Raw genomic sequence first — 115,343 nt, 5'->3', positions numbered from 1 at the left:
GGCTCGACCCACGAGCTGCTCGAGGTCGGCATCGTCTCGCCCGATCCCAAGGCCACCAAGGGCCTGGGTGTCGGCGAAGTGGGATACCTGATCACCGGAGTGAAGGACGTCCGTCAGTCCAAGGTCGGCGATACCGTCACCACCTTCCGCAAGGGCGCGACCGAGCCGCTGACCGGCTACCGCGAACCCCGTCCCATGGTGTATTCGGGCCTCTACCCGCTCGACGGTTCGGATTACCCCGACCTGCGCGACGCTCTGGAGAAGCTGCAGCTCAACGATGCTGCACTGACGTACGAGCCCGAGACTTCGGTGGCGCTCGGATTCGGCTTCCGCTGCGGATTCCTCGGGCTGCTGCACATGGAGATCACCCGCGAGCGGCTCGAGCGAGAGTTCAACCTGGACCTGATCTCGACCTCGCCGAACGTCGTCTACCGCGTCGAGATGGAAGACGGTGCCGAGCACATCGTCACCAATCCGTCGTACTGGCCCGAGGGCAAAGCGCGCGAGGTGTTCGAGCCAATGGTCAAGTGCACCATCATCTCGCCGAGCGAGTTCATCGGTTCCATCATGGAACTGTGCCAGGGACGACGTGGCGAACTCGGCGGCATGGACTACCTGTCCGAGACCCGCGTGGAACTGCGTTACACCATTCCGATGGCCGAGATCATCTTCGACTTCTTCGACATCCTGAAGTCGCGGACACGCGGATACGCCAGCCTCGACTACGAGGAGATCGGCGAGCAGAGCGGGGCGCTCGTGAAGGTCGACATCCTGCTGCAGGGTGAGGCCGTCGACGCGTTCTCGGCGATCGTGCACAAGGACGCTGCTGCTGCCTACGGCAACAAGATGACGACCAAGCTCAAGGAACTGATTCCGCGTCAGCAGTTCGAGGTGCCGATCCAGGCCGCCATCGGATCTCGCATCATCGCCCGCGAGAACATCCGCGCGATCCGCAAGGACGTTCTGGCCAAGTGCTACGGCGGCGATATCAGCCGTAAGCGCAAGCTGCTCGAGAAGCAGAAAGAGGGTAAGAAGCGGATGAAGACGATCGGTCGCGTCGAGGTGCCGCAGGAAGCCTTCGTCGCCGCGTTGTCCTCGGAATCTTCCTCGGACAAGCCGAAGAAGTAGGGCAGCAGTTCCGGGTTGCAGGAATTGACCTCACACCCTTTCTATCGACTGCGCGCCCCCGCTCGCCACAGAACAGGGGCGCGCAGTTGTCAGTAGGGGCGCGCGGTCCCCACCGAACCCTGTCGGAAATGGCGGGCGAGTACATTTCGAATCTGTGACGACGCCGATTCTGAAGCAGCTGCGTGTTCCCGTTGTCGGTGCGCCGATGGCAGGTGGTCCGAGTACTCCTGAACTCGCCCGTGCGGTGTCGGAGGCAGGTGGACTCGGCATGATTGCCGGTGCGCTGTTGACGCCCGAAGCCTTTGCGGCGCAGATCGATTCGATGCGCGGTCTGCTGTTCGGTGTCAATCTCTTCCTGCCGGAGGAGCCATCGGGTGCGGATGTGGAGTCCTATGCCGAGCACCTGGCACCCTGGTTCGAGCGTTTCGACGCAGAGCCGGGAGAGTTGATTCGACGTGACGACTTCTACGCCGAGAAGTTCGCCTGGCTGCTGGCGCACCCGGTACCGCTGGTGTCGAGTACGTTCGCGACGTTCGACGCGGACGAGGTCGCCCAGTTGCACGCCGTGGGAACCGAGGTGTGGGCCACCGTCGCCACCGCGTCGGACGCATCGGTGGCCACCGCCAACGGGGTTGACGCGCTGGTGGTGCAGGGACCCGAAGCGGGCGGTCATCGAGGCACCTTCGACGGCTCGGCCCCGGACGAGCCTCTGACCGAACTGCTGATCGCAGTGCGTGAAATATCCGATCTACCGCGGATCGCCGCGGGCGGACTGATGGATGGCAACGACATTGCGCCACTGCTGGATTCGGGTGCCGCGCATGCCGCGCAGCTCGGTACGGCGTTTCTGAACACGCCGGAAGCCGGGACCAAGCCCGTGCACCGAGAGCAACTGACCGTCGCTCCCGACACCGCGGTGACGAAGGCGTTCTCCGGTCGCCCTGCGCGGGGGCTGGTCAACGAGTTCATGCGTGAGAACTCCGACGCAGCACCGCTGGCGTATCCCGATCTGCATTACCTGACGGCACCGATGCGCGCCAAGGCCGCAGCGGCAGGGGATCCGTCGGGACTGTCGATGTGGGCCGGCACCGGTTTCCGCCGTACACAGGCGGCACCCGTAGCCGAGTTGATCGCCGAATGGGCGAAGCAACTCGGCCGCTGAGCCCGAACTCTCAGGGGTTGGCGTGGGCAGGCTGGAAGTGCCCCGACACCTGGGCTTCCTCGGCGCGGATGACGTGCACCACCGCGTTGATGAGTGCGAGGTGCGTGAAAGCCTGCGGGAAGTTGCCGAGGTGACGGCCGGTGCGGTGGTCGATCTCCTCGGCGTAGAGCTTGAGCGGGCTCGCGTATCCCAACAGACGCTCGCAGAGATGCTTGGCGCGCGGGAGTTCGCCGATCTCGACCAGCGCCGATACGAGCCAGAAGGAGCAGATCGTGAATGTCCCTTCCTCGCCCGCCAGACCGTCGTCGGTGGTATCGGTTCGGTAGCGCAGGACCAGGCCGTCCTCGGTCAGCTCGTCGGCGATGGCCAGCACCGTCGCACGGATGCGTTCGTCCTCGGCAGGCAGGAATCGAAGCAGCGGTGCGAGCAGCAGTGACGCATCGAGCGACGGGTCACCGTAGCGCTGAGTGAGGACACCCCGAGAATCGGTGCCGTTCTCGAGAATGTCCGCCTTGATCTCGTCGGCGATCTCGTTCCACTTGGCCGAATACTCCTTCTCGCCGTGGATGTCGGCGAGCTTGGCACCGCGGTCGAGCGCGACCCAACACATGAGCTTCGAGGAGGTGAAGTGCTGCGGTTCACCGCGCACCTCCCAGATGCCGCGATCGGGCTTGCGCCAATTGGCGATCGCCTCCTCCACCTGTCGCTTGAGCAGGGGCCACAGGAATTCGGGGACGTGCTCGCGCGACTTGACATGCAGATACACCGAGTCGAGCATCGTGCCCCAGATGTCGTGCTGCTCTTGGTCGTAGGCTCCGTTGCCGATACGCACCGGACGTGCGCCGTCGTATCCGGACAGGTGCGGCAGCTCGCTCTCGTCGAGCGTCTTCTCGCCGCCGATGCCGTACATGACCTGTAGCGGATTGACCTCGCCGTTGGCTGTGGTCGCCACATCGGACATGAACGCGAAGAAGTCGTTGGCCTCACGGTCGAGTCCGAGTGTGTAGAGGCCCCACAGTGCGAACGTCGAGTCTCGTACCCACGTGTAGCGGTAGTCCCAGTTGCGTTCTCCACCAGGAGTTTCCGGAAGCGATGTGGTCGACGCCGCCAGCAGTGCGCCGGTGGGGGCATAGGTCAGACCCTTGAGTGTCAGGGCGCTGCGCTGCAGGTAGCCCCGCCACGGGTGATCGGGGAACCGGCCGATCGTGATCCACTGCCGCCAGCACTCGGACGTGCGCCACATCTTGTCCGCGGCTTCCTCGAAGGTCTGCGGCGCAGGCAGATCCGACCACGACAGCGCGACGAAGACGTTGTCGCCCTCCGTCATTCGGGTACGGGCGCGGGCTTCACGTCCTTCGATGCCGATGCGGAGGTTGGTGGTCAGCTTCAACGTGGGCTGATCTCCGCCCGCACTGGCTTCGCAGGTGGCGGTGGTTTCCTCGTACACCTTGCCGGTGTACTCCCACTTCGCCGGCGCGCGGTGGTAGTCGAAGGCCGGCTCGCAGCTCATCTCGAGTTCGACCGTGCCGCTGACGCACTTGATGGTGCGCAGCAGGATGTGTTCGGCGTCCCAGTCGCTCGGTGCGCGCTTGTGGGTGCGAGAGCGCTGATCGGTGTTGTGCCACGGTCCCATGACGAGTGCGTCGCGGACCACGAGCCAACCGGTTTCGGTCTGCCACGTCGTTTCGACGATCAGTCCACCGGGCAGATACCGCCGTGCCGCCGGCACCGATTGACCGTACGGGCCGACACGGAAATGGCCCGCGCTGCGATCGAGAACCGCGCCGAAGATGCTGGGGGAGTCCGGACGAGGCACGCACATCCACTCGACCGATCCGTTCCGAGCGATCAGGCAGGTCGTCTCGCAGTCCGAGAGGAAGGCGTAGTCGTCGATCGGCGGAAAGGCACTTCGATAGGACGTCAGGGTGGACACCGGTGCGTCGGTACTGCCCAACGCTCCCTGAACCTCGACCCCGCCCAAACCTGGATGCCCCGACCCCATGGCGGGCTCGTCGGCCACCGGGGGCACTGGCGAAACATCTTCGTATGCCGTCATGGCGTAATCATCGACCGATCCACGGCACGCGTCCACTGCTGGTCGTCGATCGGCGTGGCGCGAGAGCGGAACGAGCTGGTTTAAGCTGCGAGGGTGGAATCGATCGCACGCTGGTGGGACGGCGTCGAACTGTGGGTGACGGGTTTGCCGTTCGTGCCACAGTCGGTAGTCGTGCTGCTGGTCATCGTGCCTACCGCGTTCCTGCTGGCACGTGTCTTCGATCGCGTGCTGGCGGTAGTTCTGCACTTGCTCGGGCGTGATGCCCGGGCTGCTCGCGACGCGGAGCCCTCGGGTGCGGCCACCACTACGACGAAGGATGGACAGTAATGCCACGGTCTCGGGTCACGCTGGCGCTCATCGCGCTGCTGGTGCTGGTTGTCATCGCCTGGTTGCTCACTCGATAGCCGATTAGAGTCGGTCCGGAACCTCTGCTAGATTTCTGACCGTGTCTTCTGCCGCCGAGTACCGCGTCCGCCATCAGTTGGCGTTGATTGCTGTCGGAATGCTGGCAGTCGCCGATATCGACTGTTGTTGATTCTTTCCTTCGTCGAATCGGTTCCGTCGATCCGTTGCCCACGCGCCTACATCTCGCGGTCGGGCGGTTCACGACGTACTTTCTGCCACTCACGGTGATCTCGCGATGACACGCGGCCACGGTGGTGCTCCGGTTCGACCTCGGGAATGTCGACTCTGCCCAGCTCGCACTCACTGCACACCATCATGAAAGGCCTTTTCTCGATGAGGCATAGCTCTCGCTACCTGCTGACCACGTTCGCGGCCGTGGGAACCCTTCTACTCACTGCCTGCGGCGGTGGATCGAGTGACGTCGTCGGCGGTGAGCCGGACACCGCGAGCGGTCCCGCACTGACCCTCGTGGGTTACGCAGTCCCCAAGAATGGTTGGGACGCAATCGGTCCGGCCTTCGCGGCAACCGAGGACGGCGACGGAACGGCGATCAACGCGGACTACGGCGCATCGGGCAATCAGTCGCGCAAGGTGGCCGACGGCGCACCCGCCGATATCGTCAACTTCTCGGTCGAACCCGACATCACCCGTCTGGTGCAGGCAGGCAAGGTCGACGAGGACTGGAATCAGAATGCTTACGGCGGCGTACCGTTCGGCTCCGTGGTGACCATCGTCGTACGCGAGGGCAACCCCAAGAACATCCGTACCTGGGACGATCTGATCAAGCCGGACGTTCAGGTCATCAGCCCCAGCCCGCTCAGCTCGGGCTCGGCCAAGTGGAACCTGCTCGCTCCCTACGCGGCGAAGAGCAACGGCGGCCAGGACAAGCAGGCCGGTCTCGACTTCGTTCGCACACTCGTCGCCGATCACTTCCCGGTTCAGCCCGAATCCGGCCGCGCCGCAACCGAAGCCTTTCTGCAGGGCCAGGGTGATGCGTTGCTCAGCTACGAGAACGAAGCACTCCTGATCGAGGAACAGGGACAGAACGTGGAGCACGTCGACGTTCCCGTCACGTTCCGCATCGACAATCCCGTGGCCGTGATCAACGACAGCGCCAATCTCGATCGCGCCAATGCTCTGAACGATTTCATCTACACCGACGAGGGCCAGAAGATCTGGGCGGAGGCCGGTTTCCGACCGACGAACCCCGACATCGCGTCGGAGTACTCCGACAAGTTCTTCACCCCCGAAAAGCTGTACACCATCGATGATCTCGGTGGCTGGACCCAGGTGGACGCAGATCTGTTCGGCGACAACGGTGCGATCACGACGATCTATCAGGAAAGTACTCGGTAGAGATCGATGTCATCTTCGACCACCGAAGCCGCGGCTGCGGCTTCGACCCTCTCGCCCGGCACGAGACCACGGTTTCGTGCCGGGCGGGAAGGCCGAAAGTTCAGGGGTCCGGGATCGGTCGGTCCACTCGGCCTCGGCGTCGCAGTGTTGTGGCTCAGCGTCATCGTGCTGCTTCCGTTGGCGGCGTTGACGGTTCAGTCGTTCGACGACGGCTTGACCGGTTTCTGGAACGCGGTCACCGAGCAACGCGCCTTGGCCACGTTCAAGGTGACGCTTCAGGTGTCGGTGGCCGCGGCCGTGGTCAACCTGTTTCTCGGAACCCTCATCGCCTGGGTACTGGTGCGGGACGAGTTCCCGGGCAAGCGTTTCGTCAATGCCCTGATCGATCTGCCGTTCGCGTTGCCGACCATCGTGGCCAGCCTGGTTCTGCTGTCGCTGTACGGTCCGGCGAGCCCGATCGGGTTGGTGTTCAACGCAACCAAGCCCGCGGTGATCGTCGCGCTGCTGTTCGTCACATTGCCGTTCGTGGTACGCGCGGTGCAACCGGTGCTGATCGAACTCGACAAGGATGTCGAGGAGGCCGCGGCCTCGCTCGGCGCGAACAACTGGACCATCTTCCGCCGCATCGTCCTGCCGGTACTGCTGCCGGCGATCCTCAGCGGCGGCGGCCTCGCCTTCGCGCGCGCCATCGGCGAATTCGGGTCGGTGGTGCTCATCGGTGGAAACATTCCCAACGACACGCAGGTGGCGTCGCAGTACATCCGTGAGCTCATCGAGTACGACCGCCCCACCGACGCGGCCGCGATCTCCGTTGTGCTGCTGGCGATCGCGTTCGCTGTGCTGTTCGTCCTTCGCGTGGTGGGCAATCGCCTGGCCCGACGTGAGGAGCAGATCTCGTGAAAATCGGTCTGCCGATCAAGCTGACGCTCCGCACCGTAGCTCTGCTGTACCTCGCCGTTCTGGTGCTCTTTCCCCTCGGCACCATCCTGTTCCGCACCTTCGAGGACGGCGTCGTCACGTTCTGGGAGCAGATCACCACGCCGGCCGCGCAGTCGGCGTTGCAGCTGTCGTTGTTGATCGTCGCCATAGTTGTTCCGATCAACATCGTGTTCGGTGTGGTCACCGCCCTGGCACTCGTGCGAGGACGGTTCCGTGGCAAGGGTGTCCTGGAAGCCATCGTCGATCTGCCGTTCGCGGTGTCGCCCATCATCACCGGCGTTGCGCTGATCCTGCTGTGGGGTGCCAACGGCTGGTTCGGTGGCGTCGAAAGCCTCGGCTTCAAGGTCATCTTCGCGCTTCCCGGCATGGTCATCGCCACGATCTTCGTCACGCTGCCGTTCGTCGTGCGCGAGGTCGAACCCGTGCTGTACGAAATCGGTGAGGAGCAGGAGGAGGCCGCCTCGACGCTCGGTGCGTCGTCGTGGCAGACGTTCTGGCGCATCACTCTTCCGGCGATCCGGTGGGGCCTGACCTACGGCGTCGTACTCACTGTCGCGCGCTCACTCGGCGAGTTCGGTGCCGTCATCATGGTCTCGACCAACCTGCCGGGCATCTCCCAAACACTGACGCTGCTGGTCAACTCACGATACGAGGACTTCAATCAACAGGGCGCGTACGCCGCGTCCACATTGCTCATGGCGATCGCCGTCATCGTGCTGCTGTTGATGACTGCCCTCGACAAGAAGAGGACGAAACAATGACCGAGACATCCCCCGAGATCGAGATCTCCGTCGTTGGCGGCAACAAGCACTACGGCGACTTCGCCGCGCTCGACAAAGTCAGCATCGACATTCCCAAGGGGTCGCTGACGGCACTGCTCGGCCCCAGTGGCTCGGGTAAGTCGACGCTGCTGCGCTCCATCGCCGGGCTCGAGCAACTCGACTCCGGTCGAGTGGTGCTCGCAGGCCAGGATGTGACGTGGGTGAGCCCGCAGCGCCGCGAGATCGGATTCGTCTTCCAGCACTACGCGGCGTTCAAACACCTCACGGTGCGAGACAACGTCGCGTTCGGCCTGCAGATTCGCAAGCGGCCCAAGGCCGAGATCGCCAAGAAGGTCGACGAGTTGCTCGAGATCGTCGGGCTGGCCGGTTTCCAGAGCCGCTACCCGGCGCAGCTGTCCGGTGGACAGCGCCAGCGCATGGCGTTGGCTCGCGCTCTCGCCGTCGACCCGCAGGTGCTGCTGCTCGACGAGCCCTTCGGCGCGCTCGACGCCAAGGTGCGCGCCGATCTCCGTACGTGGCTGCGTCGACTGCACGACGAGGTGCACGTCACCACCGTGCTGGTGACACACGATCAGGAGGAGGCGCTCGACGTCGCCGATCGGATCGCGGTGCTCAACAAGGGTCGCATCGAGCAGGTGGGCAGCCCGGAAGATCTTTACGATCGCCCGGCCAACAACTTCGTGATGTCGTTCCTCGGTCAGGTCGCCAAGCTGAACGGACTGCTCGTGCGACCGCACGACATTCGCGTCGGACGCGACCCGTCGTTGGCGCAGGCCCAGGCCAGCGGGACGGCCGAATCGGCCGGTGTCACGCGTGCCGTCGTCGAGCGGGTGGTGCACCTCGGCTTCGAGGTGAAGGTCGAATTGAAGAACGCGGCCACCGGTGAACTGTTCGCGGCCCAGATCACCCGCGGTGACAGTGAGGCTCTCGGTCTTCGCGAGGGCGAGACGGTGTACGCGCGAGCGACTCGGGTGCCGAAGATTGCCGACGCTAGCGGTGCAGACGCGATCGACGGTGCACCGGTTCGCTGAACGGGTGCGGTCGAGCGTTCGGCGCCGGTGTCGCAACGGCTCGTAACGCAGGAGTGGAGCCTGCGGCACGACCCATCGAGACTGCGGAGTCGTAGCGCCGCGACACCAGATCTGCCAGCGCCGGATGTGCTCCGATCACTTCGGCATGCACCACATTCGGTATGCCTGCCACCGACTCTTCGATCCTGTCGGTGAGCAGCCCCGGGGCCAGGAACCAGGGTGCAACGACGATGCGGTCGGCTCCCAGTGTGCGCAGCTGTGTGATCGCATCGGTGGGGGACGGGGAGACCGATGTCGCGAAGCAGGTCACAGCTCCGGCCCAGTCTGTTCCGGCGAGCAGTTTCTGCGCGATGACTCGGGTGCGCTGATTCGCCGGTGCCACCGATGAGCCGACAGCTGCCAGGGCGATTCCGACCGTCGAATCGGATGCTGCGACACCGGTATCGGCGATACGGTCACGGACTGCCTCGATGAGGAGTCGGTCGTCTCCCAGAACCTCGGCCTGCGTTATCGAGACGTGCGGGTGTCGCGTTCTCGCCGCTTGTAAGAGCTCGGGCAGATCGACTTTCGCATGAAAAGCCTTGCCCAGCAACATCGGAACGGCGACGATGCGTCCGTGTCCGGCATCGGCCAGGTTGTCGACCACCTGATCGACGCCGGGCTCGGAGAGATCGAGAAACGCGACGCGGACGTCCAGATCCGGTCGCCGTCGACGCAGGGCGTCGACGGCGCGGTGAATCGTGGCGCTCGAGCGCGGGTCACGGCTGCCGTGGGCAACCGCGATCAGTGCGCTCACGCCGGAACTGCCGACCCCAGCTCGACGGCAGCCAGAGCGTTGCCCACGAGACCGGCAGCCAACGTGTTGCCACCGGCCGGATCGATCAGCAGAAAGCTGCCCGTGTGCCGGTTGACGGCGTAGTCGTCTGCCACGATGGGCTCGGCGACGCGCACCGAGATTCGACCGATTTCGTTGAGCTCCAACGACTCCGGGCCTTCTTGTGCGGTGAGCTCCTGCTCGTCGAAGCGCTCGATCAGCGTCCCGACGATGGCCTGGGTGGTGCGAGTGCCGTGCTTGAGCAACAGGCGAGCGCCCGGGCGAAGCGGCTTCTCGGCGAGCCAGCACACCGTGGCCTCGAAGTCGCCGATCGGCTCGGGTGCGTCCTGCGGTGAGGCGATGGTGTCGCCGCGCGAGACGTCGACATCGTCGGCGAGGACGAGGGTGACGCTGCGTCCGGCGTGAGCGGTACGCAATTCGCCGTCGGCGGTGTCGATGCGCTCGACTGTCGTTCGGGTGCCGGAGGGCAGGATGACGACCTCGTCGCCGACGTCGACGGAGCCCGCTGCGACTTGGCCGGCGTATCCGCGATAGTCCGGGAATTCCGCTGTGCGGGGCCGGATCACGTACTGCACGGGGAATCGCAGACCGACCCGGTGCGGTTCGGCGTCGACCGGGACCGACTCGAGGTGCTCGATGAGGGTCGGACCGTCGTAGTACGGGGTCTTCTCGGACTTCACCGCGACGTTGTCGCCGTGCAGTGCGGACACCGGGATCTCGATGACGTCCTCGCTGGACCAGCCGAGGGAGGAGGTCAGCGAGTTGAACTCGGCCGAGATCTCGGCGAACACCGTTGCGGGGTCCTCGACCAGATCGATCTTGTTGACCGCGAGTACCAGGCGCGGAACGCCGAGCAGTGCGAGAACCGCTGCGTGCCTGCGGGTCTGAGTGATGACACCCTTGCGGGCGTCGACCAGCAGGATGACCAGCTGAGCCGTCGACGCACCGGAGACGGTGTTGCGGGTGTACTGCACGTGGCCGGGGGTGTCGGCCAGTACGAACGAGCGGTGCGGCGTCGCGAAGTAGCGGTACGCGACGTCGATGGTGATGCCCTGTTCACGCTCGGCGCGTAGGCCGTCGACCAGCAGGGACAGATCCGGTGTCGCCAGTCCCTTGTCCACCGACGCCCGAGTGACGGCATCGATCTGATCGGCCAGAACGGATTTGGTGTCGTACAACAGCCGACCGACGAGGGTCGACTTACCGTCGTCGACGCTACCTGCGGTGGCGAGGCGAAGAAGCTGAGTTCCTGTGCTGCTCATCAGAAGTATCCTTCTCGTTTGCGATCTTCCATGGCAGCCTCGGAGACGCGGTCGTCGCCGCGGGTGGCTCCGCGTTCGGTCAGTCGAGATGCGGCTACCTCGGCGAGGATTGCCTGGTTGTCGGCGGCCTCGGACAGCACGGCACCGGTGGTGGATCCGTCGCCGACGGTGCGGTAGCGCACCGACAGGGTCTGCAGTTCCTCGTTCTCGGCCGGTCCGCCCCACACGCCGGGCGTCATCCACATACCGTCGCGCTGGTAGACGGGGCGCTGATGGGCGTAGTAGATGCTCGCCAGTTCCACGTCGTCACGGGCGATGTAGCGCCAGATGTCGAGTTCGGTGAAGTTGCTGAGCGGGAACACCCGCACCTGCTCGCCGGGGGAATGCTTGCCGTTGTACAGGTTCCACAGTTCGGGGCGCTGCTTCTTGGGCTCCCACTGGCCGAACGCGTTGCGCAGCGAGAAGATTCGCTCCTTCGCTCGGGCGCGTTCCTCGTCGCGTCGGGCACCGCCGAAGACGGCGTCGAACCGATTCTCGGAGATCGCGTCGAGGAGGGGCACGGTCTGCAGCGGGTTGCGGATGCCGTCGGGGCGCTCGGTGAGGCGTCCGTCGGCGAGGTACTCCTCGACGCTGGCCACGTGCAGGCGCAGGTTGTACTTGGCGACGACGTGGTCGCGGAAGTCCAGCACCTCCTGCAGGTTGTGGCCGGTGTCGACGTGGAGCAGTGCGAACGGCAGGGGAGCGGGCCAGAACGCTTTGATCGCCAGGTGCAGCAGGACTGTCGAGTCCTTGCCGCCGGAGAACAGGATGACGGGGCGCTCGAACTCGCCCGCCACCTCGCGGAAGATGTGGATGGCCTCGGATTCGAGTGCGTCGAGCGTGTCGAACCGATCTGCATCGAGATGGGTTCGACCGACGGTGGCCGAGGTGAGGTCGAGTGTCATGAGGCGTGCAACCCACATTCGGTCTTGGCCTTGCCGGCCCAACGACCGCTACGCGGGTCGGCTCCGGGGGCAGGTTTGACGGTGCACGGTGCGCACCCGATGGATGGATAGCCTTCGTCGACGAGGGGATTGACCAGAATCGAATGTTCGTCGATGTAGGCCTGCATCTCCTCGTCGGACCACGGTGCGATCGGGTTGATCTTGACCAGGCCGAAGGCGTCGTCGAACGAAATGAGCGGGGCGTTGGCACGGGTGGGCGCTTCGACCCGCCGGATGCCGGTGACCCAGGCGCTGTAGTTCGCCAGTTCCTTCTTCAGAGGGGCGACCTTGCGCATCGCGCAGCACCGGTTGGGCTCGCGGGCGAACAGGTCCTTGCCCTCGATCGAATCCTGTTCCGCAACAGTCTTCTCGGCGCGGGCGTTGACGACGTGCACGCCGTAGACCGCCTCGACGGCGTCGCGCGTTCCGATGGTCTCGGCGAAGTGGTAGCCGGTGTCGAGGAACAACACGTCCACGCCCGGATGGACCTGTGCAGCAAGGTGAACGAGAACCCCGTCCTGCATGTTGGAAGCAACGATGAAGTCGTTACCGAAGTTGTCCTCGGTCCACTGCAGCAGCTCCAGTGGGCTCGCCCCGTCGAGCTCGCGGGCACCGCGCTCGGCGATGTCCTTCAATTCCTCCACCGTCAAATTCAGCCTGGTACTCATCGCAAATCCGCCTCGTCTGCTCGTACGGCCCACTGAGCGAACCGTTCGCCGTCCTCGCGGTGCTTGTCGAAATTGCGCACCACTCTGTCGATGTAATCTCCCAGCTCGGAGCTGTTGACCTTGTGCTGGCGCAACTTTCGGCCGAACGCACTGTCGAGTCCGAGGCTGCCTCCGAGATGAACTTGGAAACCCTCGATCTGATTCCCGGCTCCGTCGTCGACCAGAAGTCCCTTGAACCCGATGTCGGCGATCTGCGACCGCGCGCAGGAGTTGGGGCAGCCGTTGATGTTGATCGTGATCGGCACGTCGAGCTTGCTGTTGATGTCGGCCAGGCGCTCTTCGAGCTCCGGTACGAGAACCTGTGAACGCTTGCGGGTTTCGGCGAACGAGAGCTTGCAGAACTCGATCCCGCTGCACGCCATCAGGTTCTTGCGCCAGTGCGAGGGCCGGGCAGGGAGGCCCAATGCATCGAGATCGGAGATCAGCTGCTCGAGCGTCTCGTCCGGAACGTCGAGGACGATCAGCTTCTGGTACGGCGTGAATCGCACGCGATCGGACCCGGCCTTCTCGGCGGCGTCGGCGACGGCGGCGAGGATGGTGCCGGAGACGCGGCCCGCGATGGGGGCAACACCGACGGCGTTGAGTCCGTTCTTGAGCTTCTGGATACCGACGTGATCGCGGGGCCGAGCGGGCTTCTCGGGAGCCGGGCCGTCGATGAGCTTGCGGTGCAGGTACTCGTCCTCGAGGACCTGACGGAACTTCTCGATGCCCCAGTCCTTGATGAGGAACTTCAGGCGCGCCTTGGTGCGCAGTCGGCGGTAGCCGTAGTCGCGGAAGATCGAGACAACGCCTTCCCACACGTCGGGAACGTCCTCGAGCGGAACCCAGACGCCGACTCGCTGCGCGAGCATGGGGTTGGTGGACAGGCCGCCGCCGACCCACAGGTCGAGTCCGGGCCCGTGCTCGGGATGCACGACGCCGACGAATGCGCAGTCGTTGATCTCGTGCACCACGTCCTGCAGGCCCGAGATCGCCGTCTTGAACTTGCGCGGCAGGTTGGAGTACTCCGGCTTGCCGATGTAGCGCTCGACGATCTCGTCGATGGCGGAGGTGGGGTCGAGGATCTCGTCGACGGCCTCGCCCGCGAGCGGGGAACCGAGCACCACGCGTGGGCAGTCGCCGCACGCCTCGGTGGTCTTCAGGCCGACCGCTTCGATCCGACGCCAGATCTCGGGGACGTTCTCGACCTCGACCCAGTGGAACTGAACGTTCTCCCGGTCGGACAGATCGGCGGTGTCGCGACCGAACTCCTGGGAGATGCCGGCGAGGACACGCAGCTGCTCCAGGTTCAACGCGCCCGCGTCGCAGCGGATACGCATCATGAAGTACTTGGCCTCGAGCAGGTCGATGTTGTCGTCACCGGTGAAGGTGCCGTCGTATCCCTGCTCGCGCTGGGTGTAGAGGCCCCACCAGCGGAAGCGGCCGCGAAGGTCGCCCTTGTCGATGCTGTCGAAACCCTGCTTGGAATAGATGTTCTCGATGCGGGCACGCACGTTGAGCGGGTTGTCGTCCTTCTTGGACTGCTCGTTGGCGTTCAGTGGCTCCCGGTAACCCAGTGCCCACTGTCCCTCGGCTCGACGCTTGGTCGGCCGCGGCGTGCGCTCCCGTGGTGTGACGGAGGCAGCGTCGGTGGTCGCGTCGCTGGTCGACGACATGCATTGCTCCTGCATCTTTGTGCTGGCCGGTACCCGGGACGAGGGCGCAGGCAATTGCGCTTTCGACGACAGTGGTAAACCGGTGGATCGAATGGACGTGCTCGAAGGAGGCTGGTCAGCAGCCGGTCGTGTGTCGACACGACGCGCTGCAGACACGGCCGAGATCGACATGGCGGCGCGCCACGAGTCGAATTCCTGAGTCGGTCACGGGTGCCATTGTGCCACGTCATCGGGGCGACGGACGACCGCGGCGGCTATTTACCCAAATTTCGGGGTAAATAGGCTGGCAGGGCTGTTGCAGTCACGATTGCGAACGGTGGGCTGGAGCGATCGTGAACTCTGGGACACTGGAGGGCGTGAATACCGTCGTACCCGCCCCGTCCACCTTCGAGCTGCCGGTCGAGGCATTCGAAGGGGTGGGGGATCGCGCGTTCGGGATCTACGTGCACGTTCCGTTCTGCGCCACGCGGTGTGGGTACTGCGACTTCAACACCTACACGGCGGGAGAGCTGGGCTCATCGGCGTCGCCGCAGTCCTGGTTGGAGGGCTTGCGACGAGAGTTGGACACCGCGGCAGGTCTGATACAGGCCGGTACGGGTCGCGTTCCGACGGCCGACACCGTCTTCGTCGGCGGTGGCACGCCGTCACTGCTCGGGGGCGACGGTCTGGCCGACGTCCTGGGTGCGGTCAGGTCCAGTTTCGGTCTGACCGACGGCGGCGAGGTGACCACGGAATCCAACCCGGAATCGACGTCGCCGGAATTCTTCGACCGGCTCCGCGACTCGGGCTTCACCCGCATCTCGCTCGGAATGCAGTCCGCTGCACCACATGTGCTCGCCGTGCTCGATCGCACGCATACGCCGGGTCGCGCGGTCGCCGCGGCCAAGGAAGCACGAGCGGCGGGATTCGAGCACGTCAATCTCGACCTCATCTACGGCACGCCCGGTGAGCGAGACGGCGATCTGGATCAATCCCTCGCCGCAGTTCTCGAGGCAGGCGTCGACCACGTGTCGGCGTACGCACTGATCGTCGAGGACGGAACGGCCATGGCTCGTAAGGTCCGCCGCGGTGAGCTACCGGCACCCGACGACGACGCGCTGGCATCCAGGTACGAGCGCATCGACACGGCGTTGAACGCTGCGGGCCTGTCCTGGTACGAGGTGTCGAACTGGGCCACCGACGCCGAAGCACAGTGCCGCCACAACATCGGCTACTGGGACGGCGGCGACTGGTGGGGCGCGGGGCCCGGCGCACACAGTCACATCGGCGGCACCCGGTTCTGGAACGTCAAACACCCGGCGGCATACGCCGATCGCCTGGCCACCGGGGTTCTGCCGGTGCACGGCAGCGAGTTACTCAGCGCCGAGGATCGACACCTCGAGGAACTGATGTTGACCGTCCGACTCCGAACGGGAGTGCCGATGAGTGTGCTCGGGCCTGCCGAGCGCGCCGCTGCCGAACAGACGGTCGCGGACGGGTTGATGGCGGCGCAGGGTGATCGTCTCGTACTGACCGACCGGGGGCGTTTGCTCGCCGACGCGGTGGTGCGCACTATCGCAGCCGCCTGAACAGTCTGTTTCAGGCGCTCAGTGCGTCGTAGTCGAACACCCTGGCGTGCAACACCGTTCGATTTCGCAGGGCCGCACGCACTGCGCGATGCAAGCCGTCCTCGAGATAGATGACACCACGGAACTGGACCGCGTGGGGGAACAGATCGCCGTAGAAGGTGGAGTCCTCGGACAGCAACCTGTCCAGCTCGAGCACCTTGGTGGTGGTGACTATCTCGTCCAGACGGAGCTGGCGCGGCGGGATTCTCGACCAGTCTCTGATGGACAGACCGTGCTCGGGGTACGGCTTTCCGTCACGAACACCTTTGAAGATCATCGCGAGCCTCGAGCCGCTGGACCGAATCGAAAGAACGTTTCCACTCGGACCACAGTAAGGCCTTGCACGAGCGTGCGTTCGCCGGCTACTAGACTCGAGCGACGATTGGAAACGAGAACGGAGGTGGGCACCGGATGTCGAGCACCGACGACAGGCGGTTCGAGGTTCTACGAGCGATCGTGGCGGACTACGTGTCCACCCAGGAACCCGTCGGTTCACGTGCCCTGGTCGAGCGCCACAACCTGGGAGTTTCCAGTGCAACGGTGCGTAACGACATGGCCGTGCTCGAGGCCGAGGGCTACATCGCCCAGCCGCACACCAGCTCCGGTCGGGTTCCGACCGACAAGGGCTATCGACAGTTCGTCGACCGAATAGCCGACGTCAAGCCGCTGTCGGCGGCCGAACGCCGTGCCATCCTGGAGTTCCTCGAGAACGGCGTCGACCTGGACGACGTGTTGCGACGCGGCGTCCGCTTGCTGGCTCAGTTGACCCGTCAGGTCGCCGTGGTGCAGTACCCCACGCTGTCGGCTTCCTCGGTTCGCCACCTCGAAGTGGTGGCGCTCACCCCGGCCCGGCTGCTGCTGGTGCTCATCACCGACTCCGGGCGAGTCGATCAGCGCATCGTCGAACTCGGCGACGTGATCGACGACGAGAACTTGGCTCGGCTGCGGCGTCTTCTCGGTGGTGCGCTGGAAGGCAAGCGGCTGGCGGCGGCGTCGGCTGCGGTGGCCGAACTCGCGGAGAACGCTCCGCCCGCGCTGCGCGACGCGATGATCCGATCGGCAACGGTGCTGGTGGAATCACTCGTGGAGCATCCCGAGGAACGCCTGGTTCTCGGCGGAACGGCCAACCTGACGCGCAACGCCGCGGATTTCGCCGGCGACGCGGGGTTTCCCGGATCGCTCCGGGCGGTACTCGAGGCGCTGGAAGAGCAAGTGGTGGTCCTCAAGCTGCTCGCCGTGACGCAGGACACCCGCACCGTCACGGTGCGCATCGGCGAGGAGACGCAGGTCGAGGAGATGCGCGGGACATCGGTGATTTCCACCGGGTACGGGTCGGCTGGCATGGTCCTCGGAGGAATGGGTGTTCTCGGGCCGACCCGAATGGACTACCCAGGAACAATTGCGTCGGTTGCCGCGGTTGCCAGGTACATCGGCGAGGTCCTGGCCGAGCGCTGAGACGAGCGAGAACCGATCGAACGCAGGCGGCGGGGGCACGGGCGGCCGGCACACAGCTTCATCGAACGAGATTCATCTTCTAGGACGAAAGAGACGACGTGGCACGGGATTATTACGGGACTTTGGGCGTCGGCCAGCAGGCGACGGACCAGGAGATCAAGCGCGCCTACCGCAAGCTGGCGCGAGAACTGCACCCGGACGTCAACCCGGACGAGGCCGCGCAGGCTCGGTTCAAGGACATCTCCACCGCATACGAGGTGCTCTCCGATCCGGAGAAGCGTCGCATCGTCGACCTGGGCGGCGACCCGCTGCAGCAGGGCGGCGGAGGCGGCGGCGGGGGATTCGGTGGAGCCGGATTCGGCGGCGGCCTTGGAGATGTGTTCGAGGCGTTCTTCGGGGGCGGCGCGGGCGGATCCCAGCGCGGTCCGAAGGGGCGCGTCCAGCCGGGCGCGGATTCACTGCTGCGTACCAAGCTCACCCTCGACGAGTGCGCCACAGGCGTGACCAAGCACATCACCGTCGACACGGCGATTCTCTGCGACCTGTGCACTGGCTCGGGCACCAACGGCGATTCCAAGCCGGTTCGTTGCGAAACCTGCGGCGGTGCCGGTGAAGTGCAGTCGGTGCAGCGCTCGTTCCTCGGCCAGGTCATGACCAGCCGCCCGTGCCCCACCTGCCGCGGCGCAGGCGAGACCATCCCCGACCCCTGCCGCAAGTGCGGCGGCGACGGTCGCGTCCGGTCGCGTCGCGACATCTCGGTCAAGGTGCCGGTCGGCGTGAGCAACGGCATGCGGATCCGGCTGGCCTCGCAGGGCGAGGTCGGTCCCGGCGGCGGACCCGCTGGAGACCTGTACGTGGAGATCGTCGAACAGCAGCACGAGGTGTTCGTGCGCGACGGTGACGACCTGCACTGCACCGTCCGCGTCCCGATGGTCGACGCCGCGCTCGGTACCTCTGTCAACATCGACGCGATCATCGACGGACCCACCGAGATCTCGATCGAGCAAGGGACACAACCGAATTCGACGACGGTGCTGCGTGGTCACGGTATGCCCAAGCTGCGCTCCGGCATTCGAGGCGATCTGCACGCGCACCTCGAGGTCATCGTGCCGACCAAGCTCGACAGCAAGCAGACCCATCTGCTCGAACAGCTCAGGTCGATGCGCGACCGCGACTCGGCGGAGGTCGTCACCACCGGTTCGGCGCACAGCGGCGGGCTGTTCTCGCGGTTGCGGGAAGCATTCAGCGGTCGCTGATCGATGGCCCCCACGGTCTTCTACCTCTCGCCCCTGCCGAACGTCGGCGAGCTCGCGGTGCTCGACGGCAAGGAAGGGCACCACGCCGCGACGGTTCGACGCATCCGCGTCGGCGAGCGGGTGCTCCTCGGTGACGGAGCAGGCGGCTTGGCAGATGCGATCGTCTCCGCAGCGGAGAAGAACCGACTGGAACTGACCGTGCAGTCGCGCAGCGAGATGCCGCGTCCCACTCCGGTGGTGACGCTAGTACAGGCGCTGCCGAAGGCGGACCGATCCGAACTCGCCGTCGAGCTGGCCACCGAGGCAGGCGTCGACGCGGTCGTGCCCTGGCAGTCCGCGCGATGCGTCGCACGGTGGGAGGGCCCGAAGGCAGCCAAGGGCGTCGCGAAGTGGCGCAGTACCGCAGCAGAGGCAGCCAAGCAGTCGCGTCGGGCATTCGTCCCCGAGGTCTCCGAGCTGCACGATTCGCGGGAGGTCAGCGCCTTCGTGCGCGGCGTCGTGGAGCGCGGCGGAATCGTGGCGGTGTTGCACGAGGCGGCCACCTCGGCGTTTCGGGATCTGCCGTTCGACTCGGTGCCCGAGGTCGTGATCGTCGTCGGACCCGAGGGCGGGCTCGACGACAGGGAGGTCACCGCGCTGACCGAGGCGGGTGCGACGCCGGTGGTGCTGGGCCCGACGGTACTGCGCACCTCGACGGCAGGAGCTGTGGCTCTCGGCGCGCTGGGTGTCCTGACCTCGCGCTGGACCCAACTACCGCCCGACTTCCAGAACTCGTGAGCGCGCGGATCAAGATCGAGTACGGCGATCACCCGGAGCAGTTCGGCCACCTCTACCTGCCTGCCGAGCCGATGGATCACCGGACGCCGGTGGTCGTGGTGGTGCACGGTGGCTTCTGGAGCGGACAGTACGGGTCCACTCTGGGTACCCAGTTCGCCCGCGCAGTCGCCGGAGCCGGAGCGGTCGCGTGGAACATCGAGTACCGACGCGTCGGCGCAGGTGGGCACTGGCAGGAGATGCAGTCCGATGTGACCGCAGCACTCGACGTGGTCGCCGGGGAACTGCAGCACCATGCCCCGGTCGGGATCGACGACGTCCGCGTCATCGGCCACTCGGCAGGCGGACACCTGGCTGTGTGGCTCGGCGGCGAGACCGGCACGAAGGTCCGCCCGTCGCGCATCGTCTCGCAGGCCGGTGTGCTCGACCTGGAACCTCGCGGTGCTGCGGGACGCACCAACCCAGCAGTCGAGGCGCTGTTGCAGGCCCGGTACGAGGACGATCCCGACCTGTACCGGTCGGCCTCACCCGCGGCCCGCGCGCCCATCGGCATCCCGACGATCGCCCTGCACGGATCCGAGGACATCCAGGTACCCGCGGCGCAGAGCGAGCGGTACGTAGCGCTGGCGCGCGCTGCCGGAGACGACGCGCGACTGACGATCGTGCCGGAAGAAGACCACTTCGCTTTCCTGAATCCCGATTCCCGGTGTTGGGCGCTCTCGCTCGACGCGGTGCTCGGTGCCACCAGCGAGTAATGGGAATGCGCATCGTTGCTGCGGCGTTAAACTCGATCCATACCAAGTGCGCGTCCGATAAGCCGACACCAGAGAGCAGGCCATAGCCACCACGTGAGTGAACACAGCGAATTTCCCGCCGAGCGTGACGTTCGGTCCACCTTGGAACTCGCCCCCGAAGCAGTGATGCCACTGCTGGGACAGTCCGACGAGAACCTGCGGGCGCTCGAACAGATGCTGACGGCAGATATCCACGTACGAGGAAACGCCGTGACGCTCACCGGAAAAGTGGCCGATGTGGCGCTGGCCGAACGGGTGATCTCCGAGTTGGCCGCGTTGGCCAAGCGCGCTCAGCCATTGACTCCCGATGCGGTGCGCCGATCGATCGCCATGCTCACCGAGGGCGTGTCGGATTCACCGGCCGAGGTGCTGAGCCTGGACATCCTCTCGCGTCGCGGCAAGACGATCCGCCCCAAGACGCTGAATCAGAAGCGGTACGTGGATGCGATCGACGCCAACACCATCGTGTTCGGTATCGGTCCCGCGGGTACCGGCAAGACGTACCTGGCCATGGCGAAAGCCGTGCAGGCACTGCAGACCAAGCAGGTCAGCCGCATCATCCTGACGCGTCCGGCAGTGGAGGCGGGGGAGCGGCTCGGCTTCCTTCCCGGAACGCTGCACGAGAAGATCGACCCGTACCTGCGTCCGTTGCACGATGCGTTGCACGACATGATGGACGACGAGGCGATCCCCAAGCTGATGCAGGCCGGGGTCATCGAAGTCGCCCCGCTCGCCTACATGCGCGGCCGCACGCTCAACGACGCATTCATCATTCTCGACGAGGCGCAGAACACCACCGCCGAGCAGATGAAGATGTTCCTGACCCGACTCGGATTCGGGTCGAAGATCGTCGTGACCGGCGACGTGACTCAGGTCGACCTTCCCGGTGGCGCGCGATCCGGGCTGCGTGCGGCGTCGGAGATCCTCACCGACGTCGACGACATCCATTTCGCGCAGCTCACCAGCAGCGACGTGGTGCGACACCGATTGGTCTCGGAGATCGTCGACGCGTACGAGCGGTTCGAGTCGACATCGGAAGGCGTCATTCCCAACAGGGCGCAACGCCGCACCGGTGGACCGCGTTCGGCGAGAAGATGATTCGGATGTACGAAAACGACAGGCAACGAGAGCGTGGGTAGTGGCTAGATGAGTATCGAAGTGTCCAACGAGTCGGGGATGGACATCTCCGAACCCGAGCTGGTCTCGGTCGCACGGTTCGCGATCGCCGGCATGGACGTGCATCCCGCCGCGGAACTGTCGATGGTGCTGGTGGATTCGGCAACGATGGCAGATCTGCACATGCGGTGGATGGATCTGCCCGGCCCCACCGACGTGATGTCGTTTCCGATGGACGAGCTCGAGCCGGGCGGTCGTCCCGACGCCCCCGAACCCGGACCGGCGATGCTCGGCGACATCGTGCTGTGCCCGTCGTTCGCCGCCGATCAGGCTGCTGCAGCTGGTCATTCGCTCGAGCACGAGCTGGCGTTGCTGACCGTGCACGGTGTACTGCACCTGCTCGGCTACGACCACGCCGAGCCGGACGAAGAGAAGGAAATGTTCGAGCTGCAGAACCGGCTGCTGGCCGAATGGTACGAAGACGCCAGGCGGGCAGAGCAGGCAGCCGAACAGGCCGCCCGCGATGCCCGGCTCCTCGGCAAGGCCGGTTTCGTCGACGGACTCGATCGATGACCTGCGTGGTCGAACAGCTGGAAGTGTGGGGTCGTAGCGCGTGAGCAGTGCTGTTGCGCTCATCGTGTTCGCAGTTCTTCTCGTGCCTCTCGGAGGCCTGTTCGCCGCCGTCGATTCCGCGCTGAACACGGTCTCGCGTGCGCGAATCGACGACATGGTCAAGGACGAGCGCCCCGGTGCCACCGGCCTCGTCGTCGTGGTCGGTGACCGCCCGCGATACGTCAACCTGATGGTGCTGCTGCGCATTCTGTGCGAAATCGGCGGCACCGTCTTGCTCGCGGGTGGCCTGACGCAGTTGATCGACTCCACCATGGCGTTGGTGATCACCGCGGTGGCCATGGTGTTGGTCAGTTACGTCGTGATCGGTGTCGGTCCGCGAACCCTCGGTCGGCAGAACGCGTACTCGATCGCGTTGGCGGCCGCTCTTCCGTTGCGTGCCCTCGGGTGGCTCCTCGGACCGATCAGCAGACTCCTCATCCTCATCGGTAACGCGATCACCCCCGGTAAGGGATTTCGCAACGGCCCCTTCGCCTCCGAGATCGAGCTTCGAGAACTGGTGGACATGGCCCGCGAGCGCGGCGTCGTGGCCGACGACGAACGGCGGATGATCCAGTCGGTGTTCGAGCTGGGCGACACCTCGGCCCGTGAGGTCATGGTCCCGCGCCCCGAGATGGTGTGGATCGAGTCCGACAAATCAGCAGGACAGGCCACCTCGTTGGCCGTGCGCAGCGGACACTCCCGCATCCCGGTGATCGGCGAGAACGTGGACGACGTGGTGGGTGTCGTCTACCTCAAAGATCTTGTGCAGCAGACGTATTACTCCACCGACGGTGGCCGCGGAGTGCAGGTGTCCGAGCTGATGCGTCCGGCCGTCTTCGTTCCCGACTCCAAGGCACTCGACAGTCTGCTCGCCGAGATGCAGCGCGATCGCAACCACATGGCCCTGCTCGTCGACGAGTACGGGGGCATCGCCGGGCTGGTGACCATCGAGGACGTGATCGAGGAAATCGTCGGCGAGATCGCCGACGAATACGATTCCGACGAGGTTGCGCCCATCGAGGAACTCGACGACGGACGCTATCGACTCTCCTCGCGGGTGCCGCTCGAGGACCTCGGCGAGATCTTCGGTATCGACATCGAATCGGAGGAAGTCGACACCGTCGGCGGACTCCTCGGCTACGAGCTCGGTCGAGTACCGTTGCCCGGTTCGCAGGTGATCACTCATGGCCTGCTGCTGCGCGGAGAAGGTGGAGCCGACCCCAAGGGCCGCGTCCGTATCGCCACGGTCCTGGTCGAGAAGCTCGAACCCGAAGAAGACTCCACCGAGGACGACGACTCGTCCGACGCCACTCGCCAACACTGAAATCTGGAGGTGCTCTTGTGTCCGAGCAGAACAACGGTGAGTTCCGATCCGGATTCGTCTGTTTCGTGGGCCGACCCAACACCGGCAAATCAACACTGACCAACGCGTTGGTGGGATCGAAGATCGCCATCACGTCCTCGCGTCCCCAGACGACGCGGCACACCATTCGGGGCATCGTGCACCGCGAGCACGCCCAGCTGATCCTGGTCGACACTCCCGGCCTGCACCGACCGAGAACGCTGCTGGGGCAACGTCTCAACGACCTCGTGCAGGACACCTACTCCGAGGTCGACGTCATCGGACTCTGCATCCCCGCGGACGAGAAGATCGGGCCCGGTGACCGATGGATTCTCGAACAGGTGCGGCACATCGCGCCCAAGACGACGCTCATCGGCATCGTGACCAAGATCGACAAGGTCAAGAAGGAACGCGTCGTACAGCAGCTGATGTCGCTGTCGAAGCTGCTCGGCGAGAATTCGCACGTCATTCCGGTGTCGGCCGAATCGGGCGAGCAGATCGAGAAGCTCGTCGATCTGCTGGCCTCCGAACTTCCACCGGGGCCGGCGTTCTACCCCGACGGTGAGCTGACCGACGAGCCCGAGGAAATCCTCATGGCCGAACTCATCCGTGAGGCCGCGCTCGAAGGTGTCCGCGACGAGCTGCCTCACTCGCTTGCCGTCGTCATCGACGAGGTCGTGCCCCGCGAGGGCCACGACAACATGCTCGACGTGCACGCGATTCTCTACGTGGAGCGATCGAGCCAGAAGGCGATCATCATCGGCAAGGGCGGTTCGCGACTCAAAGAGGTCGGCACGGCGTCGCGACTGCAGATCGAGAAGCTGCTGGGCACCAGGATCTACCTGGACCTGCACGTCAAGATAGCCAAGGACTGGCAGACCGATCCGAAGCAGATGGGCAAGCTCGGCTTCTGATCCCGTGGTGGGCTACGAGGTTTCGCTCACCTGGGTCCACCAGGGATCGGGGCGCTTACGGTGCCACTGCAGCACGTTCTCGAGTTGAGCGGCGACCGACACCAGGAGTGGCTCGGAGGATTCGTGGCCCATCAACTGCAGGCCGATGGGTAGGCCGGCGGCGGTGAATCCTGCGGGCACGTTCACGCTCGGCCAGCCGAGCACGTTCCACGGCCAGGTGTACGGGCAGTGTTCGGTGATGACCCGATCGGTATCGGCGTTGGAGATGCCGTCGATGGCCTCGATCCGCGGCGGCGGAGTAGCCGTCGTCGGGGCGAGCACGATGTCGTACTCGTCGAAGAACCGGCCGACGCGGCGTCCGATGCGTGGTTCGGCCGCACGGGCTGCGCGCAACGGGGCTCCGGCGAGTGCCCGGCCGCTCTTGGCGTTGGCCCGGGTCCTCGGGTCGGCGAGAGACGGATCGGGAAGGCGGTCGAGCCAGGTCGCCACGCCTGCCAGCGAGCGCGGTAAGAAGTTGAGCCCCAACAACATTCCGTACGCCGGGTCGTCGACGACCACGCGGTGTCCGAGCAATCGCAGCACCGCTGCCATCTCGTACGCGGCAGCGGCGATCTCCGGGTCCAGTGGTGCGGGCGTCGGGATGAACGGCTTGCGCAAGCTGAGCGCTATCCGCAGCGAACCCGGATCGCGCCCGACGGCGTCGGAGACGGTCAGCGGAGGCGGACGATGCAGATCTCCGTCGTGGCTGCCCGAGACCACATCGAGGAGCAGGGCTGCGTCGGCCACGGTACGGGCGAGCGGGCCGATGACGGTGATGCCGTTGAATGCCTCGGGCTCCGGCCACGACGAGATGCGTCCGCGTTGCGGCTTGATCCCCACCAGGTTCGTCCACGAGGCCGGAATCCGCACCGAGCCTGCACCGTCGGAACCCAGAGCGGCAGAGACCAATTCGGCAGCCACTGCTGCAGAGCTACCGCCCGAGGAGCCGCCGGGGGTGCGCTCGCGGTCCCACGGATTGCGGGTGTGCCCGAAGGTACCGCCGGTGAACGGCCACTGGCCGAGTTCGGGGCTGTTGGTCTTTCCGACGATGACCGCTCCGGCAGCACGCAGTCTGCGCACCACCTCCGAATCCGAGGTTGCGGGTGGAAAGTCGCCCGCGCAACCGAAGGCGGTCGGTTCGCCCGTGACATCGACGTCGTCCTTGACGGCAACGGGAACGCCGAGCAGGGGAGCGGTGGTGCCGTCGGCGCGCAGGCGATCCGCTTCGGCTGCCTCGGCGAGGGCGGCGTCGCGGCGCACGATGCGGAACGCGTTGAGCGTGGGTTGGCTCTTCTCGATGCGATCGAGTGATTCGGTGACCGCCTGTACCGACGTGATGCGACCCGACGCGAGAGCAGCAGCCTGGGCAACGAGAGTCGACCGATGAAAATCCACGCCTGCACAGTATCGACTCCTCGTCAGCGCGGGAACGGTCACCGCCGCAGCGCGCGTGGGACACTGGATGACGTGAGGCCATACCGTGACAACGCAGTCGTCCTGCGCCAGCACAAGCTGGGTGAGGCCGATCGCATCGTCACGTTGTTGACCAGGGAGAACGGAATCGTGCGGGCCGTCGCCAAGGGGGTTCGCCGCACCAAATCCAAGTTCGGTGCGCGGCTGGAACCGTTTGCGCACATCGACGTTCTGCTCTATCCGGGACGCAACCTCGACATCGTCACCCAGGTGCACACGGTCGACGCGTTCGGCGGAGACATCGTGGCCGACTACGGTCGCTACACCACTGGATGTGCGGTTCTCGAAACCGCCGAGCGGCTGGCAGGCGAGGAGCACGCACCCGCGCAGCGGCTGCATCAGTTGACCGTCGGTGCCCTGCGGGCCCTCGCGCAGCACGTCAGGCCTCCCGAACTGGTCCTCGACGCGTACCTGCTGCGCGCGATGGGTTTCGCCGGATGGGCTCCCGCACTGACCGACTGCGCGCGGTGCGCAGCGGTGGGGCCGCATCGAGCGTTCCATGTCGCTGCCGGTGGAGCCGTGTGCGTGCATTGCCGTCCGCCGGGATCGGCGACGCCGTCGAGCGGGGTTCTCGATCTGATGGTCGCGCTCGAGCGAGGGGAGTGGGACTACACCGTCACCACCTCCGACTCCGTCCGCAAGCAGGCCAGCGGACTGGTGGCGGCGCATCTGCAATGGCATCTGGAACGACAGTTGCGCACACTTCCGCTCATCGAACGCTCGCACCCGCATCAGGTGCCGCTGGCGCAACCTGACTCCGTGTTCGCCGACACCGTCGGGCAGGATGGGGACCGTGATTCGACGACGAGAGCCGCAACCCCGGCCTGACGAACAGTCGGCAGTGCGCCCTCCCGATCCGCATCCGTCGGGCGCTCGGCCGCCCATCCTGCAGCCGGAACTGATTCCTCGCCATGTCGCACTGGTGATGGACGGCAACGGTCGATGGGCACAGGATCGTGGTCTGCCGCGCACCGCGGGGCACGAGCAGGGCGAAGCGGTCCTCATGGACACCGTGTGCGGGTGCATCGAGATCGGGGTGCAGTGGTTGTCCGCGTACGCATTCTCGACGGAGAACTGGAAGCGCAGTCCCGACGAGGTCAAGTTCCTGATGGGCTTCAATCGTGACGTCATTCGTCGTCGACGCGACGAGATGAACGAGATGGGTGTCCGAGTTCGCTGGGCCGGCCGTCGACCGAGATTGTGGGGCAGTGTCATCAAGGAACTCGAAGTTGCCGAGGAGTTGACGAAGCACAACACCGTCATGACGTTGACGATGTGCGTCAATTACGGTGGCCGAGCCGAGATTGCCGATGCCACAAGGGAAATCGCTCGACAGGTGGCCGCAGGCAAGCTGAACCCCGAGAAGATCACCGAGGCCACCGTCGCCAAGTACCTCGACGAATCGGATATGCCCGACGTGGATCTGTTTCTGCGTCCGTCGGGGGAGCAGCGGACGTCGAACTTCTTGCTCTGGCAGTCGGCCTATGCGGAGTTCGTGTTCCAGAAGAAGCTCTTCCCGGATTTCGACCGTCGGGATCTGTGGGAGGCGTGTATCGAATACGCCTCGCGGGACCGACGATTCGGTGGAGTCAAATATGAGTGACATCGCGAACGGAGCGCCCGACGAGGGGCTTTCGTTGCAGGCCCGTGCCCAGTTGGCGCTCTCGCAGTTCGCGACGGTCACACTCGGTGACGAGGGTTCTCTCGGTTTCGACTACGCGGGCGCTCTGTGCTCGCTGCGTGCCGTTCGACTCTCGCCCGAACTCGAGGTGCTCTCGCTCACAGCTGTCCTGGCGTGGGACCGGCCGCTGAAGCCGGCTCTGCACAAGAAAGTTGCCGACCGCAACGCGGATTCGCAGTTCGGTGCGATCTCGGTCAACACCCATGACAAGCTCGCAGATGTGTTGTTGCGCTACACCTTTCCCGCGAGCGGCCTGGACGACGAGGCAATGTTGACGATGCTCATTCTGGTGCTCGCCGGAGTCGAGAAGGCCCGTGAGGGTCTACTGCCCTGATCCGTCAGCTAAGGTTTGCCTGTACTTACTTCCAGTAGAGGCGGATGCAAATGACTGTGCGGTGGACCCGAATGCTCACGGCTGTGGTGGCGGTGATCGCCCTCGGTGTGGCGGTGACGGCCTGTTCGACCGCCGACACCGGCGACACGGCGACGCAGTCGGCGGACGGTGCATTCCCGGTGGTCATCGATCACATCTACGGCAGCACGACCATTCCGGAGAAGCCCACTCGCATCGTCACGCTCGGGGTGTCCGACGCCGATGCCGTCATCGCGCTCGGCACCGTTCCCGTCGGCAACACCGGGTACACGTTCTACGAGACCGGACTGGGTCCGTGGACCGACGAGTTGGTCGGTGACGCGCCGTTGACGCTGCTGGGATCGGAGTCCGAGCCGAACTTCGAGCTGATCGCCTCTCTGGCACCGGATCTGATCACCGGACTCAATGCAGGTTTCGACGAGGCGACGTACGAAAGGCTCAGCGGCATCGCGCCGACTGTCGCCCGACCTGCAGGATCTGCCGCCTATGCCGTCGATCGTGAGGTGGCCACCGACACCATCGCTCGCGCGATGGGTGAACGCGACCGCGGCGTGGAGTTGAATGCGCAGACCACCGCTGCGCTCGAACAGGTTCGAAGCGAACATCCCGAGTTCGCAGGCAAGACGGCAGCAGTGGTGCTTCCGTACGACGGCCAGTTCGGCGCATTTCTGCCCGGTGATGCCCGCGGTACGTTCGTCACTTCGCTGGGCTTCGAGGTCCCGGAAGCGATCCGCGCCGAGGACGACGGCACCAATTTCTTCGTTCCGGTCGGGGCCGAGAACATCTCGATGCTCGACGCGGATCTGGTGCTCTACCTCGGTACCGGTGACGACATCGACGTGGTGGCCGAGAACCCGATCTTCGGAACGCTCGATGCTGCACGGAATGACGCGATCGTTCCGTTGTCCACCGATCAGCGTGGAGCGATCACGTACAACTCGGTGCTGTCGATTCCGTTCGCCATCGACGCGTTGGTACCTCGCGTGGCAGAGGCCGTCGCCTGAGCGGATTCACCGAGCGGCAGCGCTGCACTGACCGCAGGTGCCGAAGATCTCGATCGTGTGGCTCACGTCGCTGAAGCCGTTGGACTCGGCGACACTCTGCGACCACTTCTCGACGGTGGGGCCTTCGACCTCGACGGTGAAACCACACGAGCGGCACACCAGGTGATGGTGATGTCCGGACGAGCAGCGCCGGTAGACCGACTCGCCGTTGTCGGTGCGGAGTACGTCGACGGTCCCGGCGTCCGCCAAGGTCTGGAGTGTGCGATACACCGTGGTGAGGCCGATGCCCTCACCGCGCTTGCGCAATTCGTCGTGTAGATCCTGTGCGGACTTGAACTCTTCGATGGTGTCGAGCAGGTCCGAGATCGCGCTGCGCTGTTTGGTGGCTCGCACCCCGACGACGACCGGTCGTCTGGGGGTTGCGGTATCGGTGGACTTGTCGGTCACGGGTTCCGGCCTTCCTCGGCGTGGGCCACGGCGTCGACGACGATGTGGGAGAGGTGATCGTCGACCAGTCGGTACAGGACCTCACGGCCGTTGCGTTCTCCGCGCACCACACCCGCTGCCTTGAGTACCCGAAGGTGCTGGCTGATCAACGGCTGAGTGACACCGAGGGCGACGACGAGTTCGTGGACGCACCGCTCGGACTCGCGCAGCTGCAGCACGATGGCGATGCGTACCGGAGCCGCGAGTGCTCGCAGGATGTCGCCCGCCGCAGTCAGTGTCTCCTTCGGCGGAATGTGAGCCGGGGGAGCGACGGCGAACGGATCGCCGGAGTGCAACGGATGCTCGGGGTCCTGCCTGTGGGTCGAACTTGCTTCCACTGTCGAGTCCGTGGACACGGTTGCGGCTCCTTCGGTCGCCGGCTCGTTGCCGGCGGACTCTCCCTGCACGATCGACGTCATGGCACCAGGTTAGTGCAGTAGTTGTTATTGCAAATCGTATTCATTGTGATATGCACAGGTGCGCATGTCAACTTCCCGACTCGACCGCTGTTCGGATTCGATCGACGAGCCAGATAGTCTGATCAGGGCGAAAACCGCCCACGTCACCTCTTACACGATGTAACCGAAGATGGAGAGCTCCGCCAGTGGCACCCAAGTCCAAAGTCGAAACCGTCGCCAACCTCGCCAAGCGCAGAGGCCTCGTCTACCCGTGCGGCGAGATCTACGGCGGTACCAAGTCGGCCTGGGATTACGGCCCGCTGGGCGTCGAGCTCAAGGAGAACATCAAGAAGCAGTGGTGGCGCAACATGATCACCAGCCGCGACGACACCGTCGGGCTGGATTCCTCGGTGATCCTGCCGCGTCAGGTGTGGGAGGCGTCGGGCCACGTCGAGACTTTCTCCGACCCGCTGGTGGAGTCGCTGCACACCCACAAGCGCTATCGCGCCGATCACCTCATCGAGGCATACGAGGAGAAGCACGGCCACCCGCCGGAGAACGGCCTCGCCGACATTCGCGACCCCGAGACCGGTGAGCCCGGCTCCTGGACCGAACCGCGTGCATTCTCGGGACTGCTCAAGACCTTCCTCGGCCCGGTCGACAACGAAGAGGGCCTGCATTACCTGCGTCCCGAGACCGCACAGGGCATCTTCGTCAACTTCGCCAACGTGCTGACCACCTCACGCAAGAAGCCTCCGTTCGGTATCGGCCAGATCGGCAAGAGCTTCCGCAACGAGATCACTCCCGGCAACTTCATCTTCCGCACCCGTGAGTTCGAGCAGATGGAGATGGAGTTCTTCGTCAAGCCGGGCGAGGACGACGAGTGGCATCAGTACTGGATCGACTACCGCATGAAGTGGTACACCGATCTCGGTATCGATCCGGAGAACCTGCGGCTCTACGAGCACGCCAAGGAGAAGCTGTCGCACTACTCCAAGCGCACCGTGGACATCGAGTACAGGTTCGGCTTCCAGGGCAGTGCCTGGGGCGAACTCGAGGGTGTCGCGAACCGCACCGACTACGACCTCTCGGTGCACTCGAAGGCGTCGGGTCAGGACCTGAGCTACTACGAGCAGGCCACCGACACCCGCTACACCCCGTACGTCATCGAGCCGGCCGCAGGACTGACGCGTTCGCTGATGGCGTTCCTCGTCGACGCGTACACCGAGGACGAGGCCCCCAACGCCAAGGGCGGCGTCGACAAGCGTGTCGTGCTCAAGCTCGACCGTCGTCTCGCTCCGGTCAAGGTCGCGGTGCTCCCGCTCTCGCGCAACGCCGATCTGACGCCCAAGGCGAAAGACCTTGCGCAGCAACTGCGTCAGTACTGGAACGTCGAATTCGACGACGCCGGAGCCATCGGTCGCCGCTACCGTCGTCAGGACGAGATCGGCACCCCGTTCTGCATCACCGTCGACTTCGACACCCTCGACGATCATGCCGTCACCATCCGCGAGCGCGACACGATGGCGCAGGAGCGTGTGGCACTCGATCAGGTCGAGGGCTACATCGCGTCTCGTCTGATCGGCGCGTAAGAACCTCACTCACCCGACAGGGCCCGATCTCGCGATGAGATCGGGCCCTGTCGGCTGTCGATGGGTGGGTCAGAAGCGGCCGCCACCACCACCGAATCCGCCGCCACCGCCGCCGCCTCCGAAGCCCCCGCCGCCGCCGAATCCGCCACCGAAGCCTCCGCCACCTCCGCCGCCGCGAAGCACACTGTTGATCAGGATGCCGCCGAGCACGGCTCCCGCGACGTTGCCGCCGCTACCGCCACCGCGCGGGCCGTGACGATTTTCCCAGTTCTGTACATCGGCCTGGGCGATCTGCGATGCGCGTGACGCCAATTGGCTGGCTGCGTGTGCATGTTTGAGGGCTTCGTCAGGGTTCTCGGCCTCGAGTTGGCGAGCCGCACCGAGGTGGCGTTCGGCCTCGGACAGGCGCGTTCTGGCGTCGGCACCCACCCCGCCGCGACGGGTCGAGATGTAGTCCGCGGCAGCGGTGATCTGCGCCTGCGCGGCCGCGATGTCGCGATCCAGACGGGCCCGCAGTTGGTCCTCGGCCGCCTTGTCCGCCGACGCCTCGTCGACGATCTTCTCGAGTTCGGCGTCGGCCGCCGCGAGCGCGGTGTAGCTGCCGAGAGGGTCCGAGGACTGTGCCGTCTCCGCGTTCTTCAGCGCCGTCTGCGCCGCAGTCATCGCCGACTGCAGTTCGGCTCCACCGTGTTCGGCCAAGCCGCGAGCCTGCTCGATGTCGCGGCGAACGTCCGCGATGGCGTCGGGCAGGGTGGCGATGGCATGCCTGATGTCGTCCCGGGCATGGTCGACACCGTCGAGCAGGGTCTTGGCCTGGTCGACGGCTCGTTCGGCCGTACGAATCGCGGTGACCGCAGGCCCCTGCTTTCCGGGCGGCAGTGCTGCCGCCTTACGGCCGGCCTCGATGTTGTCCTCGGCCAGGGCCATACGGTCCTTGGCCATCGTGACGTTGTCCGCGATCGAGGACAGGGCGGAGGCGGCGAACTCCGAATGCAGCTCGGTGAGAACCGATTCGGATTGCGGGATTCTCACCGTCAAGCCGACGACGGCCTGGGTCAGTTCGTCGAGGTGGGCGTCGGCGTTCATCACGAGATCGCGGAACCCGTCGAATTCCTCCACCCGCGAATCGAGTTCGCGATCGGCCTGGCCACAGGAGGAGATGATCTCGACGAGCATCGCCCGTCGCTGATCGGGAGTTTCCGGAATGGCATCGTCGAGACGTTGGCGGATCTCGAAGGCGGACGCGAGAGCCTTCTTGGCGTTGTCGTGGGCGGCGATGAACGGTGCTGCCGCAGAATCTCCGAACTCTCCACGGGCGAGATTCAATTCCTCTTCGCTGGCGCGCACCGCGTTGTCGGTCTCGACCAGAATTTCCTTGGCGCGGGTGTCGAGAACGTCGATGGGGAAGGCGGCCAGTGCGGCCGGGTCGCTCGGGTCGATCTTCGCCACGGCTTCGACCTCGGCGGCGACGCGGGCCTTCTTGCGCCGGGAGGAGTAGACGACGGCTCCGCCGCCGGCCACGGCCAGTACGCCGACGCCGATCAGCAGTGGTGCCGACGAGCCACCACTGCCGCTCGAGGCATACGCGTCGCCGAGTGCACCGGCTGCCGCAATGGCCGCACCGGACCAATCTTCTTCGCGCAGTGCAGGTTCGACGTCGTCGGCACGGATCGAATCTTGCTCGGAGGTGGTGATCTGAGACAGCCCGGTGTTCACACCGAGGTAGTACGAACGGTCCACGGTCGCCACGGCGAGCAGAACGTCGCGCTGACCGAGGTCACTTCTCGTCGCAGTCTGCTCGGCCCAGTTCGCCGCCGACAGGTCGTCGAAGTCCGCGACATAGGTGACCCACAACCGGACCTGACTGTTGCCGTAGAGGTCGTCGATCGAGGTCTGGACCTCGGCGAGGGCATCCGGGTCGAGTGCCTGGACGTTGTCGGTGATCTGGGTGGCCAGCCGCGAGGGAGCCTCGGCGGATGCAACCCCTGGCGCGAGCAGGACCGCGGCGAACAGGGTCAGAGCACCCACGGCGGCGAGACGACGAAATCGATGGATTGCTGCTCGAACGACTGGGGCGCTGGTGTGCCGCCGGTGCTGGACTGCCATGCGCTGAAATCTACCGGCTGGGCGGCGAGGACATCGAGCAGGTCGATCCGGACGCATGACAGTTGTCACCCCGCAATCGTGACGCTCGAACGAGGTCGGAGCCGCCCGATCGCAGCAGAGTGATTCCCATGACCACAACGAAGGCAGTCGAACTGCGAAACGTCACCAAGACCTATGGCTCGGTCCGGGCGGTCGACGGGCTCAGCCTGTCCATCGAACCGGGCGAGGTCGTCGCATTCCTCGGACCCAACGGAGCGGGAAAGACGACCACCATCGACATGATGCTCGGCCTGGCAACACCCACCACCGGGTCGGTGTCGGTGTTCGGCGGCACTCCGGCCGACGCGATCGCCCAGGGCCGCATCTCGGCCGTCATGCAGACCGGCGGTCTGCTGCGCGATCTGACCGTCCGCGAAACCGTGGAGCTGACGTCGGCACTGTTCGCCCGCACCCGGTCGGTGAAGGAGGTTCTCACCCGGGCAGGCATCGCCGACATCGGAGATCGGCGAGTGGCGAAATGCTCCGGCGGTCAGCAACAACGCCTTCGGTTCGCGCTCGCACTGTTGCCCGATCCGGACCTGTTGGTGCTGGACGAGCCGACCACCGGCATGGATGTCGAGGGTCGTCGCGACTTCTGGAACGCCATTCGTCAGGACGCCAGCACCGGCCGAACGGTGCTCTTCGCAACGCACTACCTCGACGAGGCCGACGCCTACGCCGACCGGATCGTGTTGGTGCGGCACGGCAAGATCGTCGCCGACGGCAGCGCCGCCGAGGTGAAGAACCTGGCGGCAGGACGCACCGTCACCGCCACGCTGCCCGGCGTCGACCAGTCGATGCTGCTCTCTCTGCCCGGAGTGGACCGCGTCGAGACGCGTGGCGATCGGGTGATCGTGCACGGTCGCGACTCCGATGCAGTGGCTCGATACCTACTCAACGACGCGCACGCGACCGATCTGGAAATCGTCTCGCGCAACCTCGAGGATGCATTCCTCGCCCTGACCACCGACTCACGAAACGACACAGCCGAAAACGACCTCGCCGGGAGCATCCGATGACCACGAGCACTCACCCCGCCACCACCCGCACCTCCGCCAGAGCCGTTGCCTGGGGCGGCTTCTCGCCTACGTTCCTCGGACTCGAAATTCGCAGGCTCTTCCGAAACAAGCGAACTCTGATCTTCACGTTGGTGATGCCGCCGGTGTTCTTCGTCATCTTCGGTACGCAGTCCGACTACCGGACCGACTACCCGTTCGCGCATGGGAACGTCACCGCGTACATCGCCATCAGCATGGCGGTCTACGGCGCGATGCTCGCCACCACCAGTGGGGGAGCGATGGTGTCGGTCGAACGAGCTCAGGGGTGGAGCCGACAGTTGCGGTTGACTCCGCTGAAGCCCGTCGCCTACATCGTCACCAAGGTCCTCGTGGCCATGACCATGGGTGCAGCAGCCATTGTCGTGGTTTTCGTCGTCGCGAAGTTCTTCGGGGCCGACATGCCGATCTGGGTGTGGCTCGCGTGTGGTGTGATCGCGTGGCTCGGGTCCGCAGTGTTCGCCGCGTTCGGTCTCTTCATGGGCTATCTGCTGCCGTCGGAGAACGTCATGCAGATCCTCGGACCGGTGCTGGCGTTCCTGGCGCTGGCCGGCGGATTGTTCGTTCCGCTCGGCGACAGCGGCTGGTTCCCGATGCTGGCCCAGTTCACCCCGCTCTACGGCCTGGCCACCATCACCCGGGCACCGTTCACCTCCGCTGACACCGGAACTCTGCTGATCGCCGTGATCAACCTGGTGGTGTGGGCGACGGTGTTCGTCGCCGGAGCTGCGTTGCTGTTCCGAAGAGACACCAAGCGTGCCTGAGACCGAAACCACTGATCATGTCGTCCACAGAGATACCGTGGGCGGCATGACCACGTTCACCGCCGACCTTCCCGAGGGCCGGATCTGGCGGTTCGGCTGGATGTTCGGAGCCATCTGGCTGGTGTACCTGATCTATCCGTTGAACGACATCCTTGCTCTGGACTACGTGCCGGCGAAGGTTGCCGGGGTCATGACGATCGTTGCCTTCGGTGCCGTGTTCACGTCCACTTTCTGGCGTTTTCGTAACGGACACCGCCGAGGAAAGCCACTGCCGGTCTCGCAGGCGTGGATCGCGCTCGGGGTCATGATCGCGCTGACCGTGTTCATGAGCGTGTCGATAGGAACCACCGCATTCGGCGCGACCGTCTACATCGCAGTACTGGCCATGATGACCCTGCCGGTCAGGCAAGCGTGGGCGTTGGTGTTGGTGATGGTCGCGCTCGTCGAGGCGGTGCCACGCTTCTTGTCGTCCTGGGAGCCCGACACCTTCTTCGCATTTCAGCTGCTGATCAGCGCGGCCGCGGCCTGGGGCATCACCCAGGTGTTCCAGCGCAATCACGAATTGGCCGTGGCCAGGCAACAATTGGCAGACCTGGCCATCGTGGCCGAACGCGAGCGCATGAGCCGGGACGTGCACGACATCCTCGGCCATTCCCTGACCGTCATCACCGTCAAGAGCGAACTGGCCGGCAGGTTGATCGAGATCGACCCCGCCCGAGCGGCCGTCGAGATCGCAGAGCTGGAAACCCTTGCTCGGCAAGCACTTGCCGATGTGCGCAGTACCGTCGGAGGTATGCGGCAGGTCGACATCGGATCCGAATTGGCAAGTGTGCAAACGGCATTAGCTGCCGCGGGAATCGACGCCGATCTTCCCTGTGACGCCGACGTGGTGCCGCTGCGACACCGAGAACTGTTCGGTTGGGTGATCCGGGAAGCGGTGACCAACGTGGTTCGACACTCGAGCGCACGACACTGCCGGGTGACGCTGACGGCGTCGAGCATCTCCATCGTCGACGACGGAGTGGGACCGGCAGACAAGGAGTCCGGCGGCAACGGTCTGCGCGGTCTCGGTGAACGCGTGGCTGCCGCGGGTGGTGTACTGACGATCGCCCGGGTGCCGGCCGGCGGTTTCAGGGTGGAGGTACACGGTGAATAGGACGCAGGCGCAATGACCATCACACTGTTGCTGGCCGACGATCAGGCTCTGGTGCGGGGTGCACTTGCAGCTCTGCTGGGGCTCGAACACGATCTCGAGGTCGTCGCCGAGGTGGGACGCGGGGACGAGGTTGCCGCTGCCGTTCTCGAACATCGACCCGACGTCGTTCTGCTCGACGTGGAGATGCCGGGAAAGAACGGGATCGAGGTCACCGCCGAACTCGCGCTCGTCGCGCCGCAGTCGAGGGTGCTGATCGTCACGACGTTCGGTCGACCCGGATATCTACGCCGCGCGATCGACGCGGGCGCGTCGGGTTTCGTGGTCAAGGACACTCCTGCCAAGCAGCTGGCCGACGCCGTTCGGCGGGTGCACATGGGCCTTCGTGTGGTCGATCCGACGCTGGCGACCGAAACCCTGACCGACGGCGTTTCGCCTCTGACAGCCCGAGAGCAGGAAGTTCTCCGCGCAGCGGCCCAGGGCGGGACGGCCGGCTCCATCGCTGCTCAGGTCCACCTCTCGGAGGGAACGGTGCGCAATCATCTGTCGTCCGCGATAGGAAAGACCGGTACCAGTACCCGCGCCGAAGCGGTGCGAGTGGCGGAGGATCGAGGGTGGCTGTAGGTCCTGCGAGGCGCGCCGCTGCCGCCGAAGATGCGTAGGCCTGGCAAACTCGAGGGGTGAATTCAACTCTCGACCGAGATTCGTACGGCGACCCGTACGACGATCGGTATGCCCCGGACCCCGGTCCCGAGCGCCTCGGCTTCTTCGGAACGCTCGGACGCTGGACCGGCCGGCTGGTCGCGGGAGTGATCCTGATGTCGCTGGTGCTGGTCGCCGGAACAGCGGTGCGGGTATGGCAGGTGGCGCGCATCGACGACTATTCCAAGGCGGACGCCATCGTGGTGCTCGGCGCGGCGCAGTACAGCGGCACACCCTCGACTGTGTTCGAGGCACGACTGGACCAGGCCGCGTCACTGTACGAGCAGGGAATCGCCCCCGAGATCGTCACCGTCGGCGGAAAGCAGGAGGGCGATCTGTTCACCGAGGCCGCCTCGGGCCGCAACTATCTGATCGATCAGGGAGTTCCTGCCGACGCCATCACTGCCGTCGAGACCGGCTCTGACACCCTCGAGAGCATCGAGGCAGTGAGTAACACCCTGCGCGAACAGGGCAAGTCGTCGGTGGTGTTGGTCAGCGATCCATGGCATTCACTACGTACCCGAACCATGGCGCGCGACGCCGGACTCGACGCCTGGACCTCCCCGACACGCACCGGTCCCGCCGTCTACACCAGAGAATCCCAGGCGCACGGAATCGCCAGGGAGACAGGCGCTCTGCTGTGGTATCAGCTGACCCACTTCACCGCGGACTTCTCCTACACGGCAGGCCAGTAGATGACCGGCACATACTCGGCACACGACGTCGAACGATTCGTCCCCGAACCTCCGAAGACCGCAGGACTGCGAGCCGGGGCTGACAACGCCTCGCATCGAAGCGCCTTCGCGCGCGATCGAGCGCGCGTGTTGCACTGCGCCGCCCTGCGCCGGCTCGCCGACAAGACGCAGGTCACCGGTCCTCGAGACGGAGACACCCCGCGCACGCGATTGACGCACTCGCTCGAAGTCGCGCAGATCGGCCGCAGCATCGCCGAGGGTCTCGGCAGCGATCCCGATCTGGTGGACCTCGCCGGGCTGGCGCACGACATCGGCCACCCGCCGTACGGACACAACGGTGAACGCGCCCTCGACGAAGTGGCCGAGAACTGCGGTGGCTTCGAGGGCAACGCGCAGAACCTGCGCATTCTCACCGGACTCGAGCCGAAGATCCTCGACTCCGACGGCCGAAGCGCAGGACTCAACCTGACCCGAGCCTCGCTCGACGCGGCCACCAAATATCCGTGGATCAGGCCCGCGCCCGGCGCGAAATTCGGTGCCTACGACGACGACTCCGCCATTCTGGGCTGGGTGCGTGACGGTGCGCCGGACAAGCACAAGTGCCTCGAAGCGCAGAGCATGGACTGGTCCGACGACGTGGCGTACTCGGTGCACGACGTCGAGGACGGCGTCATCGACGCTCGAATCGACCTACGGGCTCTGTCCGATCCGATCGAGCGACGCGCTCTCGCCGAACTCGGCGTCTCGGAGTTTCGCGGGCTCGATGTCGACGAACTGATCGAGGCCGCAGATCGACTGTCGAGAATGCCCGTCGTGGTCGCGGTCGGACGTTACGACGGCACCCTCGAAGCCTCCGTCGCGCTCAAACACATGACCAGTGAACTGGTCGGACGCTTCGCGACCGCCGCCATCGAGGGCACCCACGAGAAGTACGGCACTGCGCCGCTGAGCCGATACGACGCCGATCTGGTGGTGCCGTCGATCGTCGGCTCGGAGGTGGCATTGCTCAAGACGATGGCATTGCGGTACGTGATGTCCGACGCCGGCCACAAGGTCCGCCAGGAGCGCCAACGCGACCGTATCCACCGTGTCGCCGAGTGGTTGATGCGCTCGGCTCCGGGCGAACTGGACCCCATTCTGGTGCCCGCCTGGCAGCGGGCCGACAGCGACGCGGAACGGACTCGTGTGGTTGTCGACCAGATCGCGTCGTACACCGAAAGTCGACTCGAACTGATCGACAAGCGGTCACTCGGAGCTCAGGCCAGCTGGGGCTGACCGCGTCGCCGACCGAATGTGGGTAGGTCCAGATCGGGACTAGACTGCCCTTCGTGGCCGGCCGAATTCCTGAACGCGACATCGCCGCCATTCGCGAACGCACACGGATCGAAGACATAGTCGGCGACTACGTCTCTCTCAAGCGCGCGGGCGGCGACTCCATGAAGGGGTTGTGCCCCTTCCACGACGAGAAATCTCCGTCGTTCCACGTTCGCCCCAATCACGGTCACTATCACTGCTTCGGCTGCGGCGAGGGCGGTGACGCCTACTCTTTCCTGCAGAAGATCGAGCACATCTCGTTCGTCGAGGCCGTCGAGCAACTTGCCGACCGGTTGAACTACTCGATCTCCTACGAGGGCGGAGGGCCGTCGGTTCAACGTGACCGTGGCACCCGCGCGCGTCTGATCGCCGCGAACGCAGCAGCGCAGGAGTTCTACGCGGGCAGGCTCAGTGGCCCCGACGCCCAGGCCGCGCGGGACTACCTCACCGAACGCAACTTCGACGGGCACGCTGCCCTGGCCTACGGCTGTGGTTACGCACCCGACGGCTGGGACACCCTCACCAAGCATCTGCTGGGCAAGGGTTTCGAGGCCAAGGAGATCGTCGACGCAGGCCTGGCGACACCCGGTAAGCGCGGGACACCGATCGACCGTTTTCGGCGTCGGTTGGTGTGGCCCATTCGCAGTCAGAGCGGTGACGTCATCGGTTTCGGCGCACGCAAACTGTTCGACGACGACACGATGCCGGGTAAGTACATCAACACCCCGGAAACCATGCTGTACAAGAAGTCTCAGGTGTTGTTCGGTCTCGACCTGGCACGCAAGGAAATCGCGAGGTCCCATCAGGCCGTCATCGTCGAGGGCTACACAGACGTGATGGCGATGCATCTGGCTGGAGTCAAGACGGCAGTGGCGTCCTGTGGAACGGCCTTCGGCGAGGACCACCTGGCGATGCTGCGCCGATTGATGATGGACGACAGCTACTTTCGCGGCGAAGTGATCTACACCTTCGACGGAGACGAAGCCGGGCAGGCCGCCGCGATGAAGGCGTTCGAGGGTGATCAGAAGATCGCCGGCCAGACATTCGTCGCAGTTGCTCCGGACGGAATGGACCCGTGCGATCTTCGCTTGAAGTCCGGCGACAACGCCGTTCGCGATCTTGTCGCCAGGCGTACCCCGATGTTCGCCTTCGTAGTCAAATCACTGCTGCGAGAGCATGATCTGGACACACCCGAGGGGCGCGTCGAGGCGTTGAAGCGAACCGTTCCCGTGGTCGCCCGCATCAAGGATGCGTCGCTTCGGGACGAGTACGCGCGGCAGTTGGCCGGCTGGACCGGGTGGGACGACACCGCAATGGTGCTCGCCCGGGTGCGCGACGAGGCGAAGAAAGGTGCCCGGGGCGACACCAGCGGCAAACGCGTCCCGTTCGAGAAGCGTCAGGCTGCTCCCGTGGAGGCCCCAACGGGACCTCCACGTCCCAACCCCACCGATCCGTCTCTGTGGCCGCAGCGCGAAGCCCTCAAGGCGGTACTGCAGATGCCTGCGATGGCAGGCACGGTGTTCGATTCGCTCCCGCCGGAAAGCTTCCATCACCCGGCGTATTCGGCCGTGCGCGACGCAGTGGCCGCTGCCGGCGGCACCGCTGCAGGCCTGGGCGGAGGGGAGTGGGTCGACGCGGTCGCCAAACAGGCCAAGGATGCCGTGGTCGTGTCGTTGGTCACCGAGTTGGCCGTCGACCCGATGCGCGTGGCCGACGACGCTCTCACTCGCTACATTTCGGGCGTACTCGCACGACTCCAGGAAGTGTGGGTCGGCCAACAGGTGGCCGAACTCAAATCGAAACTGCAGCGCATGTCACCGGTGGAGAAGCCCGACGACTACAACGCGTTGTTCGGCGACCTCATCGCCCTCGAGCAGTACCGCCGCAGTCTGCTCGAGCTCGCCGTCGGAAGTGTGGCCGAGGTCGGTTAGCGCCGCAGCTGATCGCGGGGAACGAAAACCTGGGTCTCGTCGTCGATCGGCTGCATCGGCTCCAGTCGGGGCTGAGTGTTGAGGGAATCGGACAGCTTCTGGCGGCCGACCTCGATCGCCTTCTTGGTGGCCGGGCTCGACGCGACGGCGCTCGCAGTCTTGCGAATCTGCTCGTACCGGCCCCGTCCTGCCTTGGCACCGAGCACATACGCAGCTCCAGCCGCCAGTACCAAACGAATCATCAGTAGGTCCTTCCCTCGAGCGTGCGGCTGTTCTTCCATCTTGCCCGACGAACCTCGAGCAGGGCGATTTGGTACTCGGCAGGGGGTGTGCGCTATTGTTTCCAACGGCTCGCACGAGAGTGTGACGCCGCGAGGTAATCCCCCATAGCTCAATTGGCAGAGCATTCGACTGTTAATCGAAGGGTTCCTGGTTCGAGTCCAGGTGGGGGAGCGCAGTCCCCGTTCGGTTCGCCCGGGCGGGGATTTTTGCTGTCGGGAGTGTGCCGCGCGAGCCCCCCGGCGCGGCCCGTGAACGTACCGGACATGTGGTACCGAGAGTTCGAGTTAGTTAACAGATCGTGACGCCAATTTCTGTATATCGAATGAATGAATCCCATCGACCGATGTCAGGTTTGTCGGTCGTCCGCGACATACTGAACGAGCGATCCCGGTGGCTCAACAGTGCTATAAAAAGCCGGGTCGGTCGGTTTTAAGGGGCTTCATGAGTTTGAGTTACGCAGCAACAGTTCCGCGGCACCTCGTGCATCGGAGGTCGCCGGGCGACGTTCTGTTGACCGATTACGAGACCGTCGACGGTACGCATCGGGCGGCGGTGCAGTTCCCGACGTCGCATCGCATGTTCGCGCCGGTCCGCCGAACCCACGACTCGTTGATGGTGGCCGAGGCTCTGCGCCAAGCGATCAGCCTCTTCTGTCACGTCAACCACGGCGTTCCACTCGATCACGTGGTGTTCATCGAGCACTCCCGCTTCGAGATCCTGGACCCGCTCTCCGTCGACGACATCGACGATTCGCTTGTCGCAGAGTCGATCACGACCGACGTGACGTTCGAGAACGAGTCGCTGGACAACATGAAGCTCTCCGCCCGGCTCCTGAACGGCACCCACCTCGTCGCGTCGGGGACGGCATCGGTCCGGACCATCGGACCCGAGGTGTACTCGCAGTTTCGCAAGTCGACCGTTGCCGACCCCCACTTCCGTTTCCTGCCGGCCGGAACCGAGGTGGTCTCACCGTCCTCGGTCGGACGTCTCGATCCGTCCGACGTGGTGTTGGCACGGCACACATCCGACGGGACCATCGTCGTGGCGCCGGATCCGCGCAACCTGGCGATGTTCGACCATTCGGTCGAGTACCTGCCGGGCGTCACGATGCTCGAGGCGGGCCGTCAGGCTCTGCGCTTGGCGACCGGAACACCGACGCTGGATTTCACCTCCTGCGAGGTGAGGTTCATGGGATTCGCCGAGTGGACCAACCCGTGCTCGGTGATCGTCGACGCGGACTCCACCGACGGCATCTTCCGCATTCAGTTCGAGCACGACGGCGAGGTGCTGTCGGCGATGTCCGTCACGACGACGTCCGAACCGTGGTTGGCCCCTACCGATCGCTCCAGTCGATAAGGGCGTCTTCGGCCACTGTCGTCACCCGCGCGAGGCGTCGACGCGGCACCACCGAGGGCAGCAACATCTGCCACATCTCGGTCAGCCTTTGCTGTAGATCGGCGCGTCCGGTCAACATCTCCGATACCGTCTGCACGCCGGTGAACGACGCGACGATGTATCGACCGAGCGTGAGTGCGTCGATACCGTCGACGATGTCGCCCTCGGCCTGAGCACGTGCGGCCAGATCGCCCATCTTGCCGATCCAGTCCTCGAACGCTCGCGCATTGGGGCTGTCCACGATGGCCGACTCCAGCGTCAACCGCATACCCCCGCGGGCGATGGAGTCGGTCTGCAGTTGGCGTCCCAACTCCTTGCTCACCAGGATCAGGGCGTCCAACGCTTTCGGCGTCTGCTCGATGATGAGGGCGCTCGCACTCGCCGCCATGGCCAGCTGCGCGTCGATCACTGCCTGCGCCAGATCTTCCTTCGACGAGAAATGGAAGTACATCGCGCCTTTGCTGACCCCGGCATGGGCGATGATGGTGCTCAAACTTGCTGTGCCGTAACCGAACTTCTCGAAACTGGCGGCGGCCCCCTCGAGTACGGCCTGCCTGGTGGACGCTGCACGCTCCTGCATCGGTAGACAATAACTGTTGCCCGGGTTCGCGGCACGGCGGAGTGAAGGACGTTCGCGCTGCAAAATAGTCCTCGCCGGCTGCGTACGATCGGCGCGGTGACTACAGCGCGATTCAAGGATCTGTGTATCGATGCAACGAATCTCGAGGCAATGGTGACCTTCTGGTCCGCAACCATCGGACTCGGTGTCGTTCGTACGGGCTCGCCCGACATCGTGAAGCTCAGCGGGGTCGAGCCCACACAGACAATCTGGGTCAATCGGGTACCGGAGTTCAAGGCAGTCAAGAATCGTGTCCATCTGGACGTGCACGTGACAACGACCGAACTGCCCGGTGCCAAACCAGTTTCCGCCCAAGGTGACTTCGGCTGGCGCGTGATGGCCGATCCCGACGGAGGGGAGTTCTGCGCCTTCGTCCGGCCGGAAGTCGGCCCCTACAGGATGTACGAACTGGTGGTCGACGCTCTCGACGCGAAGACTCTGGCCGGCTGGTGGGCACAGGTACTCGGCGGAACGACGGAGGGCAGCGAGGAAGGCTGGCACGCGATCGAGGGCGCTGCCGGAGTGCCGTTCGAGTCGATGGTCTTCGCCCAGGTTCCCGAAGCCAAGACCGGCAAGAACCGTGTCCACTGGGACATCGAGGTCGACTTCGTCGACGCGATCGCCGAATTGGAATCACTCGGCGCACGGGTGCTCCGGCGACCGGACTCGGACATCGAATGGACCGTCATGGCGGACCCGGAGGGCAACGAGTTCTGTGTGTTCGTGACTGCCTGAGTCACCTGTAGTCGTCCAGAGGGGTTCCCCATTGCATCGACCGTCCGCTCGCGTCGGTGCGGAAGGGGCCCGGTTCGACAATGGTGACCCCGATACCGAGATGACGCACCTCCGCGGCGAGAGCCTCCGAAAAGCCTTCGAACGCGAATTGGTGGCAGGCTGAGGCAATGGTCGATACGAGTGCGGGAATCCTGTTGTATCGCGTCGGTGTCGACGGTCCGGATGTCCTGATCGCTCACCCCGGCGGACCGTTCTGGGCGCGTAAGGACGAGGGAGCCTGGTCGATCGTCAAAGGGTTGATCACCGATGGCGAAGACCCCTGGACGGCGGCTCAGCGGGAATTTCGAGAGGAAGTCGGCAGCGATGTGCCGGCCGGAGAACACATCGAACTCGGCACCGTCACACAGCGCGGCGGAAAGATCGTCACCGCGTTCGGCGTCGAGGCCGATCTGGATGTCTCGAATGCGGTGAGCAACACATTCGAGATCGAGTGGCCCCCGAAATCCGGCCTCATGAAGTCGTTTCCCGAGGTCGACCGCGTCGAGTGGTTCCCGCTGGCGCAGGCGAGAACGAAGCTGCTCGCCTCCCAGCACCCCTTTCTGGACGCACTGGAGGCCGTTGTCGCAGCGCCGTAGTTTCGGCGCGGGTTCCCGGGGTATCCACCGGCCGGAAATGACGAGGGTCGCGGATGCAGGGTGGGAAATTGATCATGACGCCTACGGGTACGGCAGGCGCAACTGCTCACGCGGAGACTGCTCTCGTGGAGACCGTATGGGGCGGCCGAGTAGTGGCATCGGCGTTCGTGGTCTTGTCCACCGGACTGTCGTGGGTCTTTGTCGCAACGGCAATGATCGGACAGTGACCGAGGATCGGTCGGCCGATACTGCTCGGCGACAACGACGAAGGACGGCACAGTGACCGACGGCATTGCCTCTGCAACTCCACCAGCGACAGAGGTACCCGCGCGGGCCTGGAAAGCGCTCGTGGTTCTGCTGCTGGGTATGTTCATGGCCCTGCTGGACACCACCATCGTGAACGTGGCACTACCGACGATCAGCACCACGCTGGAGGCGTCGGAATCGGTTCTGTCGTGGATCATCTCGGGGTACGCCCTCGCCTTCGGATTGGCTCTCATACCGGCTGGCAAGGTGGGCGACCGGATCGGCCACAAGTGGGTGTTCTTCACCGGTCTCGCCCTCTTCACCGTCGCGAGCTTCGCGTGTGGTCTGGCTCAGGATGATCTGCAACTGGTCGTCGCGCGAGTCGTTCAGGGCTTGGCAGGCGGCATGTTCGTGCCTGCCGTCACCGCGTTCATCCAACTGTTGTTCCCAGGGCCGGTGCGGGGCAAGGCATTCGCCATCATGGGTGCGGTCATCGGAGTGTCGACTGCGCTCGGTCCCATCGTCGGCGGTCTGATCATCCAGGCTTTCGGCGACGAGAACGGCTGGCGACTCGTCTTCTGGGTCAACCTGCCGATCGGAATCGTCGGTCTCGTCGCGGCTGCGGTACTGCTCCCAGGCAAGACCGATGCCGAACCGGCAGCGCGCCCCGGAATCGACTGGCTCGGACTGATACTCATCTCCGCAGGTCTCATCGCACTGCTGGTTCCGCTGATCGAGGGCCAGGAATTGGGCTGGCCCATGTGGACGTACCTGACGATCGCCGCGGGTGTCGGTCTCATCGCGTTGTTCGGCTGGTGGGAAGTGATTCGGACCGGCCGTGGACAGAATCCGTTGGTGCCACCTCGATTGTTCACCCGTCCGGCCTTCACCGGAGGCGTGATCCTCGCGCTCGTCTACTTCGCCGCCTTCACGAGCATCTTCTTCACAATCTCGCTGCTGTGGCAGACCGGACTCGGAAACACGGCCCTGGCATCGGGACTGGTGTCCATACCGTTCGCGATCGGCAGCATAATCGCGGCCTCGCAGAGCAACAGGCTGACGATCCGTCTCGGTCGCACCGTCCTGATACTCGGCGCGTCGCTCGTCTCGATCGGGCTGATCTGGCTGTGGTTCATCCTCGCGACCAGCTCGGCCGACACGATCTCGCACTGGACGCTGATGGTTCCACTGTTCATCGCGGGTCTCGGCAACGGCGCGTTCATCGCACCCAACGCCCAGTTCATCGTCGCCACCGTCGATCGCGACGACGCGGGAGCAGCGAGCGGGGTCATCTCCACCATGCAGCGCGTCGGCTCGGCGATCGGTATCGCCGTCATCGGCAGCGTGCTGTTCGGATCTCTGAACATCACCGGCCCCGACACCGTCGGATCCGGCTTTCTGCACGGCGCGGCGATGGCGATGGCCGTGAGTGCAGCGTTCAGTGTGGTCGCACTGGCGTTGGTGTTCGCGCTCCCCAAGAAGGTCCAGAGCGGGCACTGAGCGCAACGCTCAGGAGGACAAGCCCTTGCTGTGCCGATCGACGACGGTTGCTGCGAGGTCGGCAATCTTGACGTTCAGGTCCTGAGAAGACTTACGCAGTAGGGCGAACGCCTCGTCGCCGGACACATCGTGCAGAGCCATGATCAGGCCGATCGCCTTGCCGATCTCACGGTTGCTCTCGAGCCCGTCACGCAGAGTGGACGCCTCCTGACCGTTCATGACCGCAGCAACGGTGACCGCCGTGAATGCCGTCAGAATGATCGCCTTGCTCGCACTGTCGGTGTCGAACACACCTGGCTTGTCCGTGAACAAATTGAGCGCGCCGACCTTCTGATCGTCCACGTTGAGCCGAAATCCCATGGCACCTCGCACCGGCGTGCGGTTCAACACACCGCGAGCCATCGCGGGCCACTGGGTGGGTGTTCGGAAGTCGGCTTCGAGCTGCGCTGCCTCGCTGGTGATCGCGTCCAGGCAGGGGCCTTCGCCGGTAGCGCGCTCGATATCGTCGACGATGCGCGCGATATCGTCCGAGGCGGCGACGGTGACGGGCTTTCCGTGGCGCATCAGCATCAGGCTCGCGTGATCGCAGTGGGGAACGATCAGCACCGCGGCGTTGCAGATCGCAGTGTAGATCGCCTCGGCGCTGCTGCCTCGATACACGATGTCGGCCAGAGCGGCGAACACTGTAGCCGGATCCGTCGACGGGCCGTCGTGCTGCGTGACTTCGTTCACTTGGCTACTCCCGTCCAGTGTCGGTGTTCGAGCGACCGGCACTCGAAGTGAACCAACCGTACCGCCACGGGATGGGGTGTTCGAACATGCGGGTACCGGCAGTAGCCTCAGGTCGTGAGCGATGCGCAAGGATCCACCGGTTTCGAGTACGGCCACGACGGTCCGAAGTCGATCGTCGTAGGGGTCGACGGTTCCGATTCCTCCTGGCGCGCGGCTGCCTATGCGGCAGGACTCGCTCGTAGGCAGCGGTCGCTGCTGGTGCTGGTGTACGTGCAGCCCATTGCGACGGCGTCGTGGGGCCAGGCCGGCATTTCACTCGTCGAAACCGGCCAGCAGATCGCCGACGAGTTGCTCGACTACGTCCGAACCTCTGCTGCACGATTCGGGGATCGGGAGCACGTGCGGTGGGAGTTCCGGACCGCGCAGGGTGACCCGTACAACGGGCTGATCGCCGTGGCAGAGCAATTACGCACCGACGCGGTCGTCGTGGGAGCGTCCGAGAACGCGGGGCATCGAATCGCCGGTTCGGTGGCGGTGCGGTTGGTCAAAGCGGGCCGCTGGCCGGTGACCGTGGTGCCCTGAACGATCCGAAATCGAGCCTGTCTGCCGTCCGCCCTGTAAAAATAGGCAGTCACCTCGTCGGATGCGAGGCGCACGTGGTGCCGTTCTCGAGGATCCGAGGAGTTCCATGGCTGGGCTGTCGCGTCGACAATTCATAGCTCGTGTAGGGGCTCTGGCGGCGGCGTGGGGAATCGCGCCCCACGTGCTGGGCCAGGCTCTCGTTGCGCACGCCCAGCCTGTGGAGGCGGACGGGACCGGGACACTCGCGCAGACGATCCTGCGAACCTCGACCGGGCCGGGGAAGTACCGCGTGCTCGCTGCCGGTCCGGGGGAGCCGTATGTTGCTCGCCTGGACGTTCTCGGACGAGCGCCGAGTCCGTCGAGGGCGCAGTCGCGACGATCGTTGCTCTACCTCGGGCACCTCTCGGACATGCACGTCATCGATGCGCAGTCGCCCGGACGCATCGAGCCCATGATCGTGTCCGACCACGCCGCCTGGGGATCGGCGTTCCATCCGCAGGATCCGCTGACCGTGCACGTCACCGCGGCGATGGTGAAGGCTTTCGCGAACGCTCGGATCAGCCCGGTCACCGGCGCACCGATGGGGGCGGCGGTGGTCACCGGAGACAGCGCCGACATGCATTCACATCTCGAACTGCGCTGGTACATCGATGTTCTCGACGGCGTTCCGGTTCGGCCTACGAGCGGGGCCGCAGATGTCTTCGAGGGTGTCCAGGCGTGGCCGGAGGCGCAGTGGGCCTATAGGCCCGGTGATCCGTCGGGCGGGTCGTTCGGCGACTACGGATTCCCGACGCTTCCCGACCTCCTCGACCAGGCGATGTCGGGCACCGTGGAATCGGTGGGGCTGCCGGTGCCGTGGTATTCGGTGTACGGCAACCACGACACTCTGTTGCTCGGGACATTCGATCTGTCCTCGCAACTGCACGCGCTCGCCGTCGGGGGTCGCAAGGCGTACACCCTCGAGGCGACGGCTACGTCGGCTCTGGCCGGCTACGCGTCGACGGCCAGTCCGCTACAGCGAATGGTCGATGCTCTGGGCGTCGGATCCGGTGCGCGACCGGGGTTTCGCGCAGTCTCGGCCGATCCGTCGCGATACCTGTTCGAACAACGCGAGTTCATGCAGGAGCACTTCGAGACCACGCCGACACCGGGTCCGATCGGTCACGGCTTCACCCAACACAACCTCGATTCGGGCGAGACCTGGTGGACGGCAGACCCCACCCCGAACATCCGCACGTTCGGTCTCGACACCTGCAACGCTGTCGCCGGGCCCGACGGTGCGGTGCCGGAGAACCAATTCGAGTGGCTCACCCAGCAATTGGAGCGGGCGCAGGCCGAGAACAAGCTCGTACTGATCTACACGCACCACAACAGCCTCACACTGGAGAACCGAGCACAGAGGCCGGGGCAATCCGTGAAGCTCTACGGCGCAGACGAATTCATCGATCTGCTGCTGAAGTATCCGGTGGTGATCGGCTGGCTCAACGGCCACACCCACCAGAATCAGATTCTGGCGCACTCGCGAGACGGACGAGGATTCTGGGAGATCACGACCGCGTCGTGCATCGATTTCCCGCAGCAGCAGCAAGTGGTCGAGATCGTCGACAACCGGGACGGAACCCTGTCGCTGTTCACCACGGTCCTCGACCACGCATCTCCGGTCACGCCGGGAAACAGCGGAAGCTACCTGGATCTGGCGTCGCGTAGCCGAGAGTTGGCGGCCAACGACTGGGCCGAGAATCCACTGATGCGTCGAGGATCGCGCCTGGACCGCAACACCGAACTGCTCCTTCCGGCTCCGTTCGACCTGAGCACCATCACCGACGCTGCGCTCGAGCAACAACACCTCGACGAGCACGCGAGACTGATCGCCTACGAGACGAGGCAGGGCCGATGAACGGTAGTCACAGAGTGGCTCTGCTGGTGTCTGCGATCGTCGTGGCGTGCGCGGGTTGCTCGCAGACCGCAGCGCTCGCCCCGGTCGGCGGTGCCGAGCTCGGAAATCTGCGCTACGCCGTCAACGACGTTCTGTTGGAGAAGGGAATCGAGATACTGGTCGCGCCGGTGTGCTCGGGTACCGGGGCCGATACCGAATGTGCCGGGGAGACAACCGACAACGAGGCGATTTCCGGTTCGGCCACGTCGGACGACGCGAGCACCGTCGAGGTGAAGGTCGGTACGGAGGTTCTCTATTCGGGATCCGTGCAGGATGTGCTCGATCGCAACTCGACGGTCGGTGCGCCGTGAGAGGGGTCGGTGTTCTTGCCCTCGTGGCGGTCGTGTCGGCTCTGGTTCAGGCGCTGACAGTCCTGGGCGATCCCGTACCCACGTCTTCTGTCGGGTTTGCGGCACTGCTTTTGGCTTCTGTTGCCGCGGTGGTACTCGCCCTGTGGATCACCGCATCGACGGCACTCGATGTGGTGGACAGCAATGCGCGCGGTGCGCTGAGTCGGGCATGGAGACGGCCGCGTGTCCTGGTGTGGTGCGTGGCGTTGACCGGGGTGGCCGTTGCGCTGGCAATTCTTTTCCCGCTGCTCCCGATCATCGTCATTCTGGTTGCGCTGCTGATACTTCCGGGCGTGGCCGACGGGCAACGGCATCCGTTCCGCGCGGCGTCGGCTACGGTCCGGCAGTCCCCGGGGCGGTGCGCGGTCGCGGCTTTCGTCACGATTCTGGCCTTCGTCCTCGCTTGGGTCGTGGCACTGGTTCTGGGTTTCTTCGTCACCGGCGTGGTGGCGGCGTTCCTCACGTGGGTGTGGTTCGGGGCGAATGCTGCTGTGCTGTTGGTGTATTGGTCGCGGTTGTATCGTCGGGCGGTCCGCTACGAAGTGGAGTCCGCCGTCGCCGAGCGGCGGTAGCCGTCGGGTGAGACGTCGATGACACGTTCGATCGCCACGTACCCCACGTCGCGGGCGATCTTCGAGATCGGTTCGCTGACCGCCCTGGATCCTTCAGAATCCGACATCCGACGGTGGATCATGTCGAATACACGATCGCTCGACGGGACACTCGAAGGCTGCGTGTCGGTTGCCGAGCTCATCGCTCCCGCACGCGATGTGCCTTGTTCCGATACATCGCGGTGTCGGCCCGATGAATGAGCGTCGCGGCTGAATCGGTGGGTCGTCGTCTTGCCTCACCGGTGCTTATCGATACACGCTCACGCCCATCGATTCCAAGGGGGTGCGTTGCTGCCTCTGCCGCCGCTGCGATGTAGTCGTGTAGGTATCGCTGTTCGTCGAACTGCCAGACGAAGCCTCGGTCAGTCCACACGGATGGGCGGGAAGCGATCAGGAACTCATCACCCGCATACCGGCAGACGATTCTGTCGTCGTGCGACAGGGCGTGAAGACGGTCGGCGATCGCGGACAGGACTGCGTCTCCGGCGGCATGGCCGTAGCCGTCGTTGACCTGCTTGAAATGATCGACATCGGCAAACATCACCATTACTTCGTCGCCGGCTGCAAGCCAATCGTCGATGACCGAGACTGCAACGTTGCGACGGTACAGCCCGGTCAGGTCGTCGCGTTCTGCGAGCTCCCGCCACGTTCGTGCCTCACTGACAATAGGATTCGCAAGATCCAGGGCAACGACGATGAGAGGCACGCCGTCGATCACCGCGAGTCCGGTATGCGTCCAGCACGACACCGACACGTCGTCGTCTTGGTGGAGGCGTCGCATCGCGGAGACCGGCGTTTGCGACGATTCCCCTGTTCGAGCGAAGTTGCTCAGTAGATCCTCTGATACGGCCCGGATCGCCGCATGCTCCGTTGGGTGCACGAAGGCAAAGACATCGCGGGTGTCGCTGTATGTGCGGGATAGGTTCGCAGACGTTCGGCACGCGGTGTTGACGGCCAGGATGTTAAAACTGGTGTCGTGAACGAGCGCGGGAAGTGGGATAGCGGCGACGATCTGCTGCGCGGTAGCGATCTGTGGCACACCCTCGCTTCCCCGTGCCTCCACGTTGCCCAGGGTAAACCGACGGGAATTGCTGCGAACAAAAATGCTACCGGTCAGTAAGCAACGCCACACACGGCAAGAACATGCCTCACGAGACGCGGGCTCGTCGAGTGCGCCGAAATACGGTCGACGATGTCACTCTGGAACTTATCCGACCATCCTCGGCTGTCGGGATCGCACCGTGTAGAATCCGCGATCCTGCGCCGACGACAAATGGTCTGTTCTTCGACAAGTCGAACCACAGTGGTCAACCGGGAAACCAACGGCGATTCTCGGGCGTCCGAGCTGGTTGCGGCTTCTGAGGCTCGCGGACATGACAGGCATGTCAACCGGGTGTGGAGGTGCTGAGATACTATTCGAATAATTCGCACCTCTGTAAAACCCTGTCTGACCTGCAGAAACGCATTGCGGAAGATCCCGGTCGGCCACCAGAAACCGGCAAACGTCACATAAATCATCGTGTTCACCTGGATTCGTCGGACAAGAAGCGGCTAGTCGAGCGCTACGCCGCTGGTGCTTCGACCAACGCACTCGTCGACGAGTTCCGTGTCTCGAAGAAGACCATCCTGGCACTGCTGCGTGAGCACAAAGCCGAGGTTCGCCGCCAGCCGTTGTCGGACGTGGCGGTTGCGCAGATCTGCGAGCTCTACGTCGAGGACAGGAAGTCCATTGCGGCCGTAGCTCAGCTGACGGGTGTGCCACGGTCAACTGTTCGCAACACACTGCTCAGGAAGCAGGTGGTACTTCGGGGTCGTCACGATCGATAGGAAATTCGCGCTTGAATTCCTCGAAGTCGATGGGCTGTAGTCCTTGTCTCGCCAGTTCCTCGTCCTTGAGCTGGCGGACGAGCTCTCGCATCGCTTTCTTCATGGAGTCCATGTCGATCTCGGGTTTGACGACGGCCTTCACGGTGACACGCCGGTCGGCTTTACTGCGCCTCTTTGACGAACCTGCTGCAGCCACGAGTACCCGAGCGCCTGCATGCTTGAGTGCGTGGTACTCGTCGTAGAACCGAGGCATGATCTTGCCGGCACGCTGGGGGAGTGACGGATCAGCTTCTGTCTTCTCCTTGCGGTACTGCCGCAGCTCGGTGTCGTTCATCTTCTTGGTTGGAGCGAAGTAGGCATGCAGATCCCACTGCTCCCGTGGTGTGAAGTTCCCGTACACAACCATGTGATGTTGCCACGCGTCCCAGAGGAACGATCTGTGTTCGCGGTATTTGTTGTGGGTGAGGCGAGGCATCTGCACTTATTATGAAGCGCACTGCGAAGAACGTAAAGTCGTGAAATAAGATCTGGGTATCCTAAAATCACTGCTCTGGTGCCCTGCTGATGAGTACTGTTAATCCAAGTGAGTGAACGTGGAGCTAACTGCTGTAATCCTCGGGCGCGATACACGCACATGCCTCAGATCGGCTGCGACAAGCATGTGGGGCGCATTGTGCAGGTATGACGCTTGTGCTAATGACAGAGATGTTGTTTGGTTATGCGTTCTCGGGTATAATTATGCCAAATAGGTTAACAGGCCATTCGATAAAAGTTGATTTGGCTGGGAGGAGGTTCAGCATGGCTACTTTGGCAGGACGTTTCGACGACGCTCTCACAACGATTGAGCCCGATGACGACAAGGCGAATGCAGCAACGGCTCACGCAGAGGTGCGCGACGTGCTTGAGGCCGACGAAGGTCTAGCTAAACTAGGCATAGATCCCGTTCTGATCGGATCGTATGCACGTCAAGTCTCGATTAAGCATGTGAAGGATGTTGACGTTTTTGCGCGTTTGACCGACGCAGATGACACCCTGGCTCCAGGTATGATTCTCGACTCTTTCGAGAATGTTCTAATCGAAGAATATGGTGAAGATCGTGTCGAGAAGCAGTATCGATCGATCAAAGTCGACTTTCCCGATTTTGATCTGACCGTTGACGCTGTACCTGCAAGGGCATGCGGAGAAAACTGGGAAATTCCAAACAAGCCCGAAGACGTCGAGCGCGCGCAGTGGGTTGAAACAAACCCTCTGAAGTTGAATGATCTGACGACTGAGAAGAACGGCGAGTTCCTTCTAAATGGAGAAGGCATATATGTACCGATCGTGAAGCTTATTCGTCAGGTCCGTCGAACATGGCTTGAGGATCAGCCGGGCGGCTTGTTCTTTGAACTGATGACCTACTGGTTCTCTGAAAATGAGAAGCCATCAGCCACTTCTATCGCTGAGTACCTTACACTCACACTTGATGGTATCGCCGAGATGTTACCGTCGGTAGCTGCAGATGGTCTTGACGACCCGACACTTCCTGGCGAAAAAATCTCTACCAAGGCGACTGACGAAGATCTTGAGAATGCGCAAGAGAGAATTCGAGAAGCCGCCGACCTGGCCGCTGACGCGCTAGCGGATGAGGATAATTGCAGTTCTGCGGTGAAATGGCGCAAGCTACTGGGCGAAACGTCTGATGGCGATTATGTATTCGATCTTCCTAGTTACTGCAATGAAGACGGTAGCCGAAAGAATCTAGCTTCCGTGACAAGCGGTGCGGCGAGGGTGCCAGCAGGAGATGATCGATACGCCTAGCCAAGATCACCTTGCAGCGTTGGCTGAGGAGCAAGACTCTTTTAGGGATGCACTGGTAAAACTTGGCTTCTCTGATGATGGCAAGACGCTTCGCGGGTCTGTGCCATGGACAGACGAGAGCGGCAACTCGCATGATGCGCATGTATCAGTTGTCATTCCGGACTCTTTCCCGTTCGCGCCACCGCTTGTGACGATAATGGACGTAGATGCATGGTTTACTCCGACCTTCCATATCGAGCGGAACGGTCAACTGTGTCTATGGACGAACGACATTCCAGTTCATGATGCTCCATGGAGAGACCCTAGCCAGTGCATTGACAAGATAAGTGGATGGTTCACATCGACAGCTAATGGTTGGCCAGATGATGAAGACGCTGACCTTGAACGCTATTTGCCGGGCTCAGATGACTTTGTTTCTTATGAAGACACTTTGCTGAAGAACGGGAAGTATTATCGCTTAACTAAGAACGCACTTGGAGTAATACGCGTCGATAGTGAGCTCCCGTGGATCCCCAGCATCAATCGGATAAAACAGCGGGGTGTTCGACGCCGCGAACGTAATCTGCTCTGGGTGCTGGACGTAGGAATTATTTCGCGGCCCATCTCAAACTGGTCGGAATTGCAGCGCTTGGCCGGCAATCAACTGGAAACGCTGCGTGCCATCGTGCAGAGAGGAGACCTCGGTTTTGTACTCGTTCGGTATCAGCGGGGATCTCGCCGTGCAGCGATCGTCGTCTCCTTGAGTCGTGGTCCAGACGGAATAGTGTTGAAGTCTTGCGAAAGCGCTGACACTGGCGTGGCAACGCGAACACTTCGCACTGGCATACAAGCCCATACGTATGAGAATAAATCAGTTGCCATCGTGGGCTGCGGTGCAGTCGGCTCATATATTGCTGAATTGATATTCCGCTCGGGCATTCGACACATAACTCTTATTGATCCGGAACGGTATCGACCAGGGAACGTTATCCGTCATACGGCGGATAACAAGTATGTTGGCGTGTCTAAAGCCAGCGCAGTCCATGCAAAACTGAACACTGTCGGGATTCCGGTCGATGCTGTGTCTGCGGTGAATGCCAGGGTGAGCACCCCAGAATATGCGCTAGAACTTGCATCGTCGCACGACCTAGTGGTGGATGCTACTGCTGACGGTAGAGCGACCGCACTTCTTCGATGGGCGTCGGAGACTCAGGACAAGGCGTTAGTTTCAGCTTGTGTGCAACGTGAGGGTGCGATTGTACGGGTAGATCGATTTCCGCTTGAGGATGGCGAGAGTCATCTCGATCCTCTCAACACTACTGGCGGAGAAGTGGTTGCGTACGAACAAGGTTGCGGGAGTCCAGTGTCGATGACGCCTCCTCTGTCCGTCGTGAGAGCGGCTAGCATCGCATGCCAGGTTGTACTAGATGAGCTGAATCGATACCAGACACTGCCTGCGACAATCGTTGACGTACTTAAGCCGCAACCGGAGTCGCCCTATCAGCGCATTGGAACGGTTACTTCAGCATGAGGATATTCTCGGGTAGATCGAAGAACCCTCCTATAGGGATTCGGGTAAGCCGATCTGCGTCCAGAAGAATTCACAGTGCCGCTCGGCTGGCCGATCCTCGTGAGACTGGTGGCCTGCTTCTCGGTTGGTGGCAGGACGGTTCGATTGTGATCGATTCTGTAATCGTGCTTGCCGACAACGGTGCCACGGGGACTAGCTGGACTCGGTACGAAGACCAAGCTCAAGAGCGACTCGACACGGTGCTGGACGTCAACGGAGATCCGTACCTCGGTTACGTAGGTGACTGGCACTCGCATCCTGCACCCGTAGGGGCGTCGCATACAGATCTGCGTTCCCTGACCCGTTCCTCGAAGCAGTATCAGCATCCACTCGCACTACTGATACGGCTATCAGACGGGACTCTACGACCCTATGTCGCCAAGCGGGGAAAGCTGAGACCTGCATATCTCGCTAGTTCTGCTGATAGTACTTCTGAAGATCTATAGCCGGCGGGTTCCCCATGGCCTGCAGTTGCGATACGAGACCTACAAAGAAGCTTATGAGCGATGACTCACTACTACTTATATCGATAATCGATTCGCCTGCTTCATCGCGTGTGATAAAGAAAGAGCCATCGTTGAGCGAACACCCGAAGTCGAGCGGTGCATTTTTTGATGCCTCTGCTATCGCACTTTTGAATGGCTTTCCCAGCGCGGGAGACCAGTCGGACTTTGTTGTGACAACTCCGGCAAGGATCTGCTTCGTATCTGCTTTAGTTGCGATAGTGCTATTCATCTGCCTGATCGGTGCGCTTGTCCGCTTGAGTGACCGAACAGATTTAGCTTTGTCACTTGCGTACTCGATGTGAGTCTTATTTAGAGACTGTTTGGTTTCGATTGCGGCAAAAACGCTCTCGGCCGGTACGTACAGAACGCCGTTATAGTCAAAGACTATTGGAGAGTAGTATCGGTCGTAAATGATAATGTCGATATAGTCACTTTCGGTGCCCTCATGATCGATTACAACTCCCGTAGCGACCTGGTATCTGTTAGGGAGGTGCCCTGAAAGCATGTCCCTCCAGGCAAGCTCTGAATTGTCACCTTTCGCTACAGGGTGTCCATGTATCGAACTAACGCCAAGCGCGGTCGCTAGCAGTTCCTGATGCTTCGAGAAGAGCTGGTGAAGTATGTTACTTTCGGTCATATCTTAATTCTATCACTGATGGCAAAGCGGAGAAATGCTAGTTGAAAATTTTGGCGACTTGCCCGCCTGTACTCGCTGCACTACTCAGGTGTTTTAGTTGCTGCTCATAATGCATAATTTCGGTATTCGAATGCGCATCATGTGTTGACGGCGATACAACACCACCGGTACATCTCACAGAGGTGGCAAAAACCTGTTTTGGGTGTACCGGTGAACGCATTAATCGGTGTTCGCGAATCAGTTGACTGGGATTGGAACGTCGGCCATTGCTTCAGTTTAAGGCCCGGAAATCGACACAGAGGCCGCACCGGTAAATGCTAACCCTAGTTACCTCCGGTTACCCTCCGGACGTATTTGCTAAGTACTTCGCCTGCACCGGCGGTAGCACCGCTAGGTCTGAAGATCGAGACTAGCTGTGGCACCACGCTGGTGTTGGTGACTTCGGCGGTTGTTACGGAAATCGCCGTCGGCCGGTGGCTCCCCGCGAGATGCTTGGAGCAGTGGGGGCCATCGGAGGTAGCGGCGCATCAGTCTGGTTAGTGGCAATTCTTTCATCGCAGGGGTAGACAAGGCGCGGATTATCCACGATGAATTTGCTGGAGTCAGCGCTGTCTCGGCGTGCGAGTAAGAAGACGTGCACGGCGGACTGCTGTGTCTTTGTGCCAGCGCGTACGAGCCCGGGTATACGCTCAATCGAGACCTCGCAGCGTGGTTTGTCGACCGGCAGGCCATCCCGCGAGGTCGATGGTGAGTGTATATATGACCGGGTCGAGGCGTCGACTAGCGCGCTGTGCGGGTTGGAGAGTGACGGTGACGAGGTCATCGACTTAGCCCCGTTCCCGACTGAACCGGAATTCGGCATAAAGGATTCGGGCAGCGAAAGGGACCGCCGTCGGGTGCTGACATCCAGGGATGGTTTTCGGTTCTTGACGTACTATCGGCTCCCGAACGCGCTGCCAGTTGAGTAGTTCTGGCGCTGTTGGCAGGTAGAGTCAGGGTGACCGAAAGCGGCACTTGGTGGAAGCGGGAAGCGATGCTTTGCACAGTCATTTGGGATGTTTATGACGACAGCGCGCGTGGAGCCATGTGGAACGCGATTAGGCGGCTCATACCGGACGGGCCACGAATTTGGTCGCCCAAGGGCATCTATGCGTACTGGGACCCTTCCACCCATGACTTGCTTTATGTCGGGCTCGCTACAAATCTTCCCGAACGGTTTGCTCAGCACAATAAGCTAGTGAGTCATTCAGGCGGAAACAAGTCGGCATCAATAAATGAGTGGTTCTCAAAGCATGAAACACTCGGGTTTACACTGATTGTTCAATCAGCTGCAGTGCAGATTCAGGATGAATTGGCCGAACTTACTGTTGGCTTGGGTGCGAACAGTAGTGACATTTCGCGCATTGCTGAGGGGCAACTTATTGAACTCCACAGGCGTAAGTATCGCCGTTGGCCGCCGTGGAATCGAATTGGAGGTTCCGTTCAAGGTGCGAGTTGGGCTCGGCCCCAAGATAAATCGATTCTTGGTCTCCTAAGCGCAAAAGAAGAGAGTCTGTTCGTTGCTCGGCGGTCTCTCCGAACGCTCAGCGGGGACGCAAGTTCACAGCGGTTTGAGGCCCTTATTCATACCGCTCGGATGCGTGCCCTGATGGAGCTAAATGCTTCCGAGCCGAGCGCGTTGTCTGCTATGAGTTCTGAACAACGTATCGAGGAAATCAAGCGAGTTTTGATGCTGGGTGAAGGGAAACTTGTTGATGATCTGACACCAATCGATGACCTGATACGGACATGGGTTGGTCGACTGGCCATTGCTTCACAAATGCAGAGCGAGAGAGAGCTTTACCTTCGCGAAGTGAATTCCTTATCCCAAGTGATTTCAGACGACAAAGATCGGTCGGCTGCAGAGTTTCTTGCCTCCGTTCTCCAGACAGGGTCTGAAGAGGAAGACGGTCGATACGCGCGCGAAGTGCTCGGAACGGGCTACCTGGACGACGCGTCGCATATCCAATTCTAAAGTCATTGATCGCAAGCCTGCGCCCACGCCCTTCCGCAATGGCTGTGGACTGTGGTGTGCAATACCCTGGCCAGCCGCCAGGAACCGTTCGGACGCCACTGTGACGTGGCAGTCGCCGGGCCTCGTCTCAATGGGTAATCTGTTCATCAGTGAGGTAAATAAGGCGAGGGTCATCAAGGGTGAAGACGCTGGAGTCATCAGGGTCCTGACGCGCGAGGAAGAGGGTCGTCGCCTGTCATTCACATGAATGAGTTGGGTAAGCTGCGCTTCACTGTGCGAGAAAAGTTCCGGATGTGCTGTTGCCGGGTTGTCAAGCGCATGGCTATCCCTTGCTGGATCGCTTCGCGATCATATGCCCGTGCCTCCATCGGATGGCGCGGGTTTTGACTCGATGTACACACGATCATGTCCGCGGTTGTCTGATCGCCTGCCTCGTGACTTAACGGCAGGATCAATCGAGGCCATCCGCGCTGAGTACGTCGTCATGCTGATCGTTGTCGAACCGCAGTAGTAGACAAGCGAGGGCCGCACTAGCCAGAAGCGCGGCGGCCGCAATGTAGCTGACAGTGTGTATTGCTACGTCGTAAGCCTTCACTGCCGATTCCACTGCTTCGGGGACGGGTTTGACTGTGGACGCCAGGATTGCTGTTGGGTCCGAGTTACTCTGTGTCGCTGTACCTTCGGGAAGGGTCAGGCTGAGTCTGTACGCAATCGCCAGGGCGGTTCCGAGTACGGCGATGCCGAGTCCCGCTCCGAGCTCGAACGATGTCTCTTGTATGGCTGCCGCTTCGCCCGCGCGGTCGGGCGATGCTGCAGTCATGATGGCGTCCGCTCCGAGCGTCATGATTATCCCTGCGCCCGCACCGACCATGAGAAGCGCAGGGAGCAGTGTTGGATAGGCGTTGAGGTCCGCGACGAGATTGAGCAGGATGAGTCCGATTCCGGCGGTCGACAGACCTGCGGTGACCGACCATCGCAGCCCCACGCGGGATGAAGCGCGCGATGCGAGGGCAGCGCCGGCCGCGTTCGCGAGTGCCAGTGGGGTCAGTGCGAGGCCTGCTCGCAAACTCGAGTAGTTCCCTACGTATTGAAACCACTGCGCCAGGAAGTAGAGCATCGCGGTGTAGCTGCCGAAGCAAATCAGAACACAGAAGGTGGCAACGGAGAACCGTCGGTCGGAGAAAAGCCTCAGGTCGAGTAGCGGTTCGGGTATGCGGAGCTGTCGTCGCACGAACAGGACCAGGAAGAGTATGCCGACAACGGCGAAGACGACGGATACGCTGTCTAGTTTCAGTTCGGATCCCACTGATTTGATCGAGTAGACGATGAACCCGAGGGCGATAATCGATGCGATCGCGCTCAGCGCATCCCATTTGCGTGGGACGGGGTTTTTCGATTCCGGGATGACTGCGACGCCGACGACAGTCACGATGAGGACGATCGGGACGTTGACAAGGAAGACGGATCCCCACCAGAAATGTTCGACGAGGAATCCTCCGACGACGGGTCCCAAGGATGCGCCCAGGCTGTGAGCTGCTGTCCACAGGCCGATCGCAAACGTCCTCTCCTTGCTGTCGGTGAATACGACTCTGATGATCGACACTGTGGACGCCATTATCATTGCGGTGCCGATGCCGAGGATGATTCTCGCCGGTATGAGTTGCGCCGCCGAGGTGGACAGTGCGCACGCCAGCGATGCCACTCCGAACACTACGAAGCCGGTCAGCACGATTTTTTTGCGGCCGAGTTTGTCACTCAGCGTTCCGAAGGTGACCAGTAGTGCTGCGACGGTGAGGGAGTACGCGTCCAGTATCCAGAGCAGAGAGGTGTTGCTGGGTCTAAGATCGGCTGCCAGGCTTGGTGCTGCGATGTGGAGGACCGTCAGGTCCACGCCGGCGAGGAACAAGCTGAAGCAGAGGACCGCGAGGACGGCCCATCGGCGGCTGTTCGGTGGACTCTCGGCTGTCGGGTTGACGACGTGACGGGTCCGATCTGCTGTCATGGTTCCTCAGAATTCGGTCAGGTTTGCGCGGAGGGTGCTGCCGGGAACATACGACGACCGGGTCAGTCCGCGTCGTTGGAGGGCGGGGACGAGTCCTTCGGTGATGTCAGCGACGAAGTGTCTGCTCAGCCTTAGCAGTGGAGTGGTGATGATGTAGCCATCGCCACCGGCGTACTCCATCGCCTCTTCCATCTGACTGGCGACGTCATCTGGGGTACCGACCAGATCGAGTGATGAGACGAGGCCGCCGGCACTGTCGACCACCAGTTCGCGGAGTGTTTTGCCGCTACCCCATTGCTGCAGCTGGTCGAGGGAGCCCTGTTCTCCGTTTGTCGTCAAGCGGTTGGGCAAAGGGGAGTCCAGGTCGAACGCTTTGAAGTCGATCTCGGTGATGGCCGAGATCTGAGCCAAGATCTCTGTGATGAACTGTGGGGACGAGATGATGCCGTCGCGCTTTTGGAACGCCTCTTCTGTCGTGTTCGCGACAGTCGGGGTGATGCAGAACAGAACTTTGACCGAGTCGGGATCTCTTCCCGCCTGTATCGCCTTTTCGCGGACGTCGTCGCGGAACTGTTTCATTCCTTCTTTTTTGTTTGCGATCGCGATGATGGAGTCTGCGTGTGCCGCTGCGAATGCGCGTCCGCGCGGCGATGCCCCAGCTTGCACGAATGCTGGTCGGTGCTGTGGCGATGGCACAGTGTTCAGTGGTCCACGCACCGAGTAGTACTTTCCGCGGTGGTGTATGGGGCGGACTTTGGATGGGTCGGCGTACGTCCCGGTCTCGCGGTCGAGAACGACGGCGTCGTGATCCCAAGAATCGAAGAGCGCCTTGACTACTTCGACGTATTCATCTGCCCGGGCGTATCTTTCTTCCCGGGTCGGGAGCGCTTCCATACCGAAGTTCTGAGCGGCAAGATCCTCGGCGCTGGTGACGATGTTCCACCCGAAGCGTCCGTTCAGCATGCTGTCCACGGTTGATGCCAGGCGAGCCACCATGAACGGTGGATAGGCCATTGTGGAGAGGGTCGTCACGATACCCAGGTGCTTTGTGTTCAAGCCCAAAGCGACCGCGAGGGGGACCGGGTCGTGTTTTGGCACTTCCATCGCGTGGACGAGGGCTGCGTCTGCGGTGCCACCGTACGCCTCTGGAACCATCAGCTTGTCTTCGAGGATTATGTAATCGAAACCCGCTCGTTCGAGTGCTCGTGCTGTGTCGATGTAGAACTGCCCGTCCCAGGGGCATCCGCCCGAGCCGAATGGTCCTGTCCATTCGTCAGGGGTGAAGTTGCATATGAAGGCTAGGTGAAACTTGTTAGGCATTGACACTGTCGCTTCCTGCGTCGGGGTCTGTTTTCTAGTCGTTGCTGTTGGTGCGAATCAAACTGAGTGCCTGGTCGAGTACGTGAAGGAAGAGTCTGCTTCCGATCTCCTCGGATGCACCGACCGTGCTGGAAAGGACCCCTTCCGTTGTGAACGTGGTGGGGTCGATCGGATGTGCGTAGATGCCGCTTCTCGGCGTGTCGAGATGAATTGGCCGCTGCGGGCGTACAAGGTCGGGGTGCAGGTGCATCATCAACGACGTTTCGGTCAAGCCGGCATGCTCGGCGTGCCATCCCGGAAAATCCGGCATATTCTCAGCTATCCATTCATCGCGCACCAGGCTCCACCAACTGAAAGCGGCGACGCTGCGATCGCCGAAATATCCGGCGTCTCTCGCGGAATCGATGGCCTCGAAGACCAGCGCCTCGTTCTCGAAGTGACCGTTGACGACGACGAGTTGGCCATACGGCAGATGACGCAGTGCACTCAAGGTGTCCGTCAGCGTCGAAAGCAGCGATGCGCCTTGCAAGTACAACGTTCCTGGAAAATGTAATCCCCCTCCACTCTGGGGTAACGATCGCGCCCCGATGGACAGCGTCGGCAGGACAAGTCCGCCGACGCCCTCGGCGATTGCATTGCCGAAATCCTCAGCAAGAAGAAGATCGACCGACAGAGGCAGGTGTGGGCCGTGCTGCTCGACACTGCCGATGGGCAAGACGAGCGTACGGTCACGAACAGCGTCGATAACCTCCGGCGATGTGAGATCCGAATACTGGTGGGCATATCGATGTTTGACGCTCATCCTCGGCCCTCCCCGGCTGTCGTCGCGCCGAGGGGCAGTGACAGTGTGTCCGCCACCTGACTCAGCTCGTGGGTTGTTTCGGTCAGGATGCGCGTGAGACTGTCGGCCATGTCCTTGTGCAGAACGGTGTATACCTGGGCTGCTGATGCACCTGCGATCAAATAGTCGATCACGTCTCGGCCGGATGCTGCGCCGCCACTCGCCATGATCGGCAGACGGAAGCCCGACTCCCGAAGTTGCCAGACTGCGGCAAGAACGAGCGGCTTGATGCCCGGCCCGGAGTAGCCGTACACCCCACCGAGCGCCAAGCTGTTCGACTTTGGGTCGATTGCCGCCCCAGGCAGCGTGTCGCTCAGCGTCAGCATGTTCGCGCCCGCACCGTCGGCCGCCTCTGCGAGTGCGGCAAGCTCTCGCCCGATACCGAGCTTCACCGATAGCGGTACATCAGTTTCGTTGCGGACTGCCCGAGTAAAAGCATGAACCCGCTCTGAAGTGTCGCCGTGTGAGCCGAACTCTTCGTTGATACAGGCGATTCCGAGTTCGATTGCAGTGCACCCGGTCTGTGATACCGCCGCGGCCAGCCGTCCAAGTTCTGCAGGTGTGTCGGCATGTATCGATGCAACGACCGCAAGGTCGTCTCTGCTGAAGCCTCGCAGCATCGTCAACCAGTCCTCGACAGGCCGTTTCGAGTAGGTCGTGCTGTTCAGCATGCCTGTTGGGACGCGTGCGAGGCGTTCGTCGAGGCCACGGGGAGGGTTGGGATGGATGGTCTTGGTAACGACCGCCCCAGCGCCGAGTTCCAACAAACGACGAATGTTGCGTTCCTGGTCTGTGAGGAGCCCAGATCCCACGATGACGGGGTTGGTGAGGGAGAGCCCTAAGATCGGCGATTGGCGGTATTCATGCACGCCGTCACGCTCCCGTGCTCACGAGTTCGCTTGCCTCGATTGCGATCCTGTGGGTGTGCGTGACGCCGATGATCAATTCCACCAGTCGGTTTGGATCGTCCAGGAACTCAGATATCGGTAACACCTCCACTCGTCCGACTTCGCTCAGGCCCTTCAGCAGGTGGCTTGCTGACGCAGAGAACGGCTGGTCGGTGATGATGACGATGGGACGACCGAGGGCAGATGCCCACCCCAGCTCGATGTGGGTTCCATCCGTGCGGACCAGCTTGTCGTCCACCACCGGGAGCACAGGCACGAACACGTCGCACTTCTTCATCCATCGGAAGTCGCGGACCGAGACCTGAGACGGCGTGAACGACGCGGTGCTCAGCCCGAATTCCTCCACGCGGTGCGCCGAAAAGGTGCTTGCCCCGTGTGCCTCGGCAACCGAGAGCGCTGTGGCGATCGGAGTGCGCACCGGGGACGCGAACCCGTCCGGCAGGATGGCATGTTGAATTGGGCCACCCACGAAGATATCGAGACCTGCGAGAGGGAGACCGGCAGCTTGGTCGTATCGGGACATCAGTACTCCTGGAATGGATTCGAGTGAAACTGGATTTTCTTGTGTAGGCATCGCGAGCCGCGAAAATGATCTGTAGGAAATACAGCGGGAGGGGACTGGCCTATCGGCCGAATCCGCCACCGTGGGCGACCAGTTCGATTCCGTTGACGTACGGAACCTCATCGGATGCGAGCCATGCGATGCCTGCGCTTATTTCCGCTGCCCGTGCGATTCGGCCATTGGCGACCAGTCCGCCCAATCTGAGTTCTCGTGCTTCGTCCGTCTCAGCGGGCAGCCGTGTCATTTCCGTCTCGACGGGACCTGGTGCGATGCAATTGAGGCGGACACCGAGTGGAGCAAGCTCCACTGCAGCGGACCGGTTGAATGCTTCGACGCCCGCTTTTGTTGCCGTGTAGACACCGAGACCAGCGTTCGTTGCCGATGCACCGATCGCGGAGGTCACCGTCACAATCGACCCCTTCGACGCGGTGGCCATGCGGGTGGCTTCTTCTCGTATGGTCGCGATCGTTCCCGTGAGGTTGATTGCACACATCCGGATCAAGTCGTCATTGGTGATGTCAGCGACGTTTGCGTGTGCCCATATGCCGACGCAGTTGATCGCCACGTCGAAGGTCCCGAACTCTGCATCGAGTTGTTGGAATGCCGATGTGATCGAATCGAGTTTTTCTGCGTCGAGGTGCCCCTCATACGCGAGGCCCTCGCGGTTGGTTCGAGTTCTTCCCAACACTGCGACCCGATTGCTGGTCTGCGAGAGGTAGTGATCGATGACGGCCGTGGCGATACCGGATGTGCCGCCGACCACGACTATGTCGGTCACTTCCTCAACTCGGCTCGCGCAGTACCCAGCTTCGGCAGGAGAGCAAGGATTCCGACACCCGCGAAAGCCAGGGACAGGTAGTAGACCGAGTGGACGGATCCGGACAGATCGATGATGACACCACCGAGGGATGCGCCGAGGAAGATTCCGAAGCAGATGATCGAGGTGTGGACGGTGTTGACGACGAAGGATGTACCGCCGACTCTCATGACCCGGACTGCGAATGCGGGGTTCAGGCTTACACCCGCGAATCCGAGGGCGGCAACGCCGACCAAGACCGCTACCGAATTGCTGTCGCCGAGAAGGAACAGCAGACCGGACAAGAAGATCACCACCGCGCCGACGCAGGCGACGGACAAGGGGAAGTCATCGGAAAGTCGACTGACCACGGTGATACCGATGACGCATGCGAGGCCGTAGGCGGCCAAGATGATGGGGACCCAGCTCTGGTCGAAGCCGGCACGTTCGGTGAGGATGGGGGAGAAGTAGCTGAAGATGGAGAACACGCCGCCAATCAGCAGTCCGCTTGTCGCGTAGGCGAGCCACAAGCTGCCGTTCTTCAACTCCGATAGTTGTGTCAGAATTTTCGGTCGTGGGCCGGCGTCCACTGCGGGTACCAGAACGAAGCTCGCTGCGAGTGCGATCGCCGCGAGGACTGCCACGAATGCGAAGGCCAGTCGCCACCCGAAGGCGTTACCGAGGAAGCTAGCGACAGGTAGACCGATGACGGTGCCGATCGTGTTGCCTCCCATGACGATACCGATGGCGCGGCCCCGGATCTTCTCGGGTACGGCCTGGGCTGCGATGGAAAGAGTGACGCCGTAGGCGGTGCCCGCGGCGGCTCCGGTGAGGATGCGACCAATGACGATGACTGCGTAGTTGGGGGCAGCAGCGGCGATCAGTTCGCCGATGATGAACACGATCGAGATGGCGAGCAGGGCGGACTTGGGTCGAAACCTCGTGAGAAAGATCGAGGCGGGCGGAGCCACGATCACCATCGACAGTGCGTAGATCGCGATGAGATACCCGACACTGGGGATCGATGCAGGCAGATCCCGTGCGAGGTCGTTCATCAAGCCTGACACCATGAATTCGCTTGTCGTGAAGGCCAAGATGGTGAACGCAAGGACGTAGACGGGGAGGGGGACGCGGGTGATGCCGTCTACATTTTTTGACTGTGGCCCGGCTAATTCGGTGCTGCTCATATGGCGGTCCTTTCATCGAGTGGATGGCCTGGACTGGTTCCTGGTGTGAGACCGAATCGGCGTCCGATTTCGGATGCGCGCGCTGTGTCGTCGTCGGTTGCCCGAGGAACGGCGACGCCGGCGGACGCGGGGGTTCCGGCTTGGATGAAGAATTCCTCGGTGCCTGGTGGCGTGAAAACGAACAGCACACGCGCTGGGACCGCGGTTCTGTTGCGGAACCAGTGCACGGTTCCGGGGGTGATGACGGCTGTGTCGCCGGGCCCCGCCGTGCGTTCGATGTCGTCGATGACGATGGCCAGCTCGCCGGTATGGACGTAAATCAGTTCGGTTGCCTCGAGGTGGATGTGCGGGGGCGGGCCACCTCCCGGTGGCACCCATCCGTCAGTAAGCGACACGGCTCCACTGGTGGCTTCACCTCGAACAGTGACGTTGTAGACGTCACTGCTAAGCCACACCGTGGGAGCGTCCGCGACACGGTGGACAGTCGACATCACTTCTGTGCCTCTTCCCGCGAGAGGAACGGGTTGGCCGTGGCTCCACTGAGGACAAGTTGCCCGGTGGACCGCACGATCGCGTCCTGAGCTACCGCGTGCTGGTTGACAGTTTCGATATCCCGCAGCATTTGGTCGATCGAGTAGCGCTTGTTGTCCTTGTAGATTGCGCGTCCGCCTGTGATGTCGTACGACTCGCGCACAACGTCTCTCGCAGTTCGGAACGCGCTCTGCCGTGCGAGGGCGGCACCGACGACTGCGGCGTGCAGGGTGTCTCGGTCCGTCGGATTGTTGGCAGCGGCCCACTGGCGTTCGAGTGAGGAGTGCACCGCGGCGCGGGCTGTGTAGAGGCGGGAGAACAGGTCTCCGATCCGCTGTTCGAGCAATGCGCGATCTTCGTTCAGCTCCGCGTACTTCGGTTGCGCCTTTTCGAGCGCCAACTCGAAAGCGGAGATGGCGATTCCCAAAGGGACGCCGGACATTTTGCGCAGGATGGCGTCACGCCCGGTGTAGAGCGGACCTTGGCGTAACGGATTGTCGAAGGACATCGAACGTGAGACCGGCACAGAAGCGGTGGCGTCTCTGGTGGTGTAGTGCCGACTCCCGCTGCCTTCCAGACCGGTTGTGTGCCAGGTATCCAGGATTCGGAAATCCTGCGGAAGGGCGGCGAGGATGCGCCACTGCCACCGTTCGGTCCCGTTGTCGAGATCTTCCCGACTTTCGTAGAGCTTCACACCAGCCATCACGCGGTCGGCATGGTCGATGCCGCTGCCGAATTGCCAGTTCCCAGTGAACTCGATGCGGTCGCCGCATTGAACGGCGTTGCCTTGCGGATGAATCCACCCGGCGGAGACAGTATTGGGTTGATCGAAGTACTCGTCGTGTGGATCGTCGAGGTAGCCCGAATAGATGCCGGAGTCCATGCCGATCATCACGCACCACCCCACTGAGGCATCGATCCGCGAGATGGACTCGACGATGTCGTTCTGTTCAGGGGACGACAGCCCCAGGCCGCCTGCGTCTGCAGGCTTGGCAATCGAAAACACCTGCAGCGAGCGCAACTTGTCCACGACGGCCGTTGGTAGTTTCCGTTCGACCACCATCGCCTCGCGGTGGGTAGCGACGACATCTGGCAGTTCCTTGCGAATCCTTTCGCGAAGGTCCAAATATGCCGCTGTGGTGCTGATCGGTTCGGAGAGTAGGTCGAGCACGGTAGTCATGCTGGTGTCCGTTCGTCGGGGAGGTATCGACCTCCGCTGAATCGGCGGTGAGGGTCAAGAGCATCGCGAACCACGCGAATGAGTTCATTGGCGTTGTGAGTGAGTGGGTGACCGGCATCGAGCCTGTAGGGCAGCACGCCGAGTGAGGCGAAGTCTGCGTGCAACGAATCCAAAATCTTGTGTGCTGCAACTGATTGTGAGTTGCGGTCGAACGCAATGGAGACAACGAAGTCGACGATGTCGGGGCCGAGAAGGTTGGCGGTAGCTCCGACCGTCGGTCCCTGCTCGGCCGCGTTGTGCTGACCGATGATCGAGTACGCCTTTTCGAGAAGAGGACCATCACCGGAGAAGAGCAAGGGAAGAAAGAAGATCCAGCCGGTCCCAGATGTGTCGACGCTCGCTGGGGCAGCACCAAGCGTCGCCGCAACGAGGTGATCGTGCGTGCTGACATCTCCGGAGTAGCCGTGTACGACCAGCTTCGTCACTGCATCCGACGCCGAATCCAAGTCCTCCGCGCTGTAGAAGATCTCGGCTTTCGCCGGGTCCAGTCCCAATTGTTCGATCGCGATGTGGGTCAGAGTGCTGACGGCCGTTTTCGGTCCGTCCACAGCGAAGTAGACAACCGACTCATCGCTGCGGTCGGCACCGGCATACGACGTCCGAGCCCCGGGGCTGTAAATCTTGGGCACCGCGTTGATCAGACCCGACGCCAACGCGTTTGCTAGCGCGTCTAGGAGCTCAGGGGTGTGCTCGGAAGGGACCGTCGACTTCACGACGGCTGTGGCCTCCGGCCGTCGCAGCAGACCGACCACGCCCGCAGTGATGACGCCGAAGTTGGATTGTGTGAACAGGCCCAGTAGGTCGGGACCGGTGCCGTACCGATAGGGGACACGACCGGAGTGGGCGGTGTCCGGCCACCAACCGATCCTGTGCGTGCTCGAATCGGCGAGGGTGACCTCGATGCCCAGCAGATCCTCGGTGCGGTGGCGACGGAGGCCGACACCTCGATCGAGCGCGTTCCCGAGCACCGACGTTTGAGCTGAGGAGGCCGTCACATTCAGCATGCGTGCTGTGCCGACAAGTCGTTGTGATAGTTCGGCCTGGGTGACACCGGCTTCGACGACGGCCCATCCGAGCTCGATGTCGATGTCGCGGACTGCCTTCAATGCGGCGAGCGAAATGCTCGTGGGTTGGCTGTCGACGGGCACGCTCGAACCCAGCCCCCAGTTGTATCCCGTGGAGAACGCATGGATTCGGGTGTCGGTGGGAACTGTCTCGATCAGAGATCTCACATCGTCAACAGTGGTCGGTGTCAGAATGCCGGATTCGGCGTTGTCGAATTCGCCTACGTTGACGCGCCCGCTCATCGGCCGAGGGCCGGATCGTAGGGAACGGTGAACGTGGTCTTGCCTCGCGTGATCAGTTCTTGTAAAGGCTTGTGTGTCAACGTAGACCAGTCGCCGCCATCGGTGGCCAGCACTCGGAGCTTGCCCTGCGCAACAAGGTCGAGTAACAGTGCAAGGTCTGTCGACGCCGTCGCATAGTTGTTGAAGCTGACCAAGCTGATCCGTCGATCGGACAGCCACCCGGTGTCGACCGAGAGGTGCTCTCGCGATGAAGCACCGACGAGTAGCACGGTAGCGCCGGGTGCGACCGTCGATAGGAGGCGACCGAGCGTCGGACCACCGACCACATCCAACACCCCATCGAATAAGTGCGTCGGGTCGAGTTCGGAGACGAGTCGAATATCCTGCTCCGGGAACAGGTCGTTCTCGATCAGCCAGTGCCGCGACGCCTCGGAACGAACGATCGGAGTGACGTCAAGGTTGCAATTTCGCGCAAGCTGAACGACGAGATGTCCGACTCCACCGCTGGCACCGGTGACGGCGATGCGCTGGCCTTCAACAAGACCCAGTTGTCTGATTGCACGTAGGGCAGTCAATCCGGCAACGGGCAGCGCGGCGGCGATTGCGGAGTCGACACCGTCGGGTACTTCCGCGAGATTATCTAGTGCGACACTTCGTTGCTGGGACCATGCTCCAGAGAAACCCCAGGTGACGACGCGCGCTCCGATGGTCGGTCCGGATGCCCGGGAGTCGGACTCGACGACGACCCCGCTGGCGTCCCAGCCTACGGGAACCGTTGCGTCCCAACTAACATTGGGCTCACCCCCGTTGAGCGAGATGTGGTCGACACGCACCAGAACGTCGCTCTTGTCGCGTTCTGGTACGGGTCCTTGCTCGAATTCGAATCGGTCGTCTCGTTTGTAGATCGACGTGATGCTCATGGCGCTCCTCGAAAACAGTGGCTGGTGATCAGTGCGTCGAAACAAATGCGGGTGCTACATCGCTATCCGTGTCGCGGTTCAGAACCGACGCAGAACACTTCGCGGTGATGACCTTCGCGTAGTGCAGTTCGTCTGAATAGCCGCCGCCGACGTCGACCAGCCTTGCGCTGCGGCGACCCTCGAATACGAAGCCTGCCTTCTCGGCAACGCGAACGGACGCGGTGTTGCCCGGTTTGATTCCGAGCTCGAACCGGTGAAACAACTGGGCTTGATGTGACCACGTGCAGAACATCTGGAGAGCGTGAACGGCGTAGCCGAGACCGCGATACCGTTCGTGCACTTGGTATCCCACGTCCGCAACGCCCGGTGGTACTAGTTTGCGAACCTTGATGAGGCCGACAGGAGTGTTGCTGCACGATTGCACGATTGTCAATGCCGACTTGTAGCTCAAGCGCCAGTCGAGATAGCCTCTGCGCGCCATGTTTTCGGCGTACTGACGCGTTGGGGGAGAGGTCAATGCCCAACGCCGGGACAGCGCATCTGTGTCACACTCGTAAACGAGATCCGCATCGCCCGGCTGGAGATAGCGAAGGTAGACATCCCCCGCGTCGATGCGACCGTCCTTGATGAGCGGGAAGCCGTCGGGGGCGTCCCAATCGTCGAACTTCTCCATTACCGCGAGGTGGCCCGACGTCGTCTGGCGCACCTCGACCAGCCGCATCCGCCGCGCGACAGCCCACTCGATTGCTGCTGAATCAGAGACCGCCACCTGAACTTTGGTGGGTTCAGGTGCCGAAACCGTGTGTTCCACTGAGCTTCCCCCATCACTTCGTATTGCGGACATCCCATGTCAATTTTCTGTACAGATCCGTACAGAATCGATCCGTGCAACCCGGCATGTAAGTGTTGTGTCTTCTTGTCTGCTGCTCTTAAGGCGTCAGGGCGATCAATGCACCGTCAGCAATAGCGCGCATTGCCTCCCGACCGGACCCCACCCGCGCGGCGACCCGAATGCCGACAACGGCACCGTTGATGATTTCGGCCTGAGCGCGAGGTGACAACGTACACGAGATGTCGCCGCTGGACTGCCCGGCCCGTAGATAGTCCGCCATGATCGACAGCCTTCGATGCAAGTTCGCCGTCAATTGCTGGAGCGGCACCGCAAGCTCGGGATCATCCGCAGCTTCGAGCGCCGTGTTCACCGAAAAGCAGCCCGATGGACCGCCCGCCGCCCGCCGGTCCATCTCGCTGTCGATCAGGTCATCGAACAACACCGAAACACGGTCCAGCACAGTCATTGCACTGGACATGAGGACAGCGTCCACCGACTCGTCTGCTTCTGCGAGGTAGGTTGACATGCACTCTTCGTACAGGCCCACTTTGCTGCGGAAAGCGTTGTAGAGACTGCTGCGCCCCAGCCCTGTGACACGACACAAAGTCTCGGTGCTCGTGCCGTGAAAGCCATGGGTCCAGAACTGACCGAGCGCAGCGTCGATTGCTGTGCGTCGATCGAACTCGGCTGTCCGTCCCATGAGAGGACCGTAGCAATTGTGTATCGATCTGTCCATACAAAATGGTCTGTTCTTCAGGAAGTCGAAACACAGTGGTCAACCACGGAACCAACGGCCAGTCTTGGGCGTCCAAGCTGATATGGACGAGGAGCGGTGTGCGATATCCGACGCTGGCTGTGCACCGGACGATCCGACTGTCATTGCGGGCTTTGCTTCGTGTTCGCCACGATCCAGCTGCGTCAGGGAACAGGGATCGATTCGGAAGGGTTGCGGCTTCTGAGGCACGCCGACCTGACAGGCAGTCCAACCGGGTGTGGGGCGGGCGGGGCTCGAACCCGCGACCAATGGATTATGAGTCCACGGCTCTAACCGACTGAGCTACCGCCCCATGCCCGTACCAGGTACGAGCCTGCAGAATCGTACAGAATCGCGCAGCCTCGTCGGTGCATCGGGGCAGCTATTTCGCCCGGACCTGCACCGGGACGCCGTTGAGGATCGCGTTCGCCGAGACGGCGTCGACGCGGCTCGGGTCGGTGATGTCGTTGACACTGGGGCCGGTCACCGTCGTGGCAACGGACAGCCCCACGCCGGGGCGCTGATGTCCGAACCCGTGCGGCATGCTCACCACTCCCGGCATCATCTTCTCCGACGCCGCCACCTCGATGTCGACGGTCCCGGCGGCGGAGGTGACCGACACCATCGCCCCGTCCTCGATGCCGCGGTGTTCCAGGTCGTCCGGGTGAGCCAGAAGCTGATGTCGCGCTTTGCCTTTGGTGAGCCGGGCGGTGTTGTGCATCCACGAGTTGTTGCTGCGTAGGTGTCGCCGACCGATCAGCAACAGTTCATCGCCGGTCGGAACGGCGCTCGAATGCATCAGGTCCACCAATGCGGGGAGTTCGGTCACAACGAGGTCCTGAATCAGCTGTACTCGCTTGTCCCGAGTCTTCAGCTTCTGCGGGAAGCCGGGACGCAGCGGTCCGAGATCGACACCGTGTGGGTTGGCTCGAAGCTTCTTGAGCGACAGTCCTTTTCGTTGACTGCGGAGCAGGATGTCCAGGGTGCGGGCGGGGGACAGTCGCAGGCGTGCCTCGCTGATCACGCTCTTCGGAGTCAATCGTGACTTCAGCCGACCGACCGTCGACCCGGCCATCCGGCTCTTGTAGCGGAGCGACAGATCCCGGAAGATCTCCCAATCATGCTTTGCCCCAGCCTTCTTGGGCAGGACGGCCGGCATGTACTTGGCGGTGTTGTGGACCGCGAAGGAGTTGAAGATCAGATCGTAGTGGTCGCGTTCGAGAGACATCGTCGGCGGCAGAATCACGTGTGCATGACGCGAGGTCTCGTTGATGTAGAAGTCGAACGACACCATGAAATCGAGACCTGCGAACGCATCGTTCAAGGTGGTGCCGCCGGGCATCGACAACACCGGATTGCCGGACAGGACCGCCATCGCGCGGATCTGATCCTTGCCCTCGGTGGTGATCTCGTCGACGAGCGTCGAACAGGGGTATTCGCCCGCGAACTCGGGCAGGTTGCGAACGCGACTGCGCCACTTGTCGAAATGGCCGCGGCCGACGATGCCCTGCTTGATCAGATCGATCGCGGGATCTGTCACCATGGCACCGCCAGGTCGATCGAGATTGCCCGTGATGATGTTCAGTACCTGAATCGCCCACTGGCACACGGTGCCGAACTGCTGGGTCGAGACCCCCATTCGGCCGTATGCCACCGCGGACTTCGCCGAGGCGAAATCACGTGCCAGAGTCGAGATCTCCTCCGCAGCAATACCGACGACCGGAGCGACGGCTTCCGGTGTGAATTCTGCGACGAGATCCGCGAGCCGATCGGCCCCATCGATGTAGTCGGCCACGGTCACGGTGCCGTCGGCGACGATGGTGTGGATCATCGCGAGCAGCAGCAGTGCGTCGGTGCCGGGGCGAACGAACAGGTGTGTGTCCGCGATGTCCGCGGTTTCGGTCCTGCGTGGATCGACCACGACCAGGCGGCCGCCCCGTTTACGCAGTGCCCGCGCTCTCTTGGCGAAATCGGGGACGGTCATCATGCTGCCGTTCGACGCCATCGGGTTTCCACCGAGGACGAGGAAGAAGTCGGTTCGATCGATGTCCGGGATCGGCAGCAGCAGTTGGTGCCCGTAAAGCAGGTGATCGACGAGCTGATGCGGGAGTTGATCCAACGACGTGGCGGAGTATCGATTACGCGTCCGCAGGAGCGAGGTAAAAGGAATGCCATGGGTCATGGCACCCATCGAATGCACGTTGGGGTTGCCCTGATAGAGGCCGACGGCATTGCGGCCGTGCTTCTTGCGCGTCGAGATCAGACCGTCGATCACGAGGTCGTAGGCCTCGTCCCAGCCGATCTTCTCCCACTTCTCACCCACACGTTTGACCGGTGTGGTGAGTCGGTCCGTATCGGCGTGCAGATCGATCAGCGACAGGGCCTTCGGGCAGATGTGGCCGCGCGAGAGAGGGTCCTTCTCGTCACCGCGGATGGCCGTCACCGCATCGTTCTCCACCGTGAACTCGAGCCCACAGATCGCTTCGCACAGATTGCACGATCCATACACAACCGACATCGCATTCCTCCCACTCATGTGCTGCGAGCGTAGCCCGGCGGGGGACCGGGGCACCGTAACCGACAGACAATTAGGCTCGTGAATCGTGACCACCCTCGATCTCACGTCCTCCTGGCCCGTCGACCACGTCAGTGCAGCAGTCGTCACCGACTCCGGAGTTCGTGAGGAGGTCGGCGACACCGACCGCGTCTACGAGCTGGCCTCGGTCACCAAACTGCTCAGTGCGTACGCCGTTCTGGTCGCCGTCGAGGAAGGCGCGGTGGAGCTCGATCAACCCGCAGGACCGGAAGGATCGACGGTTCGGCATCTGCTGGCGCACGCGTCGGGGTTGGCGTTCGGCGACCGCACCGTCCAGGCACCGGCCGGCACCAAGCGGATCTACTCGAGCGCCGGATTCGAGGTGCTGGCCGAACTGATCGAAACCGAGGCAGGCATCGCCTTCCCCGACTACCTCGACGAGGGCGTATGCCGGCCACTGCAGATGACGAACACCGCGCTACCGGGATCGGCAGGCCACGGTGCCAGCTCCACCCTGGCGGACCTCAAGAAATTCGCGGCGGAGCTGTTGCAGCCGACGCTCCTCGCGTCGCAGACATTCTCCGCGGCGACGGATGTGCAGTTTCCGGGTCTGAACGGGATCGTGCCCGGCTACGGATCGCACAAACCGTGCGACTGGGGGCTCGGGTTCGAGCTACGCGGTGAGAAGACCCCGCACTGGACCGGAAGCACCAACTCGTCGGCCACGTTCGGTCACTTCGGTCAGGCCGGAACGTTCCTGTGGGTGGATCCGTCAGTGCGGACCGCGTGTGTGGTGTTGACCGATCGAGCCTTCGGGGACTGGGCGAAACCGCTGTGGCCGGAGCTGTCCGACGCCGTCCTGGCAGGGTGAACACCGCCCGTTCACAGATTGCACTGGCGCAACAGGGGTAACTCGGGGCACACTAGTACACATACGTGTTGATTCACTGCAGCCAGCCGAAGCATGTCGAGGTCGTTGGGGAAGACGTCCCTCGTCGAAGCTGGAGGTAGTGCAATGCGTGGATCGAATCAGTTCGCAGAAGCGACATCGGGTGTTGTGTACATCCACTCGTCGCCCGCTGCGCTGTGCCCGCACGTCGAATGGGCGTTGACCGACGCCCTCGATTGCCGTGCGAATTTGAAGTGGTCTGCGCAGCCCGCCTCCGACGGGCAGCTGCGCGCCACCACCGACTGGGTGGGCCCGGTCGGTACCGGAGCGAAGCTGGCCGGCATTCTGCGCTCGTGGCAGATGCTGCGGTACGAGGTGACCGAGGATGCCAGCGAAGGCGTCGACGGTGAACGGTTCTCGCACGTGCCAGGGTTGGGCCTGTGGCGCGGAACGACGAGCGCGAACGGGGACGTGGTGCTCGGCGAGATGCGGCTGCGCGCCCTCATGGAGAACAACCAGGGCAACTTCACCGCGGCCGTGGAGCACGCTCTCGGATCGGACTGGGACGCCGCCCTCGAGCCGTACCGCACCGGAGGTGCCGGAGCCGAAGTGACGTGGTTGAGCCGCAACGTCGGCTAGTCGTGGGAGTTGCTGGGGGTTCGGAGCCGCGGTAGTTTCGCGTTCGTGCCTGGGGTAGGCATGTGGGAACGACCGTGGAGTGGTGAGTTCGATGTTGTCGACCGGAAAAGTGATTCGATTCGACGAGTTCAAGGGGTACGGATTCGTAGCGCCGGACGAGGGCGGCGAGGACGTGTTCATTCACGTCAACGATCTGGATTTCGACAAGAGGCTGTTGGCACCGGGGGTTCGCGTCGAATACGTGGCCGTCGACGGCGACCGTGGTCTCAAGGCCACTCAGGTGCAGATCATCGACAGTCCCGCATCGACCGCGCTGGTCACCCGGCGCAAGCCCGACGTGCCGTTCCACGACGTACCGGTCAGCGAACACCAGCAGCTCGAAGATGTCATCTGCGACGTGCTCTCCGAGGCGGACTTCACTGCCGAAGTGACCGAGGCGTTGCTGACGGCCAACGGAACAGTGACCGCAGCGCAGATCCTCGACATTCGATCAGCGATGGTGCGATTGGCTCACGACCACAAGTGGATCGAGAACTGACCGACGCGTAGCCGCTTCATCCCGCCTTGGAGCCCGTTCGGCTCCGGATGAATGTGGCTTTGTTGTCCACTCAGAGCGCCTGAAAGCCGCATTGAGCCACCGTGAATGGACCATTACATGCGTCTGGGCCCTGCAAGGGTCCATTCACGCGGCCGGGGGAGGACGGGGCTGGGTGCTGAGTCAGGGCCGCAAGCGAAGCCGGACGATCAGAGCGGAATGTTCTTGTGGTTGCCGCGCGCCGCGGGGGCTGCCGCGAGAGCCTTGGCGACCGTGCTGCGGGTCTTGCTCGGCTCGATGACCTCGTCGACGACTCCGATGGCGACGGCACGCTCGACGCCGCCGGCGATGTTCTCGTGCTCGACCGTGAGGCGATCGTGCAGTGCCTCACGCTCCTCCTCGGGAGCGGCCGCGAGGGCCTTCTTGTGCAAGATGCCGACGGCTGCCTTCGCGCCCATCACGGCGACCTCGGAGCCGGGCCAGGCGTACACAGCAGTGGCACCGAGTGCGCGAGCGTTCATGGCGATGTATGCGCCGCCGTAGATCTTGCGTGTCACCAGGGTGACGCGGGGGACCTTGGCTTCGGCGAAAGCATGCAACAGTTTCGCTCCGCGGCGGACGACGCCTTCCCATTCCATGCTGACGCCGGGCAGGTATCCGGGAACGTCGACGACCACGATCAGCGGGATGCCGAATGCGTCGCACAGGCGCACGAAACGGGCTGCCTTCTCGGCACTTTCGGAGTTGAGGCAACCGCCGAGACGAATGGGGTTGTTGGCGATGACGCCGACAGTGCGGCCGCTGATGCGTCCGAGGCCGATGACGATGCTGCGGGCCCAGCCGCCCTGGAACTCCTCGAAAGTCGATTCCCCTTCGACGTTGTCCAGCAACTCGTGGACGATCGGGTGGACATCGTATGCGCGACGGTTGGATTCGGGCATCAGAGCCCGAAGATCGGTGTCTCCGTGCTCGGCGGCGGCGATGTCGAATTCGCCCTGCTCGCAGAACATGGACACCAGACGGCGGGCGCGGGTGAACGCGTCCATCTCGCTGTCGGCGACGATGTGGCACACGCCGGACTTCTTGTGGTGGGTATCGGGGCCGCCGAGCGAGGCCATGTCGACCTGCTCACCGGTGACGCTGCGGACGACGTCGGGACCGGTGACGAACACACGTCCCTCGGGAGCCATGATGACGACGTCGGTCAACGCAGGACCGTAGGCGGCACCGCCGGCTGCGAAGCCGAGGACGACAGAAACTTGGGGGACCAGGCCGGATGCTCGAACCATGGCCTCGAAGACGAGCCCGACGGCATGGAGGGCTTCGACGCCCTCGGCGAGGCGAGCGCCTCCGGAATGCCAGACGCCGACGATCGGAGCGCGCTGCTCGATGGCCGTGTCGATGGCGGCGACGATGTGCTTGCAGCCGTCGACGCCCATGGCACCGCCCATGACGGTGGCGTCGGAGCAATACGCGATGGTGTGGACGCCGTCGATCTCGCCGGATGCTGCAAGGATGCCGGATTTGTCCCGATCATGCAGCGGCACAGTGGTTCCGGCGTCGAACAGATTCTCGAGGCGGGCGAGTGGATCGCGGGGATCGGTGGACGTACCGGATCGTGTGACAGGGGCCAGAATAGTCATCGCTTGTCCTTCTTCAGGGCCCCTGAGGGGGCGAGGCCCGGACCGGAACCGTTCCCTGGGAACGGCCCCGGTCCGGATCATGCACTGCGAGAGCGAGATTCGCTGAGTCGAGGAGACGACTCAGGCCATCACGCCTTTCCGAAGGCGAGCGCTACGTTGTGCCCACCGAATCCGAACGAGTTGTTGATCGCGTAATCGATCTGTCCGACGCGGGGCTCGCCCTTGACGACGTCGAGATCGATCTGGGGATCCTGATTCTCCAAATTCAGTGTGGGAGGGATGATTCCCTCGCGCACTGCCAGCACCGTCAGTACCGACTCGAGGGCGCCGACGGCACCGATCGAGTGGCCCAGAGCGGATTTCGGTGCGTACACCGCTGCGTGATTTCCGACGGCCTTGTTGATCGCCAGCGCCTCGGCGGTGTCTCCGATGGGAGTTGCCGTTGCGTGGGCGTTCACGTGGGTGATGTCGGACTTCTGCAATCCTGCGGTCTCGATCGCACGCTTCATGGCGCGCGCGGCACCTGTGCCCTCCGGGTCGGGAGCCACGAGGTGGAACCCGTCGGAGGTGATTCCGGCACCGAGCAGGCGGGCGTGGATCGTTGCGCCGCGTGCCTTGGCGTGCTCCTCGGTCTCGATGACCATGAGCGCACCCGCTTCACCGAAGACGAAGCCGTCACGATCCTTGTCGAACGGACGTGACGCACCCTTCGGATTGTCGTTGTTGGTGCTCATCGCCCGCATCATGGAGAAGCTGGCGATCGGAACCGCGTCGATGTAACCCTCGACGCCGCCGGTGACGACCATGTCCGCGTCGCCCATCACGATCATCCGCCACGCGTGTGCGATGGCTTCCGATCCCGAGGAGCAGGCAGAGACAGGAGTGATGACACCGGCCTGTGCTTTGAGCTCGAGTCCGACGACCGCTGCGGGGCCGTTCGGCATGACCATCTGAACGGCGAGCGGAGACACCTTGCGGTAGCCGCCGGCCTTCATCTTGTCGTTGGCGTCGATCAGAGAATCGCCGCCACCGAGGCCGGTGCCGATCGACACGCCGAGGCGGAGGGGATCGACGTCGGGAGTCCCGGCGTTCTTCCAGACCTCACGACCGAGCACGGTGGCCAGCTGCTCCACGTAGCTCAGGCGTCGAATCTCGACCCGCGAGAGCAGGGTCTGCGGGTTCACCGCGAGGTGGCCGCCGATCCGCACGGGCAGGTCGTACTCGGCGACGAAATCGTCTTCCAGAGTTGCGATTCCGCTGTCGCCGTTCAGCAGACCCTTCCACGTGGCATCGACGTCACCCGCAAGTGACGTGGTCGCAGCGAGGCTGGTGACGACGACACTGGGGAAGCGTCCGTTGGCGGTGGATGGGTTGGTCATGGGCCGTGTCACTCGCTCGCGGAGTCGTCGAGCTTGGCCTTGATAGCTTCTGCGGCTTCGGGGTTCTCCGCTTCGAGCTTCTGGATGTAGTTGACGGCGTCGCCGACGGTGCGCAGACCTGCGAGGTCCTCGTCGGGGATCTTCACGCCGTACTTGTCCTCGGTCTGCACTGCGATCTCGACCATGGAGAGCGAGTCGATGTCGAGGTCGTCCACGAAGGACTTCTCGATGGTCACCTCGGACGGTTCGATGCCCGTGACCTCCTCGATGATCTCTGCAAGTCCGGCGATGAGGTCTTCCTGGCTGGCCACTGTTGTGGCTCCCTTCTCTTCTGTGTAGAACGCCGAAGTCATGTGCTTCGAGACGCGATTGTGCATTTCTGCCACTCGGGGAGTGGAAGTGTGATCCGCAGTTCTGTGACTGCGGGGTGTGTGGGGTCGAGCTAACCGAGCTCGGCCATTGCGGAAATGTCCGCCGGTGTCTTCAGGCCGAGGTTGGCGACGCCACGCAGTTCGCGTTTGGCGATGCCGACCAGTGCGCCTGCCGGGGGCAGTTCCACAAGTCCGGTGACCTGCGCGGTACGCAGGTAGGCATTGCACAGATCCCACCGCACGGGGCGAGTGACCTGAGCAGCAAGCTTGTTCAGTGCGTCGGCACCCGAGGCCACGGGCTGACCGTCCGAATTGGACAGCAGCGTCCGCGTCGGCTCCGACGGGGTGATGGCGGCAGCGGCTGCGGCGACGGTATCGCCCGCGGACGCCATGTACTTGGTGTGGAATGCGCCTGCGACCGGCAATGCGCGAACCCGAGCCTTCTCGGGCGCGCTCTCGGCCAACTCGGCAAGCTTGGTGAGCAGTCCGGCCGCAACGATCTGACCGGCAGCGTTGACGTTGGCCGGAGCGAGGTCCAGCTCTTCGAGGCGGGCCAGGACAGCAGCTTCGTCGCCGCCGAGCACGGCGGACATGCCGGTCGGTTCGAGTGCGCATGCCTTGGCCATTGCTGCGCCGCGGACGGCGGCGAGCGACACGGCGTCGTCGGAGGAGATGACGCCTGCGATCGCGGCAGCGGCGAGTTCGCCCACCGAGTGTCCGGCGACGATGGTGTCTTCGGGGAACAGGCCGCGCGAGGCGATCTCTTCGAATGCGAGCAAGGCGGATGCCACGACCAGGGGCTGGGTCACCGCGGTATCGGTGATCTCCTCGGCGGTAGCAGTGGTACCGAGACGGACGAGATCCAGACCGGAGGCCTTCGACCACAACGCGAGTCGGTCTGCTGCACCCGGCAATTCGAGCCAAGGCAGCAGCATGCCGGGAGTCTGGGAGCCCTGACCGGGCGCAAGCAACGCAATCACAGGGTTAAGAGAACACCGTCGGGTGCCGAATGGGTGATGTCGCGCTCGATGAACTCTCGACAAGCAATTTGTGGGAACCCTACAAATTGCCTCGTGGGGAACCGCTATCGCCGGAGGGTGGTTCGGCGTTACGTGACTACTTCTCCGAATGTGACCTGTGTGACATATGGGGCAGGATGGGGCGGTTCGTGATGCGTTCGAGCCAACCTACCTACCGTTGCTGCAACTCTGAGCACGTACGCATCCCGCGGGTGAGTGGGGTCGCGACCGGTGACCTCGGCGATGCGCTTGAGCCGATACCGGACGGTATTTGGATGAACAAACAGCTGCCGTGCGCAGGTTTCTACAGCTCCGCCACAGTCGAGATACGCATCGAGGGTGTCGGCCAATCCCGAACCTGCCGCCGCCAACGGAACCACCACGTGATCGTTCAACGCCGATATCGCTGCACCGTCGTTGAGGAGTGCCCGTTCGGGCAACAGCTCACCGGCGTGCACCGGACGCGGCGCACCCCGCCAGCCGGCCACGGCCTGCATACCCGCGAACGCCTCCACCGCGCTCGAATGCGCCGCGCCGAGAGTCCGAGTGGTCGGGCCGATGACGACGGGTCCGTCCGAGAAGTTCTGCAGCATGTCGTCGATGAAGGCGCGATGGGTGGCAGTGTCGTCGAGTTGACCACTGACCACCATCACCAACCGCGTTCCCTGCACGACGGCCAACGCGGCGCGGCCGTGCTTCTGCGCGACGGCGTGCACGGTTCCGACCACCGACACGCCCCGATCGTCCGGGGGAGTGCCGACCAACACCGTGGCGGGCGCAGTGGCGTCCCAGTTCAACGTGGCGGCACGCGAGAGCATGTCCGAGCCGGTGTCTCCGCGCACGACGGCGTCGACCACGAGGGCTTCGAGGCGGGTGTCCCAGGCTCCGCGTGATTCGGCGGCGCTGGCGTAGACCGACGCTGCAGCGAAACCGAGCTCGCGTCCGTAGCGCAAGACGGCCTCGGTCAGCGCCACCAACTGCTGATCGTTGCGTGCCAGCGCCGGGAGCCACTGCTCGAAGAACTCCATCGCCACCCGGACCATGTCGACGGTCTGGCGCAGAGTGAGGCGTCGGGCAAGGTCTTGCGGAATGACCTGGAAGGCATCGAGCGAGAAGCGAATATCGCTGTTGGGGTTCTTGAGCCACTCGAGGAAGTTGTCGACGGCTGTCTGAATCAACAACTGCACACTTGCGCGTTGGGCGGCGTCGAGATCACCGAAGAACGGCAGTTGGCCCTGCATCGTCGTCACGGCCTCGGTCGAGAGTCGGCCGGAGAACTGTTTGACGCGACGCAGCAGGGCATCGGGCAGGGGATCGCGCTTCTGGCGCGAGGGTGCCAACGAGGCGACCGGAAGGTGCACTTCGTTGTCCGAGGTCAACGATTCGCGCAACGCCTCACGGTAGGCGTCGCGTCGGGACACATCACGTGCGGACGCACTGTCCGGTGAACCGGGTTTCGCATCGGACATAAGGAGAACCTACGCCCGACCCCCGCCCCTATCGCGATGGACGTACTTCGCGACGTGGGACGGGGGTCGGTCGAACAAGGGTGGAACCTACGCGGAACCGGTGTCGGCGAACGACGTCGGCGCAGCGGTGACGTCGTCGATCTTGTACTTCTCCGCGGCCTCGACGGCCTTGGACTTGTCGATCTCACCGGAGTCCGCGAGCGCGGACAGCGTGGCGACGACGATCGACTCGGCGTCGACGTTGAACACCCGTCGCGCGGCCGGACGCGTATCGGAGAATCCGAAGCCGTCGGTGCCGAGGGTGACGTAATCGCCCGGAACCCACTGACGGATCTGGTCCGGAACCGCCCGCATCCAATCCGAGGATGCGACGACCGGACCGTGCGCGTCGGCCAGTGCCGAGGTGACGAACGGAACGCGCTTGTCGGCACCGGGATTGCGCAGAGATTCCTTCTCGGCCTCGACGCCGTCGCGGCGCAGCTCGCCCCACGAGGTCACCGACCACACGGCCGAACGAACGCCCCATTCCTCGAACAGCAGCTCACGGGCCTTGCGGGCCGAGACCATGCCGACGCCGGACGCCAACAGCTGTGCCTCGGGTCCGTCGCCCTCCTGCGGAGCCGCGAACCGGTAGATGCCCTTGAGCAGACCCTCGACGTCGAGGTTCTCCGGCTCGGCCGGCTGTACGTACGGCTCGTTGTAGAGGGTGATGTAGTAGAAGATGTTCTCGCCGCCGAAGCCTTCCACGCCCTCGGTGCCGCCGTACATCCGGCGCAGACCGTCCTTGACGATGTGTGCGATCTCGTACGAGAACGCAGGGTCGTAGGCCACGGCCGCCGGGTTGGTCGACGCCAGCAGCAGCGAGTGACCGTCGGCGTGCTGCAGACCCTCACCGGTGAGGGTGGTGCGGCCGGCGGTGGCACCGAGGACGAATCCGCGAGCCATCTGGTCCGCGGCAGCCCAGAGACCGTCACCGGTGCGCTGGAATCCGAACATCGAGTAGAAGATGTACAGCGGAATCATGACCTCGCCGTGTGTGGCGTACGAGGTACCGACCGCCGTGAACGACGACGTGGAACCGGCCTCGTTGATGCCCTCGTGCAGGATCTGGCCGACCGAGCTCTCCTTGTAGGCGAGCATCAGCTCCGAGTCCACCGAGGTGTACAGCTGGCCGTTGCGGTTGTAGATCTTGAGCGACGGGAACCACGAGTCCATACCGAACGTACGAGCCTCGTCGGGGATGATCGGCACGATTCGGTGGCCGATTTCCTTGTCTCGCAACAGCTCCTTCATGACGCGCACGAGCGCCATGGTGGTGGCGACTTCCTGCTTGCCGGAACCCTTGCGGAGCGTCTTGTACGTGTCGTCGCCGGGCTGTGGCAGCGGCTTGACGTCCACTCGCCGCTCCGGAACGAATCCGCCGAGCTTGTTACGACGATCGAGCATGTACTGGATCTCGGGAGCGTCCGCACCGGGGTGGTAGTACGGCGGCATGTACGGATCCTTCTCGAGCTCCTCGTCGGAGATCGGGATGTGCTGGAGATCGCGGAACGTCTTGAGATCGTCGAGCGTCAGCTTCTTCATCTGGTGCGTGGCGTTACGGCCCTCGAAGTGCTTGCCGAGGGTGTAGCCCTTGATGGTGTGCGCCAGGATGACCGTCGGCTGGCCCTTGTGCGACATCGCGGCCGCGTAGGCAGCGTGCACCTTGCGGTAGTCGTGGCCGCCGCGCTTGAGGTTCCAGATCTCGTCGTCCGAGAGATCCTTGACGAGCTCCTTGGTGCGCGGATCGCGGCCGAAGAAGTGATCGCGGACGTAGCTGCCGTCGTTGGCCTTGTAGGTCTGGAAATCGCCGTCGGGCGTGGTGTTCATGAGGTTCACCAGTGCGCCGTCGCGGTCCTTGTGCAGCAGCGAGTCCCACTCGCGGCCCCAGACGACCTTGATGACGTTCCAGCCGGCTCCGCGGAAGAACGACTCCAGTTCCTGGATGATCTTGCCGTTACCGCGCACCGGGCCGTCGAGACGCTGCAGGTTGCAGTTGACGACGAAGGTGAGGTTGTCGAGGCCCTCGGTGGCGGCCACGTGCGCGAGTCCACGCGATTCCGGCTCGTCCATCTCGCCGTCGCCGAGGTACGCCCACACGTGCTGATCGGAGGTGTCCTTGATGCCGCGATCGTTGAGGTAATGGTTGAAGCGCGCCTGGTAGATGGCGTTCATCGGGCCGAGACCCATCGACACCGTCGGGAATTCCCAGAAGTCCTGCATCAGACGCGGGTGTGGGTACGACGGCAGTCCGCCGCCCTCGTTCACGTGGCTGGCTTCCTGGCGGAAGCCGTCCATGCGCTCGGCCGGGATGCGACCTTCGAGGAAGGCGCGGGCGTAGATACCGGGGGAGGCGTGGCCCTGGATGAAGATGTGGTCGCCGCCGCCCGGGTGGTCCTTGCCACGGAAGAAGTGGTTGAAGCCGACCTCGTACAGAGCAGCCGACGAGGCGTACGTGGAGATGTGGCCGCCGACGCCGACGCCGGGACGCTGCGCGCGGTGCACCATGATCGCGGCGTTCCAACGAATCCAGGCACGGTAGCGACGTTCCATCGACTCGTCGCCGGGGAACCACGGCTCGTTCTCGGTGGGAATGGTGTTGACGTAATCCGTCGACGTCAGCGACGGCAGCGCCACGCGGCGCTCACCGGCGCGCTCGAGCAACCTGAGCATCAGGTAGCGAGCGCGGTTGGGGCCGGACCTCTCCAGCAAGCCGTCGAACGACTCGATCCATTCGTTGGTCTCGTCGTTGTCGATATCGGGCAGGTACGACGCGACACCCTCGCGGATGACGCGGACCCGGCCGTCCGAGCCCTTCTTGCCTGCAGACGATGTGTTCTGCCGTTCGCCGCTGTTCACTTCGGACAACGTGTGCACTCCTCAATGTGGCGGACGCTCGGTGTGGCGCCCGGTCCCGGTAGACCCGCCCCTGTGACGGCGGTCTACTTTCCTCGTTCTCGTGATTCCTCCCCAATCCTGCCGCATCTCGTCGGTTCTGGTAGTACAGAGGTCCAATACCCACCAGTAGAAATTTATGTACTCAATTTCGGCGCGGTCAGCTTGCGCGAACGGCTTCAACACTGTTCGCTTTGACTACTGCACCCACAATTCAAGGAGGTCACCACCGTGGTCGCCGCGGCGGACGCTCAGAACTACGCTCAGAAACTTGGCATCACTCGCGACATGGTCGTACAGGAGCTGGGCTGGGACGAGGACACCGACGATGATCTGCGCGCCGACGTAGAAGATGCGATCGGTGGCGAGACCCTCGACGAGGATTCCGACGAGGTGATCGACGTTGTACTGCTGTGGTGGCGCGACGGAGACGGTGACCTGGTCGATGCCCTCATGGATGCCATCGGTCCGCTCTCGGACGACGGCATCGTGTGGGTCCTCAGCCCCAAGACCGGCATGTCCGGTCACGTCGAACCCAGTGAGATTGCCGAGTCCGCCCCGACCGCAGGATTGACGCAGACCTCTGCGGCAAACCTCGGTGACTGGATCGGAAGTCGATTGGTTCAGCCCAAGACCCCTGCCACCAAGCGGTAGGCCGATTCTCGATACAGGAAGACGGTTCTAGATGCCGATCGAGGTTGGCGCGGTTGCGCCCGACTTCACCCTCAAAGACCAGAACAACCAGCTGGTCACGTTGTCGTCGTACAGGAACGTGAAAAACGTTCTGCTCGTGTTCTATCCACTGGCCTTCACCGGCACGTGCCAGGGCGAGCTGTGCAAAGTGCGCGACGAGTTACCGACCTTCGAGAACGACGAGACTGCCATCCTGGCAATCTCGGTCGGTCCGCCTCCGACCCACAAGATCTGGGCTGCAGAACAGGGTTACACCTTTCCGCTGCTGTCGGACTTCTGGCCGCACGGCGAGGTTGCTCAGGCGTACGGCGTGTTCAACGACAGCGCCGGGTTCGCCAATCGTGGAACGTTCGTGGTCGACAAATCCGGAATCATCCGGTTCGCCGAAATGAACGGTCCCGGTGAGGCACGCGACAGTTCTTCGTGGGCCGAGGCTCTCGCACAAGTGAGCTGACCTGCGGAATTGTAGTTAGAGATCAGACACGATAAATTTCTCCAAGCGTTCCGGTGGCCCGGGGTTGTACCCAGGCCACCGGTACTCGGGCGTATAGCTCAGCGGTAGAGCTCTGGTTTTACACACCAGCGGTCGGGGGTTCGAACCCCTCTGCGCCCACCACAGAAGTGACGTTCGAACCCTTGACCGTCGAGGTCATCCTTAATTCAAGGTCGTTCTCCTCGTTCGACCGCGCGGTTCTCATCCTCCGACGATGTTCTCAACGCGCGATGAAGTCCGTTGCATCTGCCTCGGTGTGCACAACCTCGAATTCATTGACGTTGAGGTGGATTCGTCAAACCACGCTTGGTTGTAGTCACGTCGGATTGGGCCGGATGCGGCTTCGTACGCGGCACCGCACCGACTCAGCAAGGAAGTCGCAGCGACAATTCCCGCGTTCATGTCGACGGCTGATTGGTCGAAAACCGCGAGGTGGCCTTCGAGCTGGTCGAGTTGCTTCGAGAGGACTGACTGCTTGTCACTAGCGATATCTCGCGGCACCGAACCGTCCATTGCCTTGCCCGTTCGGGACGCGCTCTTTGGGAACACCGACCGGAGTCGCTGCTGTGAACACCGCCGTGCGCCGCGGTTCCCGCTGGCGGCAATGTCGCGGTCGGGTAGCTCGTCGGCGTGGATCCCGCGACCAATTTTGATCAGGTGTGTTCATCCCAATCGCTTTGGGTAATTGGCTGTTCTTCCATTTGTGAGCTTTTGAGTGACGAACTCAAGCACCTGGCAGTTCGCTGGGACGGGATTCCGACGGCGGCAAGGTCGAGGACTAGCGGGTAGATCACTTTTCGGGACGTCCCTGAAAAGATCGGCGGCTGCGCGGCGCATGAACTCGGCCTACCAGCTGGAGGAGACTGATCTGATCACGCGAACGTTCCGCGGCTCGACAGACTCGTCCGAGCCCGCCGCCGTGTTCGATTCTATCGTCGCGGCGACGATCTTAAGCCAGCGAAGTAGACAGCCTTTGGGGAGTCTGATGTTCGTGGGCGATCTGACGCAGCTGGTCCCCGCCCTTGTGTGCGACGGCAATGACCTCGCGTCAGAACTCCTAAGGAAGTGCGTCCGGCATGGGAGGAGTTCCAACTTAAGGCGCGACTCTCAGAGGTGAGACGCCAACCAAACTGGAGCAGTCCTGGATCCTGAGGGACGGGCGTTCCTCGAACCACCAGGTTTGACGGAGAGGAGAAATTAACGGCCCCGCTGTGGCCGAACAGAGCTACCGGATTCACCTGGGTTGGACGCGTAGGCCAACACCAATCAGACCGGCTAGAATGTTGCCGACTAGGGCGATCTTGAAATAGATCCCGGAGATGAACTGCTGAGGGAGTGAACGTGGGCGGTTGTGCGCTTCGTGTTCTAACGCGGTTGCGTTTCAGGACCCCCAGTGTCCCCGCGAAGCGCCAAGTGGATACCGGTGAAGATAGATCTAACCCTGCGCCCAAAGCCGGGCCATTTACAGATTATGTCAATGCTTCATTGGCTGTTTCAATTTGCATCGCTATGCACCTTGAGTTCCAGCGCTGGTGCACGTCTGTTGTAGAAACTATAGATATCGAAACAGACTACTTGACTGTTTCGACTTCGTGTGAATTGCTGATACCGACATCTCATCAATTAGCGGCACTCTCTGTCCCGGCGTACGACAAACCACCGAGTGGTCCTGTGCGAATTGTAATTCCAGTTTTCGCGGCGGCCAAGCGAGAACAAAGTCGGATTTTGGAAGTCGAGAGTGATGGTCTAGCGATCAGGGTTATGCCGCGATCTGAGTGCATCGCGCTAGCGGACGAGCTCAGGAATATTTTTGCAAATGCGTCGGCCAATTCCGATAAAATTGACGGAGTGTGGGGGGATTCTTTTACTGCAACGAACGCTCTAGTTGGTCAGTCTGTGGTCCAATACGTGGAGATGACCGTTGAGCTTGGGCAGAGAATTGCGATCAAGTATGTAAAGCGTAGTGCTAGATCCAGCCATGCAGTTGGCACACTATCTCAATTCCGGGTGGCGTTGGGATGGCGTCAGAGGTCGTTCCTTTTTGACTCGACAATGCCTATGCAGGCGCAAGACTACACATTCCAATTCCATTGCCCTGACGAGCATTTCGTGCGATCAGCAAAGTTGCAGGACGGCATATCGGATGTTTGTTTCGCCGCGCCAATAGTGGATCTGCATGCTGCGTCGATCCACTCAACCTTGAATGAGGTCACCCTCGATGTGGGATCCTCAATCGATAAAGCGCTTCCAGTACCAGATGTGGCCCGATTCGCGATAGAGTGCTACGAACGTCCGCCCGGTTCCCTCGGTAGGGCAAGTGTGGTTGGTTTTGTTGCGCTACTTTTTTCGTTCTTTATTGCTCTTGCATTGCATCGGTCTGTAGAGTTCGACGGTGCGGCCGCACTGCTTGCTGGACTTCCGGCTATCTTAGCCGCCAACACCCCGGGATCGGAGAAGCAAGATGGCCCAATAAAGCCACCTCTTACTGCTCGTCTTACATTGTGGCTTAGCACGATCACGTCGGTCCTTTGCGCTTTCATGATCGCCACAAACTTTTTGAACATAGAGAGGGCAATATTGCTTTCGGAGGTTTCTTGGAGCCCCTACGTCGTGGCTCTGGTCATCTGGCTTTTGCTGTGGATTCTGACTCGAATATTGCGTATGATCGATATCGAGTCAGTGCGGGAGGTGACCGTCTTAGCGACCGTGGCGTTCGCAATATGGTTTACTTACGATCATTCCATTTGGTCTTTTCGAAATTTCATAATGACCGTGTTGTATCCAGTTTTTACGCTACTTTGGTTGCGTTGCATTTTGCTCTGGATCGAGGGCGGTATTCGTTATTTCGCGGCGCTCAGGATGAGCCGTTTCCTCTAAGTGCGGCGCTCGCGCGACCGCTTCGCACGCTTTCTGCTATCGCGTTGGTCAGTGCCTTGCGATCTAGGTCAAACCCTTCGGCGTCTTTCGAGAACCTGATGTTCACGCCGGGAAGATCGAGCCCTCGGTACGCAGGTGGTGTCTCACGCCGCAGGAGTCTCGGTACGTGGAGCAGAGCACGGCGCATCTTTAACATTTCGATTCTCCGCTCCTCGTACTCGTTGTGCCGAACCCAGCGTCGAGTTCAGAGCCTCTAATTGAGCTGATACCGTCGACCATCGCTTCGCGTCTCCACAACCTACATCGGCCAGGGCGTTGCCTGCGCTCAGCATAGCCTTGCCAGGCCGCGAATTGCGGCTTGCTTATGCTTACTTTGTCGCTCGTGATGGGGAAGATGTTACTTCCCTACGCCAAAGTGTGTGGATCGAGTGAGCGCGTCCAAGTCGATCCACCGGATACCTAGATCGAACGCACAGCTTGGAACTGCGCTGCAAGTGATCCACGTTTCATCAGTGCTGGATAGTTCCCCGTGCTTTCGGGCAGCGATCCAGTTGGGTGGAGCTAGCGATCTGCGTCGTTACGACGCGCTGAGAGTCTGCAACGGAGGTGCGCGATTGCTGTGCCCCCCCGGTTCGCCCGATTTCTCTCACGATCCGCTGCGCCCGGTGTTCCTCGGGCCGTCGGTCACCTTGCCGAACGGCCTATGACGCAACGTCCCCGGTGTGATGGCGTAGGCGAGATTAAAGCCGTCGACGTAGTTCTCGTCCACCCACTATTGCGGTTGGTCTGCGACTTCGCCGGGGGGAGTCGACGATACGTGGGGCTGCACCCGCCGTTGCGGCCTACGCGGTGATATCGCGTACCGTGCATTCCTTGCCGTTGGAACCTCTGGAGTGGAACGACGCGGAGGTCAAATCATGACCGCGATGCTCGCCGCCTGCAACAATCTACCGGTCGACGAACTGCCCGCACTGCTGCTGTCCGAGTTGGTAGACACCCCTACGACGGTGGGGATCGTGATGTTCACCAAGGTGATCGTGGGTGTTCCGCTGGGGTCGACGCTATTCATCCTCGGGCCCGGTGGACTGTTCGAGAATCCCGCGTTCGAGGACCCCGCGGTGCAGGAATTCCTGGCCACCGACCCGCGAGTGAAAGACATCCTGCTACCCCTGCAGTAGCGGCACTCTGCGCCCGACGGTCCAGCAGCCGACCGTCGGGCGCAGCCGTGGTGTTACGTTCGACCCGCACCCGATGGCACCGACACGAGGCGGACGATGTGACCCGGTACGACGCGCTGACAGAACTACTCGACGAGCGGTACTCGTGCCGGCAGTTCCTGCCGAAGCAGGTCTCGCGCGAGGTACTCGAACAGCTGCTGTCGGCCGCCCGGCGCACACCTTCTTGGTCCAACACCCAGTCGTGGCAGATCATCGTGACCGAAGGCGATGCCACCCGGAAGTTCTCCGACGCCTTGGTGGAGCACCTGGCGTCCGGTGTGCCGCAACCGGACTTTCCGTTCCCGGCGAATTACAACGCTCTGCACCGTGCACGGCGACGTGAATGCGGTGGCGCGCTGTACGAGAGCATCGGGGTGGTCAAGTCCGACACCGAGGCGACAACGCGTCAATTCATTCGCAACTACGAGCTGTTCGACGCGCCGCATGCAGCCATCATCACCACCGATGCCGACCTGGGCGTGTACGGCGCGGTCGATTGCGGGTTGTATCTGCAGACTTTCCTGCTGGCCGCCCAGAGTCTCGGTCTGGGAGCCATCGCACAAGCAGCCCTGGCCGCGTACTCACCGTTCCTGCACGAGTGGTTCGACATCCCGGACACTCGAAAAGTGGTGGCCGGAATCTCCTTCGGCTACCCGGACGAGACACACCCGATCAACGGATTCCGTACCGGCCGAGCGCCTCTGGACGAGACGGTCACCTTCGTCGGACGCTGACGTCGTCGTCGAGCGCACTCGTCGACGGCAGTACGTCTGCGGCTCGGCTGCCTGTCCGCAACCCGCCGTAGGTCTTCTGACGAATGGTCGCCAGAGTGATCATTCCGATCACGGCGGAGCCGATGACGAAGTACGCAGGTGACACCGAGCTTCCGGTGCGGTCGATGAGCCACGTCGCAATGTAGGCGGCGGTCCCACCCGTGGCGATCGTCGCAATGTTGAAGCCGAGAGCGACGCCGGTCAGTCGAACTCGCGAGTCGAACAACGACGGGAATAGGGGAGCGGTTGCCGTCTGGATCAAGGGTGTGCCTACCGCGAAGAACATGAAAGCAATTGCAGCAACGAACAACCCGTGTCCGCTCATCATCGACATTGCCGGGTACGCGAGCAGCGCCGAGGCGAGTAATCCGCTGGCCAGCACACGCACGCTGCCGAACCGATCCACCAGCAGCCCGGCGAGCGGCATGGACGCCGCGACGAGCACGATGACACCGGCCGCAGTCCAGGTGACCGAACTCTGACTGAATCCGCCTTCGCGCACCAGATGGATACCGATGTAGGTGAGCACCATGTATCCGGTCGCGTTCTGAGCCACACCCAGTCCGAAAACCTGCAGAACCTGCTTGGGATGAGTGCGAAGTAGTTCGGTCAACGGTGCCTTCGCCACCTCGTTTTCCGCGGCTGCATGGACGAACTGCGGGGTGTCTTCGATTCGCGTGCGGGTCCAGAGACAGAACAGCACCAGGGGGATGCCGAGCAGGAACGGAATTCGCCAGCCCCAGCTGGTCATCTGCGCGTCGGTGGTGAGTGTGGAGGTGATCGCCACGGCGATGGCCGCGAGTGCGAAACCGCTGTTGCTACCCAGTGCGACGAAGGACGCACCGAGCCCCTTGCGTTTTTCGCCGACCGTCTCGTAGACGTATGTGAGCGCGCCTCCGAGTTCTCCACCGGCCGAGAAGCCCTGGACCAGACGGGCGATGACCAACAGGATCGGCGCGAGAACCCCCGCGTTCTCGTAGGTGGGGAGGAAGGCCATCAGTGCACTGCCGACGCCCATGAGCAGAACAGAGAACAACAAGGCGCGCTTGCGCCCGTGTCTGTCACCGAGGCGGCCGAAGAAGATTCCGCCGATCGGACGCATCAGGTAGGCAGATGCGAAGACGGCCAGACTCGCGAGCAACGACGCAGTCGGGTCGTCGCCGGGGAAGAACAATGGGCTGACGACGACCGCGAGGTAGGCGTAGACGGTGAGGTCGTAATACTCGACGATGGTGCCGACCGTGGCAGCGAGTACGCCACGGCGTCTGGTCTGCTCAGGGGTGCGAATGGTGGCCACGGACTGCTCCGATTCTGTGTGCGACGGCGACGAGGGGGCGAGATCTGCACGTGTCGTCACACCTTAACCGGTTAAATGTGTACATACTTCGAAATAGTGAACAAGAATTAAAGTAACTATCCTACGGTCGACGTAGCTGCCGGCGATCCGGTTGAGAGATGTTCGCGCGCACTGTTTTCGGTGGCACCAGCGGGCATGAACACGGCAACGGTCCACACCGATTGCGCTACCGCCACGAGGAAACCCGAGCGCACAAGGGAGTGGAGCAGTCGCGCCGCGAGGTTCAGTGCCGGAGCGCGTCGACCAGCGCACGCGCCACATCTGTGCCCGAACGCCAGGCGCTCTCCACTCGGGGCACTCCGGACTCGCACCACTGATCGCCCGCCGAACCGACGAAGCGTCCGTCCTGCTCGCGAAGCGCGAAGTTGGAATCGTGCTGCGCTGCGGGCTTGGCGAAGGTCCACCGATGAGCGTGGGTCCATGTGGGTTGCGTGGATGCGACGGACAATTCGCGAAGGGCGTCGACAACTGGGGCGATCGCACCGTCGGGGTCGTCGAGATGCTGCTGCGCTCGTTCCGACGTGGTGTGCACCACCAGAACCGGAGCGCCGTCTCCGCGGCGTGCACCGTCGTCGACGACAAAATCAATATCGGGATGATCGTTGACGAACGCTGCGTCCCGGAAGGGAATGTCGAGCACGTCGAACCCACACGCCACCGAGATGACGGGTACGTAGTCGACCGCATCGGGAATTGTGGTCAGTCGCATCGCCTGAGGATCCGGCATGGCGACCACGACGTGGCCGTCGGGCAATGCGGTCAACTCGGTGGAATGTTCGATGTCGAAGCCCTCGAGCATGTTTCGTACCAGCGATCGCAGACCGTTCGGGGTAGCCCAGCGAACCGGTCCGGTCGTTGTGCACGGTGCCGTGGCGGGCTTGAGGATGCCGAACGTGTTGGCCCACTGGCGCGCCAATCCACCCGACTCCCACTCGGCGACCACCGTCGAGAATTCCTGATCTCGGACGGTGAAGTAGCCGGCACCCAAGTCGACGCGACGGCCGTGCAACTCCGGCGATGACATCCGCCCACCCGGAGCTCGGCCTCGGTCGACGATGCGGAACGGCACGTCTGCGCCGCGAAGAACCCGCGCGCAGGCCGCACCGGCTATGCCCGCACCGACGATGGTGACCGGATCGGTGATGCTGCCCGCTTCGGAGTTCATCGGTCCAGTATGCCCGGATTTGCGCCAATATCTCTGTACCACCGGCTGTCTGGACATATCGGTCACCCGCTGCGTCCGCGTCCACATTGTGTTCGACTACAGGGATGGCCATTACGGAGAAGCCGGACACCGGCGAGAACGGACTCGGTACCAGCCTGAAACCACGGCACGTGACGATGATTTCGATAGCCGGAGTCATCGGCGCGGGATTGTTCGTGGGTTCGGCCAACGCCATCGCCACGGCAGGCCCGGCAGTGCTGCTGGCGTACCTGTTCGCGGGCACGCTCGTGATCTTGGTGATGCGCATGCTGGGGGAGATGGCAACGGCCAATCCCGACACCGGCTCGTTCTCCACGTATGCCACACGCGCGCTCGGGCATTGGGCCGGATTCTCGGTCGGATGGCTCTACTGGTGGTTCTGGGTGTTGGTGATCCCGGTCGAAGCCACCGCGGCTGCTTCCATTCTCACCAACTGGCTCGGCGGAGCCCAGTGGATGTGGGCACTGCTCATCGTCATCGCCCTCACCGCGACCAACCTGATCAGCGTCGGCAACTACGGCGAATTCGAGTTCTGGTTCGCCCTGGTGAAGGTCGTGGCGATCATCGCGTTCATAGGCCTCGGCATCGCCGCCATCCTGGGGTGGCTACCCGATTCGGAAGTCAGTGGTGTGGACCAACTCTGGGCCTCGGGCGGATTCATGCCCCTCGGGTTCGGTGCGGTGATCGCGGCCATGCTGACGACGATGTTCTCGTTCATGGGCTCGGAAATCGTCACCATCGCCGCTGCCGAATCCAAGGACCCGGCAAAGGGAATCACCCGCGCCACCAACTCGGTCATCTGGCGAATCTCGATCTTCTACTTCGGTTCCATCTTCGTCATCGTCGCGCTGGTGCCCTGGAACGAACTGGATCCCAATACGGGCTCGTACCAATTCGTACTGTCCAAGATGGGAATCCCGCACGCCGAGACCATCATGGACATCGTCATCCTGACTGCCGTCGCGTCGTGCCTGAACTCTGCGCTCTACACCGCGTCGCGCATGCTGTATTCGCTCGGCGATCGAGGTGACGCACCCCGGGCGGTCAAGAAGATCACCACGAACGGGGTGCCGTGGGTCGCGGTGATCGCCTCGATGGTGCTCGGGTTCCTCGCCGTCATCGGAAACTACATCCTGCCCGAGAAACTCTTCACCTACCTGCTGGCGACCACCGGGGCCGTCGCGCTCTTCGTCTACCTCGCCATCGCCAGCAGCCAGCTGGTGCTGCGGCGTCAACTCGACCGCGACGACGAACGCCCTGCCGTTCGGATGTGGCTGTACCCGTGGTTGACCTACCTGGCCATCGGGTTCATCGTGTTCGTCCTGGTGATGATGGTGGTGCGGCCGGAGCAGCGGTCGTCGATCCTGCTCTCGGCCGTCCTCGCCGCAGTGACCGTGATCGGCGGAATCTTGGTGCAACGCCGAAATACGCGGCGCGACACTGTCGCCGCCCGCGCATCGGAGTGAGTGCAACTAGACCCCCGCGTACATCTGCCGGTACAGATCGACGATCTGTTCGGCGGTCGGCACGATCGGATTGTTTCCCGGGCTGCCCGACGCGAGTGCCTGCTCGGCCATGAGTGGCAGCAGTTCGTCCCACTTGGCCCTGTCGATACCGAAGGTCTCCGGAGTCGGAACCTCCACCTCACGACACAGTGTGACGATCGCATCCTGCAGCTTGCCACCGGCAACCTGATCCGAATCGCTTTCCGACGCCGCGCCCAGTGCGCGTGCGCAGTCGGCGTAACGCGTCGGTGCCCCGTCTATCGAGAATGCCGTGACGGCAGGCAACAGCATGGCGTTGGACAGCCCGTGTGCGACATGGAAGTGCGCGCCGATCGGTCGACTCATGCCGTGCACCAGACAGACGCTCGCATTGGAGAACGCCATGCCGGCCTGCGTCGAGGCATGCATCATCGCCTCGCGCGCCTGCCGGTCGTCGCCGTCGCGATACGCCCGCAGCAACGACGTCCCGATCGTGCGAATCGCACTGAGCGCCAGACCGTCGGAGATGGGGTTGGCCTTCTTGCTGACGTACGCCTCGATGGCGTGGGTCAGCGCATCGACACCCGTATCGGCCGTCAGACGCGCCGGCATCGACATGGTCAGCTCGAAGTCGATGATCGAGGCGATCGGCAGGAACGACAGCCCGGGGCACAACATCTTCTCGTCCGAGGCGACGTCGGTGATGATGGTGAACTGAGTTGCCTCCGAACCACTTCCGGCCGTGGTGGGGATGGCGATGATCGGCAGGGCCGGGCCGGTCGACAGCACGGGAGCTTTGAAGTCCCGCATCGTGCCGCCCTGCACCGCGAGAATGGCCAACGCCTTGGCCGTGTCCATCGGACTGCCACCACCGAACCCGATGATCGAATCGGCCGAATGCTGCTGCACCGCTTCGAGACCGGCGACCAACGAATCGGTCGTCGGATCCGGAACGGTGCCCGAGAACAATGCAGGCGTCTTACCGGCCTCGGTCATGATCTTCATCAAACGATCCGCCGAGCCGTTGCCGGCCATGAACGCATCGGTGACGAGCAACGGCCGAGACACGTCGAGGTCGGTCAGAACGGTCCCCAGCTCCTCGACGGCACCGCCGCCCAGCTTGAGAAACCGAGGAAACGAAATATTGGCAACCATGGTGTGCTCCTTCGCGGTGTCTTCGGAACTCAGCTGTTTTCGGGGAAGCCGAGGTTGATGCCGCCGTGGCTGGGGTCGAGCCAGCGACTTGTGACAGCTTTGCCGCGGGTGAAGAAGTGGACACCCTCGGTGCCGTGGGCGTGGCTGTCGCCGAAGAGGGAGTTCTTCCACCCGCCGAAGCTGTAGTACGCCATGGGAACCGGGATCGGCACGTTGATGCCGACCATGCCGACCTCGACCTCGTTCTGGAAGCGTCGGGCCGCCCCACCATCGTTGGTGAAGATGGCGGTGCCATTGCCGTACGGGTTCTCGTTGATCAGTCGAAGGGCGTCGTCGTAGGTCTCGACGCGGACGACCGAGAGGACCGGTCCGAAGATCTCGTCGGTGTAGACGCTCATGTCGGGAGTCACGTTGTCGATGAGGGTGGGGCCGAGCCAGAATCCGTCGGTGCCACCGTCGGGCTGGACGGTGCGTCCGTCGACGACGAGGGTGGCCCCGGCCGCTTCGCCGGCATCGACGTACGAGGCGACCTTGTCACGGTGGGCCTTGGTGACGAGCGGTCCCATGTCCGCCCCACGGGTTCCGTCACCGGTGACCAGCGGAGTGGTGCGCTCGGCGATCTTGGCGACGAGCTCGTCGGCGATGTTCCCCACGGCCACGAGTGCGGAGATGGCCATGCAACGTTCGCCCGCGGAGCCGAAGCCCGCGTTGACCATGGCGTCGGCGGCGAGGTCGAGATCGGCATCGGGGAGCACGACGGCGTGGTTCTTGGCGCCGCCGAGGGCTTGGACGCGCTTTCCGTTGGCGGTGCCGGTGGAGTAGACGTACTGGGCGATGGGGGTGGAGCCGACGAAGGAGACCGATTTGATCTTCATGTTCTCGAGGAGCTCGTCGACGGCCACCTTGTCGCCTTGAAGGACGTTGAACACGCCGTCGGGCAGGCCTGCCTCGGCCCAGAGCTGGGCGAGCCAGATACTCGCGCTCGGGTCTTTCTCCGAGGGCTTGAGTACCACGGTGTTACCGGCCGCGATGGCGATGGGGAAGAACCACATCGGGACCATGGCGGGAAAGTTGAAGGGGGAGATGATCGCTACCGGTCCGAGCGGCTGACGGATGGAGTAGACGTCCACGCCGGTCGACGCGTTCTCGGTGTACCCGCCCTTGAGCAGATGCGCCATGCCGCAGGCGAATTCGACGACTTCCTGGCCGCGGGAGATCTCGCCGAGTGCATCGGAGAGGACCTTCCCATGCTCGGCGGTGATGATCTCGGCGAGCTCGTTCTTCCGCGCGTTCAACAGCTCTCGGAACGAGAACAGGACAGAGGTCCGCTTGGCAAGGGAAGTATCGCGCCACGCCGGGAATGCGGCTGCGGCCGCGTCGATGACCGCGCGGGCGTCGCCGGGATCGGCCAGGGTGAGGGTGCCGGTGACCTCGCCGGTAGCGGGGTTCGTGACGGGGGCGGTCCGGTCGGAGCTACCGGAATAAGTCTTTCCATCGAGCCAGTGCGCAATGACGTCGGTCAACGTTCGATCCTTCCTTCGGTGTGTCTCGAGTCTCACTTGTACGGATGCACATGTCAAAGGCCAAAACCGCAGATCGCTGTGCAGAAATGCACACTGACGATAGTCTCGGTGGGTGTTCAACGCAGACCACCTCCGCTATTTCCTCGAAGTGTCGAGGACGGGGCGTCTGACCGACGCCTCGCACACTCTCGGTGTGGACCACACCACCGTCGGTCGGCGCATCACGGCGCTCGAGAAATCGGCCGGGCAGCGTCTGTTCGACAGAACGCCGTCGGGTTGGCGACTCACCGAGGCGGGTCGACGCCTCGTCGGATACGCAGAGACCGTCGAATCGACGCTCATCGCCGCCTTCGAGGATCAGACCTCCGACACCGGCTCCCTGCGAGGGACCGTGCGCATCGCGGCCCCGGACGGTTTCGGAGCGTTCGTCTTGACACCGAAACTCGGCGTACTGCGAGACAAGCATCCCGATCTCGACATCGAACTGGTCACCGCCACCGAGCACAACTCGTTGGCTACCAGGGAATTCGACATCGCAATCACGTTGGAGCGGCCGTCGCCGCGATTCGTCGTCACTCGCAGGTTGGCGACGTACTCCCTCGAGCTCTACGCCGCCGCCGAGTATCTCGCCGCGATGTCGCCGATCCGGACTGTCGACGATCTGCGAGAACACACGCTGATCTCGTACGTCGACGCGCTGCTCGACGTGGCGCCGCTGCGAATCCTGGATTCGATCCTGCCGGAGGGCCGTGCGCAGATTCAGACCAACAACATCACCGGGCAGTGGATCGCGGCGAGATCCGGGGTGGGAATCGCGCCCTTGCCCAGCTACATCGGTGACCCGGACGAGGCCCTCGCGTCGGTGTTGCCCGGCGTCGTCTCGGTCGAGCGGACGTACTGGACGGTGGTGCCGCGCGAGCTGACCGGTCTGGCTCGGGTGAAGGCCGTCGACGAATTTCTCCGGTCGGTGGTGACCGACGAACAGCATCTCTTTCCTGTGCCGCAGTAACGACGAGAGAAGTGCACAGTCCGAGAGTGTCGGTGGCCGTTGACATTTGGACGTTCCGATGAGACGCGCGTCTCGTGATCACAGACACACGTGACGCCGACCTCAAAGGAGTGGGAAACGGCGAAGATAGGGGTAACAATCTGTTACAGACACATCCGCGGACGCGGATCCACTCGAGATTCTGGGGGAATCATGACACTGTTCGTAATGGCAACGGTCGGCTTCGTCGGTATGGCAATCGCACTGCTCAACGACGGTAGCGACATGAATTTCCGCGGTCGCCAGCTGGCGGGCGCGTACCGCCAGCGCTGAGTCCGGCATACCGAATTCCTGCGCCGGGTGCGCAGTTGGCAAGATTCGTGGGATGTGGACACACCCCCGAGCGACCGGCTTACTGGTCGGCTACGGCCTCGATCGAGTGTTCGCAGATCCACGACGCTGGCACCCGGTGGCAGGATTCGGCACGACGGCGCTGCGCGTCGAACACATCCTCTACCGCGACAGCCGAGCCCTGGGCGTCGTCCACGCAGTCGCGCTGATCGGCTCGGTGACCGCACTCGGTGTCGGGTCGAGTCGCATGGCCGGTCGTGTGGGCGCACCTGCCGAGGTCGCTCTGGTCGCGGCCGCTACCTGGGCCGCCCTGGGAGGCACGTCCCTGTCGAAGGTGGGTCGGCAGATGGCGGACCACCTCGACAACGACGACCTCGAGAGCGCACGCGCGCTGCTGCCGTCACTGTGCGGTCGGGATCCGGAACCACTCGACTCCGACGGCCTCGCACGCGCCGCACTGGAGTCCATCGCGGAGAACACGTCCGACGCGACGGTCGGAGTGCTGGTGTGGGGAGCACTGGCCGGGGTGCCGGGGATTCTGGCCTACCGAGCGAGCAACACGCTCGACGCGATGGTCGGGTACCGGTCTCCGAAGTATCTGCGTTTCGGTTGGGCCGCAGCACGAATCGACGACGTTCTGAACCTGCTACCGGCTCGCGTCACCGGCGTGGCGACGGTTGTCGCAGCGCCCTCGGTGCAGGGTTCGCCCGCCCGAGCCCTTAAGATGTGGCGACGCGACGCCGCGCAGCACCCCAGCCCCAACGCAGGTGTTGCGGAGGCGTCGGCTGCCGGGGCACTGGGGCTGCAGCTCGGCGGCAGGACGCAGTATCGACACGGCGTCGAGATCAGGCCGACACTCGGTGACGGCCACGCGCCGACAGCACGCGATCTTCGTCGATCGGTCGCACTGTCGAGCCGAGTGCAGGAACTGTCTGCGGTCGCGTCAGCGATTCTTGCCGTAGCGATCGGCCAAGCGAGGATCCGACGGCGTCGTCTCGCGTGACGCCGCGCGCGCCCGTGCTCGCTTCTCGCGGCGGGTGGGCAGCGTGAATTCTTCTTCCTCGTCGGGACCGGCCTCGTCCTCGGGCTCGGTGTCCGGCTCGCCGGACATCGCGTCCGCGAGTTCGGCACGTGAATTGCGGCGTTCCCGTATCTCCGCCCGGGCGAAATACGCCAGGCCCAGCGGTGCCATGATGCCGAACGCCAGCCACTGCAGACCGTAGGACAGATAGGGGCCTGCGTCGGTCTGCGGCAGTTCGATCAGGCCCAGACCGCCCGGCTGAGCGTCGTCGAGCTGTAGGTATCCGTCGATGGCGTCGACTCCCACCGCCGCGCCGATCTGTTCCGGATTGATGTTGTAGACCTGCAGCCGACCGTCGTCCTCGACGGGCTCGCGCGAGGTGCCCTCGGCTTGGCGTACCCGTGCGTTCAGCGTCACTTCACCGGCGGGTGCCGCCTCGAACTCCGGCGCTCTGGTTCCCTCCACCGGCAACACGTACCCGCGATTGACGAGCACGGTGGGCCCGCCGTCGATCACGAACGGGGTGATGACCTCGTAGGCGGGCTGATCACGGATGCTGCGCAGCCGCACCAGTACGTCGGAATCGGCGACATAGGACCCGGGAGCGATGACCCGACGCCACTCGTCCTCGGCCGGAAATCCGTTTGCGGTGAGAACATCGGAGATCGGCACCGGATCCGCGTCGACGGATCGGGTGATCAGATCGTTGCGCTCGGACGTCGAGGTGTTCTTCCCCAACTGCCACGGAGCGAGCACGCTGAAACACAGGAACGCGAAGGCCAGCACCACCGCAGCCAGCACCATCCATTTGGGTCGCAGCAAGAACGCTAACTTTCGCACTCCACCACGGTAGCCGGGTCAGTGAGAGAGTCGAGACCGTGCCCAGTCCAGCATGCCGGGAACGGCACTTTCGATCTGCTCGCGCACCTCGGTGAACGCCGAATCGGACGAGTAGTACGGATCGGCTACCGAAGAGTCGTCGGCATCGGGATCGAACGACCGCAGCAGGGCGACACGATCTGCCGGAGCGCCGAGCTGCAGCAGGGCGCGCGCATGACCGGTATCGAGCGCGACGATCAGATCTGCCGCCAGGTGATCCGGCCCGACCTGCGCCGCCTCGTGCTCGCTGTCGTAGCCGTGGGCATCGAGCTCGGCGACGGTTCGTGGATCTGCGCCGTCGCCCACATGCCAACCGCCGGTCCCGGCGCTCGAGACACGCACCGCCTCATCCAGACCGGCCTCGCGTAGATGCCCTCCGAAGACCTTCTCGGCCATCGGTGATCGGCAGATGTTGCCGGTGCACACGAAGGTCACATGCAGTGGCTCGTTCACTGCACGGCCGCCGTGTTCTGCTCCAACACGGTGGCCAGTTCGTCCATGCTCGACGCGGTGAACGCGGCGTCGTCGCTCTCGCCGTCGACGCCGTAGCCCCACTCCACGTACACCGTGGGAATGCCGAATCGAGCGGCACCGTGCACGTCGTGATCACGATCACCGATCATGATCACCCCGGCTGTGCCGCCGTCCGCGGACTCCACCGGATCGATGCCGAGGTTGGTCAGCGAATGCGCGATCACATCGGACTTCGCCCGTCGGGTGCCGTCGTTGCTGGCACCGCCGATGAACTCGAAGTACCGCGACAGACCGAAGTGGTCCAGAATCCGGACGGCGAATCGCTCCGACTTCGACGTCGCAACGCCGAGGCGCACGCCGCGTTCCTGCAATCGCGTCAACACCGTCTCGATGCCGTCGAACGCGGTGTTCTCGGCCCAGCCGCGCTCGTCGTAGCGTTGGAAGTACGCCGCCAGTGCGCGCTGCGCTGCATCCTCGTCCAGGCCGAGCCCGCGCAACGTGTCGATCAGAGGTGGTCCGACGACCATCGACAGCTGTTCCTCGGTCGGTTCGGGAGCCTCGACCGAGGCCAACGCATGACGAAAACCGGCATGAATTCCCGGTGCGGAATCGGTCAACGTCCCATCGAGATCGAACAGGACAACGGACGCGGGAGCATCGACAGACATGCTCCAAGCCTATCGGTGCGGGCCGCTCGGTGACGGCGCGGCTACGCTCGTCGCGATGTCCGACACAGCTGCCGATCCCGATGCGCTACTCCGTCACCACGGCGACGTCGAGGTCGATTCCGGCTTCGTCGACTTCGCCGTCAACGTGCGCGGTGACGGACCGCCGGCATGGCTTCGCGATCGGCTGGCCGCGGCACTGGGTTCGTTGGGTTCGTACCCGAGCACGGCCGCCGACAAGGCCGCACGAGAACAGGTGGCCGAACACCACGGCCGCTCACCGGACGAGGTGCTGCTGCTCAGCGGCGGGGCCGAGGGGTTCTCGATGCTGCCGCGGCTCGAGCCCCAGCTGGTGGCGACGATCCACCCGTCGTTCACCGAGCCCGACTGGGTGCTGGAGCAGGCGGGCATTCCGGTGCACCGAGTGATCCTGCCGCCGCCCTTCGAGCTCGATCCGACGTTCGTGCCCGATGCCGCCGACATGGTGATCCTCGGCAACCCGACCAACCCCACCTCGGTTCTGCATCCCCGTGAGGCGGTATTGAGTCTGCGCGGATCCGGACGCACGCTGGTGATCGACGAGGCCTTCGCCGACGCAGTTCTCGGGTCGGGGGAATCGGTCGCCTCACAGAGCCTTCCCGACGTGCTGGTCCTGCGGAGCCTGACGAAGACGTGGGCGCTGGCGGGATTGCGATGCGGGTATGCGCTGGGCCACCCCGACGTCCTGGCACGGCTGCAGTACGGCCGCGCGCACTGGCCTCTGGGGAGTCTGCAGCTCGAAGCGATCCGCGCCTGCACCGAACCGTTCGCCGTCGATCGGGCACGCGCCGAGTCCGAGCGAATCCACCGCGAACGAACCGCGATGATCCCGCGACTCGAGGCTCTGGGCCTTCTTGTCGCAGGCCCGGCTCGCGCCCCGTTCCTGCTGCTGCGCGTCGACGGAGCCGATTCGGTCCGAGAACGCCTGCGCACGATGGGTATCGCGGTGCGGCGTGCAGACACGTTCCCGGGGCTCGACCGTCACTACCTGCGCGTCGCGGTACGGGACTCGCAGCAGGTCGACATACTGGTGGACGCGTTGAACACCGTTCTGTGAGGAGAGCATCGACCATGGCAGTGACACTGGCGGACGTCATCGAGGTACTCGACGACGCGTACCCACCCCGTCTGGCGGAGAGCTGGGACTCGGTGGGCCTGGTGTGCGGAGATCCCGAAGCTGTTGTGCAGCAGGTCGTGTACACCGTCGACGTCACCGACGCCGTGGTCGACGACGCCATCGCTGGGGGTGCCGATCTCATCGTCGCCCACCATCCCTTACTGCTCAAAGGCGTCGACACCGTAGCGGCCGACACCGCGAAGGGCTCGGTGATCCATCGCCTGATCAAGGCCGACTGCGCACTGTTCACCGCCCACACCAACGCCGACTCCGCCGATCCCGGCGTCTCCGACGCGCTCGCGTCCGCCCTCGGCGTGATCGACACCAGACCTCTCGATCCCATTCCTGCTCCCGCACATGACAAGTGGGTGGTCTTCGTGCCGACCTCCGACTCCGCTGCGGTGCGACAGGCAATGTTCGACGCCGGAGCCGGACAGATCGGCGATTACAGCGAAGCCAGCTGGCAGAGCGCGGGTCTCGGCCAGTTCCGTCCGGGTCCGAACGCACACCCGACCCTCGGTGTTGCCGGAGAGGTGCACACCGAGGCGGAGGATCGCATCGAAGTCGTTGCTCCCAAAGGACTACGTGCTGAGGTGCTTTCGGCATTGCGTCGGGCACACCCCTACGAGGAGCCCGCGTTCGACGTCTTCGAGTCCGCGGCTCTACCGTCGTGCACCGGTTTGGGGCGCATCGGTCGACTGCCGAATCCGATGACCCTCGCCGAATTCACCGACGTCGTTCGCGAGGCGTTGCCCACCACGACGTGGGGAGTGCGCGCCGCCGGAAACCCCGAGGCCACGGTCTCGGTGGTTGCGATGTGCGGGGGAGCGGGTGACTCGTTCCTTTCCGCGGTGAAGAGTACCGATGCCGATGTGTACGTCACCTCGGATCTGCGCCACCACCCGGTCGACGAGCATCTGCGGGCGGGTGGGCCTGCGGTGATCGACACCGCGCACTGGGCGTCGGAGTTCCCGTGGTGTGAACAGGCACGAGGCATCGTCGACGCCGCGTTCGGCGACACGGACGGCTGGAGCAGCCGCGTGACCGAGGTCCGTACCGACCCGTGGACCATCTGACTTGCGGTCGGGCAGGAGTGGAGCCTGCAGAAACGACCCTGATGGCCTCTATCCGGCTTTCTTGCTTTCGAGCAGCCGGTAGGGTGATCGGAACCAACTTCCATAGTCGCAGGAGTCATCAAGCGTGAACGTCGATCCCAAAGTCCAGGCCTCGCTGCTCGAATTGGCCGGTGTGGATACCGAACTCTCGCAGATCGCCCACCGCCGCAAGAGCCTCCCCGAGCAGCAGGAGGTGGACAAGCTCGAGACCGAGCGCACCACCCGCAAGGATGCCGCGGTGACGGTGCAGATCTCGATGGACGATCTCGACCGGGACATCCGCAAACTCGAAGGCGAGGTCGATGCGGTCCGGCAACGCGAGGCTCGCGACAAGAAGATGCTCGAGAGCGGCACCATCGCCCCCAAGCAGATGACCGAACTGCAGCACGAACTCGGCAGCCTCGAACGTCGCCAGGGCATTCTCGAGGAGGAACTGCTCGAGGTCATGGAGCAGCGCGAGGCCAGTGAGCGGGACTACGAGCACGCCGGCGCGCAGCTGACGCAGATCGAGGACGAGCTCGTCGACGCCGGTCGCCGCCGTGACGACGCCGTCGCAGACCTCGATGTCGCCGAGAAGCGCAGCGCCGAGCGCCGCGAATCGTTGGCCTCGGGATTGCCCGCGGACCTGCTGGCGCTCTACGAGAAGCAGCGAGCACTCACCGGCCGCGGTGCGGCACTGCTGCAGGCTCGCCGTTGTGGAGCGTGTCGTATCGAACTCGATCGCAACGAGATCGCAAGCATCGCCAACAAGCCAGCGGATACTCTCATTCGTTGCTCCGAGTGCAATGCAATCCTGGTGCGCACCAAGGAATCCGGAATTTGAGTCAGGTATCGAGGGTCGTCGCCGAGGCCGACGGTGGATCGCGTGGTAACCCAGGCCCGGCCGGGTACGGCGCAGTGGTGTTCAGTGCCGATCACTCGCAGGTTCTCGCCGAGCGTCGGGCATCGCTCGGCGTGGCCACGAACAACGTCGCCGAGTACAACGGACTGATCGCTGCTCTGAGCGCGGCCCGTGACGTCGGGGCCCGTGAGGTTGCAGTCCGCATGGACTCGAAACTCGTCGTCGAACAGATGTCCGGGCGCTGGAAAGTGAAGCATCCGGACATGATTCCGCTTCAGCGAAAAGCGGCCCAACTTGCTCGCGAATTCGATTCCGTCACCTACGAGTGGATTCCGCGCGCGCAGAACTCGCACGCCGACGCACTGGCGAACGAGGCGATGGACGCCGCGGCCGAGGGCGTGGACCTGTCGGAATTGCCCGATGCCGAGCCGGTTCCGAAGAAGACCGAGTCGCCCGGGTGGACCGGTGCCATGGGAGAACCCACCCGACTGCTGCTGTTGCGCCATGGACAGACCCCGATGTCGGTCGACCGTCGCTACTCCGGTCGCGGCAATCCGGATCTGACCGAATTGGGTCGACGTCAAGCCGATTCTGCCGCAACGGTTCTCGGCTCACGAACAGATATCGATGCCATCGTGGCCTCGCCACTGGCGCGCGCGCAACAGACCGCCTCGGCGACAGCCGACCGCTTGGGATTGCCCGTCACCACAGTCGACGGTCTCATCGAGACCGACTTCGGTGACTGGGAAGGACTGACGTTCACCGAGGCCATGGAACGTCACCCCGAGGACCACAAGGCGTGGCGTGGCGACACCTCCGTCGCACCGCCGAACGGTGAGAGCTTCGACGCGGTGCGCGTGCGCATCGAAGCGACCCGCGACCAGTTGCTCACCGAGTACGCCGGCAAAACGCTCCTGGTGGTCACCCATGTCACCCCGATCAAGATGCTGCTGCAACTTGCACTCGACGTCGGCCCGTCGCTGCTGTATCGACTGCACCTCGACCTCGCGTCGCTGAGCATCGCGGAGTTCTACCCCGACGGCGGGGCTTCGGTGCGACTGGTGAACGACACCTCGCACCTGGGACGACTGGCCTGACGCTCGGGCTGGGATCGACGACACTCTGCGCATGTCCACAGCCTCACGCCCATTTCAGGATCGTCACGACTTCATGTCATCGAGTCCGGACGTGTCCTATGGGCCTTCGAGACTCGGTTCTTCGGCTTCCATCAGTTCGACATCCTCAGGAGACAATATTTCATTCGGGTCGAAGTCCTTGGTCAGATGGCCGGCGTCGTTGACCTCGGGCTCCGGGTTCAGGACCATTCGAAGACCCGTGGCGAGGGGCTGAACCGACTCGGGGGATCCGAAGGTTTCGGCGAATGCCGCTCCCACCGCATCTGCTGCAAGGATCTCTCCCAAGATCGACGACGACACGTCGACATCATGGCCCGCTTCGGATGACGACATCATGCACGACCAGAAATAGGTGCTGACAATCGATTGTGCCGCTTCCCATTGGCTTTCCAGGCCGGCGTCGACGGCTTCAGCACGGAGTTCGGCTCGCTCCGACGCCGCATCCGCCGACCGCATCGGTGGTGCATCTCGAACCTGCAGGACGTACTGTTCGTACCCGTTGTGGGCGAACTCTTCGACCACCTCTACGACCGATGACCAGCTCGGTCCGAGCCAGTGGCTCAGATTCTCTTCGGTGACCTCGAACGCCGATATTCGTCGCGCTTCCGCAGCGTAGTAAGCATCGGTGTCACGAATGGGATCCAAGCCCGTCTCCGGCCTAGGTGCGGCCACCCACAGAGCTTCCGCGATGGACGCATCCCCGGGGACCGTACTGGCGCGATCTGCGGCCTGATCCGATGAAAGTTGGCCATCAACGGCAATGGTAGGTCCAGGTGAGATGCCGTTGACAAGAAGAAGCTCCCCCGCGGTCTGCGACAGTTGCGTCAGTCGGGCCGCGTGGTCACGCCCTTCAGCTTTCGAATCGGCTGCTGCGCAGGTATTTTCGCGCAGGTATGGGCCGCGCACCGCTTCGGTCGAGGGCTCTTCGGTTGCTTTGTTGTCATCCCCGCAAGCAGGTACCACTGACAAGAGGACCACACCACACGCGAAGGCAGCCAGCCTGGAAAACCGAAAAATCATGTGCGAAGCCTAGCCACGTCGAACCGTCGTCAACGACCGTTCAACCGAACCGCCGGTCAGATCTGCAGCGCAAGCCACAGGCCCGCGACGGCCCCGACGATGGTCAGCGGCGTCGTGATTGCGCCCAGAAGAGTGAAGGTGCGCAGATCTGCCGGCTCGTCGTTGGCCGATGCGACGCGTCGCCACAGCATGATCGCCAGCGACCCGACGTAGGTCAGGTTGGGTCCGAGGTTCACGCCGATCACCATGGCCAACAGCAACGCCGGGGGAGCGTCGGCTCCGAAGGCGGCCAGTAGCAGCAGCGTCGCAGGCAGGTTGTTGACGATGTTCGACGCCACCGCCGCGATGGCTGCGGTTGCCAGGAGCGACGCGAACGTGGTGTCGGACGGCAGGATTCGCGCCAGCCAGTCGCCGATCGGCCCTGTCGTGACGCCGAGAACGACGATGCCGAGCAGAAAGACGAAGCCGCAGAACGGTAGATCGGCACCGCGCAGAATGGCGCGAGCACTGGTGTGGCGGCCCCGGAGTGCGGGGATTGCCAATGCCACCGATCCCACCGCGGCCACCCAGAACGGTTCGATGTGGAACAGTCCCGCCACTGCAAAGCCGACGAGTGTCGCGGCGAGGATGGCGAGCGTGGTCCGCGGTGCGGGGACGTCGTCGGCGCTCTGCTGGGTGGAGTTCTCCGGCGGTGCGGCAGTGCGGCTCAGATCCTTGCGGAAGAAGATCAGGAATACCGCCAGCTCGATGACGACCGCGAAGATCCACGGTAGGGCCATCAAGGCAGTGAAGTGCAGGAAGGTCAGACCGGTCGCGGCGAATGCGAGAAGGTTGGTCAGGTTCGATACCGGCAGCAGCGTCGATGCCGAATTGGACAGATGCGCAGTGGCGTAACTGTGTGGACGCGGCGACATTCTCAGAATCCGCGCAGCACCGATGATGGCCGGCGTCAGGAGAACCACGGTGGCGTCGAGACTGAGGACTGCCGTGGTCGACGCTGCCGCTGCGAACACGAGAGTCAGCAGTCTGCGTGGGCTGCCGTTCGCGCCTCGTCGTAGCTTCGCCGCTATCCAGGTGAACACGCCGAGTGCGTCCGAGAGGTGCGCCAGAATCAGAATGAACGCCAGAAAAACCACGGTCGGCGCGAGTTCGAGTACCTGCTCGCGTGCAGCGTCGAGGTTGACGAGGCCGACGAGAAGAACGACTGCTGCCGCTGGAAGAGCAGCGACGATCTCGGGGAGACCGCGCGGACGAACGATGGCGAAGACGAGAACGGCGGCGACCAATGCCGCAGCGAGAACGGTCACGCGAGAATCTTCACGAGAGTCCGAACGTTTCGAGTGGTGGTCGTGGCCTTGTACTTCGCCTTGGCCGTAGCTTTCCCGAACGTACTGTCGGTGGTGTTGCCCTTGCGCACCTCCCAGTAGAGCACGCTGTTCCCCTCGGCGATCCTTTCGAGCTCGGGGTCGAGTTCTCCTGCAAGAGCGGACAATTCGGTCAAATGTCTATCGTCGTTACCGAACATCACATAAGGATGCCAGCCCTCCCGTTCGGCGTCGAACGGGTAGGACTCCACTACCGCTCGAAGGGTCGGCACGTCCAGGACGACAACCCAGGCCTGGTAGCCGAACGTCTGAGCCAGCGTGCTCTCCACATCCGTCTTCAACGCGGCGACGCTCAGTGGGGAGCTCAGCAGGACGTTGCCGGTCGCGAGGACAGTGCGGACATCGGTGAAGCCGGCCGCTGTCAGAGCCGCGCGGAGATCGGCCATCTTGATGTTGATGCCACCGACGTTGATGCCGCGCAGCAACACGACCCATTCGCTCATGGAAGGAACTGTAGTTCGGTTCCCGGAGAGCGCGGAGCGCCGAGTAGAGTACGCAACTGCGAACGAGTTGGCCGGACGGCTGCGGCTCGGAGGACAGGCGAACGAGTGTCGTCGCGCTTCGGGCCGAGGAAAGTCCGGACTCCACAGAGCAGGGCGGTTGTTAACGGCAACCCGAGGTGACTCGCGGGACAGTGCCACAGAAAACAGACCGCCTGCGGATCGGTTCTTCGGAGTCGAACTGCAGGTCAGGGTGAAACGGTGCGGTAAGAGCGCACCAGCATCCCAGGTGACTGGGATGGCTAGGTAAACCCCGCCCGGAGCAAGGTCGAAGGCTGCACCGTTCAAGCGGTGCAGCTGCGCAGGTGCTCGAGGGCTGCTCGCCCGAGCCTGCGGGTGGACTGCTCGAGGTACCCGGCAACGGTGTGCCCAGATGGATGGTCGTCGACGTCGAACCTGCGAAAGCAGGAACGGCAGACAGGATCCGGCTTACAGGCCGACTCGTTCGCACTCACTATTTCTCCCGCAGTTCTCCTGCGGTGTCGCTCCATGGGGCACACTGGAAGTCATGACCGACGACGACACCTCCTGGTACTACGACATCAACACCAAGCAGGTCGTACAGGGCAAGCAGACCAACGCCCTCGACCGCATGGGCCCGTATCCGGACAAGGCCACCGCGGAGCAGGCGCTGAAGATCGCCGCGGCGCGCAACAAGGCCGCCGATTCCGACGACGACTGGAACAACTGACGGTGCTGCTCACCCGGCTCAGGGCTCCGGGCTTCGACTTCGAGGCCATCAGATCCGAGTTCGCTCTCACCGAAGCTTTCGAAGCAGACGTGATGCGTGAAGCGATCGAAGCCCGAGACCTGCACGCCGACAGCAGAATCGACCGCACCGACATCCCGTTCGTCACCATCGACCCACCCGGCTCGAAAGACCTCGACCAAGCCGTCCACATCGAGAAGACGTCCAACGGGTTGGTGGTGCACTACGCGATCGCCGACGTGGGCGCACTGGTGACGCCCGGGGGAGCACTCGACACCGAAACCCGTCGACGCGGCCAGACGTTCTACCTCCCCGGCGGATCCGTGCCGTTGCATCCACGAGAGCTGTCGGAGGGATCGGGCAGCCTGCTGGAGGGGCAGACTCGCTGCGCCGCGCTGTGGACCATCGAACTCGACGACGTCGGCGAGGCGGCCGCATGGACGGTCACCCGCGCGCTCGTTCGATCGACCGCCCGGCTCGACTACGCCGCCGTGCAAGCCGATGTGGACGCGGGGACACCGCATCCGTCCATCGCGGCGCTGGCCGAATTCGGGGCACAGCGCGCAGCCGCGGCCAGACGGCGCGGAGCCGTCGACATCACCTTGCCCGAGCAGGAAGTGGTGCCCGACGGACAGGGCTGGCGCATCGTCCTGCAACCACGCACCGCAGTGGACGGGTGGAACGCCGACGTATCGCTGCTGACGGGAATGTGCGCCGCCAGAATCATGCTCGACGCCGGAATCGGCATCGTGCGCACCCTCCCGCCTGCCTCGTCCGAATCCGTGGACACACTGAAGAAAACGGCAGTGGCACTCGGAATCGACTGGCCCGCAGGAGCATCCGCCGGGTCTGTGCTGGCCGGCCTGCCCACCGACGAGCCGTCGACGCTGGCGATGATGACCCAGGCGACCGGTTTGCTGCGCGGCGCGGACTACCTTGCGTTCGACCGCACGACCAACCCTGTGGACAGTGACACTTCGGTCGAGCATTCGGGAATCGGCGCGCCGTACGCGCACGTGACGGCACCCCTGCGTCGGCTGTCCGATCGCTTCGCCACCGAGGTGTGCCTGGCGGTCGTAGCCGGAGCGCCGGTACCGGACTGGGCGGCGCAGGCATTGCCGGAACTGCCCGCCATCATGCGCGGATCGGATTCGGCGGCGTCGAAAGTGGACCGCGCCTGCATCGACCTCACCGAAGCGCACGTACTGAAAGATCGAGTGGGCGAGCAGTTCTCGGCTGTCGTACTGCGTGGCGCAGAGGGCAAGCGGGATGCCGAGGTGTTGGTGTCACAGCCGATCGTTCTGGGAAAGTGCGACGGGGAACCTCCCGCGGGGGAGTCGGTGAAGGTCCGGTTGACCCGGGCCGACACCGACTCGCGCACAGTCCGATTCGACTACGAGGCCGTCACGGCCTGAAACGATCCGTGGCCTCGACGAGGTGATGCACGATGCCGGGCTCGGCCGCAGAATGGCCGGCATCGTCGACGATCACCAGATCGGCCGAAGGCCAGGCCTTGTGCAGCGCCCACGCGCTCGTGGCCGGGCACACGACGTCGTAACGGCCCTGCACGATGACACCGGGAATGCCGTCGAGCAGAGGGGCGTCTCGCAGCAGTTGATTCTCTTCGAGAAAGCAGTTGTTGCGGAAGTAGTGGTTCTCGATACCGGCGAATGCCAGGGCGAACCGTGCATCCGAGTTGTTCTGCACCGCATCCGGTTTGGGTAGCAGGTAACTCGTTGCCGCTTCCCAGGTGGACCACGCCACCGCTGCTCGCGTCGCGGCTTCGTGGTCCTCGGACATCAGCTGCCGGTGATACGCCTCGACGAGATTGCCGTCGCGCTCGTCCTCCGGAATGGGTTCGAGAAATTTTTCCCACAGGTCGGGGAAGATGTGGCCTGCCCCGCCGCCGTAGTACCAGTCGATCTCCGACGGCCGCACCAGGAATATCCCCCGCAGTATCAGCCCCCGGACGCGATCGCGGTGCGACTGCGCGTAGGCCAGGGACAGCGTCGAGCCCCACGAACCGCCGAACACCAACCACGTGTCGATACCCAGGTGCTCCCGGAGCGTCTCCATGTCCGAGATCAACCGGTCGGTGGTGTTGACCGACAGATCGGCACCGTCGGCGATGTGCGGGGTCGACTGCCCGCAGCCTCGCTGATCGAACAACACGATTCGATAGGCCTGCGGGTCGAAATATCTGCGCTGCAACGGATTGGTGGCACCGCCCGGACCGCCGTGCACGAACACCACGGGCGCACCGTCGGGGTTGCCCGAGACCTCCCAGTAGATCTGTTGGCCGTCGCCCACGTCGAGGTGCCCGGTCTCGACAGGCGCGATCTCGGGGTAGAGGGTCCGCATCCTAGAAGCCAACCAGACCGGACGCGAGGTCCGGAATGTCGAGAGATCGGATGGCCTCGTCTCGTACGTCCGAGCACGTTTCCGTCGTGATGTCGTCGACGATCGCTCGGTTCTGCACCACCTGCAGGTTGATGACGCCGCTCTGCGCCGCCCAGGTCTGCACCAGGATGTTCAGCCCGCCGCGGCCCAGAGTGGGCCCCTGAACGCGCCAATTGGACAGCTGCGCCTCGAGATCGGTGCACAGCTGCTGCTTCTGGGCATCGGTGATCACTGCGTCCGCAGGCGGTGCGGTGACCGTGGTGGTCGGTGCGACCGTCGTGGTGGACGACGAACCGGTGTTGCTGGTGTCGGTGCTGCATGCAGTTGCCACGACGAGAAGCGCAGCCGCGCCTGCCAAGCCGACTGCGCCTCTGCCGAGAATGGAGATCGAACCCCGTCTGAGTTTCATGGTCCGAGTGTGCCACCCGAACCTGGACGAGGCGAGGACGGTCAGTAGCTGTGCTCGGGCCCGGGGAAGACTCCCGATCGCACCTCGGACAGGTACGTGGTTGCCGCGGTCCGCAGTGAATCGCCGACGTCGGCGAACTTCTTCACGAACTTGGCGGTCTTGCCATTGGTGTATCCGGCCATGTCCTGCCACACCAGAACCTGCGCGTCGCATTCGTTGCCTGCGCCGATACCGACCGTCGGAATGGTCAGCTTGCGGGTCACCTGGCCGGCGATGTCGGCCGGAACCATCTCCATGACGACGGCGAATGCTCCCGCCTCCTGGACTGCGATGGCATCGGCCACCAGCTGCTCGGACGCGTCTCCGCGACCCTGCACGCGGAATCCACCCAACGTGTTGACGCTCTGCGGGGTGAAGCCGACGTGAGCCATCACCGGGATGCCTGCGGCAGTGATCGCGGCGATCTGAGCGGCCACGCGCTCGCCGCCCTCGAGCTTCACTGCGCCCGCGAGCCCTTCCTTCATGAACCGAACAGCGGTTTCGAGTGCCTGCTGCGGGGAGGCCTCGTAGGTGCCGAAGGGCAGATCTGCGACGACGAGGGCGTGCGGTGCGCCCCGGACCACTCCGCGGACCAGCGGAAGGAGTTCGTCGACGGTGATCGGCACGGTGGTGTCGTAGCCGTAGACGACGTTGGCCGCCGAATCGCCGACGAGCAGAACAGGAACTCCGGCTTCCTCGAAGATGCGAGCGCTCGAGTAGTCGTAGGCGGTGAGCATTCCCCAGCGCTCACCGTCGGCCTTCATCTGAAGAAGGTGGTGGGTGCGGGTCTTGCGGGTCAACGCGGTGGATGATGCTTCCTGAGCAGATCCGCCGTACACAGCAGTTTCGGACATCTTTGTCCCTTTCTGGTCCTCGAGGCCCGCTCGGCGGGTCCCCGGGATGGGGTGTGATGACGTGGGCAAGTCTGCCACTGCGCGCGACCCGCCGGAGCGCTACCGGCAGTGCAATTGGTCACACCCCGCGGAGCGTCGAGTAGTCCCGCCAGCCATTGGTGATCGGCATGCGGCGGTCACGTCCGAACGCACGAGAGGTGACCTTGGTGCCGATCGGATATTGACGCCGCTTGTACTCCGACGCGTCGACCTTGCGCAGAATGTCCGCGACCACCGCCGCGTCGAACCCGGCCGCCACGATGTCCGCGAAGCCTTGATCGTGGTCGACGTAGCGAAACACGATGGCGTCCAGTTCGTCGTAATCGGGCAACGAGTCGGTATCCAGTTGGCCAGGCCGAAGCTCGGCGGACGGAGGCTTGTCGATGCTCGACTCGGGGATGGGAGGGACGTCCCCACGATCGGCAGCGGACTTGTTTCGCCAGCGCGCCAGATCCCACACGAGCGACTTCGGCACGTCCTTGATCGGCGCGAAGCCGCCGACGGCATCCCCGTATATCGTCGAATAGCCAACGGCCAGTTCGGATTTGTTGCCGGTGGCCAGCACCAGATGGCCGAAGCTGTTCGACAGTGCCATCAACACCATGCCCCGGCAGCGGGCCTGGATGTTCTCCTCGGCCAAGCCGGTCAGATGCAGCTGGTCGACGTAGCAGGCCACCATGTCCGCAATGGGTTCGGTACGGAAATGGATACCGGTGCGCGACGCGAAATCCTCTGCGTCGGTGCGGGAGTGATCCGACGAGTACGTCGAGGGCATCGACACTCCGTGTACCGCATCGTGGCCCAAGGCGTCGACGGCGATGGCGGCGACCACGGCCGAATCGATACCACCGGACAATCCGAGAGCCACCGACCGAAAACCGTTCTTGTGCACATAGTCTCGTAGTCCGGTCACCAGTGCGCCCCACACCTGTTCCTCGGTGCTCGCGATCTCTGCGAGGGACGGCTCGGCTCGTTGCCAGCCGGTGACCGCGACGTCGGGGAGCGTCACCCGATCGATG

111 protein-coding genes, 3 tRNA genes, 1 other RNA gene and 1 pseudogene (2 of these 116 cut by a window edge) are annotated in these 115,343 nt (G+C 63.3%); 62 read left to right on the top strand and 54 right to left on the bottom strand.

The genetic code is table 11. The annotated features are described in order from the left end of the window. Together lepA and CH271_RS26790 are read left to right on the top strand one after the other, a co-directional pair. A protein-coding gene (lepA, locus tag CH271_RS26795) for a translation elongation factor 4 (protein ID WP_052047853.1) crosses the window boundary here: on the top strand, positions 1-1,128 show its 3' portion. It extends 720 nt beyond the left edge of the window; only the last 1,128 of its 1,848 coding nucleotides appear in the window; its start codon lies beyond the left edge, outside the window; its stop codon occupies positions 1,126-1,128. A 154-nt stretch (positions 1,129-1,282) separates the two neighbouring features. Further along, complete coding sequence (locus CH271_RS26790; protein ID WP_094635544.1) at positions 1,283-2,290, top strand: nitronate monooxygenase; 1,008 nt, start codon at positions 1,283-1,285, stop codon at positions 2,288-2,290. Positions 2,291-2,300: 10 nt separating this feature from the next. On the opposite strand, the gene CH271_RS26785 is transcribed toward CH271_RS26790, so the two are convergent. Further along, complete coding sequence (locus CH271_RS26785; protein ID WP_037193573.1) at positions 2,301-4,346, bottom strand: glycoside hydrolase family 15 protein; 2,046 nt, start codon at positions 4,344-4,346, stop codon at positions 2,301-2,303. Positions 4,347-4,439: 93 nt separating this feature from the next. Between CH271_RS26785 and CH271_RS26780 the strand changes: the two genes are divergently transcribed. From CH271_RS26780 to CH271_RS26760, 6 genes are all read left to right on the top strand, one after another. After that, complete coding sequence (locus tag CH271_RS26780) at positions 4,440-4,673, top strand: hypothetical protein (RefSeq protein WP_037193083.1); 234 nt, start codon at positions 4,440-4,442, stop codon at positions 4,671-4,673. Between the two features lie 118 nt (positions 4,674-4,791). Next, a complete protein-coding gene (locus tag CH271_RS29685; protein WP_310180897.1) occupies positions 4,792-4,881 on the top strand; it encodes an Ms4533A family Cys-rich leader peptide in 90 nt (29 codons plus the stop codon). 203 nt (positions 4,882-5,084) lie between these two features. Continuing rightward, a complete protein-coding gene (locus CH271_RS26775) occupies positions 5,085-6,107 on the top strand; it encodes a sulfate ABC transporter substrate-binding protein (protein ID WP_094635661.1) in 1,023 nt (340 codons plus the stop codon). 6 nt (positions 6,108-6,113) lie between these two features. Next, positions 6,114-7,007, top strand: coding sequence for a sulfate ABC transporter permease subunit CysT (cysT, locus tag CH271_RS26770; protein ID WP_082323739.1), 894 nt, complete (start codon positions 6,114-6,116; stop codon positions 7,005-7,007). Further along, complete coding sequence (gene cysW / locus CH271_RS26765; RefSeq protein WP_094635543.1) at positions 7,004-7,807, top strand: sulfate ABC transporter permease subunit CysW; 804 nt, start codon at positions 7,004-7,006, stop codon at positions 7,805-7,807. Before cysT ends, cysW begins: the two co-directional genes overlap by 4 nt. Next, on the top strand, positions 7,804-8,859 hold the full coding sequence (locus CH271_RS26760) for a sulfate/molybdate ABC transporter ATP-binding protein (protein ID WP_094635542.1): 1,056 nt from the start codon (positions 7,804-7,806) through the stop codon (positions 8,857-8,859). Before cysW ends, CH271_RS26760 begins: the two co-directional genes overlap by 4 nt. On the opposite strand, the gene CH271_RS26755 is transcribed toward CH271_RS26760, so the two are convergent. Genes CH271_RS26755 through CH271_RS26735 form a run of 5 tightly spaced genes read right to left on the bottom strand, consistent with a single transcriptional unit; the run spans position 8,819 to position 14,322 of the window. After that, entirely contained in the window at positions 8,819-9,655 is an 837-nt protein-coding gene (locus tag CH271_RS26755) for a sirohydrochlorin chelatase (RefSeq protein ID WP_094635541.1), read from the bottom strand. The genes CH271_RS26760 and CH271_RS26755 overlap by 41 nt on opposite strands. Then, complete coding sequence (locus CH271_RS26750; RefSeq protein WP_037193077.1) at positions 9,652-10,956, bottom strand: sulfate adenylyltransferase subunit 1; 1,305 nt, start codon at positions 10,954-10,956, stop codon at positions 9,652-9,654. Before CH271_RS26750 ends, CH271_RS26755 begins: the two co-directional genes overlap by 4 nt. Next, positions 10,956-11,900 carry a sulfate adenylyltransferase subunit CysD gene (gene cysD / locus CH271_RS26745; RefSeq protein WP_037193075.1) on the bottom strand — a complete coding sequence of 315 codons (945 nt, stop codon included), beginning with the start codon at positions 11,898-11,900 and terminating at the stop codon, positions 10,956-10,958. The genes CH271_RS26750 and cysD overlap by 1 nt, the downstream gene beginning before the upstream one ends. Further along, the gene (locus CH271_RS26740; protein WP_037193073.1) at positions 11,897-12,607 is read right to left on the bottom strand and encodes a phosphoadenylyl-sulfate reductase; all 711 of its coding nucleotides are present in this window, start codon (positions 12,605-12,607) and stop codon (positions 11,897-11,899) included. Before CH271_RS26740 ends, cysD begins: the two co-directional genes overlap by 4 nt. After that, positions 12,604-14,322: a nitrite/sulfite reductase gene (locus CH271_RS26735; RefSeq protein WP_094635660.1), complete on the bottom strand. Its 1,719-nt coding sequence runs from the start codon at positions 14,320-14,322 to the stop codon at positions 12,604-12,606. The genes CH271_RS26740 and CH271_RS26735 overlap by 4 nt, the downstream gene beginning before the upstream one ends. Positions 14,323-14,678: 356 nt before the next feature. On the opposite strand from CH271_RS26735, the gene hemW reads away from it, so the two are divergent. Continuing rightward, complete coding sequence (gene hemW, locus CH271_RS26725) at positions 14,679-15,890, top strand: radical SAM family heme chaperone HemW (RefSeq protein ID WP_094635540.1); 1,212 nt, start codon at positions 14,679-14,681, stop codon at positions 15,888-15,890. Positions 15,891-15,900: 10 nt separating this feature from the next. On the opposite strand, the gene CH271_RS26720 is transcribed toward hemW, so the two are convergent. After that, positions 15,901-16,206 carry a type II toxin-antitoxin system VapB family antitoxin gene (locus CH271_RS26720; RefSeq protein ID WP_032379172.1) on the bottom strand — a complete coding sequence of 102 codons (306 nt, stop codon included), beginning with the start codon at positions 16,204-16,206 and terminating at the stop codon, positions 15,901-15,903. Positions 16,207-16,340: 134 nt separating this feature from the next. Between CH271_RS26720 and hrcA the strand changes: the two genes are divergently transcribed. The 8 genes from hrcA (at position 16,341) to era (ending at position 24,192) form a co-directional block, all read left to right on the top strand. Then, a complete protein-coding gene (gene hrcA / locus CH271_RS26715; protein WP_037193069.1) occupies positions 16,341-17,384 on the top strand; it encodes a heat-inducible transcriptional repressor HrcA in 1,044 nt (347 codons plus the stop codon). A gap of 98 nt (positions 17,385-17,482) precedes the next feature. Next, a complete protein-coding gene (dnaJ, locus tag CH271_RS26710) occupies positions 17,483-18,640 on the top strand; it encodes a molecular chaperone DnaJ (RefSeq protein ID WP_094635539.1) in 1,158 nt (385 codons plus the stop codon). Between the two features lie 3 nt (positions 18,641-18,643). Then, positions 18,644-19,417, top strand: coding sequence for a 16S rRNA (uracil(1498)-N(3))-methyltransferase (locus CH271_RS26705; RefSeq protein WP_094635538.1), 774 nt, complete (start codon positions 18,644-18,646; stop codon positions 19,415-19,417). Continuing rightward, on the top strand, positions 19,414-20,169 hold the full coding sequence (locus tag CH271_RS26700) for an alpha/beta hydrolase family protein (RefSeq protein ID WP_094635537.1): 756 nt from the start codon (positions 19,414-19,416) through the stop codon (positions 20,167-20,169). Before CH271_RS26705 ends, CH271_RS26700 begins: the two co-directional genes overlap by 4 nt. 93 nt (positions 20,170-20,262) lie before the next feature. Next, entirely contained in the window at positions 20,263-21,306 is a 1,044-nt protein-coding gene (locus tag CH271_RS26695; RefSeq protein WP_032394544.1) for a PhoH family protein, read from the top strand. A 48-nt stretch (positions 21,307-21,354) separates the two neighbouring features. After that, positions 21,355-21,897, top strand: coding sequence for an rRNA maturation RNase YbeY (ybeY, locus tag CH271_RS26690; RefSeq protein WP_032394543.1), 543 nt, complete (start codon positions 21,355-21,357; stop codon positions 21,895-21,897). A gap of 40 nt (positions 21,898-21,937) precedes the next feature. Beyond that, positions 21,938-23,260, top strand: coding sequence for a hemolysin family protein (locus CH271_RS26685; RefSeq protein WP_037193064.1), 1,323 nt, complete (start codon positions 21,938-21,940; stop codon positions 23,258-23,260). Positions 23,261-23,277: 17 nt separating this feature from the next. After that, positions 23,278-24,192, top strand: a complete 915-nt coding sequence (gene era, locus CH271_RS26680; RefSeq protein WP_037193062.1) for a GTPase Era — start codon at positions 23,278-23,280, stop codon at positions 24,190-24,192. 12 nt (positions 24,193-24,204) lie between these two features. On the opposite strand, the gene CH271_RS26675 is transcribed toward era, so the two are convergent. Next, on the bottom strand, positions 24,205-25,626 hold the full coding sequence (locus CH271_RS26675; protein WP_094635536.1) for an amidase: 1,422 nt from the start codon (positions 25,624-25,626) through the stop codon (positions 24,205-24,207). Positions 25,627-25,698: 72 nt separating this feature from the next. On the opposite strand from CH271_RS26675, the gene recO reads away from it, so the two are divergent. The 4 genes from recO to CH271_RS26655 are packed head-to-tail and all read left to right on the top strand — an operon-like array spanning position 25,699 to position 28,762. Next, a complete protein-coding gene (gene recO, locus CH271_RS26670; protein ID WP_094635535.1) occupies positions 25,699-26,532 on the top strand; it encodes a DNA repair protein RecO in 834 nt (277 codons plus the stop codon). Then, positions 26,489-27,307 (top strand): isoprenyl transferase, encoded by an 819-nt coding sequence (locus tag CH271_RS26665; protein WP_094635534.1) that lies wholly within the window; start codon positions 26,489-26,491, stop codon positions 27,305-27,307. Before recO ends, CH271_RS26665 begins: the two co-directional genes overlap by 44 nt. Then, positions 27,300-27,719 (top strand): hypothetical protein, encoded by a 420-nt coding sequence (locus tag CH271_RS26660; protein WP_037193034.1) that lies wholly within the window; start codon positions 27,300-27,302, stop codon positions 27,717-27,719. Before CH271_RS26665 ends, CH271_RS26660 begins: the two co-directional genes overlap by 8 nt. A 50-nt stretch (positions 27,720-27,769) precedes the next feature. Next, positions 27,770-28,762, top strand: coding sequence for an iron-siderophore ABC transporter substrate-binding protein (locus CH271_RS26655; RefSeq protein WP_094635533.1), 993 nt, complete (start codon positions 27,770-27,772; stop codon positions 28,760-28,762). A gap of 6 nt (positions 28,763-28,768) precedes the next feature. Here CH271_RS26655 and CH271_RS26650 read toward each other — a convergent pair whose 3' ends face one another. Then, entirely contained in the window at positions 28,769-29,209 is a 441-nt protein-coding gene (locus CH271_RS26650) for a Fur family transcriptional regulator (protein ID WP_094635532.1), read from the bottom strand. After that, positions 29,206-29,667, bottom strand: coding sequence for an ArsR/SmtB family transcription factor (locus tag CH271_RS26645; protein WP_306437421.1), 462 nt, complete (start codon positions 29,665-29,667; stop codon positions 29,206-29,208). Before CH271_RS26645 ends, CH271_RS26650 begins: the two co-directional genes overlap by 4 nt. A gap of 185 nt (positions 29,668-29,852) precedes the next feature. Between CH271_RS26645 and CH271_RS26640 the strand changes: the two genes are divergently transcribed. Further along, a complete protein-coding gene (locus CH271_RS26640) occupies positions 29,853-31,238 on the top strand; it encodes a glycine--tRNA ligase (protein ID WP_094635531.1) in 1,386 nt (461 codons plus the stop codon). 69 nt (positions 31,239-31,307) lie between these two features. Here CH271_RS26640 and CH271_RS26635 read toward each other — a convergent pair whose 3' ends face one another. Next, entirely contained in the window at positions 31,308-33,344 is a 2,037-nt protein-coding gene (locus tag CH271_RS26635; protein ID WP_256986562.1) for a TPM domain-containing protein, read from the bottom strand. A 128-nt stretch (positions 33,345-33,472) separates the two neighbouring features. Between CH271_RS26635 and CH271_RS26630 the strand changes: the two genes are divergently transcribed. The 7 genes from CH271_RS26630 to dnaG are packed head-to-tail and all read left to right on the top strand — an operon-like array spanning position 33,473 to position 40,997. Beyond that, positions 33,473-34,402, top strand: coding sequence for an ABC transporter ATP-binding protein (locus tag CH271_RS26630; protein WP_094635658.1), 930 nt, complete (start codon positions 33,473-33,475; stop codon positions 34,400-34,402). Then, positions 34,399-35,202 carry an ABC transporter permease gene (locus CH271_RS26625; RefSeq protein ID WP_094635530.1) on the top strand — a complete coding sequence of 268 codons (804 nt, stop codon included), beginning with the start codon at positions 34,399-34,401 and terminating at the stop codon, positions 35,200-35,202. The genes CH271_RS26630 and CH271_RS26625 overlap by 4 nt, the downstream gene beginning before the upstream one ends. Before the next feature lie 46 nt (positions 35,203-35,248). Beyond that, entirely contained in the window at positions 35,249-36,358 is a 1,110-nt protein-coding gene (locus CH271_RS26620) for a sensor histidine kinase (protein WP_094635657.1), read from the top strand. Between the two features lie 12 nt (positions 36,359-36,370). Continuing rightward, complete coding sequence (locus CH271_RS26615) at positions 36,371-36,979, top strand: response regulator transcription factor (RefSeq protein WP_094635529.1); 609 nt, start codon at positions 36,371-36,373, stop codon at positions 36,977-36,979. A 56-nt stretch (positions 36,980-37,035) separates the two neighbouring features. Then, positions 37,036-37,752, top strand: a complete 717-nt coding sequence (locus tag CH271_RS26610) for a YdcF family protein (RefSeq protein ID WP_037193022.1) — start codon at positions 37,036-37,038, stop codon at positions 37,750-37,752. Then, a complete protein-coding gene (locus CH271_RS26605) occupies positions 37,753-39,027 on the top strand; it encodes a deoxyguanosinetriphosphate triphosphohydrolase (RefSeq protein WP_094635528.1) in 1,275 nt (424 codons plus the stop codon). It begins immediately after the preceding gene. Between the two features lie 53 nt (positions 39,028-39,080). Continuing rightward, positions 39,081-40,997, top strand: coding sequence for a DNA primase (gene dnaG, locus CH271_RS26600; protein ID WP_094635527.1), 1,917 nt, complete (start codon positions 39,081-39,083; stop codon positions 40,995-40,997). On the opposite strand, the gene CH271_RS26595 is transcribed toward dnaG, so the two are convergent. After that, entirely contained in the window at positions 40,994-41,239 is a 246-nt protein-coding gene (locus CH271_RS26595) for a hypothetical protein (protein ID WP_141217061.1), read from the bottom strand. The genes dnaG and CH271_RS26595 overlap by 4 nt on opposite strands. 138 nt (positions 41,240-41,377) lie before the next feature. On the opposite strand from CH271_RS26595, the gene CH271_RS26590 reads away from it, so the two are divergent. Continuing rightward, positions 41,378-41,450, top strand: a tRNA-Asn gene (locus CH271_RS26590). Positions 41,451-41,720: 270 nt separating this feature from the next. Next, a complete protein-coding gene (locus CH271_RS26585; protein ID WP_094635525.1) occupies positions 41,721-42,635 on the top strand; it encodes an AfsA-related hotdog domain-containing protein in 915 nt (304 codons plus the stop codon). Here the strand turns inward: CH271_RS26585 and CH271_RS26580 are convergent. Continuing rightward, a complete protein-coding gene (locus CH271_RS26580) occupies positions 42,613-43,254 on the bottom strand; it encodes a ScbR family autoregulator-binding transcription factor (protein ID WP_037193014.1) in 642 nt (213 codons plus the stop codon). The two genes, CH271_RS26585 and CH271_RS26580, sit on opposite strands and share 23 nt — an antisense overlap. A 96-nt stretch (positions 43,255-43,350) precedes the next feature. Between CH271_RS26580 and CH271_RS26575 the strand changes: the two genes are divergently transcribed. From CH271_RS26575 to CH271_RS26565, 4 genes are all read left to right on the top strand, one after another. Beyond that, entirely contained in the window at positions 43,351-44,028 is a 678-nt protein-coding gene (locus tag CH271_RS26575) for a VOC family protein (protein WP_143546130.1), read from the top strand. Positions 44,029-44,195: 167 nt separating this feature from the next. After that, a complete protein-coding gene (locus CH271_RS26570) occupies positions 44,196-44,663 on the top strand; it encodes an NUDIX domain-containing protein (RefSeq protein ID WP_094635523.1) in 468 nt (155 codons plus the stop codon). 74 nt (positions 44,664-44,737) lie between these two features. Then, entirely contained in the window at positions 44,738-44,890 is a 153-nt protein-coding gene (locus CH271_RS29050; protein ID WP_155292937.1) for a hypothetical protein, read from the top strand. 52 nt (positions 44,891-44,942) lie between these two features. Beyond that, the gene (locus CH271_RS26565) at positions 44,943-46,409 is read left to right on the top strand and encodes a DHA2 family efflux MFS transporter permease subunit (RefSeq protein ID WP_037193009.1); all 1,467 of its coding nucleotides are present in this window, start codon (positions 44,943-44,945) and stop codon (positions 46,407-46,409) included. A 9-nt stretch (positions 46,410-46,418) separates the two neighbouring features. On the opposite strand, the gene CH271_RS26560 is transcribed toward CH271_RS26565, so the two are convergent. Next, a complete protein-coding gene (locus CH271_RS26560) occupies positions 46,419-47,141 on the bottom strand; it encodes an ANTAR domain-containing protein (RefSeq protein WP_037193008.1) in 723 nt (240 codons plus the stop codon). Positions 47,142-47,255: 114 nt separating this feature from the next. Between CH271_RS26560 and CH271_RS26555 the strand changes: the two genes are divergently transcribed. The 4 genes from CH271_RS26555 to CH271_RS26540 all read left to right on the top strand — a co-directional run bounded on the left by CH271_RS26555 (position 47,256) and on the right by CH271_RS26540 (position 50,581). Next, entirely contained in the window at positions 47,256-47,723 is a 468-nt protein-coding gene (locus tag CH271_RS26555; protein WP_037193006.1) for a universal stress protein, read from the top strand. Between the two features lie 106 nt (positions 47,724-47,829). Then, positions 47,830-49,620: a TIGR03767 family metallophosphoesterase gene (locus tag CH271_RS26550; RefSeq protein ID WP_094635522.1), complete on the top strand. Its 1,791-nt coding sequence runs from the start codon at positions 47,830-47,832 to the stop codon at positions 49,618-49,620. Then, the gene (locus CH271_RS26545; protein WP_143546129.1) at positions 49,617-49,970 is read left to right on the top strand and encodes a hypothetical protein; all 354 of its coding nucleotides are present in this window, start codon (positions 49,617-49,619) and stop codon (positions 49,968-49,970) included. Before CH271_RS26550 ends, CH271_RS26545 begins: the two co-directional genes overlap by 4 nt. A 23-nt stretch (positions 49,971-49,993) precedes the next feature. Then, positions 49,994-50,581: an EI24 domain-containing protein gene (locus CH271_RS26540; RefSeq protein WP_143546128.1), complete on the top strand. Its 588-nt coding sequence runs from the start codon at positions 49,994-49,996 to the stop codon at positions 50,579-50,581. Here the strand turns inward: CH271_RS26540 and CH271_RS29045 are convergent. From CH271_RS29045 to CH271_RS26520, 3 genes are all read right to left on the bottom strand, one after another. Next, a complete protein-coding gene (locus tag CH271_RS29045; protein ID WP_179274626.1) occupies positions 50,545-50,688 on the bottom strand; it encodes a hypothetical protein in 144 nt (47 codons plus the stop codon). The genes CH271_RS26540 and CH271_RS29045 overlap by 37 nt on opposite strands. A gap of 71 nt (positions 50,689-50,759) precedes the next feature. After that, the gene (locus CH271_RS26530; protein ID WP_094635518.1) at positions 50,760-51,683 is read right to left on the bottom strand and encodes a sensor domain-containing diguanylate cyclase; all 924 of its coding nucleotides are present in this window, start codon (positions 51,681-51,683) and stop codon (positions 50,760-50,762) included. Positions 51,684-52,406: 723 nt separating this feature from the next. Beyond that, a complete protein-coding gene (locus CH271_RS26520) occupies positions 52,407-52,922 on the bottom strand; it encodes a hypothetical protein (protein ID WP_143546127.1) in 516 nt (171 codons plus the stop codon). Positions 52,923-53,245: 323 nt separating this feature from the next. Here CH271_RS26520 and CH271_RS26515 point away from each other — a divergent pair, with 323 nt between their 5' ends. The 3 genes from CH271_RS26515 to CH271_RS29680 are packed head-to-tail and all read left to right on the top strand — an operon-like array spanning position 53,246 to position 56,242. Beyond that, a complete protein-coding gene (locus CH271_RS26515) occupies positions 53,246-54,247 on the top strand; it encodes a nucleotidyltransferase domain-containing protein (RefSeq protein ID WP_143546126.1) in 1,002 nt (333 codons plus the stop codon). Further along, positions 54,231-55,757 carry a ThiF family adenylyltransferase gene (locus CH271_RS26510; RefSeq protein ID WP_143546125.1) on the top strand — a complete coding sequence of 509 codons (1,527 nt, stop codon included), beginning with the start codon at positions 54,231-54,233 and terminating at the stop codon, positions 55,755-55,757. Before CH271_RS26515 ends, CH271_RS26510 begins: the two co-directional genes overlap by 17 nt. Further along, positions 55,754-56,242 (top strand): Mov34/MPN/PAD-1 family protein, encoded by a 489-nt coding sequence (locus CH271_RS29680; RefSeq protein WP_094635513.1) that lies wholly within the window; start codon positions 55,754-55,756, stop codon positions 56,240-56,242. The genes CH271_RS26510 and CH271_RS29680 overlap by 4 nt, the downstream gene beginning before the upstream one ends. Here the strand turns inward: CH271_RS29680 and CH271_RS28585 are convergent. Beyond that, on the bottom strand, positions 56,208-56,939 hold the full coding sequence (locus tag CH271_RS28585) for a DUF6602 domain-containing protein (protein WP_143546124.1): 732 nt from the start codon (positions 56,937-56,939) through the stop codon (positions 56,208-56,210). The genes CH271_RS29680 and CH271_RS28585 overlap by 35 nt on opposite strands. A gap of 997 nt (positions 56,940-57,936) precedes the next feature. On the opposite strand from CH271_RS28585, the gene CH271_RS28580 reads away from it, so the two are divergent. Continuing rightward, positions 57,937-58,953 (top strand): hypothetical protein, encoded by a 1,017-nt coding sequence (locus CH271_RS28580; protein WP_143546123.1) that lies wholly within the window; start codon positions 57,937-57,939, stop codon positions 58,951-58,953. A 451-nt stretch (positions 58,954-59,404) separates the two neighbouring features. Here CH271_RS28580 and CH271_RS26490 read toward each other — a convergent pair whose 3' ends face one another. The 16 genes and pseudogenes from CH271_RS26490 to CH271_RS26420 form a co-directional block, all read right to left on the bottom strand. Next, positions 59,405-60,955, bottom strand: a complete 1,551-nt coding sequence (locus tag CH271_RS26490; protein WP_094635510.1) for an MFS transporter — start codon at positions 60,953-60,955, stop codon at positions 59,405-59,407. 6 nt (positions 60,956-60,961) lie between these two features. Further along, complete coding sequence (locus tag CH271_RS26485; RefSeq protein ID WP_094635509.1) at positions 60,962-62,275, bottom strand: NtaA/DmoA family FMN-dependent monooxygenase; 1,314 nt, start codon at positions 62,273-62,275, stop codon at positions 60,962-60,964. A 34-nt stretch (positions 62,276-62,309) separates the two neighbouring features. Then, positions 62,310-63,077, bottom strand: coding sequence for a creatininase family protein (locus CH271_RS26480; protein ID WP_094635508.1), 768 nt, complete (start codon positions 63,075-63,077; stop codon positions 62,310-62,312). Then, positions 63,074-63,985 carry a dihydroorotate dehydrogenase gene (locus CH271_RS26475; protein ID WP_179274625.1) on the bottom strand — a complete coding sequence of 304 codons (912 nt, stop codon included), beginning with the start codon at positions 63,983-63,985 and terminating at the stop codon, positions 63,074-63,076. The genes CH271_RS26480 and CH271_RS26475 overlap by 4 nt, the downstream gene beginning before the upstream one ends. A gap of 4 nt (positions 63,986-63,989) precedes the next feature. Further along, on the bottom strand, positions 63,990-64,547 hold the full coding sequence (locus CH271_RS26470) for a hypothetical protein (RefSeq protein ID WP_094635507.1): 558 nt from the start codon (positions 64,545-64,547) through the stop codon (positions 63,990-63,992). Positions 64,548-64,647: 100 nt separating this feature from the next. Next, positions 64,648-65,364, bottom strand: a complete 717-nt coding sequence (locus CH271_RS26465) for an SDR family NAD(P)-dependent oxidoreductase (protein WP_179274624.1) — start codon at positions 65,362-65,364, stop codon at positions 64,648-64,650. Then, positions 65,361-66,569 (bottom strand): MFS transporter, encoded by a 1,209-nt coding sequence (locus tag CH271_RS26460; protein WP_094635505.1) that lies wholly within the window; start codon positions 66,567-66,569, stop codon positions 65,361-65,363. Before CH271_RS26460 ends, CH271_RS26465 begins: the two co-directional genes overlap by 4 nt. Beyond that, positions 66,566-67,060, bottom strand: coding sequence for a cupin domain-containing protein (locus tag CH271_RS26455; protein WP_094716548.1), 495 nt, complete (start codon positions 67,058-67,060; stop codon positions 66,566-66,568). Before CH271_RS26455 ends, CH271_RS26460 begins: the two co-directional genes overlap by 4 nt. Then, complete coding sequence (locus tag CH271_RS26450) at positions 67,060-68,280, bottom strand: acyl-CoA dehydrogenase family protein (protein WP_094635503.1); 1,221 nt, start codon at positions 68,278-68,280, stop codon at positions 67,060-67,062. The genes CH271_RS26455 and CH271_RS26450 overlap by 1 nt, the downstream gene beginning before the upstream one ends. Further along, positions 68,277-69,647, bottom strand: coding sequence for an FAD-binding oxidoreductase (locus CH271_RS26445; protein ID WP_094635502.1), 1,371 nt, complete (start codon positions 69,645-69,647; stop codon positions 68,277-68,279). Before CH271_RS26445 ends, CH271_RS26450 begins: the two co-directional genes overlap by 4 nt. Continuing rightward, entirely contained in the window at positions 69,644-70,567 is a 924-nt protein-coding gene (locus tag CH271_RS26440; RefSeq protein WP_094635501.1) for a zinc-binding dehydrogenase, read from the bottom strand. The genes CH271_RS26445 and CH271_RS26440 overlap by 4 nt, the downstream gene beginning before the upstream one ends. Before the next feature lie 28 nt (positions 70,568-70,595). Beyond that, complete coding sequence (locus CH271_RS26435; protein ID WP_179274621.1) at positions 70,596-71,378, bottom strand: GNAT family N-acetyltransferase; 783 nt, start codon at positions 71,376-71,378, stop codon at positions 70,596-70,598. Positions 71,379-71,496: 118 nt separating this feature from the next. Beyond that, the gene (locus tag CH271_RS26430; RefSeq protein ID WP_256986577.1) at positions 71,497-71,925 is read right to left on the bottom strand and encodes a TetR family transcriptional regulator C-terminal domain-containing protein; all 429 of its coding nucleotides are present in this window, start codon (positions 71,923-71,925) and stop codon (positions 71,497-71,499) included. A 12-nt stretch (positions 71,926-71,937) separates the two neighbouring features. Next, positions 71,938-72,099: pseudogene (locus tag CH271_RS29450) on the bottom strand (TetR/AcrR family transcriptional regulator); the annotation flags it as partial. Between the two features lie 293 nt (positions 72,100-72,392). After that, positions 72,393-72,466: transfer RNA gene (locus CH271_RS26425), tRNA-Ile, on the bottom strand. A gap of 69 nt (positions 72,467-72,535) precedes the next feature. Then, entirely contained in the window at positions 72,536-74,671 is a 2,136-nt protein-coding gene (locus CH271_RS26420) for a molybdopterin-dependent oxidoreductase (RefSeq protein ID WP_094635498.1), read from the bottom strand. 85 nt (positions 74,672-74,756) lie between these two features. On the opposite strand from CH271_RS26420, the gene CH271_RS26415 reads away from it, so the two are divergent. The 3 genes from CH271_RS26415 to CH271_RS26405 all read left to right on the top strand — a co-directional run bounded on the left by CH271_RS26415 (position 74,757) and on the right by CH271_RS26405 (position 76,755). Further along, positions 74,757-75,560 (top strand): serine hydrolase domain-containing protein, encoded by an 804-nt coding sequence (locus CH271_RS26415; RefSeq protein WP_037192994.1) that lies wholly within the window; start codon positions 74,757-74,759, stop codon positions 75,558-75,560. A 144-nt stretch (positions 75,561-75,704) separates the two neighbouring features. Further along, positions 75,705-76,217: a DUF3145 domain-containing protein gene (locus CH271_RS26410; protein ID WP_037192992.1), complete on the top strand. Its 513-nt coding sequence runs from the start codon at positions 75,705-75,707 to the stop codon at positions 76,215-76,217. A 91-nt stretch (positions 76,218-76,308) separates the two neighbouring features. Beyond that, positions 76,309-76,755 carry a cold-shock protein gene (locus tag CH271_RS26405; protein WP_094635497.1) on the top strand — a complete coding sequence of 149 codons (447 nt, stop codon included), beginning with the start codon at positions 76,309-76,311 and terminating at the stop codon, positions 76,753-76,755. A 206-nt stretch (positions 76,756-76,961) separates the two neighbouring features. Here the strand turns inward: CH271_RS26405 and CH271_RS26400 are convergent, their stop codons facing one another. The 6 genes from CH271_RS26400 to aceE form a co-directional block, all read right to left on the bottom strand. Continuing rightward, positions 76,962-78,395, bottom strand: coding sequence for an acyl-CoA carboxylase subunit beta (locus CH271_RS26400; protein WP_037192988.1), 1,434 nt, complete (start codon positions 78,393-78,395; stop codon positions 76,962-76,964). A gap of 128 nt (positions 78,396-78,523) precedes the next feature. Next, a complete protein-coding gene (locus CH271_RS26395; RefSeq protein ID WP_037192986.1) occupies positions 78,524-79,774 on the bottom strand; it encodes a KasA/KasB family beta-ketoacyl-ACP synthase in 1,251 nt (416 codons plus the stop codon). 8 nt (positions 79,775-79,782) lie between these two features. Further along, positions 79,783-80,127 (bottom strand): meromycolate extension acyl carrier protein AcpM, encoded by a 345-nt coding sequence (acpM, locus tag CH271_RS26390; RefSeq protein WP_045199610.1) that lies wholly within the window; start codon positions 80,125-80,127, stop codon positions 79,783-79,785. Positions 80,128-80,216: 89 nt separating this feature from the next. After that, a complete protein-coding gene (locus CH271_RS26385; protein ID WP_037192984.1) occupies positions 80,217-81,125 on the bottom strand; it encodes an ACP S-malonyltransferase in 909 nt (302 codons plus the stop codon). Positions 81,126-81,253: 128 nt separating this feature from the next. Then, positions 81,254-82,633 (bottom strand): PucR family transcriptional regulator, encoded by a 1,380-nt coding sequence (locus CH271_RS26380; protein ID WP_230596340.1) that lies wholly within the window; start codon positions 82,631-82,633, stop codon positions 81,254-81,256. A gap of 87 nt (positions 82,634-82,720) precedes the next feature. Continuing rightward, positions 82,721-85,540 (bottom strand): pyruvate dehydrogenase (acetyl-transferring), homodimeric type, encoded by a 2,820-nt coding sequence (gene aceE, locus CH271_RS26375; RefSeq protein WP_037193545.1) that lies wholly within the window; start codon positions 85,538-85,540, stop codon positions 82,721-82,723. Positions 85,541-85,798: 258 nt separating this feature from the next. Here aceE and CH271_RS26370 point away from each other — a divergent pair, with 258 nt between their 5' ends. From CH271_RS26370 to CH271_RS26335, 6 genes are all read left to right on the top strand, one after another. Beyond that, positions 85,799-86,221 (top strand): DUF3052 domain-containing protein, encoded by a 423-nt coding sequence (locus CH271_RS26370; protein ID WP_032379129.1) that lies wholly within the window; start codon positions 85,799-85,801, stop codon positions 86,219-86,221. A 31-nt stretch (positions 86,222-86,252) separates the two neighbouring features. Beyond that, entirely contained in the window at positions 86,253-86,714 is a 462-nt protein-coding gene (locus CH271_RS26365; RefSeq protein ID WP_032394459.1) for a peroxiredoxin, read from the top strand. An 87-nt stretch (positions 86,715-86,801) separates the two neighbouring features. Further along, positions 86,802-86,876: transfer RNA gene (locus CH271_RS26360), tRNA-Val, on the top strand. 1,290 nt (positions 86,877-88,166) lie between these two features. Continuing rightward, positions 88,167-89,630, top strand: coding sequence for a hypothetical protein (locus CH271_RS28575; RefSeq protein WP_143546122.1), 1,464 nt, complete (start codon positions 88,167-88,169; stop codon positions 89,628-89,630). 917 nt (positions 89,631-90,547) lie between these two features. Then, complete coding sequence (locus CH271_RS26340; RefSeq protein ID WP_094635493.1) at positions 90,548-90,808, top strand: hypothetical protein; 261 nt, start codon at positions 90,548-90,550, stop codon at positions 90,806-90,808. 98 nt (positions 90,809-90,906) lie between these two features. Then, complete coding sequence (locus tag CH271_RS26335; RefSeq protein WP_094635492.1) at positions 90,907-91,581, top strand: nitroreductase; 675 nt, start codon at positions 90,907-90,909, stop codon at positions 91,579-91,581. On the opposite strand, the gene CH271_RS26330 is transcribed toward CH271_RS26335, so the two are convergent. Together CH271_RS26330 and CH271_RS26325 are read right to left on the bottom strand one after the other, a co-directional pair. Further along, the gene (locus CH271_RS26330) at positions 91,562-92,917 is read right to left on the bottom strand and encodes an MFS transporter (RefSeq protein WP_094635655.1); all 1,356 of its coding nucleotides are present in this window, start codon (positions 92,915-92,917) and stop codon (positions 91,562-91,564) included. The two genes, CH271_RS26335 and CH271_RS26330, sit on opposite strands and share 20 nt — an antisense overlap. A 283-nt stretch (positions 92,918-93,200) precedes the next feature. Beyond that, complete coding sequence (locus CH271_RS26325) at positions 93,201-94,142, bottom strand: NAD(P)/FAD-dependent oxidoreductase (protein ID WP_094635491.1); 942 nt, start codon at positions 94,140-94,142, stop codon at positions 93,201-93,203. A gap of 104 nt (positions 94,143-94,246) precedes the next feature. On the opposite strand from CH271_RS26325, the gene CH271_RS26320 reads away from it, so the two are divergent. Then, the gene (locus CH271_RS26320) at positions 94,247-95,647 is read left to right on the top strand and encodes an amino acid permease (RefSeq protein WP_052047845.1); all 1,401 of its coding nucleotides are present in this window, start codon (positions 94,247-94,249) and stop codon (positions 95,645-95,647) included. A gap of 6 nt (positions 95,648-95,653) precedes the next feature. Here CH271_RS26320 and CH271_RS26315 read toward each other — a convergent pair whose 3' ends face one another. Both CH271_RS26315 and CH271_RS26310 read right to left on the bottom strand, forming a co-directional pair. Beyond that, positions 95,654-96,820 (bottom strand): iron-containing alcohol dehydrogenase, encoded by a 1,167-nt coding sequence (locus tag CH271_RS26315; protein ID WP_094635490.1) that lies wholly within the window; start codon positions 96,818-96,820, stop codon positions 95,654-95,656. 29 nt (positions 96,821-96,849) lie between these two features. After that, positions 96,850-98,343 (bottom strand): CoA-acylating methylmalonate-semialdehyde dehydrogenase, encoded by a 1,494-nt coding sequence (locus tag CH271_RS26310; RefSeq protein WP_094635489.1) that lies wholly within the window; start codon positions 98,341-98,343, stop codon positions 96,850-96,852. Between the two features lie 112 nt (positions 98,344-98,455). Here CH271_RS26310 and CH271_RS26305 point away from each other — a divergent pair, with 112 nt between their 5' ends. After that, positions 98,456-99,352: a LysR family transcriptional regulator gene (locus CH271_RS26305; RefSeq protein ID WP_094635488.1), complete on the top strand. Its 897-nt coding sequence runs from the start codon at positions 98,456-98,458 to the stop codon at positions 99,350-99,352. 364 nt (positions 99,353-99,716) lie between these two features. Continuing rightward, complete coding sequence (locus tag CH271_RS26300; RefSeq protein WP_094635487.1) at positions 99,717-100,685, top strand: cobalamin biosynthesis protein; 969 nt, start codon at positions 99,717-99,719, stop codon at positions 100,683-100,685. On the opposite strand, the gene CH271_RS26295 is transcribed toward CH271_RS26300, so the two are convergent. The 3 genes from CH271_RS26295 to CH271_RS26285 are packed head-to-tail and all read right to left on the bottom strand — an operon-like array spanning position 100,626 to position 102,724. After that, the gene (locus CH271_RS26295; RefSeq protein ID WP_094635486.1) at positions 100,626-101,543 is read right to left on the bottom strand and encodes an SURF1 family cytochrome oxidase biogenesis protein; all 918 of its coding nucleotides are present in this window, start codon (positions 101,541-101,543) and stop codon (positions 100,626-100,628) included. The genes CH271_RS26300 and CH271_RS26295 overlap by 60 nt on opposite strands. An 18-nt stretch (positions 101,544-101,561) precedes the next feature. Next, positions 101,562-102,035 (bottom strand): low molecular weight protein-tyrosine-phosphatase, encoded by a 474-nt coding sequence (locus CH271_RS26290; RefSeq protein WP_179274620.1) that lies wholly within the window; start codon positions 102,033-102,035, stop codon positions 101,562-101,564. Further along, a complete protein-coding gene (locus tag CH271_RS26285) occupies positions 102,032-102,724 on the bottom strand; it encodes an HAD-IA family hydrolase (protein ID WP_037192952.1) in 693 nt (230 codons plus the stop codon). The genes CH271_RS26290 and CH271_RS26285 overlap by 4 nt, the downstream gene beginning before the upstream one ends. Before the next feature lie 55 nt (positions 102,725-102,779). On the opposite strand from CH271_RS26285, the gene cobC reads away from it, so the two are divergent. From cobC to CH271_RS26265, 4 genes are all read left to right on the top strand, one after another. Beyond that, positions 102,780-103,817 (top strand): Rv2231c family pyridoxal phosphate-dependent protein CobC, encoded by a 1,038-nt coding sequence (gene cobC, locus CH271_RS26280; RefSeq protein WP_094635654.1) that lies wholly within the window; start codon positions 102,780-102,782, stop codon positions 103,815-103,817. 14 nt (positions 103,818-103,831) lie between these two features. Continuing rightward, a complete protein-coding gene (locus CH271_RS26275; RefSeq protein WP_094635484.1) occupies positions 103,832-104,953 on the top strand; it encodes a Nif3-like dinuclear metal center hexameric protein in 1,122 nt (373 codons plus the stop codon). Between the two features lie 124 nt (positions 104,954-105,077). Beyond that, positions 105,078-105,815: a zinc ribbon domain-containing protein gene (locus CH271_RS26270; RefSeq protein ID WP_094635483.1), complete on the top strand. Its 738-nt coding sequence runs from the start codon at positions 105,078-105,080 to the stop codon at positions 105,813-105,815. Next, positions 105,812-106,930 (top strand): bifunctional RNase H/acid phosphatase, encoded by a 1,119-nt coding sequence (locus tag CH271_RS26265; protein WP_094635482.1) that lies wholly within the window; start codon positions 105,812-105,814, stop codon positions 106,928-106,930. The genes CH271_RS26270 and CH271_RS26265 overlap by 4 nt, the downstream gene beginning before the upstream one ends. A 96-nt stretch (positions 106,931-107,026) precedes the next feature. On the opposite strand, the gene CH271_RS28570 is transcribed toward CH271_RS26265, so the two are convergent. The 3 genes from CH271_RS28570 to CH271_RS26250 are packed head-to-tail and all read right to left on the bottom strand — an operon-like array spanning position 107,027 to position 109,817. Continuing rightward, on the bottom strand, positions 107,027-107,989 hold the full coding sequence (locus tag CH271_RS28570) for a hypothetical protein (protein WP_143546121.1): 963 nt from the start codon (positions 107,987-107,989) through the stop codon (positions 107,027-107,029). A 56-nt stretch (positions 107,990-108,045) separates the two neighbouring features. Beyond that, the gene (locus CH271_RS26255; RefSeq protein WP_094635480.1) at positions 108,046-109,296 is read right to left on the bottom strand and encodes an SLC13 family permease; all 1,251 of its coding nucleotides are present in this window, start codon (positions 109,294-109,296) and stop codon (positions 108,046-108,048) included. Continuing rightward, the gene (locus CH271_RS26250) at positions 109,293-109,817 is read right to left on the bottom strand and encodes a DUF1697 domain-containing protein (protein WP_094635479.1); all 525 of its coding nucleotides are present in this window, start codon (positions 109,815-109,817) and stop codon (positions 109,293-109,295) included. The genes CH271_RS26255 and CH271_RS26250 overlap by 4 nt, the downstream gene beginning before the upstream one ends. A gap of 63 nt (positions 109,818-109,880) precedes the next feature. On the opposite strand from CH271_RS26250, the gene rnpB reads away from it, so the two are divergent. The 3 genes from rnpB to CH271_RS26235 all read left to right on the top strand — a co-directional run bounded on the left by rnpB (position 109,881) and on the right by CH271_RS26235 (position 111,998). After that, positions 109,881-110,322: RNase P RNA component class A (gene rnpB / locus CH271_RS26245), an RNA gene on the top strand. A 60-nt stretch (positions 110,323-110,382) separates the two neighbouring features. Next, entirely contained in the window at positions 110,383-110,565 is a 183-nt protein-coding gene (locus tag CH271_RS26240) for a hypothetical protein (protein WP_037192936.1), read from the top strand. Between the two features lie 2 nt (positions 110,566-110,567). Then, on the top strand, positions 110,568-111,998 hold the full coding sequence (locus tag CH271_RS26235) for an RNB domain-containing ribonuclease (protein WP_094635478.1): 1,431 nt from the start codon (positions 110,568-110,570) through the stop codon (positions 111,996-111,998). On the opposite strand, the gene pip is transcribed toward CH271_RS26235, so the two are convergent. From pip to CH271_RS26215, 4 genes are all read right to left on the bottom strand, one after another. Then, positions 111,988-112,944: a prolyl aminopeptidase gene (gene pip / locus CH271_RS26230; RefSeq protein WP_094635477.1), complete on the bottom strand. Its 957-nt coding sequence runs from the start codon at positions 112,942-112,944 to the stop codon at positions 111,988-111,990. The two genes, CH271_RS26235 and pip, sit on opposite strands and share 11 nt — an antisense overlap. Before the next feature lies 1 nt (position 112,945). Then, the gene (locus CH271_RS26225; protein WP_052047844.1) at positions 112,946-113,392 is read right to left on the bottom strand and encodes a hypothetical protein; all 447 of its coding nucleotides are present in this window, start codon (positions 113,390-113,392) and stop codon (positions 112,946-112,948) included. 41 nt (positions 113,393-113,433) lie between these two features. Further along, positions 113,434-114,285: a 3-methyl-2-oxobutanoate hydroxymethyltransferase gene (panB, locus tag CH271_RS26220; RefSeq protein WP_037192931.1), complete on the bottom strand. Its 852-nt coding sequence runs from the start codon at positions 114,283-114,285 to the stop codon at positions 113,434-113,436. A 118-nt stretch (positions 114,286-114,403) separates the two neighbouring features. Then, positions 114,404-115,343 carry the 3' portion of an NAD+ synthase gene (locus CH271_RS26215; protein ID WP_094635476.1) on the bottom strand. 791 nt of this gene lie beyond the right edge of the window, so 940 of the gene's 1,731 nt are visible here — the last part of the coding sequence; its start codon lies off the right edge, out of view — the gene reads right to left on this strand; it ends in the stop codon at positions 114,404-114,406.

The organism is Rhodococcus sp. 05-340-2 (assembly GCF_002258915.1).
Classification (GTDB): domain Bacteria; phylum Actinomycetota; class Actinomycetes; order Mycobacteriales; family Mycobacteriaceae; genus Rhodococcoides.
The sequence above is the reverse complement of the archived record's forward strand: the minus strand, read 5'-3'. Positions and strand labels throughout refer to the sequence as shown.

What these genes read in the sequence shown, in the direction of transcription:
- CH271_RS26440 (WP_094635501.1), bottom strand. Translation starts at nt 70,567, where the DNA reads ATGAGCATCACGTCGATCTACAAACGAGACGACCGATTCGAATTCGAG.
- CH271_RS26545 (WP_143546129.1), top strand. Translation starts at nt 49,617, where the DNA reads ATGAACGGTAGTCACAGAGTGGCTCTGCTGGTGTCTGCGATCGTCGTG.
- CH271_RS26605 (WP_094635528.1), top strand. Translation starts at nt 37,753, where the DNA reads ATGACCGGCACATACTCGGCACACGACGTCGAACGATTCGTCCCCGAA.
- CH271_RS26225 (WP_052047844.1), bottom strand. Translation starts at nt 113,392, where the DNA reads ATGAAACTCAGACGGGGTTCGATCTCCATTCTCGGCAGAGGCGCAGTC.
- CH271_RS26470 (WP_094635507.1), bottom strand. Translation starts at nt 64,547, where the DNA reads ATGTCCCGATACGACCAAGCTGCCGGTCTCCCTCTCGCAGGTCTCGAT.
- CH271_RS28570 (WP_143546121.1), bottom strand. Translation starts at nt 107,989, where the DNA reads ATGATTTTTCGGTTTTCCAGGCTGGCTGCCTTCGCGTGTGGTGTGGTC.
- CH271_RS26430 (WP_256986577.1), bottom strand. Translation starts at nt 71,925, where the DNA reads ATGTCAACCTACCTCGCAGAAGCAGACGAGTCGGTGGACGCTGTCCTC.
- CH271_RS26660 (WP_037193034.1), top strand. Translation starts at nt 27,300, where the DNA reads ATGAGTGACATCGCGAACGGAGCGCCCGACGAGGGGCTTTCGTTGCAG.
- CH271_RS26750 (WP_037193077.1), bottom strand. Translation starts at nt 10,956, where the DNA reads ATGAGCAGCACAGGAACTCAGCTTCTTCGCCTCGCCACCGCAGGTAGC.
- CH271_RS26550 (WP_094635522.1), top strand. Translation starts at nt 47,830, where the DNA reads ATGGCTGGGCTGTCGCGTCGACAATTCATAGCTCGTGTAGGGGCTCTG.
- CH271_RS26405 (WP_094635497.1), top strand. Translation starts at nt 76,309, where the DNA reads ATGTTGTCGACCGGAAAAGTGATTCGATTCGACGAGTTCAAGGGGTAC.
- cysT (WP_082323739.1), top strand. Translation starts at nt 6,114, where the DNA reads ATGTCATCTTCGACCACCGAAGCCGCGGCTGCGGCTTCGACCCTCTCG.
- CH271_RS26450 (WP_094635503.1), bottom strand. Translation starts at nt 68,280, where the DNA reads ATGACTACCGTGCTCGACCTACTCTCCGAACCGATCAGCACCACAGCG.
- CH271_RS26240 (WP_037192936.1), top strand. Translation starts at nt 110,383, where the DNA reads ATGACCGACGACGACACCTCCTGGTACTACGACATCAACACCAAGCAG.
- CH271_RS26620 (WP_094635657.1), top strand. Translation starts at nt 35,249, where the DNA reads ATGACCACGTTCACCGCCGACCTTCCCGAGGGCCGGATCTGGCGGTTC.
- CH271_RS29045 (WP_179274626.1), bottom strand. Translation starts at nt 50,688, where the DNA reads ATGTCGGATTCTGAAGGATCCAGGGCGGTCAGCGAACCGATCTCGAAG.
- CH271_RS26485 (WP_094635509.1), bottom strand. Translation starts at nt 62,275, where the DNA reads ATGCCTAACAAGTTTCACCTAGCCTTCATATGCAACTTCACCCCTGAC.
- CH271_RS26275 (WP_094635484.1), top strand. Translation starts at nt 103,832, where the DNA reads ATGGCAGTGACACTGGCGGACGTCATCGAGGTACTCGACGACGCGTAC.
- CH271_RS26735 (WP_094635660.1), bottom strand. Translation starts at nt 14,322, where the DNA reads ATGTCGTCGACCAGCGACGCGACCACCGACGCTGCCTCCGTCACACCA.
- CH271_RS26760 (WP_094635542.1), top strand. Translation starts at nt 7,804, where the DNA reads ATGACCGAGACATCCCCCGAGATCGAGATCTCCGTCGTTGGCGGCAAC.
- CH271_RS26785 (WP_037193573.1), bottom strand. Translation starts at nt 4,346, where the DNA reads ATGACGGCATACGAAGATGTTTCGCCAGTGCCCCCGGTGGCCGACGAG.
- CH271_RS26460 (WP_094635505.1), bottom strand. Translation starts at nt 66,569, where the DNA reads ATGAGCAGCACCGAATTAGCCGGGCCACAGTCAAAAAATGTAGACGGC.
- CH271_RS26490 (WP_094635510.1), bottom strand. Translation starts at nt 60,955, where the DNA reads ATGACAGCAGATCGGACCCGTCACGTCGTCAACCCGACAGCCGAGAGT.
- CH271_RS26395 (WP_037192986.1), bottom strand. Translation starts at nt 79,774, where the DNA reads ATGACCAACCCATCCACCGCCAACGGACGCTTCCCCAGTGTCGTCGTC.
- CH271_RS26520 (WP_143546127.1), bottom strand. Translation starts at nt 52,922, where the DNA reads ATGCCTCGCCTCACCCACAACAAATACCGCGAACACAGATCGTTCCTC.
- cobC (WP_094635654.1), top strand. Translation starts at nt 102,780, where the DNA reads ATGTCCGACACAGCTGCCGATCCCGATGCGCTACTCCGTCACCACGGC.
- CH271_RS26615 (WP_094635529.1), top strand. Translation starts at nt 36,371, where the DNA reads ATGACCATCACACTGTTGCTGGCCGACGATCAGGCTCTGGTGCGGGGT.
- acpM (WP_045199610.1), bottom strand. Translation starts at nt 80,127, where the DNA reads ATGACTTCGGCGTTCTACACAGAAGAGAAGGGAGCCACAACAGTGGCC.
- CH271_RS26775 (WP_094635661.1), top strand. Translation starts at nt 5,085, where the DNA reads ATGAGGCATAGCTCTCGCTACCTGCTGACCACGTTCGCGGCCGTGGGA.
- CH271_RS29680 (WP_094635513.1), top strand. Translation starts at nt 55,754, where the DNA reads ATGAGGATATTCTCGGGTAGATCGAAGAACCCTCCTATAGGGATTCGG.
- CH271_RS26740 (WP_037193073.1), bottom strand. Translation starts at nt 12,607, where the DNA reads ATGAGTACCAGGCTGAATTTGACGGTGGAGGAATTGAAGGACATCGCC.
- CH271_RS26320 (WP_052047845.1), top strand. Translation starts at nt 94,247, where the DNA reads ATGGCCATTACGGAGAAGCCGGACACCGGCGAGAACGGACTCGGTACC.
- CH271_RS26625 (WP_094635530.1), top strand. Translation starts at nt 34,399, where the DNA reads ATGACCACGAGCACTCACCCCGCCACCACCCGCACCTCCGCCAGAGCC.
- CH271_RS26635 (WP_256986562.1), bottom strand. Translation starts at nt 33,344, where the DNA reads ATGGCAGTCCAGCACCGGCGGCACACCAGCGCCCCAGTCGTTCGAGCA.
- CH271_RS26630 (WP_094635658.1), top strand. Translation starts at nt 33,473, where the DNA reads ATGACCACAACGAAGGCAGTCGAACTGCGAAACGTCACCAAGACCTAT.
- CH271_RS26445 (WP_094635502.1), bottom strand. Translation starts at nt 69,647, where the DNA reads ATGAGCGGGCGCGTCAACGTAGGCGAATTCGACAACGCCGAATCCGGC.
- CH271_RS26510 (WP_143546125.1), top strand. Translation starts at nt 54,231, where the DNA reads ATGATCGATACGCCTAGCCAAGATCACCTTGCAGCGTTGGCTGAGGAG.
- CH271_RS26340 (WP_094635493.1), top strand. Translation starts at nt 90,548, where the DNA reads ATGACCGCGATGCTCGCCGCCTGCAACAATCTACCGGTCGACGAACTG.
- pip (WP_094635477.1), bottom strand. Translation starts at nt 112,944, where the DNA reads ATGCGGACCCTCTACCCCGAGATCGCGCCTGTCGAGACCGGGCACCTC.
- CH271_RS26595 (WP_141217061.1), bottom strand. Translation starts at nt 41,239, where the DNA reads ATGATTCGTTTGGTACTGGCGGCTGGAGCTGCGTATGTGCTCGGTGCC.
- CH271_RS26315 (WP_094635490.1), bottom strand. Translation starts at nt 96,820, where the DNA reads ATGGTTGCCAATATTTCGTTTCCTCGGTTTCTCAAGCTGGGCGGCGGT.
- CH271_RS26250 (WP_094635479.1), bottom strand. Translation starts at nt 109,817, where the DNA reads ATGAGCGAATGGGTCGTGTTGCTGCGCGGCATCAACGTCGGTGGCATC.
- CH271_RS26665 (WP_094635534.1), top strand. Translation starts at nt 26,489, where the DNA reads ATGGGGACCGTGATTCGACGACGAGAGCCGCAACCCCGGCCTGACGAA.
- ybeY (WP_032394543.1), top strand. Translation starts at nt 21,355, where the DNA reads ATGAGTATCGAAGTGTCCAACGAGTCGGGGATGGACATCTCCGAACCC.
- CH271_RS26300 (WP_094635487.1), top strand. Translation starts at nt 99,717, where the DNA reads ATGTGGACACACCCCCGAGCGACCGGCTTACTGGTCGGCTACGGCCTC.
- cysD (WP_037193075.1), bottom strand. Translation starts at nt 11,900, where the DNA reads ATGACACTCGACCTCACCTCGGCCACCGTCGGTCGAACCCATCTCGAT.
- panB (WP_037192931.1), bottom strand. Translation starts at nt 114,285, where the DNA reads ATGTCCGAAACTGCTGTGTACGGCGGATCTGCTCAGGAAGCATCATCC.
- CH271_RS26285 (WP_037192952.1), bottom strand. Translation starts at nt 102,724, where the DNA reads ATGTCTGTCGATGCTCCCGCGTCCGTTGTCCTGTTCGATCTCGATGGG.
- CH271_RS26410 (WP_037192992.1), top strand. Translation starts at nt 75,705, where the DNA reads ATGCGTGGATCGAATCAGTTCGCAGAAGCGACATCGGGTGTTGTGTAC.
- CH271_RS26515 (WP_143546126.1), top strand. Translation starts at nt 53,246, where the DNA reads ATGGCTACTTTGGCAGGACGTTTCGACGACGCTCTCACAACGATTGAG.
- CH271_RS26420 (WP_094635498.1), bottom strand. Translation starts at nt 74,671, where the DNA reads ATGTCGGTTGTGTATGGATCGTGCAATCTGTGCGAAGCGATCTGTGGG.
- CH271_RS26720 (WP_032379172.1), bottom strand. Translation starts at nt 16,206, where the DNA reads ATGATCTTCAAAGGTGTTCGTGACGGAAAGCCGTACCCCGAGCACGGT.
- CH271_RS26645 (WP_306437421.1), bottom strand. Translation starts at nt 29,667, where the DNA reads ATGACGTCGATCGTGCAGGGAGAGTCCGCCGGCAACGAGCCGGCGACC.
- CH271_RS26400 (WP_037192988.1), bottom strand. Translation starts at nt 78,395, where the DNA reads ATGACTATTCTGGCCCCTGTCACACGATCCGGTACGTCCACCGATCCC.
- CH271_RS26380 (WP_230596340.1), bottom strand. Translation starts at nt 82,633, where the DNA reads ATGTCCGATGCGAAACCCGGTTCACCGGACAGTGCGTCCGCACGTGAT.
- CH271_RS26480 (WP_094635508.1), bottom strand. Translation starts at nt 63,077, where the DNA reads ATGAGCGTCAAACATCGATATGCCCACCAGTATTCGGATCTCACATCG.
- hrcA (WP_037193069.1), top strand. Translation starts at nt 16,341, where the DNA reads ATGTCGAGCACCGACGACAGGCGGTTCGAGGTTCTACGAGCGATCGTG.
- CH271_RS26585 (WP_094635525.1), top strand. Translation starts at nt 41,721, where the DNA reads ATGAGTTTGAGTTACGCAGCAACAGTTCCGCGGCACCTCGTGCATCGG.
- CH271_RS26325 (WP_094635491.1), bottom strand. Translation starts at nt 94,142, where the DNA reads ATGAACTCCGAAGCGGGCAGCATCACCGATCCGGTCACCATCGTCGGT.
- CH271_RS26455 (WP_094716548.1), bottom strand. Translation starts at nt 67,060, where the DNA reads ATGTCGACTGTCCACCGTGTCGCGGACGCTCCCACGGTGTGGCTTAGC.
- CH271_RS26705 (WP_094635538.1), top strand. Translation starts at nt 18,644, where the DNA reads ATGGCCCCCACGGTCTTCTACCTCTCGCCCCTGCCGAACGTCGGCGAG.
- CH271_RS26570 (WP_094635523.1), top strand. Translation starts at nt 44,196, where the DNA reads ATGGTCGATACGAGTGCGGGAATCCTGTTGTATCGCGTCGGTGTCGAC.
- CH271_RS26655 (WP_094635533.1), top strand. Translation starts at nt 27,770, where the DNA reads ATGACTGTGCGGTGGACCCGAATGCTCACGGCTGTGGTGGCGGTGATC.
- CH271_RS29050 (WP_155292937.1), top strand. Translation starts at nt 44,738, where the DNA reads ATGACGCCTACGGGTACGGCAGGCGCAACTGCTCACGCGGAGACTGCT.
- CH271_RS26580 (WP_037193014.1), bottom strand. Translation starts at nt 43,254, where the DNA reads ATGCAGGAGCGTGCAGCGTCCACCAGGCAGGCCGTACTCGAGGGGGCC.
- CH271_RS26365 (WP_032394459.1), top strand. Translation starts at nt 86,253, where the DNA reads ATGCCGATCGAGGTTGGCGCGGTTGCGCCCGACTTCACCCTCAAAGAC.
- CH271_RS28585 (WP_143546124.1), bottom strand. Translation starts at nt 56,939, where the DNA reads ATGACCGAAAGTAACATACTTCACCAGCTCTTCTCGAAGCATCAGGAA.